Annotated in this window: 95 protein-coding genes, 3 rRNA genes and 3 pseudogenes (2 of these 101 running past the window's edge); 39 read left to right on the top strand and 62 right to left on the bottom strand. The window is 69.6% G+C overall.

Annotation, left to right across the window (positions count from 1 at the left end):
* From QF035_RS29805 to QF035_RS29795, 3 genes are all read right to left on the bottom strand, one after another.
* A protein-coding gene (locus QF035_RS29805) for a glutamyl-tRNA reductase (RefSeq protein WP_307523589.1) crosses the window boundary here: on the bottom strand, positions 1-1,621 show its 5' portion. It extends 188 nt beyond the left edge of the window; 1,621 of the gene's 1,809 nt are visible here — the first part of the coding sequence; the start codon lies at positions 1,619-1,621; its stop codon lies beyond the left edge, outside the window.
* Positions 1,618-2,394 (bottom strand): redox-sensing transcriptional repressor Rex, encoded by a 777-nt coding sequence (locus tag QF035_RS29800; protein WP_189844922.1) that lies wholly within the window; start codon positions 2,392-2,394, stop codon positions 1,618-1,620. Before QF035_RS29800 ends, QF035_RS29805 begins: the two co-directional genes overlap by 4 nt.
* A gap of 322 nt (positions 2,395-2,716) precedes the next feature.
* The gene (locus tag QF035_RS29795; protein WP_373466747.1) at positions 2,717-3,007 is read right to left on the bottom strand and encodes a glutaredoxin family protein; all 291 of its coding nucleotides are present in this window, start codon (positions 3,005-3,007) and stop codon (positions 2,717-2,719) included.
* A 218-nt stretch (positions 3,008-3,225) separates the two neighbouring features.
* Between QF035_RS29795 and QF035_RS29790 the strand changes: the two genes are divergently transcribed.
* The 3 genes from QF035_RS29790 to QF035_RS29780 all read left to right on the top strand — a co-directional run bounded on the left by QF035_RS29790 (position 3,226) and on the right by QF035_RS29780 (position 6,841).
* Positions 3,226-4,164 (top strand): HAD family hydrolase, encoded by a 939-nt coding sequence (locus QF035_RS29790; RefSeq protein WP_307523587.1) that lies wholly within the window; start codon positions 3,226-3,228, stop codon positions 4,162-4,164.
* A 383-nt stretch (positions 4,165-4,547) separates the two neighbouring features.
* Positions 4,548-5,324 (top strand): ECF subfamily RNA polymerase sigma factor, BldN family, encoded by a 777-nt coding sequence (locus tag QF035_RS29785; RefSeq protein ID WP_055616602.1) that lies wholly within the window; start codon positions 4,548-4,550, stop codon positions 5,322-5,324.
* Between the two features lie 287 nt (positions 5,325-5,611).
* On the top strand, positions 5,612-6,841 hold the full coding sequence (locus tag QF035_RS29780; protein ID WP_307523586.1) for a DUF5667 domain-containing protein: 1,230 nt from the start codon (positions 5,612-5,614) through the stop codon (positions 6,839-6,841).
* Between the two features lie 89 nt (positions 6,842-6,930).
* Here the strand turns inward: QF035_RS29780 and QF035_RS56290 are convergent.
* The 12 genes and pseudogenes from QF035_RS56290 to QF035_RS29720 form a co-directional block, all read right to left on the bottom strand.
* Positions 6,931-7,137, bottom strand: a pseudogene (locus QF035_RS56290) (hypothetical protein); the annotation flags it as partial.
* Entirely contained in the window at positions 7,138-8,187 is a 1,050-nt protein-coding gene (locus tag QF035_RS29770; protein ID WP_142940580.1) for a lysophospholipid acyltransferase family protein, read from the bottom strand.
* 14 nt (positions 8,188-8,201) lie between these two features.
* Entirely contained in the window at positions 8,202-9,263 is a 1,062-nt protein-coding gene (locus QF035_RS29765) for an NAD-dependent epimerase/dehydratase family protein (RefSeq protein ID WP_143644173.1), read from the bottom strand.
* Positions 9,264-9,613: 350 nt separating this feature from the next.
* The gene (locus QF035_RS29760; RefSeq protein ID WP_003948845.1) at positions 9,614-9,712 is read right to left on the bottom strand and encodes a 30S ribosomal protein bS22; all 99 of its coding nucleotides are present in this window, start codon (positions 9,710-9,712) and stop codon (positions 9,614-9,616) included.
* Positions 9,713-9,877: 165 nt separating this feature from the next.
* Entirely contained in the window at positions 9,878-10,087 is a 210-nt protein-coding gene (locus tag QF035_RS29755; protein ID WP_093781815.1) for a helix-turn-helix domain-containing protein, read from the bottom strand.
* Positions 10,088-10,216: 129 nt separating this feature from the next.
* On the bottom strand, positions 10,217-11,032 hold the full coding sequence (locus QF035_RS29750; RefSeq protein WP_307531525.1) for a phosphatase: 816 nt from the start codon (positions 11,030-11,032) through the stop codon (positions 10,217-10,219).
* A gap of 241 nt (positions 11,033-11,273) precedes the next feature.
* Positions 11,274-12,446 carry an acetoin utilization protein AcuC gene (locus QF035_RS29745; protein ID WP_307523585.1) on the bottom strand — a complete coding sequence of 391 codons (1,173 nt, stop codon included), beginning with the start codon at positions 12,444-12,446 and terminating at the stop codon, positions 11,274-11,276.
* Positions 12,397-13,623: an MFS transporter gene (locus QF035_RS29740; RefSeq protein ID WP_307523584.1), complete on the bottom strand. Its 1,227-nt coding sequence runs from the start codon at positions 13,621-13,623 to the stop codon at positions 12,397-12,399. The genes QF035_RS29745 and QF035_RS29740 overlap by 50 nt, the downstream gene beginning before the upstream one ends.
* A 119-nt stretch (positions 13,624-13,742) precedes the next feature.
* On the bottom strand, positions 13,743-14,390 hold the full coding sequence (locus QF035_RS29735) for an HAD family hydrolase (protein ID WP_307523583.1): 648 nt from the start codon (positions 14,388-14,390) through the stop codon (positions 13,743-13,745).
* Between the two features lie 63 nt (positions 14,391-14,453).
* Positions 14,454-14,570 (bottom strand): 5S ribosomal RNA (gene rrf, locus QF035_RS29730).
* 87 nt (positions 14,571-14,657) lie between these two features.
* Positions 14,658-17,781 (bottom strand): 23S ribosomal RNA (locus tag QF035_RS29725).
* A gap of 317 nt (positions 17,782-18,098) precedes the next feature.
* A 16S ribosomal RNA gene (locus QF035_RS29720) occupies positions 18,099-19,628 on the bottom strand.
* Together the 16S, 23S and 5S rRNA genes form the textbook arrangement of a ribosomal RNA operon.
* 845 nt (positions 19,629-20,473) lie before the next feature.
* Between QF035_RS29720 and trpS the strand changes: the two genes are divergently transcribed.
* The gene (trpS, locus tag QF035_RS29715) at positions 20,474-21,472 is read left to right on the top strand and encodes a tryptophan--tRNA ligase (RefSeq protein ID WP_307523582.1); all 999 of its coding nucleotides are present in this window, start codon (positions 20,474-20,476) and stop codon (positions 21,470-21,472) included.
* Positions 21,473-21,514: 42 nt separating this feature from the next.
* Here the strand turns inward: trpS and proC are convergent, their stop codons facing one another.
* The 7 genes from proC to QF035_RS29680 all read right to left on the bottom strand — a co-directional run bounded on the left by proC (position 21,515) and on the right by QF035_RS29680 (position 26,672).
* The gene (gene proC, locus QF035_RS29710) at positions 21,515-22,324 is read right to left on the bottom strand and encodes a pyrroline-5-carboxylate reductase (protein ID WP_143640475.1); all 810 of its coding nucleotides are present in this window, start codon (positions 22,322-22,324) and stop codon (positions 21,515-21,517) included.
* Between the two features lie 122 nt (positions 22,325-22,446).
* Positions 22,447-23,244 carry an ABC transporter permease gene (locus QF035_RS29705; protein WP_307523581.1) on the bottom strand — a complete coding sequence of 266 codons (798 nt, stop codon included), beginning with the start codon at positions 23,242-23,244 and terminating at the stop codon, positions 22,447-22,449.
* A complete protein-coding gene (locus tag QF035_RS29700) occupies positions 23,241-24,059 on the bottom strand; it encodes an ABC transporter ATP-binding protein (protein WP_307523580.1) in 819 nt (272 codons plus the stop codon). Before QF035_RS29700 ends, QF035_RS29705 begins: the two co-directional genes overlap by 4 nt.
* A gap of 227 nt (positions 24,060-24,286) precedes the next feature.
* Positions 24,287-25,072, bottom strand: a complete 786-nt coding sequence (locus tag QF035_RS29695; protein WP_307523579.1) for a class I SAM-dependent methyltransferase — start codon at positions 25,070-25,072, stop codon at positions 24,287-24,289.
* 256 nt (positions 25,073-25,328) lie between these two features.
* Positions 25,329-25,811 (bottom strand): EamA/RhaT family transporter, encoded by a 483-nt coding sequence (locus QF035_RS29690; protein WP_307523578.1) that lies wholly within the window; start codon positions 25,809-25,811, stop codon positions 25,329-25,331.
* A gap of 136 nt (positions 25,812-25,947) precedes the next feature.
* Positions 25,948-26,235, bottom strand: a complete 288-nt coding sequence (locus QF035_RS29685; protein ID WP_307531524.1) for an SH3 domain-containing protein — start codon at positions 26,233-26,235, stop codon at positions 25,948-25,950.
* Between the two features lie 95 nt (positions 26,236-26,330).
* Positions 26,331-26,672, bottom strand: a complete 342-nt coding sequence (locus QF035_RS29680) for a hypothetical protein (protein WP_307523577.1) — start codon at positions 26,670-26,672, stop codon at positions 26,331-26,333.
* A 142-nt stretch (positions 26,673-26,814) separates the two neighbouring features.
* Here QF035_RS29680 and QF035_RS29675 point away from each other — a divergent pair, with 142 nt between their 5' ends.
* Positions 26,815-28,968 (top strand): protein kinase domain-containing protein, encoded by a 2,154-nt coding sequence (locus tag QF035_RS29675; protein ID WP_307523576.1) that lies wholly within the window; start codon positions 26,815-26,817, stop codon positions 28,966-28,968.
* Positions 28,969-29,106: 138 nt separating this feature from the next.
* On the opposite strand, the gene ilvD is transcribed toward QF035_RS29675, so the two are convergent.
* The 4 genes from ilvD to QF035_RS29655 form a co-directional block, all read right to left on the bottom strand.
* Positions 29,107-30,960: a dihydroxy-acid dehydratase gene (gene ilvD / locus QF035_RS29670; RefSeq protein ID WP_307523575.1), complete on the bottom strand. Its 1,854-nt coding sequence runs from the start codon at positions 30,958-30,960 to the stop codon at positions 29,107-29,109.
* A gap of 240 nt (positions 30,961-31,200) precedes the next feature.
* Complete coding sequence (locus QF035_RS29665; RefSeq protein WP_307523574.1) at positions 31,201-31,815, bottom strand: TetR/AcrR family transcriptional regulator; 615 nt, start codon at positions 31,813-31,815, stop codon at positions 31,201-31,203.
* Positions 31,812-32,636: a sugar phosphate isomerase/epimerase family protein gene (locus QF035_RS29660; RefSeq protein WP_055618249.1), complete on the bottom strand. Its 825-nt coding sequence runs from the start codon at positions 32,634-32,636 to the stop codon at positions 31,812-31,814. Before QF035_RS29660 ends, QF035_RS29665 begins: the two co-directional genes overlap by 4 nt.
* A 466-nt stretch (positions 32,637-33,102) precedes the next feature.
* Entirely contained in the window at positions 33,103-34,035 is a 933-nt protein-coding gene (locus QF035_RS29655; protein WP_307523573.1) for a Ppx/GppA phosphatase family protein, read from the bottom strand.
* Between the two features lie 71 nt (positions 34,036-34,106).
* Here QF035_RS29655 and QF035_RS29650 point away from each other — a divergent pair, with 71 nt between their 5' ends.
* A complete protein-coding gene (locus QF035_RS29650) occupies positions 34,107-34,967 on the top strand; it encodes a hypothetical protein (RefSeq protein WP_307523572.1) in 861 nt (286 codons plus the stop codon).
* 85 nt (positions 34,968-35,052) lie between these two features.
* On the opposite strand, the gene QF035_RS29645 is transcribed toward QF035_RS29650, so the two are convergent.
* On the bottom strand, positions 35,053-36,936 hold the full coding sequence (locus tag QF035_RS29645; RefSeq protein ID WP_444968437.1) for a BACON domain-containing protein: 1,884 nt from the start codon (positions 36,934-36,936) through the stop codon (positions 35,053-35,055).
* Between the two features lie 219 nt (positions 36,937-37,155).
* Here QF035_RS29645 and radA point away from each other — a divergent pair, with 219 nt between their 5' ends.
* Together radA and disA are read left to right on the top strand one after the other, a co-directional pair.
* Positions 37,156-38,565: a DNA repair protein RadA gene (gene radA / locus QF035_RS29640; protein WP_307523571.1), complete on the top strand. Its 1,410-nt coding sequence runs from the start codon at positions 37,156-37,158 to the stop codon at positions 38,563-38,565.
* A gap of 70 nt (positions 38,566-38,635) precedes the next feature.
* Positions 38,636-39,760 (top strand): DNA integrity scanning diadenylate cyclase DisA, encoded by a 1,125-nt coding sequence (gene disA, locus QF035_RS29635; protein ID WP_055618634.1) that lies wholly within the window; start codon positions 38,636-38,638, stop codon positions 39,758-39,760.
* A gap of 194 nt (positions 39,761-39,954) precedes the next feature.
* On the opposite strand, the gene QF035_RS29630 is transcribed toward disA, so the two are convergent.
* On the bottom strand, positions 39,955-40,776 hold the full coding sequence (locus tag QF035_RS29630) for a hypothetical protein (RefSeq protein WP_307523570.1): 822 nt from the start codon (positions 40,774-40,776) through the stop codon (positions 39,955-39,957).
* A gap of 249 nt (positions 40,777-41,025) precedes the next feature.
* Here QF035_RS29630 and QF035_RS29625 point away from each other — a divergent pair, with 249 nt between their 5' ends.
* The 5 genes from QF035_RS29625 to cseC all read left to right on the top strand — a co-directional run bounded on the left by QF035_RS29625 (position 41,026) and on the right by cseC (position 45,509).
* On the top strand, positions 41,026-41,955 hold the full coding sequence (locus QF035_RS29625) for an A/G-specific adenine glycosylase (protein ID WP_307523569.1): 930 nt from the start codon (positions 41,026-41,028) through the stop codon (positions 41,953-41,955).
* Positions 41,956-42,226: 271 nt separating this feature from the next.
* A complete protein-coding gene (locus QF035_RS29620) occupies positions 42,227-42,784 on the top strand; it encodes a SigE family RNA polymerase sigma factor (RefSeq protein ID WP_055618595.1) in 558 nt (185 codons plus the stop codon).
* A 29-nt stretch (positions 42,785-42,813) separates the two neighbouring features.
* Positions 42,814-43,422 carry a hypothetical protein gene (locus QF035_RS29615; protein ID WP_307523568.1) on the top strand — a complete coding sequence of 203 codons (609 nt, stop codon included), beginning with the start codon at positions 42,814-42,816 and terminating at the stop codon, positions 43,420-43,422.
* A gap of 51 nt (positions 43,423-43,473) precedes the next feature.
* Complete coding sequence (cseB, locus tag QF035_RS29610; RefSeq protein WP_307523567.1) at positions 43,474-44,199, top strand: two-component system response regulator CseB; 726 nt, start codon at positions 43,474-43,476, stop codon at positions 44,197-44,199.
* Positions 44,196-45,509, top strand: coding sequence for a two-component system sensor histidine kinase CseC (cseC, locus tag QF035_RS29605; RefSeq protein ID WP_307523566.1), 1,314 nt, complete (start codon positions 44,196-44,198; stop codon positions 45,507-45,509). The genes cseB and cseC overlap by 4 nt, the downstream gene beginning before the upstream one ends.
* A gap of 264 nt (positions 45,510-45,773) precedes the next feature.
* Here the strand turns inward: cseC and QF035_RS29600 are convergent, their stop codons facing one another.
* Positions 45,774-47,336 (bottom strand): MDR family MFS transporter, encoded by a 1,563-nt coding sequence (locus QF035_RS29600; protein ID WP_307531520.1) that lies wholly within the window; start codon positions 47,334-47,336, stop codon positions 45,774-45,776.
* A 213-nt stretch (positions 47,337-47,549) separates the two neighbouring features.
* Here QF035_RS29600 and QF035_RS29595 point away from each other — a divergent pair, with 213 nt between their 5' ends.
* Positions 47,550-48,137, top strand: a complete 588-nt coding sequence (locus tag QF035_RS29595; RefSeq protein ID WP_307523565.1) for a TetR/AcrR family transcriptional regulator — start codon at positions 47,550-47,552, stop codon at positions 48,135-48,137.
* A gap of 28 nt (positions 48,138-48,165) precedes the next feature.
* On the opposite strand, the gene QF035_RS29590 is transcribed toward QF035_RS29595, so the two are convergent.
* Positions 48,166-48,861: a M23 family metallopeptidase gene (locus QF035_RS29590; RefSeq protein ID WP_307523564.1), complete on the bottom strand. Its 696-nt coding sequence runs from the start codon at positions 48,859-48,861 to the stop codon at positions 48,166-48,168.
* Between the two features lie 453 nt (positions 48,862-49,314).
* Between QF035_RS29590 and QF035_RS29585 the strand changes: the two genes are divergently transcribed.
* The 4 genes from QF035_RS29585 to QF035_RS29570 all read left to right on the top strand — a co-directional run bounded on the left by QF035_RS29585 (position 49,315) and on the right by QF035_RS29570 (position 58,328).
* Positions 49,315-51,867 carry an NACHT domain-containing protein gene (locus QF035_RS29585; protein WP_307523563.1) on the top strand — a complete coding sequence of 851 codons (2,553 nt, stop codon included), beginning with the start codon at positions 49,315-49,317 and terminating at the stop codon, positions 51,865-51,867.
* Positions 51,868-51,917: 50 nt separating this feature from the next.
* A complete protein-coding gene (locus tag QF035_RS29580; RefSeq protein WP_307523562.1) occupies positions 51,918-54,431 on the top strand; it encodes an NACHT domain-containing protein in 2,514 nt (837 codons plus the stop codon).
* Positions 54,432-54,477: 46 nt separating this feature from the next.
* Positions 54,478-57,681 carry an NACHT domain-containing protein gene (locus QF035_RS29575; RefSeq protein WP_307523561.1) on the top strand — a complete coding sequence of 1,068 codons (3,204 nt, stop codon included), beginning with the start codon at positions 54,478-54,480 and terminating at the stop codon, positions 57,679-57,681.
* 143 nt (positions 57,682-57,824) lie between these two features.
* A complete protein-coding gene (locus QF035_RS29570) occupies positions 57,825-58,328 on the top strand; it encodes a spore-associated protein A (RefSeq protein WP_307523560.1) in 504 nt (167 codons plus the stop codon).
* Between the two features lie 155 nt (positions 58,329-58,483).
* Here the strand turns inward: QF035_RS29570 and QF035_RS29565 are convergent, their stop codons facing one another.
* The gene (locus QF035_RS29565; RefSeq protein ID WP_307523559.1) at positions 58,484-58,864 is read right to left on the bottom strand and encodes an ATP-binding protein; all 381 of its coding nucleotides are present in this window, start codon (positions 58,862-58,864) and stop codon (positions 58,484-58,486) included.
* Positions 58,865-59,195: 331 nt separating this feature from the next.
* Between QF035_RS29565 and QF035_RS29560 the strand changes: the two genes are divergently transcribed.
* The 3 genes from QF035_RS29560 to QF035_RS29550 are packed head-to-tail and all read left to right on the top strand — an operon-like array spanning position 59,196 to position 61,399.
* Positions 59,196-60,089, top strand: a complete 894-nt coding sequence (locus QF035_RS29560) for a helix-turn-helix domain-containing protein (RefSeq protein WP_307523558.1) — start codon at positions 59,196-59,198, stop codon at positions 60,087-60,089.
* A 4-nt stretch (positions 60,090-60,093) separates the two neighbouring features.
* Entirely contained in the window at positions 60,094-60,291 is a 198-nt protein-coding gene (locus tag QF035_RS29555) for a DUF397 domain-containing protein (protein ID WP_307523557.1), read from the top strand.
* Positions 60,292-60,337: 46 nt separating this feature from the next.
* Entirely contained in the window at positions 60,338-61,399 is a 1,062-nt protein-coding gene (locus QF035_RS29550) for a PDDEXK nuclease domain-containing protein (RefSeq protein WP_307523556.1), read from the top strand.
* A 49-nt stretch (positions 61,400-61,448) separates the two neighbouring features.
* Here the strand turns inward: QF035_RS29550 and QF035_RS29545 are convergent, their stop codons facing one another.
* Entirely contained in the window at positions 61,449-63,020 is a 1,572-nt protein-coding gene (locus QF035_RS29545) for a carboxylesterase/lipase family protein (protein ID WP_307523555.1), read from the bottom strand.
* 179 nt (positions 63,021-63,199) lie between these two features.
* On the opposite strand from QF035_RS29545, the gene QF035_RS29540 reads away from it, so the two are divergent.
* Both QF035_RS29540 and QF035_RS29535 read left to right on the top strand, forming a co-directional pair.
* Entirely contained in the window at positions 63,200-66,313 is a 3,114-nt protein-coding gene (locus tag QF035_RS29540) for an NACHT domain-containing protein (RefSeq protein WP_307523554.1), read from the top strand.
* A gap of 131 nt (positions 66,314-66,444) precedes the next feature.
* Positions 66,445-67,095 carry an HAD family acid phosphatase gene (locus QF035_RS29535; protein WP_307523553.1) on the top strand — a complete coding sequence of 217 codons (651 nt, stop codon included), beginning with the start codon at positions 66,445-66,447 and terminating at the stop codon, positions 67,093-67,095.
* Between the two features lie 79 nt (positions 67,096-67,174).
* Here QF035_RS29535 and QF035_RS29530 read toward each other — a convergent pair whose 3' ends face one another.
* Positions 67,175-69,703 (bottom strand): ATP-dependent Clp protease ATP-binding subunit, encoded by a 2,529-nt coding sequence (locus QF035_RS29530; protein ID WP_307523552.1) that lies wholly within the window; start codon positions 69,701-69,703, stop codon positions 67,175-67,177.
* Between the two features lie 429 nt (positions 69,704-70,132).
* Between QF035_RS29530 and QF035_RS29525 the strand changes: the two genes are divergently transcribed.
* Positions 70,133-70,819, top strand: coding sequence for an SCO3374 family protein (locus QF035_RS29525; RefSeq protein ID WP_373466746.1), 687 nt, complete (start codon positions 70,133-70,135; stop codon positions 70,817-70,819).
* Between the two features lie 8 nt (positions 70,820-70,827).
* Here the strand turns inward: QF035_RS29525 and QF035_RS29520 are convergent, their stop codons facing one another.
* The 10 genes and pseudogenes from QF035_RS29520 to QF035_RS29475 all read right to left on the bottom strand — a co-directional run bounded on the left by QF035_RS29520 (position 70,828) and on the right by QF035_RS29475 (position 79,328).
* Positions 70,828-71,163: a histone-like nucleoid-structuring protein Lsr2 gene (locus tag QF035_RS29520; protein ID WP_055618215.1), complete on the bottom strand. Its 336-nt coding sequence runs from the start codon at positions 71,161-71,163 to the stop codon at positions 70,828-70,830.
* A 247-nt stretch (positions 71,164-71,410) separates the two neighbouring features.
* Positions 71,411-71,950, bottom strand: a complete 540-nt coding sequence (locus tag QF035_RS29515) for an amino-acid N-acetyltransferase (RefSeq protein WP_189843146.1) — start codon at positions 71,948-71,950, stop codon at positions 71,411-71,413.
* A gap of 9 nt (positions 71,951-71,959) precedes the next feature.
* Positions 71,960-72,466, bottom strand: coding sequence for a BlaI/MecI/CopY family transcriptional regulator (locus QF035_RS29510; protein ID WP_307523550.1), 507 nt, complete (start codon positions 72,464-72,466; stop codon positions 71,960-71,962).
* A gap of 145 nt (positions 72,467-72,611) precedes the next feature.
* On the bottom strand, positions 72,612-72,791 hold the full coding sequence (locus tag QF035_RS29505; RefSeq protein WP_189843148.1) for a hypothetical protein: 180 nt from the start codon (positions 72,789-72,791) through the stop codon (positions 72,612-72,614).
* Positions 72,792-72,863: 72 nt separating this feature from the next.
* Entirely contained in the window at positions 72,864-73,484 is a 621-nt protein-coding gene (locus QF035_RS29500) for a hypothetical protein (protein ID WP_307531517.1), read from the bottom strand.
* A gap of 263 nt (positions 73,485-73,747) precedes the next feature.
* Entirely contained in the window at positions 73,748-74,545 is a 798-nt protein-coding gene (locus QF035_RS29495; RefSeq protein WP_055616223.1) for a type III pantothenate kinase, read from the bottom strand.
* A 68-nt stretch (positions 74,546-74,613) separates the two neighbouring features.
* Positions 74,614-75,603: pseudogene (gene nadC, locus QF035_RS29490) on the bottom strand (carboxylating nicotinate-nucleotide diphosphorylase); the annotation flags it as partial.
* A 5-nt stretch (positions 75,604-75,608) separates the two neighbouring features.
* Positions 75,609-77,327, bottom strand: coding sequence for an L-aspartate oxidase (locus QF035_RS29485; RefSeq protein ID WP_307523549.1), 1,719 nt, complete (start codon positions 77,325-77,327; stop codon positions 75,609-75,611).
* Complete coding sequence (gene panC, locus QF035_RS29480; protein WP_307523548.1) at positions 77,324-78,313, bottom strand: pantoate--beta-alanine ligase; 990 nt, start codon at positions 78,311-78,313, stop codon at positions 77,324-77,326. The genes QF035_RS29485 and panC overlap by 4 nt, the downstream gene beginning before the upstream one ends.
* Positions 78,314-78,344: 31 nt before the next feature.
* Complete coding sequence (locus QF035_RS29475; protein WP_307523547.1) at positions 78,345-79,328, bottom strand: Rossmann-like and DUF2520 domain-containing protein; 984 nt, start codon at positions 79,326-79,328, stop codon at positions 78,345-78,347.
* A gap of 147 nt (positions 79,329-79,475) precedes the next feature.
* On the opposite strand from QF035_RS29475, the gene QF035_RS29470 reads away from it, so the two are divergent.
* On the top strand, positions 79,476-80,699 hold the full coding sequence (locus tag QF035_RS29470; RefSeq protein ID WP_307523546.1) for a threonine aldolase family protein: 1,224 nt from the start codon (positions 79,476-79,478) through the stop codon (positions 80,697-80,699).
* Between the two features lie 100 nt (positions 80,700-80,799).
* Here QF035_RS29470 and QF035_RS29465 read toward each other — a convergent pair whose 3' ends face one another.
* Positions 80,800-80,997 carry a hypothetical protein gene (locus QF035_RS29465; RefSeq protein WP_269653602.1) on the bottom strand — a complete coding sequence of 66 codons (198 nt, stop codon included), beginning with the start codon at positions 80,995-80,997 and terminating at the stop codon, positions 80,800-80,802.
* A 166-nt stretch (positions 80,998-81,163) separates the two neighbouring features.
* Here QF035_RS29465 and QF035_RS29460 point away from each other — a divergent pair, with 166 nt between their 5' ends.
* Entirely contained in the window at positions 81,164-82,270 is a 1,107-nt protein-coding gene (locus QF035_RS29460; RefSeq protein WP_307523545.1) for a DUF5937 family protein, read from the top strand.
* Between the two features lie 24 nt (positions 82,271-82,294).
* Here the strand turns inward: QF035_RS29460 and QF035_RS29455 are convergent, their stop codons facing one another.
* The 3 genes from QF035_RS29455 to QF035_RS29445 all read right to left on the bottom strand — a co-directional run bounded on the left by QF035_RS29455 (position 82,295) and on the right by QF035_RS29445 (position 84,525).
* Positions 82,295-82,492, bottom strand: coding sequence for a hypothetical protein (locus QF035_RS29455; protein ID WP_307523544.1), 198 nt, complete (start codon positions 82,490-82,492; stop codon positions 82,295-82,297).
* A gap of 108 nt (positions 82,493-82,600) precedes the next feature.
* Positions 82,601-83,278 carry a response regulator transcription factor gene (locus QF035_RS29450; RefSeq protein WP_307523543.1) on the bottom strand — a complete coding sequence of 226 codons (678 nt, stop codon included), beginning with the start codon at positions 83,276-83,278 and terminating at the stop codon, positions 82,601-82,603.
* 44 nt (positions 83,279-83,322) lie between these two features.
* The gene (locus QF035_RS29445) at positions 83,323-84,525 is read right to left on the bottom strand and encodes a sensor histidine kinase (protein ID WP_307523542.1); all 1,203 of its coding nucleotides are present in this window, start codon (positions 84,523-84,525) and stop codon (positions 83,323-83,325) included.
* Between the two features lie 149 nt (positions 84,526-84,674).
* On the opposite strand from QF035_RS29445, the gene QF035_RS29440 reads away from it, so the two are divergent.
* Positions 84,675-85,820, top strand: a complete 1,146-nt coding sequence (locus tag QF035_RS29440; protein ID WP_307531515.1) for an SAM-dependent methyltransferase — start codon at positions 84,675-84,677, stop codon at positions 85,818-85,820.
* 31 nt (positions 85,821-85,851) lie between these two features.
* On the opposite strand, the gene QF035_RS29435 is transcribed toward QF035_RS29440, so the two are convergent.
* A complete protein-coding gene (locus QF035_RS29435; protein WP_269653606.1) occupies positions 85,852-87,012 on the bottom strand; it encodes an NADH-quinone oxidoreductase subunit D in 1,161 nt (386 codons plus the stop codon).
* 31 nt (positions 87,013-87,043) lie between these two features.
* Between QF035_RS29435 and QF035_RS29430 the strand changes: the two genes are divergently transcribed.
* Complete coding sequence (locus QF035_RS29430) at positions 87,044-87,559, top strand: PH domain-containing protein (RefSeq protein WP_307523541.1); 516 nt, start codon at positions 87,044-87,046, stop codon at positions 87,557-87,559.
* 140 nt (positions 87,560-87,699) lie between these two features.
* The gene (locus QF035_RS29425) at positions 87,700-88,968 is read left to right on the top strand and encodes a PH domain-containing protein (protein WP_307531513.1); all 1,269 of its coding nucleotides are present in this window, start codon (positions 87,700-87,702) and stop codon (positions 88,966-88,968) included.
* An 81-nt stretch (positions 88,969-89,049) separates the two neighbouring features.
* On the opposite strand, the gene QF035_RS29420 is transcribed toward QF035_RS29425, so the two are convergent.
* Together QF035_RS29420 and QF035_RS29415 are read right to left on the bottom strand one after the other, a co-directional pair.
* A complete protein-coding gene (locus tag QF035_RS29420; RefSeq protein WP_307523540.1) occupies positions 89,050-90,897 on the bottom strand; it encodes a hypothetical protein in 1,848 nt (615 codons plus the stop codon).
* 281 nt (positions 90,898-91,178) lie between these two features.
* Entirely contained in the window at positions 91,179-92,303 is a 1,125-nt protein-coding gene (locus QF035_RS29415) for an alpha/beta hydrolase (RefSeq protein ID WP_269654711.1), read from the bottom strand.
* A 227-nt stretch (positions 92,304-92,530) separates the two neighbouring features.
* Between QF035_RS29415 and QF035_RS29410 the strand changes: the two genes are divergently transcribed.
* The 6 genes from QF035_RS29410 to QF035_RS29385 all read left to right on the top strand — a co-directional run bounded on the left by QF035_RS29410 (position 92,531) and on the right by QF035_RS29385 (position 97,725).
* Positions 92,531-94,336: a phosphatidylglycerol lysyltransferase domain-containing protein gene (locus QF035_RS29410; RefSeq protein ID WP_307523539.1), complete on the top strand. Its 1,806-nt coding sequence runs from the start codon at positions 92,531-92,533 to the stop codon at positions 94,334-94,336.
* Positions 94,337-94,611: 275 nt separating this feature from the next.
* Positions 94,612-95,490, top strand: coding sequence for a dihydropteroate synthase (gene folP / locus QF035_RS29405; RefSeq protein ID WP_307523538.1), 879 nt, complete (start codon positions 94,612-94,614; stop codon positions 95,488-95,490).
* On the top strand, positions 95,487-95,990 hold the full coding sequence (locus QF035_RS29400; protein ID WP_307523537.1) for a nuclear transport factor 2 family protein: 504 nt from the start codon (positions 95,487-95,489) through the stop codon (positions 95,988-95,990). The genes folP and QF035_RS29400 overlap by 4 nt, the downstream gene beginning before the upstream one ends.
* 238 nt (positions 95,991-96,228) lie before the next feature.
* Complete coding sequence (gene folB, locus QF035_RS29395; RefSeq protein WP_307523536.1) at positions 96,229-96,588, top strand: dihydroneopterin aldolase; 360 nt, start codon at positions 96,229-96,231, stop codon at positions 96,586-96,588.
* A complete protein-coding gene (gene folK, locus QF035_RS29390) occupies positions 96,585-97,193 on the top strand; it encodes a 2-amino-4-hydroxy-6-hydroxymethyldihydropteridine diphosphokinase (RefSeq protein ID WP_307523535.1) in 609 nt (202 codons plus the stop codon). Before folB ends, folK begins: the two co-directional genes overlap by 4 nt.
* A 46-nt stretch (positions 97,194-97,239) precedes the next feature.
* Entirely contained in the window at positions 97,240-97,725 is a 486-nt protein-coding gene (locus tag QF035_RS29385) for a DUF3180 domain-containing protein (protein WP_307523534.1), read from the top strand.
* A gap of 119 nt (positions 97,726-97,844) precedes the next feature.
* On the opposite strand, the gene folE is transcribed toward QF035_RS29385, so the two are convergent.
* The 6 genes from folE to dacB all read right to left on the bottom strand — a co-directional run bounded on the left by folE (position 97,845) and on the right by dacB (position 105,533).
* Positions 97,845-98,450: a GTP cyclohydrolase I FolE gene (folE, locus tag QF035_RS29380; RefSeq protein ID WP_307523533.1), complete on the bottom strand. Its 606-nt coding sequence runs from the start codon at positions 98,448-98,450 to the stop codon at positions 97,845-97,847.
* Positions 98,451-98,596: 146 nt separating this feature from the next.
* Positions 98,597-100,636 carry an ATP-dependent zinc metalloprotease FtsH gene (gene ftsH, locus QF035_RS29375; RefSeq protein WP_307531511.1) on the bottom strand — a complete coding sequence of 680 codons (2,040 nt, stop codon included), beginning with the start codon at positions 100,634-100,636 and terminating at the stop codon, positions 98,597-98,599.
* A gap of 212 nt (positions 100,637-100,848) precedes the next feature.
* Positions 100,849-101,409 (bottom strand): hypoxanthine phosphoribosyltransferase, encoded by a 561-nt coding sequence (hpt, locus tag QF035_RS29370; RefSeq protein WP_143640508.1) that lies wholly within the window; start codon positions 101,407-101,409, stop codon positions 100,849-100,851.
* A 107-nt stretch (positions 101,410-101,516) separates the two neighbouring features.
* Positions 101,517-102,578: a tRNA lysidine(34) synthetase TilS gene (gene tilS / locus QF035_RS29365; protein ID WP_307523532.1), complete on the bottom strand. Its 1,062-nt coding sequence runs from the start codon at positions 102,576-102,578 to the stop codon at positions 101,517-101,519.
* A gap of 171 nt (positions 102,579-102,749) precedes the next feature.
* Positions 102,750-103,874: a zinc-dependent metalloprotease gene (locus tag QF035_RS29360; RefSeq protein ID WP_200397454.1), complete on the bottom strand. Its 1,125-nt coding sequence runs from the start codon at positions 103,872-103,874 to the stop codon at positions 102,750-102,752.
* Between the two features lie 72 nt (positions 103,875-103,946).
* A complete protein-coding gene (gene dacB / locus QF035_RS29355; protein WP_307523531.1) occupies positions 103,947-105,533 on the bottom strand; it encodes a D-alanyl-D-alanine carboxypeptidase/D-alanyl-D-alanine endopeptidase in 1,587 nt (528 codons plus the stop codon).
* A 79-nt stretch (positions 105,534-105,612) separates the two neighbouring features.
* Between dacB and QF035_RS29350 the strand changes: the two genes are divergently transcribed.
* On the top strand, positions 105,613-106,104 hold the full coding sequence (locus QF035_RS29350) for an inorganic diphosphatase (protein ID WP_055610781.1): 492 nt from the start codon (positions 105,613-105,615) through the stop codon (positions 106,102-106,104).
* Between the two features lie 105 nt (positions 106,105-106,209).
* The gene (locus QF035_RS29345) at positions 106,210-107,865 is read left to right on the top strand and encodes a threonine/serine exporter family protein (protein WP_307523530.1); all 1,656 of its coding nucleotides are present in this window, start codon (positions 106,210-106,212) and stop codon (positions 107,863-107,865) included.
* A 153-nt stretch (positions 107,866-108,018) separates the two neighbouring features.
* On the opposite strand, the gene QF035_RS29340 is transcribed toward QF035_RS29345, so the two are convergent.
* The gene (locus QF035_RS29340) at positions 108,019-109,011 is read right to left on the bottom strand and encodes a DedA family protein (protein ID WP_307523529.1); all 993 of its coding nucleotides are present in this window, start codon (positions 109,009-109,011) and stop codon (positions 108,019-108,021) included.
* Between the two features lie 139 nt (positions 109,012-109,150).
* Here QF035_RS29340 and QF035_RS29335 point away from each other — a divergent pair, with 139 nt between their 5' ends.
* Positions 109,151-109,516: a YbjQ family protein gene (locus QF035_RS29335; RefSeq protein ID WP_269653260.1), complete on the top strand. Its 366-nt coding sequence runs from the start codon at positions 109,151-109,153 to the stop codon at positions 109,514-109,516.
* A gap of 79 nt (positions 109,517-109,595) precedes the next feature.
* On the opposite strand, the gene QF035_RS29330 is transcribed toward QF035_RS29335, so the two are convergent.
* The gene (locus tag QF035_RS29330) at positions 109,596-110,357 is read right to left on the bottom strand and encodes a MerR family transcriptional regulator (protein WP_307523528.1); all 762 of its coding nucleotides are present in this window, start codon (positions 110,355-110,357) and stop codon (positions 109,596-109,598) included.
* A gap of 183 nt (positions 110,358-110,540) precedes the next feature.
* Here QF035_RS29330 and QF035_RS29325 point away from each other — a divergent pair, with 183 nt between their 5' ends.
* Positions 110,541-111,947 (top strand): glutamate decarboxylase, encoded by a 1,407-nt coding sequence (locus QF035_RS29325; RefSeq protein WP_307523527.1) that lies wholly within the window; start codon positions 110,541-110,543, stop codon positions 111,945-111,947.
* Between the two features lie 83 nt (positions 111,948-112,030).
* Here the strand turns inward: QF035_RS29325 and QF035_RS29320 are convergent, their stop codons facing one another.
* The 4 genes and pseudogenes from QF035_RS29320 to QF035_RS29305 all read right to left on the bottom strand — a co-directional run.
* A complete protein-coding gene (locus QF035_RS29320) occupies positions 112,031-113,257 on the bottom strand; it encodes a WD40/YVTN/BNR-like repeat-containing protein (RefSeq protein WP_307523526.1) in 1,227 nt (408 codons plus the stop codon).
* Positions 113,258-113,452: 195 nt separating this feature from the next.
* Positions 113,453-114,203, bottom strand: a pseudogene (locus QF035_RS29315) (ABC transporter permease).
* 38 nt (positions 114,204-114,241) lie between these two features.
* Positions 114,242-115,186: an ATP-binding cassette domain-containing protein gene (locus QF035_RS29310; RefSeq protein ID WP_307523525.1), complete on the bottom strand. Its 945-nt coding sequence runs from the start codon at positions 115,184-115,186 to the stop codon at positions 114,242-114,244.
* Positions 115,187-115,340: 154 nt separating this feature from the next.
* Positions 115,341-115,343, bottom strand: the 3' end of a protein-coding gene (locus tag QF035_RS29305) for a PadR family transcriptional regulator (RefSeq protein WP_307523524.1). It continues 639 nt past the right edge of the window; 3 of the gene's 642 nt are visible here — the last part of the coding sequence; its start codon lies beyond the right edge, outside the window; its stop codon occupies positions 115,341-115,343.

The raw sequence follows: 115,343 nt of genomic DNA, 5'->3' as shown, positions 1-115,343 counted from the left end.
CGGGCTCGGCGGCCAGTTGCTTGACCCGTACGGTCGGCGCGTGCAGGAGCTTGTCCACGACGCGTCGCACGGTCTGGGTGATCTCGCCGCGCTGCTTGTCGTCGAGGCCGGGCAGCCGGCCGTCGAGCCGGGCGATCTCGCTCGCCACGACGTCGGCGGCCATGGCGCGCAGCGCCACGACGGTGGGCGTGATGTGCGCGGCCCGCTGAGCGGCGTCGAAGGCGGCGACCTCGTCGGAGACGATCCGTCGCACCTGGTCCACGTCGGCGGCCATCGGGGCGTCCGCGGAGGCCTCGGCGAGGGACTCGATGTCCACCAGCCGCACCCCGAGCAGCCGGTGCACGGCCGCGTCGATGTCGCGGGGCATGGCGAGGTCGAGCAGGGAGAGTACGGGCAGCGGCCGGGGCACCTCGGCGACGGGCTCGGGCCGACGCCGCTCGGGCACCCGCCCGAGGGTGGCCGCGGCGGCGGCGAGGGCGGCGACGGCGACGGTGTCGATCTCGGGCGTACGGCGGCCCTCGCGACGGTCGACGGTCCCGTTGTCGACCCAGGCGGCGTGCTGTTCCAGGGTGGCCGCGTCCATGCCGGCCACAGCGGCCTCCCCCATGACGGAGAAGCCGGTGGAGCCCTGCACGGCGGCACCCTGCACGGCGGACAGGTCGAGCGGACAGCCGTCCTCGCTGCCCACGCTGGTGGGCGGAAGACCGGACCGTACGGAGTCGGAGTCGGCGGCGCGTTCCACGGCGGGCGCACCCGTGCGCCCCTCGACGGCCTCGGCCACGAGGTCCGCCGTCAGTACGAGTCCGGTCGCGCCGGTGCAGGACACGACGACATCGGCACGTGTCAGCTCGTCCGGCACCGACTCCATCGGTACCGCGCGGGCCAGCACGTCCAGGTCGTCCTGGTCCGCCGGGCGCTGTCCGTACTGCTCGGCGAGCAGGGCCGCGAGGCGCTCCGCCCGGTCGAACGTCCGGTTGGCGACGACCAGCTCGGCCACCCCGGCGCGCGCGAGCGTCGCCGCGGCGAGCGAGGACATGGAGCCCGCGCCGATCACCAGGGCCCGCTTGCCCTTGAGCCAGGCGTCGACCGGGGCGCCGGACGACAGCTGCTCCAGGCCGAAGGTCACCAGGGACTGCCCGGCCCGGTCGATGCCGGTCTCGGAGTGGGCGCGCTTGCCGACCCGCAGCGCCTGCTGGAAGAGGTCGTTCAGCAGCCGCCCGGCCGTGTGCAGTTCCTGCGCGGTGGCGAGGGCGTCCTTGATCTGGCCGAGGATCTGTCCCTCGCCGACGACCATCGAGTCGAGCCCGCAGGCCACCGAGAAGAAGTGGTGGACGGCCCGGTCCTCGTAGTGCACGTACAGATAGGGAGTGAGCTCGTCCAGCCCGACCCCGCTGTGCTGCGCGAGCAGCGTGGAGAGCTCGGCGACGCCCGCGTGGAACTTGTCCACGTCGGCGTAGAGCTCGATCCGGTTGCAGGTGGCGAGCACCGCGGCCTCGGCGGCCGGCTCGGCGGCGACCGTGTCCTGGAGCAGCTTGATCTGGGCGTCCGCGGACAGCGCGGCCCGTTCCAGGACGCTGACCGGAGCGCTGCGGTGGCTCAGTCCGACGACAAGAAGACTCATGCCGGCATCACGGCGGGGACATCCCCGTCGGGCCCTTTCCCGGCCTCCTTGGCCGCGGCGGCCGCCTCGGCCTCCGCCTCCATCGCGGCCCCGGCCTGCGCCTCGGCCTCCTCGCCGGCCTTGCGCTGCTCGTGGAAGGCGAGGATCTGCAGCTCGATGGAGAGATCGACCTTGCGTACGTCGACGCCGTCCGGGACGGTCAGCACGGTCGGCGCGAAGTTCAGGATGGAGGTCACACCGGCGGCGACGAGCCGGTCGCAGACCTGCTGGGCGGCACCGGCGGGAGTGGCGATGACACCGATCGACACACCGTTGTCGTCGATGATCTTTTCCAGCTCGTCGGTGTGCTGCACGGGGATCCCGGCGACGGGCTTGCCGGCCATCTCGGGATCGGCGTCGATCAGCGCCGCGACCCGGAACCCGCGCGAGGCGAATCCGCCGTAGTTGGCCAGGGCCGCGCCGAGGTTACCGATACCGACGATCACGACCGGCCAGTCCTGGGTGAGACCGAGCTCGCGGGAGATCTGGTAGACGAGGTACTCGACGTCGTAGCCCACACCGCGCGTCCCGTACGACCCGAGGTACGAGAAGTCCTTGCGCAGCTTGGCGGAGTTGACCCCCGCCGCGGCCGCGAGCTCCTCGGAGGAGACCGTGGGTACCGAGCGCTCCGACAGAGCGGTGAGGGCTCGGAGGTACAGCGGAAGCCTGGCGACGGTGGCCTCGGGAATCCCTCGGCTGCGGGTCGCCGGTCGGTGAGTTCGGCCAGTTGCCACGGTGCTCCTGCGGGTAGCGCGGGGCTTCAGGCGGTCGCACGTACCTAGACCGCCCCGTCGAATGCAGGCTATGTCTTTGTGAACGCGTGCACAAAGATGGTGTCCGATTTGCCCGGCCAACGTGACCGGGGTCACGCACCCCCGGCGCACCCGTACGGAACCGGCGCACGCGCACCTTCGTTCCTCACATGTTGGGGGCAAAACCGCACACTCTCCTCTACGATCCCCGCCCCCGAGTCCGAACCGCCCTCGATCCTAAGTGACTTTCCGGCCCACTTGGACGCCTCGGTCAGGCCACGGTTCCATTACTCCGTCCCATTGGCTACGCCTTGAGCGCCCTGCGCAGCCGCTCCTCGTCGACCCGCCAGAACGTGTGCTGGGCCCCGTCCACCAGCACCACCGGGATCTGTTCCCAGTACTCGCGGTGCAGTTCCTCGTCCTGGGTGATGTCCTTCTTCTCCCAGCGGACACCGAGATCACCACAGACCTTCTCCACGACTTCCTGTGCGTCTTCGCACAAGTGACAGTCGGGCTTCCCGATCAGTGTGACCAACCGCTCCCGCGCCACCTTGCTCTCCGCCCGACGCTCACCACGCCGAAAAATGGGACTCATACAATCCATTCTCCCGCGCCGCCAACAGCGCCCCGTCAGGGGCGCGGGGAACTGCGCGACAAGCCCCCACCGCCCCGCAGCCAAAGCACGACCACCCCGCGAAGCGACCGGAAGAGCGATCCAAGGGGATGAGCTCTTTAACAATGCGTCGCGGAGAGTTCACAGCCTCCAAACCTCCCGACTCCGGAACCACCGAACAAACTGGCTATGCTCACGCCATGGCCGCTCTCGGATGGCTCACCCCCCGTAGGCGCTCCGCCACCGCGCGGAGCGTGCTGGCAGGCGAGGCCTCGGCTGAGGCAGCGCGCAAGTCCTCCCAGGAGTTGGAGGAGCTGGCGCACGAAGCCGCGCCCGAAGGCACCGAACCGGAGTTCCCGGTGGTCGGTGACGACAAGGCCGCCGCGTTCTTCGACCTCGACAACACCGTGATGCAGGGCGCCGCGCTGTTCCACTTCGGCCGCGGCCTCTACAAGCGGAAGTTCTTCGAGACCCGCGACCTCTACCGGTTCGCCTGGCAGCAGGCCTGGTTCCGGCTGGCCGGCGTCGAGGACCCCGAGCACATGCAGGACGCCCGCGACTCGGCGCTGTCCATCGTGAAGGGCCACCGCGTCTCCGAGCTGATGTCGATCGGCGAGGAGATCTACGACGAGTACATGGCCGAGCGCATCTGGCCCGGCACCCGCGCACTCGCCGAGGCCCACCTGGACGCGGGCCAGAAGGTGTGGCTGGTCACAGCCGCCCCTGTCGAGATCGCCACGGTCATCGCCCGCCGCCTGGGCCTGACCGGCGCGCTCGGCACGGTCGCCGAGTCGGTCGACGGCGTCTACACCGGCAAGCTCGTCGGCGAACCGCTGCACGGCCCCGCGAAGGCGGAGGCGGTACGCGCCCTGGCCGCGGCGGAGTGCCTGGACCTCGGCCGCTGCGCCGCGTACAGCGACTCCCACAACGACATCCCGATGCTCTCGCTGGTCGGGCACCCGTACGCGATCAACCCGGACGCCAAGCTGCGCAAGCACGCCCGCAAGCTCGACTGGCGGCTGCGCGACTACCGCACGGGCCGCAAGGCGGCGAAGGTCGGCATTCCCGCGGCGGCCGGCGTCGGCGCGGTCGCGGGCGGCACGGCGGCCGCGATCGCCCTGCACCGCCGCCGCCGCTGAGCGCTCCGCGGTAGGAGTCCGTACGACAGTGCGGGTCGGCCGTGGCCGGTCGCACAGTTCCCCGCGTCCCACAGGGACACGGGCAATCCGGCTGTCCTACCCGCGCGGAGCCCCCGCCAGTCCCGTTAACGGCACCCGGCCACAACACGCCCCGGACTCAGACGGAACGCGGAATCATTCGATCAACAACCGGTCACTCTCCGGCACTTGATGAGGCGTCGTTCGGTAACAGAAGCGACGTAATCGATGATTTGAGCAACTGGGTGTAGCACTGCCTGTACGAAGCGTTATTCTCCTCAGACGCATGACGGGCCCCACTCTTCGCTACGACGGGTGAACGGTCCGGTACTGCACGTGATGGAAGCTCTGCCTCTGGGAGTCCCGTGTACCCACACGTCGGGGTTGACGCCTCGGGCCTGGCTACGCTGCGCGCAACGGTCATCGACCGCCTGCGCGGCTTCGTCCCCACCGCGTACGCCGTCCCCGCCCTCGCTGTCTCCGCCGCGCCCGTCGGCCCGTGCTACGCACTGGCCGACGGCAGCGCGGCGGTGGGCAGACGAGGTCGTTCGAGCGCGTCGGCCACCACCGCACGCCGCCCGGCCGCAGACAGTGACAGCGCCCGGATGATGGACCTCGTGGAGCGCGCACAGGCCGGTGAGGCCGAAGCCTTCGGCCGGCTCTACGACCAGTACAGCGACACTGTGTACCGCTATATCTATTACCGCGTCGGCGGGAAGGCGACCGCGGAAGACCTCACAAGCGAGACGTTCCTGCGCGCCCTGCGCCGCATCGGCACGTTCACCTGGCAGGGCCGTGACTTCGGCGCCTGGCTCGTCACCATCGCCCGCAACCTCGTCGCGGACCACTTCAAGTCGAGCCGCTTCCGGCTCGAAGTGACCACCGGCGAGATGCTCGACGCCAACGAGGTCGAGCGCTCCCCCGAGGACTCCGTCCTGGAGTCCCTCTCGAACGCGGCGCTGCTGGATGCCGTCCGCCGCCTCAACCCGCAGCAGCAGGAGTGCGTGACCCTGCGCTTCCTCCAGGGCCTCTCGGTCGCCGAGACCGCCCGCGTGATGGGCAAGAACGAGGGCGCGATCAAGACCCTCCAGTACCGGGCGGTGCGCACACTGGCCCGGCTCCTCCCGGAAGACGCCCGCTGAGACCCCGTACACGGCGGGCCCTGCCCCGCCCCCTCTCCGTACGACTCCGTATGACTCCATACGCTCAGCGATGCCCAACTCACCGTCCGTGAAAGTCCGTTGACTTCGCGGTCCGATCATCCGTCGTCCGTAACCCAAGTGCCGAGCCGCTCGTTGTGCGGGATACAGGCTCCCTGTGGTCATACCCTGGCCGACTTCGATCACTCGATCGAGTGGTCGTGATCGGGGTGTGCAACCCTCAGGACCCCCTGGGGAGTCGACCGTGATGACGAGAGGAGGTGCCGCCAGTGATCGCGAACGTATCGGCGCACCGGCGGGCGAACGCCTTCGCCCAGGCCCTGGAAGAGCAGCCCGACCGGGGCACGGCGGCCGAGCAGTCCGAAGGCCCTGCTCCGGCCGCCGTGGACCGGCCCGAGCAGGGCCGGATGCTGTCCCTGGCGACCGGCCTCGGCGAACTGCCCAAACCGGAGCTGGACCCCGAGGTCAAGGTCGTCCAGCGGGCCCAGCTGGTGGCCGCGATGGAGGCCATGCTCCAGGAGGGCACGGCCGCGGGAGGCGGGGCGGCGGACCCTTCGGTGCCCGAGCAGCGTTCCCACCGGGGCCGGGGCGCGCACCGGGCGACCGGTCTTGGGAAGTTGCGACCGCGTTCCCGGCTGTCGAAGGGGCTTGCCGCGGGCGGGCTCACCGTGGGTGTGGCCGCCGGAGCCTTCAGCGGTGTCGCCGCTGCCAGTTCCGACGCCCTGCCCGGTGATTCGCTCTACGGGCTCAAGCGCGGCATGGAGGACCTCAAGCTGGGCATGGCCGACGGCGAGGGCGACCGCGGCCGGCTCTACCTCGACCAGGCCTCCACCCGGCTGAGCGAGGCGCGCCGCCTGATGGAGCGCGGCCGCTCGGGGCCCCTCGACCACGAGTCCCTGGGCGAGATCCGGCGCGCGCTGTCCGGCATGCAGCACGACGCCTCCGAGGGCCACCGCCTGCTGCACGAGGCCTATGAGCGGGACCCGGACTCCCTGGGCCCCATCCAGACCCTCTCCGCCTTCTCCCAGTCGCACCGCGACGCCTGGGGTGCCCTGCGCGACCGGCTGCCCGTGCAGCTCGGCGACGTCAGCCGCCAGGTCAGCTCGGTCTTCGACGCCATAGACGAAGAGGTCGAGCCGCTGCGCTCGCTGCTCCCGCAGCCGCCCTCCCCGGAGGGCACCGGCCGCCACCGCGGCGCGAGCTCGGACGCCACCGACTCGTCCCGTACGGACCGTCCGGCCGCGCCCAGCGCCACCGGCGGCGGCTCGTCGGACGGCACCGGCTCCAGCAGCGGCAACCCCAAGCCGTCCACGTCCAAGACCCAGGACGACGGCCTGCTCGGCGGCAACACCGGCGGCCTCCTGGACCCGCCCGAGGACGAAACCAGCGCCTCCCCGTCCGGCAGGAACACCCCACCGGCAGAGCCGGACGTGACGCTGCCGCCCCTGCTCCCGGGCCTGCTCCCGGGCCTGGGAATCGACAGCGAGGACGCGGACTAGCTTCTTCGGATACGTCGGTGGGGGCGCCCCTTTTCAAGAAGGGGCGCCCCCACCGACGTATCCAGGAGTCCTGGACGTATCCAGGACCGTCAGAAGAACACCGACCTGCGCTGCACCAGAAGCTTGTACAACGTGTGCTGGATCTGTTCCCTCACCTGGTCCGTCAGGTTGAACATCAGCATCGGGACCCATCTACACCGCCGCCCTCGCACTGCTTCGCAGGCTTCGGGCGGCTGCGCCGGACTCCGTCCGTCGGCCCAGCGCACCGGAGTTTCCCTCTTTTGCGGAATCAGCCCTCAGAAGAACACCGACCGCCGCTGCACCAGAAGCTTGTAGAGCGTGTGCTGGATCTGTTCCCTCACCTGGTCCGTCAGGTTGAACATGAGCATGGGATCCTCTGCCGCCTCCGGCGGGTAGCCGTCGGTCAGGATCGGCTCGCCGAACTGGATCGTCCACTTCGTGGGGAGCGGGACGCCGCCGAGCGGGCCCAGCCACGGGAACGTGGGCGTGATCGGGAAGTACGGGAAGCCGAGGAGACGGGCCAGCGTCTTGGAGTTGCCGATCATCGGGTAGATCTCCTCCGCGCCCACGATGGAGCACGGGATGATCGGGGTGCCCTGGCGCAGGGCCGTCGACACGAAGCCGCCGCGGCCGAAGCGCTGGAGCTTGTAGCGCTCGCTGAACGGCTTGCCGATGCCCTTGAAGCCCTCCGGCATCACGCCCACCAGCTCGCCGCGCTCCAGGAGCCGTTCGGCGTCCTCCGCGCAGGCGAGCGTGTGACCGGCCTTGCGGGCCAGTTCGTTGACCACCGGCAGCATGAAGACCAGGTCGGCCGCGAGGAGCCGCAGATGACGGCCGTCGGGGTGGTTGTCGTGGACGGCGACCTGCATCATCAGGCCGTCCAGCGGCAGCGTCCCGGAGTGGTTGGCGACGATCAGCGCCCCACCCTCCGACGGGATGTTCTCGATGCCCTTCACCTCGACGCGAAAGTACTTCTCGTAGAGGGGCCGCAGCATCGACATCAGTACCTGGTCGGTGAGCTCCTGGTCGTAACCGAAGTCGTCGACCTCGTACTCACCCGTCAGTCGCCGCCGCAGGAAGGCCAGACCGCCGGCAATGCGCCGGTCCCAGCCATTCTCCTGCGGCTTCTCCACAGCAGCCGGTTCCTCACGCGTCACAGGAACATCATCCTGCGGAATCGTTCGTGCGGGCAGGGGCTGGACCTCACGAACCACCACGGGCTCGCCCTTGCGCCTGTTCCCCGCGCCCCGGCGCCGCGGCGGCCGCTGTACGGCACTCCCGCGGGACCGGTCGTCGTCGAACGGAATGACCTTGGCGTCCGCCATCGTTGATGCGCTCCTCAGTTGGCGCTCTGCGTCGGGAGGTGGCCACCGCCGAGTACAGGCAGTGCCGCGATCCGGTCGACGGCCCCCGCAAGGGCCTCGGGGGGCAGGAGTCCGGGCCCTCGGCTGCGTGCGAAGTCCGCGAAGGTCTCCGCGGTCGTGTACCTGGGACCGTAGCCGAGCGTCTCGCGCATCTGCCGGGTCGCCACGACCCGGCCGTGGGTGAGCAGCCGCAGCTGCTCGGGCGAGAAGTCCGTCATGCCCAGCGTACGCAGCGCCGAGCCCACCCAGCTCACCGCGGGCATCAGCACGGGAACCGTGGGCCGGCCGAGCCGCCGCGCGCACTGCGAGAGCAGCAGGACACCGTCGCCGGCGATGTTGAACGTACCGCTGTTGAGCGTGCCGCGGCGCGGCTCGTGCGAGGCGATCCGCAGCACCTCGATCACGTCGTCCTCGTGCACGAACTGCAGCCGCGGGTCGTAGCCGAGCACGGTCGGCAGCACGGGCAGCGAGAAGTACGCGGCGAGCGGCGAGTCCGCGCTCGGCCCGAGGATGTTCGCGAACCGCAGCACACACACGGCGACGTCGGGCCGCCGCCGCGCGAACCCACGCACATACCCCTCGACCTCGACCGTGTCCTTCGCGAAGCCGCCGCTGGGCAGCGACTTGGGCGGAGTGGTCTCGGTGAAGACGGCCGGATCGCGCGGCGCCGACCCGTACACGTTGGTACTGGACTTCACGACGAGCCGCTTGACCGTCGGCGACTTCTGGCAGGCACCCAGCAGCTGCATGGTGCCGATGACGTTGGTCTCCTTGACCGTGGTCCGGCTGCCACCGCCCAGCGGCGTGGCGGTCACGTCCAGGTGCACCACCGTGTCCACGGAGTGCTCCGCGAGCACCCTGGCGATGGCGGGCTGCCTTATGTCGGCCCGTACGAAGTCGGCGCCGCCCAGGTGGTGCTCCGGCGGGACCGCGTCCACGGCGACCACCCTGTCCACCTCGGGGTCACGCTGGATCCGTCGTACGAACCGGCCCCCCAACTGACGGGCCACTCCGGTCACGAGCACGACCTTCCCCAAGATCAGCGCCTTCCTTCCAGCCGTCGACGACATGCTGCTCGTACTGTGCCGTTCGTACTCTGCCGTGTTCCCCGTGACGGCCACGTTAGCGGGTCGGTGTTGCGCTGTGATGACCGCCCGATGCACGAAGTGACGGCACCCCCGTACGTACGATCAGACCCAGCCATTCGCCACACAGTCGTAGGCCCGGACATACGCACAGCGTTCGTCGGGCCGCACACCGCGGCAGGCGAGCAGGGGATACGACTGTGGCCCCCCACCAGCCGGTGGGGGGCCACAGAGCGCACTGTCACAGCGTCGTCGCCCACCGTCTGCCCTGCTTGTGGCGGGTGACCGCTGTCCGTCGCGACTTACTTCTTGTTGCGACGCTGAACGCGAGTGCGCTTGAGCAGCTTGCGGTGCTTCTTCTTCGCCATCCGCTTGCGCCGCTTCTTGATAACAGAGCCCACGACTACCCTCGCTCACTTCTCTTTACTCGTTGCTGGGCTGCATGGGCCCACACGACTTATGAGGGGCCAGCCTACCCGTCTGAGCGCCGAGGTCGTAATCGAGGAGTTCCGGGTGAGACCCCGGGGACGCGATCGAGCCGTCCCGGGCCCTCCCCCGGACCGCCGTCAGGCTGTCTCCACCCCCACGTAGGACTCGCGAAGGTACTCGTGAACCGCTTGCTCCGGGACGCGGAATGACCTCCCGACCCGGATCGCGGGCAGATGACCGCTGTGCACCAAGCGGTACACGGTCATCTTCGACACTCGCATCACCGAGGCGACTTCCGCCACGGTAAGGAACTGAACCTCGTTCAGAGGCCTCTCGCCAGCAGCCATGACACACCTGAACCTTCCGCACTCGACGGTCACCGGCTTCCCCTTCCGGTGACACTTCGTCGTTGCGTGCTCACTCCCCAGAGTAGGGGCGTGTGATGCGAGTGGGGAAGAGGAGGGGCCATCGGCGGCCTACTGTGACAGACACGCTCGATTGAGTACATAGCGAGTAAGCGGTCGGTAGTAATCAGACCGCACAGCGTCATCAAGTGGAACGACGACGGACACCCGCCCCTCTGCCTCTCCGACGAACAGCGCGGGATCGTCGGTGTCACCCAGGCCAATGGCCTCGAACCCCAGCTGACCTGCTCCGCAGACCCAGCCGTGGTCTCCCACCACGAGTTCCGGGAGGGGTCCGCCGACCTCCGCCGCGGTGGCCAGAACGGTACGAACCGGGAGGGGAGAGTGCGTGTGCGCGCCGGTCTCACGACCGGGGTCCCACGCCCCGGGTTCGCGCACCAGCGCGACTCCTCGTACGTAGTCAAGGTTGTACGTGCGTAGACCGAACCGGGTCGTTATGTCGACAGAGTGACCATGCGCGGGGGTGAGGACGGTACACCCCGCCGCCGACAGAGCGTCCGCGAGCGCGGCGTAGAAACCGATCAGCCGGTGCGGGTGTCCGGTGCCAAGCAGCACCGGGGAACGGTTCCGTGCGGCTTCCGCAAGCCGGGCGGCGAAGGCGTCAAGAGCCGCCAGGGTTCGCTCAGGATCGATCACATCGGGGCCAGAGACGTGCCGCGGATCGGGCGACACTCCACACTTGTCCGCCATCAAAGCGATCAGATCCGGTTGTTCCCATGTCCATTCGGGGTCAAGCCCGATCATCACCCGCGGATCCCGCGCGGCGAACAAGCGATAGCTCCTGAGACTCGCCTCCCGCGAGGTGGCCACCGTCCCCGCCAGCCTCGCCGCCAGCAAATGCGCCCGCAACGCTCCACAACTCAACACGCCCCGATGCTGACGCATACACCCACCCCCCACCCCCAAAACCCCTGAAACACCCCACAGTTGGCGTAACGGGGTCTATGACGGCGGGGCCGCCTTCCAGCCCACCCGTCTTTCAGCCTGTCCGGCGTTTGAGGACGGGCGCGTTCAGCGCGATACGGGGGTTCGGGGGCGGAGTCACTGAGTGACGGAAACGGGTAGGGGCGGCGGGGGCGAGAAACAGGCCAGGCACCCCGGCGGAGCCCTACGCCAGCAACCCCCGCAACGGAAACACAGCCCGCCGCGCAGCCAGCACAGCCTGGTCAAGACGGTCGGCGGGGTCATACCCCGACTCCCACCCCTTCCACGACACAGGCCACCGCCCATCAGTCATCCGCGCAGGCGCCAACTGCCGCGTACGAGCGAAAACCTCCTGCCGCCACCCCTCAGGAACCACCGTCTCCGGCGCAATCTCCCGCCCCGCCGCGACAGCCACCAGATGCGTCCACGACCGAGGCACCACATCCACCACGGCATACCCGCCCCCACCAAGAGCGACCCACCGCCCCTCGGCGTACTCGTGCGCCAGCTCATGACAGGCCACCTGCACAGCCCGCTGCGCATCCAACGACACGGCAAGATGAGCGAGCGGATCCTCGAAGTGCGTATCGGCCCCGTGCTGAGTGACCAGCACCTGCGGCCGAAAGTCCGCGACCAACTCCGGCACGACGGAGTGAAAGGCCCGCAACCACCCCGCGTCCCCGGTCCCGGCCGGCAACGCCACGTTCACCGCGGACCCCTCCGCCGACGCGGCCCCGGTCTCCTCCGGCCACCCCGTCTGCGGAAACAGCGTCCGCGGATGCTCGTGCAACGACACGGTCAGCACCCGCGGATCCTCCCAGAACGCGGCCTGCACCCCGTCCCCGTGATGCACGTCCACATCCACGTACACGACCCGCTCGGCCCCGAGCTCCAGCAACCGCGCGATGGCCAACGAGGCGTCGTTGTAGATGCAGAACCCCGACGCACCCCCGGGCATCGCATGATGCAGCCCACCCGCGAAGTTCACCGCGTGCAGCGCCTCACCCCGCCACACGGCCTCGGCGGCCCCCACCGACTGCCCGGCGATCAGCGCGGACACCTCGTGCATCCCGGCGAAGGCGGGATCGTCCATGGTCCCCAGCCCGTACGCCCCGTCCGCGCTCCTCGGATCCGCAGAGGCGGCCTTGACCGCCTCGATGTAGTCCTCCCGGTGCACAAGCCGCAGGGTCGAGTCCCCGGCCGGCTTGGCCGAGACGACCTCCACCTCCCGGTCGAGCCCGAAGGCATCGACCAGTCGCCGGGTCAGCGCCAACCGGACCGGATCCATCGGATGATCCGGGCCGAAGTCATAGCCCGTTACTGCCTCGTCCCACATCAGCTGTGCGCGGCCGCTCATGCCCGTCACCGTATCGGGAAGGTTCAGAGGCGAACGACTTGGCGTACACCAACGTCACCAGCACCAACACCATCGGCACGAGCATGGCCCCCCGATAACTCCACGCATCACCCAGAGCCCCCACCAAGGGCGAACCGATCAAGAACCCCACATAGTTGAAGATATTCAGTCGAGCGACGGCCGCATCCGCAGCCCCGGGGAAGAGCCGTCCGGCGGCCGCGAAGGTCTGCGGCACGATCACGCACAACCCGAACCCCAGCAGCGTGAAGCCGAGCATCCCGACCCAGGCCCCCGGCGCCCCCGCCACCACCGCGAACCCCACCGCCGCGACCACCGCTCCGGCCCGCACCACCATGACGGCCCCGAACCGCCGCACCCCGAAGTCCCCGACGGCCCGCCCGATCAGCGTGGTGACCATATAGACGTTGTACGGAACGGTCGCGAGCTGCTCCGAACTGCCGAGCACGTCCTGCAGATATTTGGCGCTCCAGTTGGAGACGGTCGAGTCCCCGATGTACGCGACGGCCATCACCAGACACAGAGGCAGCAGCAACTTGAACCCGACGCCGCCACCACCGCTCCCGTCCTCGCCCTGCGCCTTCACCTCGGCCTCGGACCCGCTCCCGTCGACGTACCACCGGCTCCCCACGAACGCCGCGGGCAACAGCACCACGACCACCGGCAGATACGACACGAACAACGCCAGATCCCAGTGCGCCCCCACCCACGCGAGCGACGCCCCGACGATCCCGCCCAGGCTGAACGCCGCATGGAACCCGAGCATGATGCTGCGCCCGTACCTGTGCTGAAGACTCACCCCGAGCATGTTCATGGACGCGTCGAGCGACCCGACGGCCAGCCCGAAGGCGGCGAGCGACAGCCCGATCGCCCACAGCCCGTCGCCGGCCCCCACCCCGAGCAGCGCCAGCAGCACTACCGGCTGCGACCAGCGCAGTACGTGGCTGGGCGGCACCCTCTTCACCAACTGCTCGGTGCAGACGCTGCCGACCCCGGCCAGGATCGGGACGGCCGCGAGGAAGGCGGGCAGCAACGCGTCGGATATCCCGTACCGGTCCTGGATCGCGGGTATTCGTGTCACGAGCAGCGCGAAGGCGACGCCCTGGGCGAAGAAGCTGAATGCCAAAGAAGCCCGGCCACGCCGCAGCACATCTGTCATGGCGGCTCAGCGTAGGGCTCAGACTTACCCGTGGGTAGACGGTTCAAAGATGAATTTTGTTCAACTCTGGCACTGGAAGATCAACTTGAGATCAACTCGGCGGCCGTGCGGGCGGCAAGTCAGCTCTGAAGCAGGCCGATCAGCTCGCCCATGTCCCCGAAGAGCCGGTCCGCCCCCACCAACCGCTCGGCCGGCGTCATCGCCGTGAACCCGTACACATCCATCCCTGCCGCTACGGCCGCCCGCACCCCGAGCGGACTGTCCTCGACGACAAGGCACTTCTCCGGCGGCACCCCCATACGCTCAGCCGCGTGAAGAAACAGATCGGGCGCCGGCTTCCCCCGCCCCACGTCCTGCGAGCTGAAGATCCGCCCGTCGTCGAACCATCGGTCAAGACCGGTCTTCCGATGCCCCACCCGGATCCGCTCATGGCTCCCTGACGACGCCACACAGTAGGGGACTCCGTCCGCGGCCAGCTTCTCCAGGACCTCCACGGCCCCCGACACCGGCTCCAGCTCCCGCTCGAAGGCGGCGAACACCCGCGCATGAAAGACATCGTCGAAGTCGGCAGGCAGCCGCTCCCCGGTCCGCTCCTCGACGATGTCGTGTACGCGGTGCATGGCGGCGCCCATGTAGTCGCGCAGGGACTCCTCGTACGAGGTGGGGTGCCCCAGCTCGGTGAGATAGGCGGCCAGCAGTGTATTGGAGATCGGCTCACTGTCCACGAGGACGCCGTCGTTGTCGAAGATCACCAGTTCGTAGCGCATAACAAAGACCCTAAACGCAAGAAAGCCCCCGCACCGAAGTGCGGGGGCTTTCCCATAATATTTGTTCGGCGGTGTCCTACTCTCCCACAGGGTCCCCCCTGCAGTACCATCGGCGCTGTAAGGCTTAGCTTCCGGGTTCGGAATGTAACCGGGCGTTTCCCTCACGCTATGACCACCGAAACACTATGAAACTGTCAACCGGAGCCGTGGCCTTGGCTACGACGGTTGTTCGTGGTTTCAGAACCAACACAGTGGACGCGAGCAACTGAGGACAAGCCCTCGGCCTATTAGTACCAGTCAGCTTCACCCCTTACGGGGCTTCCACATCCGGCCTATCAACCCAGTCGTCTACTGGGAGCCTTAACCAATCTAGTTGGTGGGAATACTCATCTCGAAGCAGGCTTCCCGCTTAGATGCTTTCAGCGGTTATCCCTCCCGAACGTAGCCAACCAGCCATGCCCTTGGCAGGACAACTGGCACACCAGAGGTTCGTCCGTCCCGGTCCTCTCGTACTAGGGACAGCCCTTCTCAATATTCCTACGCGCACAGCGGATAGGGACCGAACTGTCTCACGACGTTCTAAACCCAGCTCGCGTACCGCTTTAATGGGCGAACAGCCCAACCCTTGGGACCGACTCCAGCCCCAGGATGCGACGAGCCGACATCGAGGTGCCAAACCATCCCGTCGATATGGACTCTTGGGGAAGATCAGCCTGTTATCCCCGGGGTACCTTTTATCCGTTGAGCGACGGCGCTTCCACAAGCCACCGCCGGATCACTAGTCCCGACTTTCGTCCCTGCTCGACCCGTCGGTCTCACAGTCAAGCTCCCTTGTGCACTTACACTCAACACCTGATTGCCAACCAGGCTGAGGGAACCTTTGGGCGCCTCCGTTACTCTTTAGGAGGCAACCGCCCCAGTTAAACTACCCATCAGACACTGTCCCTGATCCGGATCACGGACCCAGGTTAGACATCCAGCACGACCAGACTGGTATTTCAACGACGACTCCACAGACACTGGCGTGCCCGCTTCACAGTCTCCCAGCTATCCTACACAAGCCGAACCGAACACCAATATCAAACTGTAGTAAAGGTCCCGGGGTCTTTCCGTCCTGCTGCGCGAAACGAGCATCTTTACTCGTAGTGCAATTTCACCGGGCCTATGGTTGAGACAGTCGAGAAGTCGTTACGCCATTCGTGCAGGTCGGAACTTACCCGACAAGGAATTTCGCTACCTTAGGATGGTTATAGTTACCACCGCCGTTTACTGGCGCTTAAGTTCTCAGCTTCGCACACCCGAAAGTGCACTAACCGGTCCCCTTAACGTTCCAGCACCGGGCAGGCGTCAGTCCGTATACATCGCCTTACGGCTTCGCACGGACCTGTGTTTTTAGTAAACAGTCGCTTCTCGCTGGTCTCTGCGGCCACCCCCAGCTCACGGAGTAAATCCGATCACCAGTGATGGCCCCCCTTCTCCCGAAGTTACGGGGGCATTTTGCCGAGTTCCTTAACCATAGTTCACCCGAACGCCTCGGTATTCTCTACCTGACCACCTGAGTCGGTTTAGGGTACGGGCCGCCATGAAACTCGCTAGAGGCTTTTCTCGACAGCATAGGATCATCCACTTCACCACAATCGGCTCGGCATCAGGTCTCACCCTTAATGTGCGACGGATTTACCTATCACACGGGCTACACCCTTACCCCGGGACAACCACCGCCCGGGCTGGACTACCTTCCTGCGTCACCCCATCACTCACCTACTACAGGTCTGGTCCGTCGGCTCCACCACTCCCCTTTGCCCGAAGGCTCCAGGGCGGCTTCACGGACTTAGCATCGCCTGGTTCAATGTTTGACGCTTCACAGCGGGTACCGGAATATCAACCGGTTATCCATCGACTACGCCTGTCGGCCTCGCCTTAGGTCCCGACTTACCCTGGGCAGATCAGCTTGACCCAGGAACCCTTAGTCAATCGGCGCACACGTTTCTCACGTGTGTATCGCTACTCATGCCTGCATTCTCACTCGTGAACCGTCCACCACTAGCTTCCGCTGCGGCTTCACCCGGCACACGACGCTCCCCTACCCATCCCAGCGGGCGTTGGCCCTATATGCTGAAATGACACGACTTCGGCGGTACGCTTGAGCCCCGCTACATTGTCGGCGCGGAATCACTAGACCAGTGAGCTATTACGCACTCTTTCAAGGGTGGCTGCTTCTAAGCCAACCTCCTGGTTGTCTCTGCGACTCCACATCCTTTCCCACTTAGCGTACGCTTAGGGGCCTTAGTCGATGCTCTGGGCTGTTTCCCTCTCGACCATGGAGCTTATCCCCCACAGTCTCACTGCCGTGCTCTCACTTACCGGCATTCGGAGTTTGGCTAAGGTCAGTAACCCGGTAGGGCCCATCGCCTATCCAGTGCTCTACCTCCGGCAAGAAACACACGACGCTGCACCTAAATGCATTTCGGGGAGAACCAGCTATCACGGAGTTTGATTGGCCTTTCACCCCTAACCACAGGTCATCCCCCAGGTTTTCAACCCTGGTGGGTTCGGTCCTCCACGACCTCTTACAGCCGCTTCAACCTGCCCATGGCTAGATCACTCCGCTTCGGGTCTTGAGCGCGCTACTAAACCGCCCTGTTCGGACTCGCTTTCGCTACGGCTTCCCCACACGGGTTAACCTCGCAACACACCGCAAACTCGCAGGCTCATTCTTCAAAAGGCACGCAGTCACGACCCACCAAGTAAACTTGATGAGCGACGCTCCCACGGCTTGTAGGCACACGGTTTCAGGTACTATTTCACTCCGCTCCCGCGGTACTTTTCACCATTCCCTCACGGTACTATCCGCTATCGGTCACCAGGGAATATTTAGGCTTAGCGGGTGGTCCCGCCAGATTCACACGGGATTTCTCGGGCCCCGTGCTACTTGGGTGTCTCTCAAACGAGCCGTTGATGTTTCGACTACGGGGGTCTTACCCTCTACGCCGGACCTTTCGCATGTCCTTCGCCTACACCAACGGTTTCTGACTCGTCTCACAGCCGGCAGACTGTGAAAGAGAGATCCCACAACCCCGTACACGCAACCCCTGCCGGGTCTCACACGTATACGGTTTGGCCTCATCCGGTTTCGCTCGCCACTACTCCCGGAATCACGGTTGTTTTCTCTTCCTGCGGGTACTGAGATGTTTCACTTCCCCGCGTTCCCTCCACACACCCTATGTGTTCAGATGTGGGTGACAGCCCATGACGACTGCCGGGTTTCCCCATTCGGAAACCCCCGGATCAAAGCCTGGTTGACGGCTCCCCGGGGACTATCGTGGCCTCCCACGTCCTTCATCGGTTCCTGGTACCAAGGCATCCACCGTGCGCCCTTAAAAACTTGGCCACAGATGCTCGCGTCCACTGTGCAGTTCTCAAACAACGACCAACCACCCGTCACAACCCGCCGAAGCAGATTTTTACCGGGGCCGGCACTGAAGACAGACCTTGCGGCCATACCTTCAGACACCCAACAGCGTGCCCAACACCCTCGCCACCCGTGATCAGCTTTCCACGCCCCGAAGGACAGTACTTGCAGCCCGAGATGACTGAGAGTGCCGAATAATCAACGTTCCACCCATGAGCAACCAGCATCAGACATTCGCCGATGTACTGGCCTCTGGACCGGCAGGCAGAGCCTGTCAGCCAAGAAGTGCTCCTTAGAAAGGAGGTGATCCAGCCGCACCTTCCGGTACGGCTACCTTGTTACGACTTCGTCCCAATCGCCAGTCCCACCTTCGACAGCTCCCTCCCCACAAGGGGGTTGGGCCACCGGCTTCGGGTGTTACCGACTTTCGTGACGTGACGGGCGGTGTGTACAAGGCCCGGGAACGTATTCACCGCAGCAATGCTGATCTGCGATTACTAGCAACTCCGACTTCATGGGGTCGAGTTGCAGACCCCAATCCGAACTGAGACAGGCTTTTTGAGATTCGCTCCGCCTTGCGACATCGCAGCTCATTGTACCTGCCATTGTAGCACGTGTGCAGCCCAAGACATAAGGGGCATGATGACTTGACGTCGTCCCCACCTTCCTCCGAGTTGACCCCGGCAGTCTCCTGTGAGTCCCCACCATCCCCGAAGGGACGTGCTGGCAACACAGAACAAGGGTTGCGCTCGTTGCGGGACTTAACCCAACATCTCACGACACGAGCTGACGACAGCCATGCACCACCTGTCACCCGACCACAAGGGGGGCACCATCTCTGATGCTTTCCGGGCGATGTCAAGCCTTGGTAAGGTTCTTCGCGTTGCGTCGAATTAAGCCACATGCTCCGCTGCTTGTGCGGGCCCCCGTCAATTCCTTTGAGTTTTAGCCTTGCGGCCGTACTCCCCAGGCGGGGAACTTAATGCGTTAGCTGCGGCACCGACGACGTGGAATGTCGCCAACACCTAGTTCCCACCGTTTACGGCGTGGACTACCAGGGTATCTAATCCTGTTCGCTCCCCACGCTTTCGCTCCTCAGCGTCAGTAATGGCCCAGAGATCCGCCTTCGCCACCGGTGTTCCTCCTGATATCTGCGCATTTCACCGCTACACCAGGAATTCCGATCTCCCCTACCACACTCTAGTCTGCCCGTATCGAATGCAGACCCGGGGTTAAGCCCCGGGCTTTCACATCCGACGTGACAGACCGCCTACGAGCTCTTTACGCCCAATAATTCCGGACAACGCTTGCGCCCTACGTATTACCGCGGCTGCTGGCACGTAGTTAGCCGGCGCTTCTTCTGCAGGTACCGTCACTTTCGCTTCTTCCCTGCTGAAAGAGGTTTACAACCCGAAGGCCGTCATCCCTCACGCGGCGTCGCTGCATCAGGCTTTCGCCCATTGTGCAATATTCCCCACTGCTGCCTCCCGTAGGAGTCTGGGCCGTGTCTCAGTCCCAGTGTGGCCGGTCGCCCTCTCAGGCCGGCTACCCGTCGTCGCCTTGGTGAGCTTCTACCTCACCAACAAGCTGATAGGCCGCGGGCTCATCCTTCACCGCCGGAGCTTTCAACCCCCACAGATGCCTGTAGGAGTGTTATCCGGTATTAGACCCCGTTTCCAGGGCTTGTCCCAGAGTGAAGGGCAGATTGCCCACGTGTTACTCACCCGTTCGCCACTAATCCACCCCGAAGGGCTTCATCGTTCGACTTGCATGTGTTAAGCACGCCGCCAGCGTTCGTCCTGAGCCAGGATCAAACTCTCCGTGAATGTCTGCCGGTAATCCGGCGTAACACCACGAGAGCGGAACAACCGGGCGGAATAAGCCCGACTGTTCACAACGTCCTCGCTGTGCGCCTACCAGGTATGAGCCCGGCAGGACTTTTTCAAAGGAACCTCCACCCACCACATGACATGGTGGACGGGGTATCAACATATCTGGCGTTGATTTTTGGCACGCTGTTGAGTTCTCAAGGAACGGACGCTTCCTTCGTACTCACCCTCTCGGGCTTTCCTCCGGGCTTCCCTTCGGCCTTGCGTTTCCGACTCTATCAGACCGTTTTCCGACCCGATTTCCTCGGTGCTTTCCAGATTTTCGCTTTCGCGTTTCCCTTTCCGGCGGTTCCGACTCTATCAGATCCTTTCGGGCCTGATTCCCGGTCAGAGCGGGTTGTCTTCGCGGCTGTTGGGCCGTTCCGACGAGTGAGACTTTAGCGGAATCCTGGCCCCCCGAGCTAATCGGGGTCGCGCTCTTTCGAACGCTGATTCCTCATTTCGCAAACGCGCATGAAAACGGTCCGACGACGGATCGTCGATCGCTGTGTGCTTGTTGCGGAATGGCTGTCCGGGGACCAACCGAAGTCGGCGCTCACGTCGGACAACTCGGAGAACACTACGTAGGGGTCCAGGGCGTGTCAACTTGACGCCTGGAGCCACCCTGGAGGCGTAGTCTTGGGGCCATGACTACGCACGCGTGCACCCAGCTGTGGTGGGCCGCCTGACGGCGGCCGTACATACGCGTGTACTCAACGGCCGCCGCCTCGGCGGCCGTTCTTGTTTCTCCCTCCTGGAGCGCCGGCCGGCGGTGGTGGCGGCCTCGACCAGGAGGTAGAGGAATGAAGCGGGTCTTCAGCGGGGTCAAGCCGACCGGGCATCTGACGTTGGGGAACTACCTGGGGGCGATGCAGCGCTGGAGTGCGGTCGATCAGCACGAGGCCGACGCGCTGTTCTGCATCGTCGACCTGCACGCGCTGACCGTGGACCACGATCCCGGCCGGGTACGCAGGCTCAGTAGGCAGGCGGCCACGCTGCTGCTGGCCGCTGGGCTCGATCCGAAGCTGTGCACCGTCTTCGCGCAGAGTCATGTGGATGAGCACGCGCGACTGTCGTACCTGCTGGAGTGCGTGGCCACGGACGGCGAGATGCGGCGAATGATCCAGTACAAGGAGAAGGCCGCGGTCGAGCGGGCCCGGGGAGGGAGTGTGCGGCTGTCGCTGCTGACGTATCCCGTACTGATGGCGGCGGACATCCTGGCGTACGGGACCGACGACGTGCCGGTGGGCGACGACCAGGCACAGCATGTGGAGCTGGCGCGGGATCTGGCGGTGCGGTTCAACCAGCGGTACGGGCACACGTTCGTGGTGCCGCGGGCCACGCTTCCGAAGGTGGCGACTCGGGTCATGAACCTGCAGGAGCCGACGTCGAAGATGGGGAAGTCGGACGACGTGGGGCCCGGGATCGTCTATCTGCTCGACGAGCCAGAGGTGATCCGGAAGAAGGTCATGCGGGCCGTGACCGACAGCGGGCGGGATGTGGCGTACGACCGGGAGGCCCGGCCAGGGGTCTCGAATCTGCTGGAGATTCTCGCGGCGTGTGGAAGTGGGAACCCGGAGGCCTTGGCCGGTGTATATGAGTCGTACGGATCTTTGAAGAAGGACACCGCCGAGGCCGTGGTGGAGCTCCTCAGGCCCGTACAGCAGAGGCACAAGGAGTTGTGCGCGGATCCTGCGTACGTGGAGGGGGTGTTGCGGGAGGGTGCGGCGAAGGCCAGGGAGATGGCGAGGCCGAGGGTGGACGCGGCGTACCGGGCGATCGGGCTGCTGCCGGCGATGTGACGAGGAGCGGTGGGGCCGGAGGCGGGTCCGGCCCGGGGGCTCCTAGCTGTTGCCGGAGGCCAGCTCGCGGCTGCGGTCGCGGGCTGCTTCCAGGGCGGCGATGAGGGCTGCTCGTACGCCGTGGTTCTCGAGTTCGCGGATGGCGTTGATCGTGGTGCCCGCGGGAGACGTGACGTTCTCGCGGAGCTTCACGGGGTGCTCGCCGCTGTCGCGGAGCATCACGGCGGCGCCGATCGCGGACTGGACGATGAGGTCGTGCGCCTTGTCGCGGGGCAGGCCGAGCAGGATGCCGGCGTCGGTCATGGCCTCGACGAGGTAGAAGAAGTACGCCGGGCCCGAGCCGGAGAGGGCGGTGCAGGCGTCCTGCTGGGACTCGGGGACGCGGAGGGTCTTGCCGACCGCGCCGAAGATCTCCTCGGCGTGGGCGAGGTGCTCGGCGGTGGCGTGGCTGCCGGCGGAGATGACGGACATGGCCTCGTCGACGAGGGCGGGGGTGTTCGTCATGACACGGACGACGGGGGTGTTCTGGGCGAGGCGCTCCTCGAAGAAGGAGGTGGGGATGCCCGCGGCGCCGCTGATGACCAGGCGGTCGGCGGGGACGTGCGGAGCGAGTTCGTCGAGGAGGGTGCCCATGTCCTGGGGCTTGACCGTGAGGATCAGGGTGTCGGCGCTCTTGGCCGCCTCGGCGTTGGTGACCGGAGTGACGCCGTGGCGCTCCTGGAGTTCCTTGGCGCGTTCGGGGCGGCGGGCCGTGACCAGGAGGTCGGCGGGGGCCCAGCCGGCTCGGATCATTCCGCTGAGCAGGGCCTCGCCGATCTTGCCGGTGCCGAGCACTGCGACTTTCTGGGTCATGTTCGGTTGCCCTCCGGGGGTGCGTCGTCCGAGGCCCATCCTCGCACCGGGGGCGTGGGGGTGGGCCGCGCTGTCCGGTGGGCGGGACGCGGCCGTCCCGGGGGCGGGGGTGGTGCTCGGTGTCACGCGGTGCGGCGGCGGAGGGTTGCCGCGCCGAGGCTCAGGACGAGGAGGGCGCAGGCCGCGACGATCAGGGCGTCGCGGATGAAGTTGGCGGTGACGTCGGTGTGCTTGAGGACTTCGTTCATGCCGTCGACGGCGTAGGACATGGGGAGGACGTTGGAGATGCCTTCGAGTACGGGGTGCATGTCGGGGCGCGGGGTGAACAGGCCGCAGAGGAGGAGCTGGGGGAAGATCACGGCCGGCATGAACTGGACGGCCTGGAACTCCGAGGACGCGAAGGCCGAGACGAACAGGCCGAGGGCCGTGCCGAGCAGGGCGTCGAGAAGAGCCACCAGAAGGAGTAGCCAGGTCGAGCCTGTGACGTCGAGTCCGAGGGCCCAGACGGCGAGACCGGTGGCGAGGGCGGACTGGATGACGGCGAGCGCGCCGAAGGCGAGGGCGTAGCCGATGATCAGGTCGGCCTTGCCGAGGGGCATGGCCAGCAGGCGTTCCAGCGTGCCGGAGGTGCGTTCGCGGAGGGTGGCGATGGAGGTCACCAGGAACATCGTGATGAGGGGGAAGATGCCGAGCAGTGAGGCGCCGATGGAGTCGAAGGTGCGCGGGCTGCCGTCGAAGACGTAGCGGAGCAGCAGGAGCATCACGCAGGGGATCAGGATCATCAGCGCGATCGAGCGCGGGTCGTGGCGGAGCTGGCGCAGGACCCGGGCCGCGGTGGCGGTGGTGCGGGAGTAGCTGATCGCGCTCTGCCTCGGGAGCGTGGTCGTGCCCGTACGGGTGGTGGTGGTCGTGGTGCTCATCGGACGGACTCCTTGCGGGACGGGTTGCCGGCCGCGATCGCCTCGTCGACCAGGTGGAGGAAGGCGGCCTCGACGGTGTCGGCGCCGGTCTGGTTGCGCAGGGCGTCCGGGGTGTCGTCGGCGAGGATCTCGCCCTCGCGCATCAGGAGGAGGCGGTGGCAGCGCTCGGCCTCGTCCATGACGTGGGAGGAGACGAGGAGGGTGGCGCCCCGGTCGGCGGCGATGGTGTGGAAGAGCTGCCACAGGTCGCGGCGGAGTACGGGGTCGAGGCCGACCGTGGGTTCGTCCAGGACGAGGAGTTCGGGGGTGCCGAGGAGGGCGACGGCGAGGGAGACGCGGCTGCGCTGGCCGCCGGAGAGGTTGCCCGCGAGAGCTTCGGCGTGGGAGGTGAGGTCCACGTCGGCGATGGCGTGGGTGACGTTCTCGTGGCGGCGTTCGGCGGCGGCGCGGCCGGAGTCGAGGATCGCGGCGAAGTAGTCCAGGTTCTGGCGGACGGTCAGGTCGTCGTAGACGGAGGGGGCTTGGGTGACGTAACCGATGCGGGAGCGGAGTGCGGCGTGGCCCGCGGGGAGACCGAGGACGTCCAGGGTGCCGGTGACCTTGGCCTGCGTGCCGACGATCGACCTCATCAGGGTGGACTTGCCGCACCCCGAGGGGCCGAGCAGGCCGGTGATCTGGCCGCGGGGGACCTCGAAGTCGAGTCCGCGGAGGACTTGGCGGATACCGCGGACGACGGTGAGTGCGGCGGCGTGGACCGCTGGGGCCGCGGGGTGGTTCTGCGGGGTCGTGGGTGGACCGGACGAGTAATTCATCATGTGATGAATAGTGCGCCTGCGGGATGGAGGCGTCAAGCCCGGGCGGGGGCATGGCTGGGCCGAGGCGCGTGACGGGAGCTCGTGCGGTGCGTGGGGCGCCGGGTGCTCGGTGGCCGGCGCCCGGTGGTGAGTGGTGAGCACCCGGCGGTGGGCGCCCGGTGGTGGGCGCCCGGTGGTGGGGGGCTGTTTTTCGGGCGGGTGTGGGTGGCGGGCGCCCGGTGGTGGGGTCAGGGGCGGAGTGCGACGAGGAGGTCGACGTCGTACGTCTCCTCGACGATGCCGTCCGGGAACACCTCCAGGAGGTGCTCGCGCTCCTCGGCGAGGAAGGACGCCGTGCCCTCCTCGCCGAGGACGAGGAAGATCGAGTGGCTGCCGATGTTGGCGAGGTGCGTGTCGAGGGGGACGCTTCGGGTCCAGCGGACCTGGTGATGTGTGATGTCCGGGACCGTGATCGCGCCAGCGAAGGCGCGCTCGGCGCGGGCGGAGGTGCCGCCCTTCTTCCCGACGGCGTCGCCGCCGAAGTACCGCGCGACGCGTTGCTCCTGGGCGGCGATCCACGGGATGTCCAGGGCGTCCATGTTCCACCAGAGGGCGAGGGCGCCGCCCGGGCGCAGGACGCGCATCGCCTCCGGGGCGGCCCGGGCCGGCTCCGTCCAGTGCCAGGCCTGGGCGTAGGTCACGAAGTCGGCGGAGGAGTCGGTGAAGGGGAGGGCGTTGCCGTCGCCGCGTACGAGGGGGGTGTCCGGGAGGGTCCGGCGGAACTGGCGTGCCATGCCGGCGCCTGGTTCGACCGCTACGACGTTCGCTCCGCGGGCGTGCAGGAGGGTGGTTGCGATGCCTGTGCCTGCGCCCACATCGATGGCTCGGGCCCCTGCCAGGGGGCGGCCTGCGGCGGTCTCCATCGTGTCGAAGAGGGTGGGTGGGTAGGAGGGGCGGTTTGCGGCGTACTGGGCTGCGGCGGCGTTGAAGGAGTGGGCTCGGGTGTGGTGGTGGGTGCGGGAGGAGGCGGTCATGCCGCCATGGTGGCCTTGGGCGGGGGTGGGGGACAGCGGGTCTCGGTAAGAGGTTGGGGTGAGGACGGGGAGGTTTTCGCCCCCGCCGCCCCTACCCAATCCCGTCACTTGCTCAGGGGCTTCGCCCCCGAACCCCCGCCAAGAGATTGCGCAGTTCCCCGCGCCCCAAGGTCTTTAGGGGCGCGGGGAACTGCGCGACCAGCCACACCCGCCCCGCACCCGACAACACACCCCCACGGGACCTGGGGCGGAGCCCCTAGCGGCGGCGCTTGCGAGACGGGTTTCCCGTGCGGCGGGCGGTGCGGCGCGCGTGTTCGGCGCGGGCCGTCTCGTACTCCTGGCGGTGGAGTTTTTCGCCGGGGGCCTCGGTGAGGGAGCGGAAGAAGTAGGCCAGGAGTGCGCCTACGAAGCCGATGGCCAGGAGGCCGCGGAGGGATGCCTGGGTGTCGGGGTCGGGGCGCTCGGCGAAGCCCTCCCAGGTGCGGCGGAAGGCGATCGCGCTGCAGATCGCGAACATCACGACGACGAGGAGGGTGACGAAGCCGCCCACGGCCGCGATCGCCAGGCCCTCGTAGGCGAAGCGGAGAATCAGGCAGCTCGCCACGGCGGCCGCCAGCGAGCCGGCGTCCACGCCCGCGCGGCGTCCCGCGTAGCCGGCGTCGTGGTCCACCCAGGTCGTTCCGAAGAAACGGATCGGTTCGGGCCGGGGGCCTGCGGGGGTGCCGGTTTCGTCGCTCACGGCTCGATTATCGCCCCGGGCGGCGGGAGTGCCGATGTGGAGGGTGCGTCGGAGTGCCGACGGGTGGGTGTAGGTGAGTGAGGGGGCGGCTCGGCTTGCCGGCTCGTGGCCTGCGAGCCGGGCCGCCCCGACGCGGTCAGCTGCAGCGTGGTGCCACGTAGCCGTCGCTGCCCGTGTTCACGTACGCGTCCGAGACATACGCGCCGTTGTCGATGTTGTCCCAGATGTTCGTCGTGCCGTAGGGACCGCTGATCGTCTCTCCCGGGCGCTGGCAGTAGATCGAAACCATGGCGCCCACGGGCAGGGTGCGGATGATGGTGTACCCGGTGCCCGGGCCGCTGCGGACGTTCACGGTGTAGCCCGGTGCGATCGGGTACGTGCGTGCCGCCGCCGCGTTCGCGGACGTGGGCGAGCCCATGACCATGAGGAAGGCCCCGGCCGCCGCGCCGGCGATCAGAGTTCCTCTGCCCCTGCCGAACCTCATATGTGTCCCCTCTCGAAACTCGTGCCCCGCACGGGTCAGGCGCAGCGCGGCGCCACGTAGCCGTCGCTGCCCGTGTTCACGTACGCGTCCGAGACGTACTGGCCGTTCGCGATGTTGTCCCAGATGTTCGTCGTGCCGTAGGTGCCGGTGACCCACTCGCCGGGCTTCTGGCAGTTGATCGGCACGCGGGATCCGAGCGGCAGCACCTTGATGAGCTGGTACTGCGTGCCGGGCCCGCTGCGAACCTTCAGACGGACGCCCGGGGCGACCGAGTACCGGACCGCCAACGCCTCCGTGCTTTCCGCGGCGGCCAGTGTCTCGGTCGCCGTCCCCTCCGCTGCGCCTTCGACCGTGCTCGTTCTGTCCTCAACAGCCATTCCGGCCTCCCCCGTTGATGTTTGTCCTGTGCACGTCTTTCACACGCGACCCGCGCAGGCTAGCAAGCCCGTCCGACATCGCACGCACCATCGACTAGGCTCCGTGCGTCGCGCTCGCGGACACAGATCACGGGGGTGGGCCATGGCCCCACTGCGCAGCTTCGGACCCGGCAAGGAAGCGGAACACCCGGAATACGCCGGGCAGTACCGCCTCGAGTCATGCCTGGGCGCGGGCGGCATGGGCGTGGTCCATCTCGCGACGTCGGCGTCCGGGCTGCGTCTCGCGATCAAGGTCGTACATTCCGAGTACGCGGCGGACCCCGAGTTCAGGGCGCGTTTCCGGCAAGAGGTGAGCGCCGCCCGACGAGTGAGCGGGGCTTTCACCGCACCCGTGGTGGACGCGGACCCGAATGCCGAACTGCCGTGGATGGCCACGCTGTTCATACCTGGACCGACGCTCGCCGAGCAGGTGAAGCGGAACGGTGCGATGGAGCCCGACGAGGTGCGCAGGCTCGGTGCGGGCCTGGCCGAGGCGCTGCGCGACATCCATCGCGCCGGGGTGGTGCACCGAGATCTCAAGCCGAGCAATGTTCTCCTCGCGCCCGACGGTCCCAAGGTCATCGACTTCGGGATATCGCGCCCGACGGACAGTGATCTGCGCACGGAGACAGGGAAGTTGATCGGTTCGCCGCCCTTCATGGCGCCCGAACAGTTCCAGCGGCCGAGGGAAGTCGGGCCGGCCGCCGACGTGTTCGCGATGGGAGCGGTGCTCGCCCACGCGACGACCGGACGCGGCCCCTTCGACTCCAACAGCCCGTACATCGTCGCCTATCAAGTGGTGCACAACGAGCCGGACTTGGCAGGTGTGCCGGACGACCTGGTGCCGTTGATCCTGCGCTGCCTGGCCAAGGACCCCGACGAACGGCCCGTGCCGGCCGAGGTGATGGACGCCCTGCGGCAGCCGGCACCCGCTTCCGCACCCCGTATTCCCGCCCAGCGGCGCCCTCCGGAGGAGACGCACATCGCCGCGAGCCCGCGGCCGGAGCCCGTCGCTCCCCCGCGTGCTCGCCGCCGTCTCAGACGGACGACGGCGGTCGGCGTCGCGCTCGTGCTGGCTGTCGGAGGCGCCTTGGGCGTACGGGAATGGGTCTCGTCCAAGCCACCGACGGCCGGTCCCACCGCGGCGAGCCCCGAAGCGTTTCGGCCGTGGAGTACGAGCCTCGGCAGCGCTCGGGCACAGGGCACGCCTCCGGTCTGTACAGCCGGTGCAGGCGCCCTCTACTGCTCGGCGCCAGGGATTCCGGTGGCGCGGCTCGACCCCACGGACGGCCGGATCGTCTGGTCGCACAAGGCCGGGGCCGTGGGCGAGAAGAACGATGTGGCCGACGGCGACGGTGACGGTTCGGCGGACGCGAAAGCGCTGCCCGAGCTGTCCGGCGGACTGCTGCACATCACGAGCAGCAGTCGGCTCAGGGCACTCGATCCCCGGTCGGGGAAACAGAAATGGGACGTCGGCATATCCGCGTACGCGTCCGTCGTGCACACGGCGGACACCACGCTCCTCGTCGGGGAGCGCGGCACCGTGCGGGCGCTGGACAGCGCGACGGGCGAGGAGCGCTGGGATTCGCGCGTCGGCGGCCTCGGCACGCAGTGGATCGGCGGATCGGACGAAGCGGGTGTGTTCTACGCGGCGACACCCTCGGCCGACGGATCCGTGACCCAGGTCAGTGCGGTGTCCGCGGAGCGCGGCACCGTGCTGTGGACGAGATCAGCGGCTGGAAACCTCACCCCGTTCGCCGCTCCGGACGGCGCGGTCCACCTCATGTCGACGAACGTCGATCAGCTGGTCGACGCGATCGTCCGGATCGACACCGGAAAGAGCGGAAAGCAGGGCGTCTACCGGGTGTCCCTGCCGACTCCGCTCGACCGGGCCTCGGCCGCGGAGAGCGGTGGAATCGTGTACCTCAGCGATGTCGGCGGTTCGCTCGTGGCCGTCGACACACGCCGGGCCGGGAAGGGCGCCGAGCGATGGCGCCTCGAGACCTCGGTCAGCCGTCCGTCGAGGCCCGTGGTGTCCGGCAGTCATGTGTACGTCACCGCCCCCGACGGCCGCCTTCTCGCCACCGATGTCCGGAGCGGCGACCCCCTCGGCCAGACCCGCCCTCGCCTCGGCGGCGACACGGCACGAGTCGTGGCCGAGCTGCCCCTGCCCGTGGTCATGGGCGGAAGGGTCTTCGGCAGCGCGCCCGACGGCAGTGTCTTCGCGGTGGATGCCCGCAAGCCCGCCGGCTGGTAGTCCGCGGCGCCCGTGACAAGCCGTACGGTGCCACGCCGGGCTGAGACGAGCCGAGCCGCGAGCGTTGAGCCCCGCAAACGGCGAACCCGCCCGGTGGTGAGGACCGGGCGGGCCCACGTGGTGGGGTGGTGCGGGGCGCTAGCCGAGTTTGGAGACGTCTCGGACTGCGCCCTTGTCGGCGCTGGTCGCCATCGCCGCGTACGCGCGGAGGGCGGCGGAGACCTTCCGCTCGCGTCCGGCCGGGGCGTAGACGCCGCCCAGGGCCTCGCGGCGGGTGGCCAGCTCCTCGTCGGAGACCAGGAGCTCGATGGCGCGGTTCGGGATGTCGATGCGGATGCGGTCGCCGTCCCGGACGAGGGCGATCGTGCCGCCGGAGGCCGCCTCCGGGGAGGCGTGGCCGATGGACAGGCCGGACGTGCCGCCGGAGAAGCGGCCGTCGGTGATCAGGGCGCAGGTCTTGCCGAGGCCTCGGCCCTTCAGGAAGGACGTCGGGTAGAGCATCTCCTGCATGCCGGGGCCGCCCTTGGGGCCCTCGTAGCGGATGACGACGACGTCGCCGTGCGTGATCTCCTTCTTGAGGATCTTGTCGACGGCCTCCTCCTGCGACTCGCAGACGACCGCGGGGCCCTCGAAGGTCCAGATCGACTCGTCCACGCCCGCCGTCTTCACGACACAGCCGTCGACGGCGAGGTTGCCCTTCAGGACCGCCAGGCCGCCGTCCTTCGAGTACGCGTGCTCCGCCGAGCGGATGCAGCCACCCTCTGCGTCCTCGTCGAGGGCCTCCCAGCGCTCGGACTGGGAGAAGGCCTCGGCGGAACGGACACAGCCGGGCGCGGCGTGCCACAGCTCCAGGGCCTCGGGGGACGGGGAGCCCGCGCGGACGTCCCAGGTCTTCAGCCAGTCCGCCAGGGACGAGCTGTGGACCGAGTGCACGTCCTCGTTCAGGTGGCCGCCGCGGTGCAGTTCGCCGAGCAGAGCGGGGATACCTCCGGCCCGATGCACGTCCTCCATGTAGTACGTCCGGTCCTTGGCCACGTTCGGCGCGACCTTGGCGAGGCAGGGCACGCGGCGCGAGACGTCGTTGATCTCGTCGAGACCGAACGGGACGCCGGCCTCCTGGGCGGCGGCCAGCAGGTGCAGGATCGTGTTGGTCGAGCCGCCCATGGCGATGTCGAGCGCCATGGCGTTCTCGAAGGCCGCGATCGTGGCGATGTTGCGCGGCAGGACCGTCTCGTCGTCCTGCTCGTAGTAGCGGCGGGTGATGTCCATCACCGTGCGCCCCGCGTCCTCGTACAGCGCCTTGCGGGCGGTGTGCGTGGCGAGGACCGATCCGTTGCCGGGGAGCGAGAGGCCGATGGCCTCCGTCAGGCAGTTCATGGAGTTGGCCGTGAACATGCCGGAACAGGAACCGCAGGTCGGACAGGCGTTCTCCTCGATACGGAGGATGTCCTCGTCCGAGATTTTGTCGTTCACGGCGTCGGAGATCGCGTCGACCAGGTCGAGCGTACGGACCGTGCCGTCGACCAGGGTCGCGCGGCCGGACTCCATGGGGCCGCCGGAGACGAAGACCGTCGGGATGTTCAGGCGCAGGGCCGCCATCAGCATGCCGGGCGTGATCTTGTCGCAGTTCGAGATGCAGATCAGGGCGTCGGCGCAGTGGGCCTCCACCATGTACTCGACACTGTCCGCGATCAGGTCGCGGGAGGGCAGGCTGTAGAGCATGCCTCCGTGGCCCATCGCGATGCCGTCGTCGACCGCGATCGTGTTGAACTCGCGCGGGATGCCGCCCGCGGCCGTGATGGCCTCGCTCACGATCCGGCCGACCGGCTGGAGGTGGGTGTGGCCGGGCACGAACTCGGTGAAACTGTTGGCGACCGCGATGATCGGCTTGCGGCCGATGTCCGCGCCCGGTACACCGGAGGCGCGCATAAGGGCGCGTGCGCCCGCCATGTTGCGGCCGTGGGTGACTGTGCGGGACCTCAGCTCGGGCATCGTCGTTCGCTCCTTCGGAGAGTAATGACTCACGTCGAGCGTACGCCGGTCATCCAGGGGTTGGACACGGTGTCCGGAATACGGGATGACCGTCTCGGTGGTCGGCTGTGCGTTGCGTGTAGTCGGCAGCGGTTGTGCGTGGTCGGCTGCGGATGATGCGTGGTCGGCTGCGGGTTGTACGTGGCCTGTCGCGCCCGCGCGGCGGAAGCGTACGCGTCACGGCCCCGCGACCCTGAGGGCTCAGGGGTTCGTCAGGTGGGCCTGAATCACCGGGGCCACCCTTGCGATGATCTGTTCCGGGTTCGCCGAGGTCAGGGGTTCCACCTTGATCACGTACCGCAGCATCGCGATGCCCACGAGCTGGGCCGCCGCGAGTTCGGCGCGCAGTTCGGCGTCCGGCGTGTCCAGCTGGGCGGCGACGCGGCGCAGCAGCTGGGCCGAGATGAGGCGGCGGAAGACCGAGGCCGCGACCTCGTTGTTCACGGCTGATCGGATGATCGCGAGCAGCGCCTTGCGGGTGGCCGGGTTCTCCCAGACCCCGAAGAAGAAGCGGGCCAGCCGCTCTCCGACGCCGTCCAGAGGGCCTTCCGCGATCGAGCCCGGGGCGCTCAGGAGGGGCCCGAAGGCGACCTCGATGGACGCCTCGAAGACCTGCTCCTTGGTGCCGAAGTAGTGGTGCACGAGCGCCGAGTCCACGCCCGCGGCCTTGGCGATGCCGCGTACGGACGTCTTCTCGTACCCCCGCTCGGAGAACTCCTCGCGGGCCGCCGCCAGGATGCGGTCGCGGGCGGCGGGGGCGTCCGCGGAGTCCGCGTGGGAGGGGCGTCCGCGGCGGCGCGGGGCGGCGCTGGTCACGAGCGCGGGACCCGTACGGCCGAGGCCAGGTGGAGCCGGGTGAAGGCGAGGGCCTCCGCGAGGTCGGCCTCGCGTTCGGCGCTGGACATGGCGCGGCGGGTGTTGACCTCGATGACGACGTGGCCGTCGAAGCCGGAGAGGGCGAGGCGTTCCAGCAGCTCGGCGCAGGGCTGTGTGCCGCGGCCGGGGACGAGGTGCTCGTCCTTGTTGGAGCCGTTGCCGTCGGCGAGGTGGACGTGGCCGAGGCGGTCGCTCATGCGGTCGATCATCTGGAGCGCGTCCGTGCGGGCGGTCGCCGTGTGGCTGAGATCGATCGTGAAGTGGCGGTAGTCGTCCTTCGTGACGTCCCAGTCGGGGGCGTAGGCGAGCATCTCGCGGTCGCGGTAGCGCCAGGGGTACATGTTCTCAACGGCGAACCGGACGTCCGTCTCGTTCGCCATGCGCCAGATCCCGGTGACGAAGTCGCGCGCGTACTGGCGCTGCCAGCGGAACGGGGGGTGTACGACGACCGTGCTCGCGCCCAGTTTCTCGGCTGCCGACTGGGCGCGCTGGAGCTTGGTCCACGGGTCGGTGGACCAGACGCGCTGGGTGATGAGCAGGCAGGGAGCGTGGATCGCGAGGATCGGGACCTGGTGGTAGTCGCTGAGGCGGCGGAGGGCCTCGATGTCCTGGCTGACGGGGTCGGTCCAGACCATGACCTCCACGCCGTCGTAGCCGAGGCGTGCGGCGATCTCGAAGGCCGTTGCCGTCGACTCCGGGTACACGGAGGCCGTGGACAGGGCGACCTTCGCATCCGGGATGCGCACGACTGGTTCTGCCACGGGGACAGGTTACGGGGTGGCTCTGGTGGTTGTGTTCGGGTGGGGGGCTTTGGCTGGGGGGTGACGGGTCCCGGTGACTGGTCCGGGTGACTGGTCGGGGTTGGGGAATCGGGTCGTGGGTGGGTGCGGGTTGGGTGTGGCTTGTCGCGCAGTTCCCCGCGCCCCTGGGGGGGGTGGGGCTGAGCGTGTGTGTCGTGTGGCGGTCGGATTGGGTTGCTCGCGCAGTTCCTCGCGCCCCTCGGTGGGTGGGGTCTGAGGGTGTGTGTCGGCTGACCGTTCTCGTGGGTTGCTCGCGCAGTTCCTCGCGCCCCTAAAAGATTGCGCCGTTCCCCGCGCCCCTGAGATCGCGGCGGGCCTCGCACTCCCGGAGAGTTGCGGCGGCTCCCGCGTCCCTGAGACTGCGACGGGCCTCGCGTCCCCGAAGGTTACGGCGGTTCCCGTGCCCCTCAGCGGGGCTCGGGGCGGGCTACGGGGTGGCCATCTGGTCCAGGGTTCGGAGGATTACGCCCTCTCTCAGGGCCCAGGGGCAGATTTCGAGGGTTTCTACGCCGAAGAGGTCCATGGCGCCGGCGGCGACGATGGCGCCGGCGAGGAGTTGGTTGGCGCGGCCTTCGGAGACGCCGGGGAGTTCGGCGCGTTCGGCGGTGGTCATGGCGGCCAGGCGGGGGACCCAGTCCTCCAGGGAGCGGCGCTTGAGCTCGCGCTGGACGTACAGGCCGTCGGCCGAGCGGGCGGCCCCCGCGATACGGGCCAGCTGCCGGAAGGTCTTGGAGGTCGCGACCACGTGGTCGGGCGCGCCGAAGCGGCTGAATTCCCCGACCGTACGGGCGATCTGGGCCCGCACATGGCGGCGCAGGGCCCTGATGTCCCCCGGGTCCGCGGGATCGTTCGGCAGCCAGCCCGCGGTCAGCCGGCCCGCGCCCAGCGGCAGCGAGGCCGCCGCGTCCGGCTCCTCGTCGATGCCGTACGCGATCTCCAGGGAGCCGCCGCCGATGTCGAGGACGAGCAGCTTCCCCGCCGACCAGCCGAACCAGCGGCGGGCCGCCAGGAACGTGAGCCGCGCCTCCTCCGCGCCGGTGAGGACCTGGAGCTCGACGCCGGTCTCGGCGCGCACCCGGGCCAGTACGTCGTCGGCGTTGCTGGCCTCGCGCACCGCGGAGGTCGCGAACGGCAGCAGGTCCTCGACGCCCTTGTCCTCGGCGGCTTCCAGCGCCTCCTGGACAACGGCGATCAGTTTGTCGACTCCTACAGAATCGATCGCGCCGCTCTCGTCGAGGAGTTGGGCGAGCCGCAGCTCCGCTTTGTGCGAATGCGCGGGCAGCGGGCGCGCGCCGGGGTGTGCATCCACCACCAGCAGATGCACCGTGTTCGAACCCACGTCGAGGACACCGAGTCTCATGTACGGAACGCTACTGCGCGCGGAACGCCCAGCAGTCCCCGGATGGCTTCCCGGCCACTTACCCTGGACTCGTGCCAAAGACGAAAAAGGCAAAGGCCGACAAGTCGGCAGTGTCCGCCAAGTCCGCCAAGGGTTCGCCCAAGTCCAAGAAGTCCCCGGCCGTCCCGGAGCAGGGTGACGAGAAGGGGCTCGACTTCGCGCGTGCGTGGGTGGAGTTCCCGGATCCGGCCGACGACGAGCAGCTCTTCCGCTGCGATCTGACATGGCTGACCTCTCGCTGGAACTGCATCTTCGGAAGCGGCTGCCAGGGCATCCAGGCGGGCCGCGCCGACGACGGGTGCTGCACGCTGGGCGCCCACTTCTCGGACGAGGACGACGAGAAGCGCGTAGCAGGGCATGTGGCGAGACTCACGCCGGAGATGTGGCAGAACCACGAGGTGGGGACGGAGACCGGCTGGGTCTCGAAGGACGAGGACGGCGACCGGCAGACCCGGCCGTACCAGGGCTCGTGCATCTTCCAGAACCGGCCGGGCTTCGCGGGCGGCGCGGGCTGCTCGCTGCACATCCTGGCCGTCAAGGAGGGCCGCGAGCCCCTGGAGACCAAGCCGGACGTCTGCTGGCAGCTCCCGGTCCGGCGTACGTACGAGTGGATCGACCGGCCCGACGACACCCGGGTGCTCCAGGTCTCGATCGGCGAGTACGACCGCCGCGGGTGGGGTCCTGGCGGCCACGACCTGCACTGGTGGTGCACCTCGGCCACCTCTGCGCACGGTGCGGGCGACCCGGTCTACGTCTCGTACCGGCCGGAGCTGATCGAACTGATGGGCAAGGCCGGCTACGACCGCCTGGTCGAGCTGTGCGAGGAGCGCCTGGCGTCGCAACTGCCACTGGTGGCCCCCCACCCGGCGGACCCGGCCCGCAGCACCCCGTAAGCAAGGGGCGCCCTACAAGGGGCGCGGGGAACTGCGCGACCAGCCCACGGCGACCCGCGGACGACGAACCCACCCGCGGGAGCGTTCAACCCTCCGACGGACTCGGTGCACCACTGTCACCGGGGCTGCCACCGGGCGGCGTAGAACCTCCGGAGGACTCCGGCGGAGGTTCCGGCTCCGGATCCGACGGAGCCGTGTCGCTGGGCGTCGGCTCGGGATCGGGACTGGACGGCGGCGGATCGCTCGGCGTGGGCTCCGGGTCGGGCCCCGGCCCGGTCGGACCGGGATGGCTCGGTGCCGACGTGGGCGGGTCCGGGCGGGGCCCTGGATGCGTCGGGCTCGGGCCCGCCGTGCCGTAGCCGTCGATCGTGACCACCGCGCCCGCGGGTGCGACCGACACGCTGGCGCTCCAGGGACCGATCGGCTCGCGCAGATGATCGACGTACACCTTGATCGTCAGCGACTCGCCCGGCTCCAGCGTTCCGGACGACTGGCTGAGGTAGAGCCAGGACGCTCCGGTGTGCGCGGACCAGCGGACCGGTGAACTCCCGGTCGCCGTGAGGGTGATCAACGTCGTGTCGCCGCTGGAACCGGCCTCTACGGAGAGGCCGGTTTTCTGTTGCCCCGAGGCCACGCCGATGACTTCCACGGAGACGTCGGGCGAGTCGCTGCCCGGGGTGAAGCGGGGGTCGGGCCTGGTGCTGGCGTTGCCGGCGTTCTCGTAGCCGGGTGCCTCGCCGCCGAACTCGTCGGGGCCGTGCGCCTCGTTCGCGGTGACCGGGCGGCCGTCCGCTCCCTCGCCGGTGAGGGGCGCGCCGCGGTAGGCCGCCCACAGGGCCAGTACGGGGGCCGCCACTACGGTGGCGACGACGGTCGTGGTGACGGCACGCGCGCGGAAGCGGTCACGGCGGGCCGCGCGGTCCTTGGGGTCCATCGGAAAGCCGCGCCGGTCAAAGCGCGGACCGCCGCCCCGCGCGCGTGGGACGTGGGTCATCGCCCGGTGGAGGGCCGCGCGCGGGGCTTCGAGTACGGGCAGCGCGGCGGGCGTGACGCTGGTGCCGGGCCAGGAGCCGGGGACCGCGCGCTCCGCCGTACGGCGACAGCGCGGGCAGTCGTCGACGTGCCGGACCAGTTCGCGGCGCAGGGCCGTGCTGAGGACGAGGTGGTTGTCGCCGGTGAGCCGGCTGACTCCCGCACAGGTGCCTGTCTCGACGACGGCGAGGGCCGCGCGCGTGCGCTCGACCTCGCAGGCGGCCGTCGCGAGGAGTTCGCGGGCGGCGGCCAGGTCCATGCCGAGGACGGCGGCCACCTCGTGGGCGGCGAGCTGGTGCCGTACGGCCAGTTCGAGCGCCTCACGCTGTTCGGGCGTCGTACCGGCGGCCTCCGGCCAGGCCAGCAGGGCCAGTTCACGACGGCGACGGTCCTCCTCGGCGGCGGCGAGGAGGTCGCCGTTCGGGTCGGCGGTCCGATCGGAGGCGTGGTCGGCCGCCCGGTCGACTGTCTGGCCTCCGGGACGGTCGGCGACCGCGGCGGCGGCTCGGTGGACGCCTGCGTACGCGCCTTGGGACCGGCCGTCGGCGTACGCACCCTGGGGGCGGCCGGAGGCGTGTGCGTCCTCGGATCGTCCCAGCGCATGGGCGCCATGACGTTTCTGCTTGGCCTCGGCGAGCTTGCGCAGGCACGACCAGCGGGCGAGGGCGTACAGCCAGGCCCTGCGGTCGTCGGGCGCCTCCGGGCCGCGCTGGCCGCGGCGCTCGGCGAGCGCGAGTACGTCGCCGAGGGCGGCGGTCGCCGTGTCGTGGTCGCACAGCACGGACAGGCAGTAGGTGAACAGACCGTCCAGGTACGGCTCGTAGCGCGGAGGCGGGCACTGTGCCAGCGTGCGCGCCGCCGCCCGGTCGCGCGCCTCGCGGTGCGCCCGGTGTGCGCTGGTGGTGCGGGTCGAGGTCTCGGGACTGCGGCTCATCACCCGTGCGACCGTAGGGGCCGGGCGGTGGCCCCTTCTTGCTGCTTGCGCACATTTAATCCGTACGGGTGAAACGATCCCTCATAAGGGGACAGGAACCCTGAATTCCATGGCGTGTTCCTGACGAGCCGTGGGCGGTTTGTGAAGGGTGCCCGGTTATCGGCATCCGGCGCGGAACGGACCGGCACCGCGCTGTCAGTGAGGGCGGTTACGGTTCGTGTCATGGCTGCCCGTACGAAGACCGCGAAGGACCGGCCGTCCTACCGCTGCACCGAGTGCGGCTGGCAGGCGGCCAAGTGGCTCGGCCGCTGCCCCGAATGCCAGGCATGGGGGACGATCGACGAGTACGGCGCGCCCGCGGTACGGACGACGGCCCCCGGCCGGGTCACCACGTCCGCGCTGCCCATCGGCCAGGTCGACGGCCGGCAGGCGACCGCCCGCTCGACCGGCGTGCCCGAGCTGGACCGGGTGCTCGGCGGCGGCCTCGTACCGGGCGCGGTCGTGCTCGTGGCGGGCGAGCCGGGAGTCGGCAAGTCCACACTGCTGCTGGACGTGGCGGCGAAGGCGGCCAGTGACGAGCACCGCACGCTCTACATCACGGGTGAGGAGTCGGCGAGCCAGGTCCGGCTGCGCGCGGACCGCATCAAGGCGATCGACGACCACCTGTTTCTGGCGGCGGAGACCGATCTGGCCGCGGTCCTCGGCCACTTGGACGCGGTGAAGCCGTCCCTGCTCATCGTCGACTCCGTACAGACGGTGGCCTCTCCGGAGATCGACGGCGCCCCCGGAGGCATGTCCCAGGTCCGCGAGGTGGCCGGCGCCCTGATCCGTGCCTCCAAGGAGCGCGGCATGGCCACCCTGCTGGTGGGCCATGTCACCAAGGACGGCGCCATCGCGGGACCGCGGCTCCTGGAGCACCTCGTGGACGTCGTCCTGAGCTTCGAAGGCGACCGGCACGCGCGCCTTCGGCTCGTACGAGGCGTCAAGAACCGTTACGGGACGACGGACGAGGTCGGCTGCTTCGAGCTGCACGACGAGGGCATCACCGGCCTGACCGACCCGAGCGGTCTGTTCCTGACCCGGCGTGCCGAGCCCGTCCCCGGCACCTGTCTGACCGTCACCCTGGAAGGCCGCCGCCCCTTGGTGGCCGAGGTCCAGGCGCTCACCGTGGACACCCAGATCCCCACCCCGAGGCGTACGACCTCCGGTCTGGAGACCTCCCGGGTCCAGATGATGCTCGCCGTTCTGGAGCAGCGCGGCCGGATCAGTGCCATCGGGAAGCGGGACATCTACACGGCGACGGTCGGCGGTGTGAAGCTCACCGAGCCCGCCGCGGACCTCGCGATCGCGCTCTCGCTGGCCAGCGCCGCGAGCGACACCCCGCTGCCCAAGAACCTCGTCGCGATCGGCGAAGTGGGCCTCGCGGGCGAGGTCAGACGGGTCACGGGCGTCCAGCGCAGACTCGCCGAAGCCCATCGTCTGGGCTTCACCCACGCCCTTGTTCCGGGCGATCCGGGCAAGATCCCTGCCGGCATGAAGGTCCTGGAAGTCGCCGACATGGGGGACGCCCTGAGGGTCCTCCCGAGGTCGCGTCGGCGAGAGGCCCCACGGGACGAGGAAGAGCGCCGGTAGACTTTGCCCAGGTCTCGCCCGTCCGTACGAACTCAGGGCGCCCCCAGACACCTGCGACCGGAGGAGTGCAGTGGCAGCCAACGACCGGGCAGCAGTTCCCGGCAAGTCCGCCGGGAGTTCCGGTGCCGATGGCCTGATGCGCACCTCACTCAGCGCCGTGGCACCCGGCACAGGGCTGCGTGACGGCCTGGAGCGCATCCTCCGCGGCAACACCGGCGGGCTCATCGTGCTCGGCTGGGACAAGACCGTCGAGGCGATGTGCAGCGGCGGTTTCGTGCTGGACGTCGAGTTCACGGCGACCCGGCTGCGCGAGCTGTGCAAGCTCGACGGCGGCATCATCGTCGACAAGGACATCACCAAGATCCTGCGGGCCGGTGTGCAGCTCGTGCCCGACCCCACCATCCCGACGGAGGAGACGGGCACCCGTCACCGCACGGCGGACCGGGTGAGCAAGCAGGTCGGCTTCCCCGTCGTCTCCGTCTCCCAGTCCATGCGGCTGATCGCGCTCTACGTGGACGGGCAGCGGCGGGTCCTGGAGGACTCGGCCGCGATCCTCTCCCGCGCGAACCAGGCGCTGGCCACGCTTGAGCGGTACAAGCTCCGGCTCGACGAGGTCGCGGGGACGTTGTCCGCGCTGGAGATCGAGGACCTGGTCACCGTCCGGGACGTGTCCGCGGTGGCCCAGCGGCTGGAGATGGTGCGCCGGATCGCGACCGAGATCGCCGAGTACGTGGTCGAGTTGGGCACGGACGGGCGGTTGCTCGCGCTTCAGCTGGACGAGTTGATCGCCGGGGTCGAGCCCGAGCGGGAGCTTGTCGTGCGGGACTATGTGCCCGAGCCGACGGCCAAGCGGTCGCGGACCGTCGACGAGGCGTTGTTCGAGCTCGACGCGCTCACCCATGCGGAGCTTCTCGAACTGCCTACGGTGGCTCGGGCGTTGGGCTACACCGGGTCGCCCGAGGCGCTCGACTCCGCCGTTTCGCCCCGCGGGTTCCGGTTGCTGGCGAAGGTGCCGCGGTTGCCGGGGGCGATCATTGACCGGCTGGTCGAGCACTTCGGGGGGCTGCAGAAGCTTCTTGCCGCGAGCGTGGATGATCTGCAGACCGTGGATGGGGTGGGGGAGGCTCGGGCTCGTAGTGTGCGGGAGGGGCTTTCCCGGTTGGCTGAGTCTTCGATTCTCGAGCGGTACGTGTAGCCGTCCGGCGGTTTGGCGGGGCCGGGGGGCGTTGTGTTTTGGGTGCGGGTGGGTGGGGGCTTGTCGCGCAGTTCCCCGCGCCCCTGGGTGGGTGGGCCTGGCCGTGTCTTGTACGTGCCGCGCCGTGGGGGTTGAGCGCGCAGTTCCTCGCGCCCCTGAAAGATTGCGCCGTTCCCCGCGCCCCTTGCGGGGCGCTAGTCCTTCTTCAGGACGAATGATGTCTGGGTCTTTGTGAAGCCCGGGGCCTTGGCTTCTACCAAGTAGGTTCCTGCTGTTGCTGTGATGGCGGGTGGGGTGGCGCACTCGGGGGCGCTGGACTTGCGGTTCCACTGGATGGTGTGGGTTACGCGGTCGTTGGCCGGGATGCGGTAGAGGATGGCGGCGGCGCCTGTCGGGCAGTCGGCCGAGGACCAGATCTCGTCGTCGCTGTCCGCCTGGGTGATGGTCAGGACCGCGCTCTTGGGGCCGAGATCGAGCTTGCAGTCGCTGCCGGAGGAGTTTCTGGCGATCAGTTCGAAGGTGGGCTTCTCGCCGGGCGCGTACGCGTTGTTGACGCTGCGCAGGGTCAACTTCACGGCACCGGCGGTGCAGTTGGGCAGGCTGGAGCCGGCCGGGAGTGTGTCGCCGGAGCCTCCGCCGCCCGCGCCGTCGTCCACGCTGCCACCGCCCGAGGTGGATCCCCCGGCTCCCCCGGCGGTGGAACCGTCCGAGCCGCTGGATCCCGCCGAACCGCCGGAGCCCCCGGAACCACCGTCGCCTTCGTCGCCCGACTCGTCGCGCCCGCCCGGGGCTTGGCTGATCGCGGGGTCGGAGCCGGAGGGGCCCGGTGTGATCGAGGCGGTGGGGTTCTTGTCGTTGGACCCGTCGGCGTCGTTCTTGCCGCCGCCCCCGCCGCCCGAGGTCACCACCCACGTGACCAGCAGCGCCAACACCGCGACCACGGACACGAGAACGGCCCTCCGTCGCCAGTAGATGGAGGAGGGAAGCGGCCCGACCGGATTGCGCATAGATCCCACGGCGCAAACTGTACGAGAGATCCGGGAGTTCACTGTCCCCACCCGCCGCCCAGACCATCATCTTTTACAGATCATCATCCCGCCACACACATCCCAACGCCCAGCCCCACTTACCCAGGGGCGCGGGGCTGTGACATTGTGCGGCTCCGCCGCGTGGGCGCGACAAGCCCCCACCCACCCGCAGACAACACACGACCGCAGCCCCGCCAAACCGTCGGAGACGCCACCGCATGGGAGGATCGGGGTGCCATGACTGCACCCACGAAACCCACATCCCACGCCCAGGCCGACGCCCAAGAAACCGTCAGCGACGACTTGCACGCCCCTGTCATCGACTGGTTCGAGGACAACGCGCGCGACCTGCCATGGCGGCGGGCCGACGCGGGACCGTGGGGAGTGATGGTCAGCGAGTTCATGCTGCAGCAGACGCCGGTGAGCCGGGTGCTGCCGGTGTACGAGCAGTGGCTCGCCCGCTGGCCGCGCCCCGCCGACCTCGCCGAGGACGCGCCGGGCGAGGCCGTCCGCGCCTGGGGCCGCCTCGGCTACCCGCGCCGCGCGCTGCGACTGCACGGCGCCGCGGTCGCCATAACGGAGCGCCACGGCGGCGACGTACCCACGGAGCACGCCCAGTTGCTCGCGCTGCCCGGCATCGGCGAGTACACGGCGGCCGCGGTGGCCTCGTTCGCGTACGGGCAGCGGCACGCCGTGCTGGACACGAACGTGCGGCGCGTGTTCGCGCGGGCCGTCACCGGTGTCCAGTACCCGCCGAACGCCACGACCGCCGCTGAACGCAAGCTCGCCCGCGCCCTGTTGCCCGACGACGAGCGCACGGCCTCCCTCTGGGCCGCCGCGTCCATGGAGCTCGGCGCGCTCGTCTGCACGGCGAAGAACGAGAGTTGTGTGCGGTGCCCCATCGCGGCCCAGTGCGCGTGGCGGCTGGGAGGCAAGCCCGCGCACGAGGGGCCGCCGCGGCGCGGACAGACGTACGCGGGCACGGACCGGCAGGTGCGCGGCCGGCTGCTCGCCGTGCTGCGCGAGGCGGTCGCGCCGGTCCCGCAGTCGGTCCTGGACCGGGTGTGGGACGAGCCGGTCCAGCGCGCCCGGGCCCTGGACGGGCTGGTCGCCGACGGACTCGTCGAGCCCCTCGCGGGCGGTCTGTACCGGCTCCCGCTGAGCTGACTCACAGGTTCCACCGGGGTCAGTGACAGTTCGTCTTGACAACTCCCGGTGGGCAAACCGCCCCATACCCGCCCCAGTCGGCACCTCGCTTTACCCATCCCCTACTTCCGTTACACAACCGACGGACAGCCGAGCGCTCGTCGCAGGCTCGTTCGGACAACCCCGTGACAACCGCTCCGTAACTTCATTGCCGTACCGCGGACCAGCGGTACGGCAGGCAACGGACAACCGGCAGCACACAGGTCGGAAAACGGGGACGGAGGCGGTTGGAATGGCGCATGGCGAGGTGCTCGAGTTCGAAGAGTACGTACGCACCCGGCAGGACGCGCTGCTGCGCAGCGCACGCCGCCTGGTCCCCGACCCGGTCGACGCGCAGGACCTTCTGCAGACCGCGCTGGTCCGCACGTACGGCCGCTGGGACGGCATCGCCGACAAGCGTCTCGCCGACGCCTATCTGCGCCGCGTCATGATCAACACGCGTACGGAGTGGTGGCGGGCCCGCAAGCTGGAGGAGGTCCCCACCGAGCAGTTGCCGGACGCGAGCGTGGACGACTCCACCGAGCAGCACGCCGACCGCGCGCTCCTGATGGACATCATGAAGGTGCTCGCACCGAAGCAACGCAGTGTCGTCGTGCTGCGACACTGGGAGCAGATGTCCACGGAGGAGACCGCCGCCGCCCTCGGTATGTCGGCCGGCACGGTCAAGAGCACACTGCACCGGGCGCTCGCCCGGCTCCGCGAGGAGCTGGAGCGCCGGGCGTCCGACGAACACGACGGATTCGGCGCGGGTGTGCCGGAGCGTGAGGAGCGGGAGCGTTGCGCGGCGTAGGCACTACGGTTCCACGGCCCGGCGGGCCCTTGAAGGCGGTGATCACGGCGGTGGCCGTGCTCGCCGCCCTCGGCCTTTTGGTGTCCGCCTGCGGCACGGGCGGCACCGGCGCCCGCGACGAGGGTCCCGCCTCCGACTCGGTGTCCGCGGGCGCCGTGGAGGCCGGCACCCCCTCCGCCTCCCCGACCAAGAAACGCGCGGACGCGATCAGGCTCGTCCGGGCCGACCCGGGTGTCAGCGCGGCGGTCAAACGCGATCTGAAGCCCTGCTTCGGCGACGAGTACCCGGTCGACGTGTCGTACGGAAACCTCACCGGCGGGACCGCCGACGACGTCCTGGTCAATGTGATGACCTGCGGCGACGCGGTCGGCGTCGGCTCGTACGTGTATCGCGAGGACGGTGACGCGTACAAGAATGTCTTCCGGGCCGAGGAGCCTCCGGTCTACGCGGAGATCGACCGGGGGGATCTGGTGGTCACCCAGCAGGTGTACGGGAAGGGCGATTCGCTGGAGTATCCGTCCGGCGAGGAGGTCATCACGTACCGCTGGACGGCGAACCGCTTCGCGGAGCGGGCCCGGACGACGAACGACTACAGCAAGGTGGTGGGCGGCGAGACGCCGGTCCCGACCGAGAACTAGACCGGCCACCTCCGCAGCCGACCCGACCGACCGAGAAACTGAGAGCACCGGATGGCAGAGCAGACCCACGTCCTGTTCGTCGAGGACGACGACGTCATCCGCGAGGCCACCCAACTCGCGCTGGAGCGCGACGGCTTCGTGGTCACCGCGATGCCCGACGGTCTGTCGGGGCTGGAGGCGTTCCGCACCGACCGGCCCGACATCGCGCTGCTCGACGTGATGGTGCCGGGGCTCGACGGTGTGTCGCTGTGCCGTCGGATCCGGGACGAGTCGACCGTGCCCGTGATCATGCTGTCGGCCCGCGCCGACTCGATCGACGTCGTCCTGGGTCTTGAGGCGGGCGCCGACGACTATGTGACGAAGCCCTTCGACGGGGCCGTCCTGGTCGCGCGGATCCGTGCCGTGCTGCGGCGCTTCGGACACGCGAGCGGGCCGCGGTCGGCCGCCGAGTCCGAGGGCGGCTCGTCCGTCCCCGCCGGTGGCGTGCTGTCCTTCGGCGACGGTGACGGCGTGCTGGAGATCGACACCGTGGGCATGGAGGTGCGCAGGGGCGGTACGCCGGTGGCGCTGACGCCCACCGAGATGCGGCTGCTCCTGGAGTTCTCGTCGGCGCCGGGCACGGTCCTGTCGCGCGACAAGCTCCTGGAGCGGGTGTGGGACTACGGCTGGGGCGGCGACACCCGCGTCGTCGACGTCCATGTGCAGCGGCTGCGTACGAAGGTCGGCCAGGACCGGATCGAGACGGTCCGCGGCTTCGGCTACAAGCTCAAGGGATGAGGCTCCCGGTGCTGCCCAGAGGGCTGCGGATCGGGCTGCGCTGGAAGCTGAGTGCGGCGATCGCGCTGGTCAGCGCGCTGGTGGCGCTGGTGCTCAGCATCGTCGTGCACAACGCCGCCTGGGTCACCATGCTGGACAACGCCCGCGATGTGCAGGACGAGCGGCTGCAGATCGCCGCGCGGTACTACGACACCTCCAGCGGGGCGGCCCGGCTGGGCACCAGGGTGGACGATCCGGACATACCTCAGGAGCTGCTGCGCAAGGTGAAGGCCGGCCGGCGGGCCACCTTCGTGCAGGACAACGCCGACGGGGTGCCCGACATCTGGGCGGCCATGCCGATGCGGGACGGCCGGACCCTGTCGCTGCACACCCGTTTCACGGACCGCAGCGCCAACGTCATGGCGGACCTCGACCAGGCCCTGTTCATCGGGTCGATCGCGGTCATCTTCGGCGGCTGCGCCCTCGGCGTGCTGGTCGGCGGCCAGCTCTCGGGCCGCCTCCGCAAGGCGGCGAGCGCCGCGAACCTGGTCGCGCAGCGGCAGAGCGATGTGCGGGTGCGGGACGCCATCGGCGGTGTCGTACGGGACGAGACCGACGATCTCGCGCACGCGGTGGACGCCATGGCGGACGCGCTGAAGCAGCGGTACGAGGCAGAGCGGCGGGTCACCGCGGACATCGCGCACGAGTTGCGTACGCCGGTGACCGGGCTGCTCACCGCGGCCGAACTACTGCCGCCGGGGCGGCCGTCCGAGCTGGTCAGGGACCGGGCCCAGGCGATGCGCACGCTCGTCGAGGACGTGCTGGAGGTGGCGCGGCTCGACGGGGCGTCCGAGCGGGCCGAGTTGCAGGACATCAACCTCGGCGAGTTCATCAGCCGGCGGGTCGCCTCGACGCATCCGGACATCGAGGTGCGGGTGGTTCACGAGTCGTTGGTCACCACGGATCCGCGCCGCCTGGAGCGGGTTGTCTTCAACCTCATCGCCAATGCCGCCAAGCACGGCAAGCCGCCCATCGAGATCTCCGTCGAGGGGCGGGTCATCCGGGTCCGCGATCACGGGCCCGGCTTCCCCGCCGATCTCCTCGCCGAGGGGCCCAGCCGCTTCCGTACGGGCAGCAGCGACCGGGCCGGGCACGGTCACGGGCTCGGCCTCACCATCGCGGCGGGGCAGGCCCGGGTGCTCGGTGCGCGACTGACCTTCCGCAACGTGGGGCTCGATGTGGGGGCGGGGCCGGTCGAGGGGGCGGTCGCTGTGCTGTGGCTGCCGGAACATGCACCGACGAACACGGGAAGTTTCCCGGTGCTTCCATAGCCCCCGCGGGCCGTCCGACATCCACGGGCCGTCCGTATCCGCCGGTCCGGTGGGGGCTGGTCGCGCAGTTCCCCGCGCCCCTAAAGACGAAAGGCCAGGGCTACCGCCCCGGCCTTTCGTCTTTGAGGGGCGGTAGCCCTGGCCTTTAAGGGGCGCGGGGAACTGCGCGACCAGCCCCCACCGGGCCCGCAGCAAACACACAACGCAAGCCCCGCAATCAACGGACAGCCCGCAGCCGGAATCGCTGCGGGCCGTCCGGATAACTCAGACCGTCTCGGTCGGCGTCGGCGCCGAACCGCCCCGCAGCGGAACCTCCTTCACGAACACCGCCGCAACAAGGGCGACGACCGCCACCACCGCTCCGAGGAGGAACGCCGAATGCGTACCGGCGGACACAGCGTGCTGGTACGCCTCCCGCGCAGCGACCGGCAGCTTCGCGAGGCTTGCCGCGTCCAGTTGGGCGGACTGCTCGGTGACCTTCGAGCCCAGCGCCCCGGCCCTCTCGGCCATCACGTCCTGGACCCGGTTGTTGAAGAGCGCGCCCATGATCGCGACCCCGAAGGACGACCCGAGCGTACGGAACAGGGTGGTGGTGGAGGACGCGACGCCCATGTCCTTCATCTCGACGCTGTTCTGCGAGACCAGCATGGTGATCTGCATCAGGCAGCCCATGCCCGCGCCGACCACGGCCATGTAGACCCCGGACGTCAGTCGCGACGTATCCGTGTCCATGAGCGAGAGCAGGTACAGCCCGACGGCCATCAGCGCACTGCCCACGATCGGGAAGGCCTTGTAGTGCCCGGTGTTGGTGGTGACCCGCCCGGCGACCATCGAGGTGACGAGCATCGCGCCCAGCATCGGCAGCAGCAGCAGCCCGGAGTTGGTCGCGGACGCGCCCTGCACGGACTGCTGGTAGAGCGGCAGGAACAGCACCGCGCCGAACATCACGAACCCGGCGATGAAGCCGATGACGGACATCAGCGAGAAGTTGCCGCTCCGGAAGATGTGCAGCGGCACGACCGGCGCGGCGGCCTTGGTCTGCCAGAACAGGAACCCGACGAGCGCCGCGACCCCGATCCCTATCAGCTCCATGATCATGGCGGAGCCCCAGGAGTACTCGGTCCCGCCCCAGGTGGTGACCAGCACGATCGAGGTGATGCCCACGGTGAGCAGTCCGGCCCCGAGGTAGTCGATCCGAGCCTGGGCCCGCTTCCTGGGCAGATGCAGTACGGCGCTGATGGCGATCAGCGCGACGACACCGAGCGGCAGGTTGATGTAGAAGGACCAGCGCCAGCCCCAGTGGTCGGTGATGGTGCCGCCGACCAGCGGTCCGCCGATCATGGCGAGGGCCATCACGCCGGCCATCATGCCCTGGTACTTGCCGCGTTCCCGCGGCGGAATCAGGTCGCCGATGATCGCCATGACACCGACCATCAGACCGCCGGCGCCGAGCCCTTGGATCGCCCGGAACCCGATGAGCTGCCCCATGTCCTGGGCCATTCCGCTCAGGGCCGACCCGATCAGGAAGAGCACGATCGAGGTCATGAAGACGCCCTTGCGCCCGTACATGTCGCCGAGCTTGCCCCAGATCGGGGTGGAGGCGGCGGTCGCGAGCGTGTAGGCCGTGACGACCCACGACAGGTGTTCGAGCCCGCCCAGTTCTCCCACGATGGTCGGCATGGCAGTGCCGACGATCATGTTGTCGAGCATCGCGAGGAGCATCGCGATCATCAGCGCGAGCAGGACGACCCGTACGCTCCTGGGCTGCTTGCCCTCGACCTCGGCCGTCCCCTGTTCCGCTCCTGGTTCCGCCCCCGCTTCCGCCACTGCCTCGGCTGCGTCAGCCGCCTTGGTGTCCGCCACTGTCCCCACTCCCCTGGGTACTGCACTGCTACTTATTTGCACTTACTTGCCGACCGGCAAGTTGACTACACTGAGGGAAAGTAGACCCGTAACTAGCCGGGCGTCAAGTAAGTTTTTCTTTACCTTACGGCGAGCACCTACGACACGTAGGGACGACAAGGACGAGGAGCAGCCACGATGGACGGCAGCAGGCAGCGGCGGCGTGGGGACACCCGTCAGCGCATCCAGGACGTGGCCGTCGAACTCTTCGCCGAGCAGGGGTACGAGAAGACGTCGCTGCGGGAGATCGCCGAACGGCTGGACGTCACGAAGGCGGCGCTCTACTACCACTTCAAGACCAAGGAAGACATCCTCATCAGCCTCTTCCAGGACCTGACGAGGCCGATGGACGAGCTGATCGAGTGGGGCAAGGGGCAGCCGCACACCCTGGAGACCAAGCAGGAGCTGCTGAGCCGCTACAGCGAGGCGCTCACCAACGCGGCCCCCCTCTTCCGCTTCATGCAGGAGAACCAGGCGACGATCCGCGAGCTGAGCATCGGCGAGTCCTTCAAGGACCGCATGCTCGGGATGCTGGACATCATCAAGGAGCCGGACGCCGCGCTGACGGACCAGGTCAGGTGTGTGAGCGCGCTGTTCACGATGCACGCCGGGATGTTCGCCCTCAAGGACATGGAAGGCGACCCCGAGGACAAGCGGAAGGCCGTCCTGGAGGTCGCCATCGATCTGGTCACGCGGGCGCACGCCGGCGCCACCGAGTCGCCCTGAGACCTGGGGCCCTGAGCCCCGAGACCTCTTAGAGGCTCACGCCCTTCGAGCGCAGGAAGGCGACCGGGTCGACCGCCGAGCCGTAGCTCGCCTTCGTACGGATCTCGAAGTGCAGGTGCGGCCCGCTGGAGTTGCCGGTGTTGCCGGACAGGGCGATGCGCTGGCCGGTCTTCACTATCTGGCCGGGCTTCACGCCCACGCGGGACAGGTGCGCGTACTGCGAGTACGTACCGTTGCCGTGCTTGATCACGACGGCGTTGCCGTACGCGGGTCCGTCACCGGCGCCGTTGCCGCCGGCCTTCACCACGGTGCCGCCGTGCGCGGCGACGACCTGCGTGCCGGAGGCGACGGCGAAGTCCTGGCCGGAGTGGGTGGACGACCAGAGGTTGCCGGCCTGGGCGAACTTCGCGGAGAGCTTGTACTTCTTGACGGGGTCGACCCAGGAGGCGGCCTTCTTGGCCGCGACGGGCTTGGCGGCGGCCTTCTTGGCGGCCGTCTTGCTCTTGGCCTTCGTCTGAGCGGCGGCCTTGGCCTGCGCGGCGGCCTGCTGCTGCACGGAGACGGCGGCGGAGCCCGGCAGCGCGACGGCGCTCGCCTTGGTGTCCGCGGCGACCGCGACCCCCGCTCCGAGCGCGGCCGAGGCGCCCAGTCCGAGAGCCATGGCGGCCGCCCGGACACGGAGCTTGGGCGTGCCGGGAAGGTGGGACGTGATGCGCTGCGACATGGGGACTACCTCCAGGGGGACGGACATCAACACACCCGGCGCGCTGTCGGCGCACCGGGCGAGGCATCCCTTGGTAACCCGCGCCCCCGCCATCCCACAAAGGCCCCATCTACGACCTCAAGTCGTACTTGACCCCGAAACTTCCGACTCCTTGACAAGAAGAACGTCTGGGACGAAATCCTCCGCCTTTTCTCCTGGAAGTCGGGTTTACCCCCACTTCAGGGCCGTCCAGCCCGGCCCCGGAGCCACGGGCCCGGGCCCGCGCCGCACGGCCTCCGACCCCGTCACCACCCCCGGGCCAAAGGTCCTTTTTGCCCGTTTCCACTCCACCACTACTCGCCCTAGTACCGGACAAATCGCCTGTGCGTCATGTCACCGGAGGGCGTGATCCAGGAGCCTGGGAATGTGGCGGGGGCTACACAAGGGCCCAGGTGGTTCGCCTACGCTCGGTGCATGGTCGACGCCGGAGTGCTCGGGGCCCGTATCGCGTCCAGCGCGGTCGCACCGCTCGTGAAGAAGCTCTTCGTGAAGGACCAGCCGGGGGCCGGGCTGGTGAGCAGCCCGGTACGGATATCGGCGCTGGTCTCGTTCGGCCGGGAGAAGCGGAGCGTCACGCCGAAGGACGTCGAGAAGGTCGCGGCGGAACTGGTCCGCAGAGCCCTGAAGACGGCCGGGCCGGGGGAACAGCCGGTGACGGCCGAGGAGGCCACGGCGGTCACCCACGCCCTCGGCCATTCACTCGCCTCGCTCGGGACCCTCACGATCGAGGACTACGAGGCCGTCGGCCTCGGACCCGAGGAGTTCGCGCGCACACTCCGCTCCCACGCGGCCGTCATCTCGTACGGACTCAGCGGCGACGGCGAGCTCTTCTACGAGCAGCTGCTGCACACGGCCGCGCTGCACATCCTGAACTTCTTCACCCAGCGCTCCACCTACATCGCCCGGCAGCAGACCGCGCAGAGCCGGCAGCTGGCCCGGCTGGTGCGGGCCGTGGACGTCCTGCTGGGGCGCCTGCCCTCGCAGTCGGCCGAGGATGCCGGGTTCGAGGCGCGGTACGCGGAGCACATCAACGGGCGGTACGGAACGCTGACCATCTACGGCCTGGACACCGGGACGAGCGAGTGGTCGCTCGACACCGCGTACCTCAGTCTGGAGGCGACCCGGGAGCGCGACGGGCAGGACGGCGGACTCCAGATCCCCGCCGAGCAGGTCCTGGCGCAGCACGACCAGGTGCTGCTGCGCGGGGTCGCGGGCTCCGGGAAGACGACCCTCGTCCAGTGGCTCGCGGTGACGACGGCGAGCCGTACGTACGACCACGGCCTGACGCACCTCATCGGACGGGTGCCGTTCGTCCTGCCGATGCGCAGGATCGTGCGCCCGGGGACGGAGTTCCCCATCCCGGGAGACCTCCTGAAGGCCGTCGGCTGCCCGGTCGCCGGGGAGCAGCCGGCCGGCTGGGCGGAGCGGGTGCTCCGGGCCGGGCGGGGTGTGCTGCTGGTCGACGGGATAGACGAGATCGCCGGTGACCGCCGCGACGCGGCCCGGCGCTGGCTGCGCGAACTGACCCGGACCTTCCCGGGAAACCTGTGGCTCGTCACCTCCCGCCCGTCCGCCGTCCCCGAGCGGTGGCTGGAGGCGGCGGCCTTCCACGAACTCACGCTGTCCCCGATGGCACGCGACGACGTCGCCACGTTCGTACGGCGCTGGCACCGCGCCGCCAGAGCGGACGAGGCCGAGGGGATGTCACTGCTCCAGGCCGTGCGGACCACGTCCGAGCTGAACCGGCTGGCCACCAACCCGTTGATGTGCGGCATGCTCTGCGCACTCCACCGCGACCGGCGCGGCTTCCTCCCCCAGGACAGGAAGTCCCTGTACGAGGCCGCCCTCACCATGCTCCTCGAACGGCGGGACCGGGAACGGGAGTTGGACCACCCCGACGGACTGCGCATCCCGTACGCGACACAGGTCCAGCTGCTGCAGAAACTGGCGTGGTGGCTCATCCGCAACAGCCGTGCGGAGATGGACCGTTCGGACGCGCTGCACATCATCGGGCAGGCGGTCCCCGCGGTGAACCTCGACGGGACCGCCGAGGACGTCTACCGGTCGCTGCTGCTGCGGTCGGGGCTGCTGCGGGAGCCGGCCGAGGGGCGGGTGGACTTCCTCCACCGGACCTTCCAGGACTATCTGGGGTCCCGGCTGGCCGTGCAGGAGCTGGACTTCGATCTGCTCGTGAACCACTCGCGGTATGACGACTGGGACGACGTCATCCTGCTCGCCATCGCGCATGCCCGGCCGAAGGAAGCCGAGCAGATGCTGCGACGGCTGGTGGGGCAGGACAGCTCACGCGGGAAGCTGCTGGCCGCTGCGGGGCTTCGGTACGTGGCGGAGGTGGAGCCTTCGGTTCGAGAGCTTGTGGAAGAGGGGGTCGGGTCGCTGATCCCGCCGCGCTCGATCACGGAGGCGGAGGAGTTGGGACGGGCCGGGGGTGATCTGCTGCTCGCTCTCCTGCCGGGTCCGGAGAACGTGGACGACCGGACGGCACACCATGTGGTTCAGGCAGCGAGCCATCTGGGCAACGAGGCCGCGCTGCACTTCCTCACCCGTTTCCGGAAACACCCTAGCCAGGAGGTCCAGACGACCCTGGCCGCATGCTGGCCGCGCTTCGACCGGGCCCTCTACGCGCGCGACATCCTGGCGCATCTGCCACAGCAGCGCCGGGTCACCGTACGCGGAGCTGCGGACCTCCGTACGCTCCGTGCTCTCGGCGGCTGGGAGGACATACGGGTTCTCGGCCCCTACCGGGTCGAGGAGCTCACGGAACTCATCGTGCAGGAGCGGCTCGTCCGGCTTTTCCTGGAAGCACCCCACCCGGTCGACGGACTGGCGTGGCTCGCGGTCTTTCCCCGTCTCGAAAGGGTCCGCGTGGCAACCGAGGTGAGCACTTACGTGGCCCAGCAGGTGCCGCTCCGGATCGAACTCATCACCCCTCGATCCAGCCCGAGTTGACCTGCCCTTGACTCCCACAACAGCCCCACCCCACAGGGACCTCGATGCCCATGGAGCCCGTTGTCCGCATCCCCTCCCCCGACGCCGCACCCCTCGTACAACGGCTCTTCCGAACACCAGGACCCCAGCCCTCCCGCGCGATCCCGGACGACGTCCACCGGGTCGCCGCCGAGTTCATCCAGCTGGCAGCCGAGAAGCACACGACCCCCACGTCCGAACTGCCCGCCGTGGTCGACGTCCTGGCCCGCACGCTGCTCGCCGTCGGGGAACTCGACCTCACCGACGTGGACGCCGTACGACTGGGGCCGCAGGACTACGCGCGTCGGCTGCGCGGGGCCGTGCCGGGCGCGGACCGGGGACTGTCGCCCGACGCCGCGTGGTTCCACGACGCGCTGCTCGTGAACGTGTGCCTGCATGTGCTGGACCACTTCGTCGGGCGCTCGCCCCACATCCAGCAGCACATGCCGGAGCGTGCCAGCCGCATCCGTCAGCTCGTCGATCTCAACGACACCGAGGCGGCGGCCCGCAGGACCGAACGCTCCCAGCAGGACGCGGACTTCGAGGCCCGTTACGCCGAGGAGGTCGTACGCCAGCACGGCTGGCTGACCATCGTCGGCGTGGACTTCCCGAACGCGCCGGACCGCTGGCTCCTGGAGGACACGTATCTGAGCCTGGAGGCCGAGGAGAGCACCGGCGGCGGGAGCGGGGGCGGGCAGCGGACCGTGCTGCTCGCGGACCGGGCGCTGGACGGGCACGAGCGGGTGCTGCTGCGCGGGGTGGCGGGTTCCGGGAAGACGACCCTCGTCCAGTGGCTCGCCGTGGCCACCGCCCGCGAGGGCGCGCGGGTGCCGTTCGTCCTGCCCGTACGCCGTTTCGCCCGCGAGGGCTTTCCCGCCCCGGACGACTTCCTGCGCGCAGTCCGCCATCCGCTCGCCGACCAGGCGCCGGAGGGCTGGGTCGTACGGACGCTGCTCGCGAGCCGTGCCCTGCTGCTGGTCGACGGAATCGACGAGGCCCCGGAGGCGACGCGCGGCGAGCTGCGCGACCAGCTCCGCCGTCTGCTGCGCGTGTTCTCCGGGAACGGCTGCCTGGTCACCTCGCGCCCCTCCGCCGTGGCGGACGGCTGGCTCGCGGAGGAACGTCTCGCGGAGGAGGGTTTCGCGGAGCTGTCGCTCGCGCCGATGTCCCGGGACCAGGTGACGCGGTTCGTCCGGGACTGGCACACGGCTGCGATGGGCGACGAGAACTGCCGCGAGCAGCGCGACCGGGACGAGCTGAAGGAGTACGAGCAACGGCTGCTGCACTCCGTACGGATCTACCGGGAGCTGCGCCAGCTCGCCACCAACCCCCTGATGTGCGGCCTCATATGCGCGCTGAACAGGGACCGCTCCGGCTCCCTCCCCCACGGCCGCAAGGAGTTGTACGAGGCGGCCCTGGAGATGCTCCTGCAACGCCGGGACCCCGAGCGGGACGTGCTGTACGCGGACGACGTGCGCCTGCAACAGGAGCCGCGGGAACGGCTGTTGCAGAAACTCGCGCACGCCATGCTGGAGGACGGCGTCTCGGAGCTGCCGCGCGGACGGGCCGTCGCCATCCTGGAGGGCGCGCTGCCCGCGATCCCCGCCGCACGCGCGGCGGGCGACGGCGAGAAGATCTTCGGCCATCTGCTGCACCGCACCGGGCTGCTGCGCGAACAGGCGGGCCTCTCGGTGGACTTCGTGCACCGCACCTTCCAGGACTACCTGGCCGCCAAGGAGATCGTGGCGCGCGGCCGGCTGCGCGACCTGGTCGACCACGCCCACCAGCCCGAGTGGGAGGAGGTCATCCGCATGGCCGCCGCCCACGCCCGCCCCGAGGAGTGCGGCGACTTCCTCGAACGCCTGCTGTCCGCCGCGCCCGCGCTGCGCAGACCCCAGGTCAACCACCGCCGTCTGATGGCCGCGGCCTGCCTGGACCATGTCACCGAGCTCGACCCGTCGGTCCGGCGGCTCGTCCACGACCGTACGAAGAACCTCGTCCGCCCCACGAGCGAGCTCGGCGCCCGCAGTCTGGGCTGGGTGGGGCCCATCGTCCTGGAGCTCCTGCCCGACCCCGAGCAGGTGCCGAGCGACCAGCAGGCGCTGCTGCTCGCCCTCACCGCGACCCGGGTCGAGGACGACGCCGCCATCGACTACCTGGCCCGCCTGCGGGGGCGTTCCTCGTTCGCGGTACGGACCGAACTCGCCCGGCCCTGGCGGCACTTCGACACCGAGCGGTACGCGCGCGAGATCATCGCCCACCTGGATCCCGACGGCGTGTACTTCCCGGTCTCAGACACCGCCGAACTCGCGGCCCTGCGTCACCTCGGCGGCCGACCCCGCGTCCAGGTGGCCGGCGTCATCCCCGTCACCGACCTCATGGACGGCCTCGACCGCGACCGGCTCACCCATCTCTGGCTCAACGCCGAACCCACCGACCCGGACATGTCCTGGCTGTCCCTCTTCCCCAACCTCCAGGTCCTGCGCGTCAATCCGCGCCTGCCGCGCGTACGGAACGTGCCGGAGGGGGTGACGATCACGGCGTAGGGCCCAACCCTCCTTTCCCACAGGGCTGTTGGCCTACCCTCGAACCATGGTCGATCCGGGAACGGTCGGGGTCCGTGTCGCGTCCGGCATCATCGCGCCTTTGGTGCGGAAGCTGTTCGTCAAGGAGGGCCCCGGGGCGGGTCTGGTGGAGCGTCCGGTGCGGCTCTCCGCCCTGGTGTCGTTCAAGGGCGAGAAGCGCACGCTCAGCGAGAAGGACTTCCGCAAGCTCGTCGAGGAGCTGGTGCGGCGCGCGGCCGGGGAGACACTCGATCGGGCTTCGGACCAATCCGAGCTGGAGGCCGTCACCGACACCCTGGAACTCACCCTGCACACCCTGGGCGATCTGGGGCTCGACGATGTCGAGGCCGTGCGGCTGGGACATGAGTCTCTGGCCGCCAAGATGTACGACCGGGCCGGCGGCGCTCAGCTCGTACGGTTCCTCAGCCAGGACTCGGTGTCCCTGTACTCCTATCTGCTGGAGAACGCCTGCCTGCACATCCTGCACTTCCTGACGCAGCGCTCGACCTTCGTGGCCCGCAGCCTCGTCGACCAGAGCCGGCAGTTGAGCGAACTGATCGCCCGTACAGACATCCTCATCCAGCGCCTGCCCTCCCAGTCCGCCGAGGACGCGGAATTCGAGGAACGCTACGCGGCCCACATCGCCAAAAAGCACAGCCTTCTCACCATCTACGGCGTCGACCTCAACGAGTGCCGGGAATGGCCCCTGGACACGGCCTATCTGAGCCTGGAGGCGTCCCGCAGCGCCGAGCACCAGCCGGTTGTCGACCGTGCGTTCGCCGCGCATGCCGCAGAGGGCCGGGGTGGGGTCACGTCGGCCGAAGGCTGGATACCCGCGCTGCCACAACCCGTCGAGAGGGCACTGGCGGGAAGCCAACGGGTCCTGCTGCGCGGCAGCGCCGGATCGGGCAAGACCACTCTGGTGCAGTGGCTCGCGGTCACCACCGCCCGCCAGGACCGGCTGACCGGCGAACTGGCCCACCTCATAGGGCGCGTACCCTTCGTCCTCCCCCTCCGCACGCTCACGCGCGGAGGCGCCGTCCTGCCCGCGCCGATGGACTTCCTGACCGCCGTGGGCTGCCCGCTCACCGGCTCCCAGCCCTCCAGCTGGACGGACCGTGTGCTGTCGGCCGGGCGAGGGCTCCTCCTGATCGACGGTATCGACGAGGTCCCCGAGCAGGAACGCGAACGCACACGTCGCTGGCTGTCGGACCTCCTCTCCGCCTTCCCCGGCAACCTCTGGCTGGTCACCTCCCGCCCCTCCGCCGTACGGGACGACTGGCTGGGCAGCGAGGACTTCACCGATCTCGCGCTCTCCCAAATGAGCCGCGACAACATCGCGGTCTTCATCCGCCGCTGGCACGAAGCGGCGGGAGCGGAGCCCGCGCTCGGCAAGACCCTGCTGAACGCCGTCCGCACCAAACAGGACCTGGGTCGACTGGCCACCAACCCCCTGATGTGCGCGCTGGTCTGCGCCCTGCACCGCGAACGCCGGGGCTTCCTCCCCCGCGGACGCAAGGCCCTGTACGACGCGGCCCTCTCCATGCTCCTGGAACGCCGCGACCGTGAGCGCGACATGCAGGGCATGGCCGGTGAGCTGGACGAGGAGTCCCAGGTCGAGCTCCTGCAGAAGCTCGCGTACTGGCTCATCCGCAACGGCCGGGCCGAGATGGACCGCGCGGACGCCGTGAGCCAGTTGGAGCGGCTCCTGCCGTCGATGCCCCATGTCGCCGAGCAGGGATCGGCCGAGGAGATCCTGCGCTATCTGCTCGTACGGTCGGGTCTCCTGCGCGAGCCGGCAAAGGGGGCCGTGGACTTCGTGCACCGGACCTTCCAGGACTACCTGGGAGCACGGGCCGCGGTGGAGGAGCGCGACTTCGACCTGCTGGTCCGGCACGCGCACCTCGACCAGTGGGAGGACGTCGTCCGGATGGCCGTCGCCCATGCCCGGCCGAACGAACGGGCAAGACTGTTGCGGGGGCTCCTGAGACGCGGGGACGCGGAGCCGCCTCACCGGACGCGGCTGCATCTGCTCGCGATGGCCTGCCTGGAGCATGCGGCGAAGCTCGCTCCGGAGGTGCGGAGGGAGGTGGAGAAGCGAGCGGGGGAGCTGATTCCGCCGCGCAGCAACGAAGAAGCGCAGGAACTTGCCGACATCGGCGCGATCGTTCTTGAGTTGCTGCCCGGGCCTGAGGACGTGGAAGACGAGGCAGACGCGGCCCGGGTCGTCCAGACGGCATGCCTCATCGGCGGAGACGCCGCACTGCCCTATCTCGTGAGGTATCGGAACCACGAGAGCTCTGCGGTCCGTCATCAGCTCGGCTTCCACTGGTACCGGTTCGACACCGAGACCTATGCGAGGGAGATCATCGATCACTTGCGTGAGAAGCCCGAGACGGTCATCTCCGTGCGTTCCTCCGAAGAGCTCGCCGCGCTGCACCGGTTGGGAGGCAACAACCAAGTCCGATGCATGGGGGACTTCACCGGTGCCGAGATCTCGGGGGCTTTTGGTGACCATCAGTTGGAGAAACTCGTGATCATCGACAACAGCGTGATCGACAGCCTCGAATTCGTTGCCCGCTTCGAGGCGCTGCGCCGTCTCAACTTGGTGAGCTGCCCGAGCGTCGCATCGCTGGCGCCACTGACGGGACTTCCTCTGGAGGAACTGATTCTCTCCGATCTTCCCCTGCTTGAAGATCTGAGCCCACTGCGAGAACTCACCCGGCTCGACATGCTCAGCCTCCGGACTAAGACCCCGTGGCCAGGGCTCGACGTCATCGCCCGTGAGGCACCTCTGCAGTGCGTCTTCCTTCCCGGGAACGCGTCCGGCCTCGCGGCACTCGGAGAGTTCCCGTCACTACGTCAGCTCGGGCTGGACCTAAACACTTCGCCCGCCCCTGAGGACTGGCAGGCGATCGGCGGCCTGGAGAAGCTGACCATCCTGAGCCTGAATCCTGCCGAGCTGGCGAGCCTGGCGGCCACCGGAACAGTGCTGAACCGCATCTCCAGGGTGTTCCTCATGCTCAACCGCAAGCAGCTGGATCTTCGGCAGGCGGTAACGGCGTTCCCGTCGATGCAGTACATCAGCATGTACGAGCCGGATGTGCTCGACCTGGCCCCCCTGGCATCGCACCCCACCCTCCAGACCGTGTTGGTCCAATCGGCCCGTCACATCCACAACGCCGACAAACTGGCCGACTCCGTGAAACTGTTGGTCCACCCCCGCCGGTGACGGCGTAGTGCAAGCCGCGTGGTTTCAGGACCGCGACATGTGGCGACAGAACAGTGACAAAAGAGGCCACAACCAACCCCGGGCCCCCTGGTCTCACCTGGTGTGGGCGGACGGCAGCTGACCGGCCGGACGCGCCGCACGACATGGATCCACGACCAGATGGATCCACGACCACACCACAGGGGGGACAGAACGTCCGCCACGCAGCCGCCGTAGCCGTCGTCGTCGCCGGTGGTGCCCTCGCCCTCGCGGCGCCCGCCTCCGCGTCGGCGCCCGTCTCCGCGCCCACGGCGGCCAAGGCGGCCCCGGCCGCCGCCGCGTCGGAGGCCCCGGTCGCGAAGTACAACGGCGCCTGCGGCACCGGTCACAAGGTGATCGACTCCGCCAATATGGAGAACCTCGGCACCACCTTCCTCACCTACAACAAGACGACCGGCGAGAACTGCGTGGTCACCGTGCGCACCAAGCCCGGGGCCGCGGTGAACATGTTCGCCAGGCTCAGCTCCAAGACGGGCGGTACGGCCACCGACCGCGGCCGCTTCACGACGTACGCCGGGCCCGTCTACATCGAGGCCCGTGGCGAGTGCGTCACGTGGGAGGGCGGCATCACCACCTACTCCACGAAGGGGACCGGCCAGTGCGGCTGATCCGCTGCCGGGCATCCGGCTCACGAGTCCCCGACCAGGCGTTGCCGGGCATGGAGCCGCACACTCTGCTGTGCGGCTCCACCAGCATCCCTTGCCGGGGACTGCCGCGTTCGGGATCCGGCATTGAGGTTCGGGCTGGACACCGTGCACACCCGTCAGTCGCGATTGAGCTGGAACCACACGCCTTTGCCGTGTTCCGTCGGCGTCATGCCGCACACGTCCGACAGCGCGGTGACAAGGAACAGGCCCCGACCGCCGTCGTCCCCGGCTGCCGCCCGGCGGGGCGAGGGCAGCCGCGTGCTCCCGTCGTACACGGCGACCCGGACGTGGGTCCTCTCGACGGCCGCTCTCAGGTGTACGTCACCCTCCGCGTACCGGTGCACGTTCGTCACCAGCTCGGAGGTGCAGAGCGCGGCCGTGTCGGCGAGTTCACCGAGCCCCAGCGTCTCCAGAGTGGCGCGCACGAAGTCCCGGCAGACCTTGGGCGAGGTCATGACGGCTGGGGTGAACAGGGTGTAGGTGAGCGGGAATTCCATGGCTGACGCCTCCAGGGCGAAGAACGCTGGACGTGAATCTCGGGAAGACTTCGGAATGCCTACGCCTCGTCGACGAACGCCGGCCGCGGTGGCTCTACCGCCCCATGGGTACGGGCCCACCCGGAATGGGCCCGAGAATCCGGCGGTGCTCTTCCACGACACGGCGTGCATGCGCATACGTCGACAGCGAGGCTTCCTGCATCACTGCGTGAGCGTCGCCTCACTCAAGGTAGCTTCGATCTCAGCACGCATGCAACCTGATCGGCTCGACAAGTGGACCAACCACCCCCACGGGGGCACACTTTGATCCAAACTCCGGGGAGGACGGCGCGTGGCACTGAGAACGCTGATCACCGAACGACAGCGTCGGCTTGGGGCTGAACTGCGGAAATTGCGCATGCAGGCGGGCCTGTCGGTTGCCGAAGGGGGGCAGCTGATCGACATGGGCGCACCCCACCTAAGCCACATCGAGGCAGGGCGCACCGCCATCCCAGCGCCGCGCCTCCGCGAACTGGCGCAGGCATACGACTGCAATGATGAGCCCTACATCAACGAACTCGTCCGCATGGCGGAGAGCAAAGGCAAGGGCTGGTGGTCCGAGTACCGTAAGATCCGGCCGCAGAGCTCTCTCGATCTCGCCGAGCTCGAAGCAGCGGCAACATCCATCCGGAGCCACGAAACCCTGCTCGTCCCAGGGCTCCTCCAAACCGAGTCGTACATGCGCGCTCTCTTCAGCACAGGCCTGCCCGAAGCCTCACGCGACGAGCGGGAGACCGCCGTGCGATACCGCCTGGCACGCCAGACCGTCCTCGACGAACCGCACATCACCAGTTTCCACGCCGTCCTCCACGAGGCCGCCCTGCACGTGGTCGTCGGAGACTCGCGCGTGATGCGGGAGCAACTGAGCCACCTCGTACGCATCGCCACACGGCCCAACGTGACCATTCAGGTTCTGCCATTCGATGCGGGGCCCGGTTCCTGGCGCAGCGCGCCGTTTCTCCAACTCGCGCCTGACGTCGCCAGTTTGGGGTCGGTCATCCTGGAGCATCCGGCGGCCCGACTCGTCCTCGACGACGAAGCGTCCCTGAACCAGTACCGGGCTACCTTCGAAGAGCTCCGCCACAGCGCCCTCCCACCCATCGTGCCCAGCGAGTTCCCAGCAGTGCACGAACACCGTGACTCCTGGGGTCTGATGCAGCACCTGCTCTACACACACCAGGAATGACACCGTGACTGAACTCAACTGGCAGAAGTCGTCCTTCAGCGAAGCCGCCGGCGACAACTGCCTCTACGTCGCCGCCGCCTCCACCGGCACCATCCACCTCCGCGAAAGCGACACCCCCACCATCACCCTCGCCACAACGCCCACCACACTCGCGGCCCTCATACGAACACTCACCGCAAACCCACACGTTCGGGTGACCTGATCCCATTCACCCCTGCACAAAGATCACCGTGCGCAAGCCTCACCCCATGCACAAGAACACCGAGGCCGAAGCCACCATCCCCGCCCAGTTGGGCACCCTGCCCTCCTGGTACGGGGACCTCCTCGGCGAGGTCAAAGAAACCGTCACGGGCGCCCGCCTCCGCGCGCAGCGAGCCGTCAACACCGAGCTCGTCCAGATGTACTGGCAGATCGGCAAACTCATCCTGGCCCGCCAGGAACAAGAGGGCTGGGGCACCAAGGTCGTGGGGCGACTCGCCGCAGATCTGAAGGCCACGTTCCCGAACCAGCGCGGCTTCTCCCGCCGCAACCTGATGTACATGCACAAGATGGCCCGCACCTGGCCTGAGCCAATTGTGCAGCAGCCTGCTGCACAATTGCCGTGGGGTCACGTCATGCTCCTGCTGGACAAGCTCGACACCCGTCCCGACCTGGACTTCTACGTCACAGAGGCCGTCCGCAACGGCTGGTCCCGGGACCTCCTCAGCCGCTTCATCCACCAGGACCTGCATCTCTCCCAGGGCTCGGCCGCCACGAATTTCGAGGTGACCGTTCCCGAGGGATCGGCGACGCTCAAGGACCTGGCCCGAGACCCGTACCGTCTCGACTTCCTGGGCCTCGACAAACACCACGCCGAGCACGAGCTCGAAGAGGCGATCGTCGCCAACATGGTCCGCTTCCTCACCGAACTCGGCGTCGGCTTCGCCTTCGTGGGCCGCCAGTACCCCGTGCTCATCGGCGGCGAGGAGTACCGCATCGACCTGCTCTTCTACCACCTCAAGCTGCACCGCTACTTCGTCTTCGAGCTCAAGACGAAGGACGTACGCCCCGAGCACGTCGGCAAGCTCACCTTCTATGTGAGCGTGGTCGACAAGATGGTCCGTGACGAGCAGCGCGACGACGCGACCATCGGGTTCCTCATCGGGACACGGCACAACAAGGCGGCCGTTCAGCTCGCCCTCGACGCCAGCAACAACCCGCTCGCCGTGACGAACTACTCGACGCTGTCCGCCGCCGACCGCGAACTCGTCCCCACGGAAGAGGACTTGAGCCGAGTGGTCCAGGACGCCATCGACGCCGTACAGCCCTGAGCGTGAACGCGTGTGAGCGCGCGTGTCCGTGCGAGCAGCACAGCGCTCCCTATCCCCCCAGCAGCGGCAGCGCCCCGAACACGTGCTCGCGCCAGAGCCCCCGCGACACCTCCTCCGGGTACGGGGCCACCGCGGGCTTCGCGTCGAAGAGCCGCACCGACCGCCGCTCGACGTCGTACGCGGGCCACCCCGGGTCCTCCCCCGCCGCGAACCCCGTCCAGGAGGCGCGGACCAGCCGCGACAACTCCTCGGCCTCGGCGGGCGGTTCCTCCCCGAGGAGCAGCGCCGGCAGACCCTCGCCGAGGTTGCCGAACACCAGCGGTACGTCGAGCCCGTGGCAAGCGCCCAGCATGCCGCCCATGCCCGGCGCCTCCCAGACCAGCTCGTAGACGTGCGCGCGACCGCCGCCCGCGATCTGCGCCTCGGCCAGTCGGAGTGAGGGCATACGGAACAGCCAGTCGGACTGGACGAGTTCGTAGAGCTCCTCGGCGCTCGCGTCCGGGAACGCGGCACGGTAGGCGTCACCGCCCGCCGCCCCGCCGGCGGCACCGCCCGGCCCGAACGTCCGGAGTGCGACGGCGGCCTGATCCTCCGTCACCTCACCCGTCAGTCCGCGGAGCAGCATCATCAGCCGGAACTCGTCACGGGTGTGGCCGACCACGAGTTCGACGTCGCGTCCCGCGCCGGAGGCCAGCGCCTCCCACGGAGCGAGCGGCAGCACCTCGCCGTCGACGACGGGCGCGACCGGGATCAGCGCGTGGGCCGTCGGTCCCCACCGATCCGCGAACGCCCCGCCCTTCGCGCCGACCGCGTCCGCCACCGCGGGCAGCCGTCGCGGCGCCACCGCCCCCATCTCCTCCACCGTCGGGCGCACGCCCAGCTCCGCGGCGAACTCCCGGGCGATGTCGGCGGCGAGCTCGGGGGAGAAGAACGTGCCGGGCACGCTCTGTGCGACCGCCCGGCCGAAGAGCCCTGCCGCGCGCTCCATCGTGAGCAGCGCGGCCACCGAACCCGCGCCCGCCGACTGGCCGACGACCGTGGCGCGGCCCGGATCGCCGCCGAAGGCGCGGATGTTGTCCCGCACCCACTCCAGCGCGGCGACCTGGTCGAGCAGACCCCGGTTGGCCGGCGCCCCCTCGATGTGCGCGAACCCCTCGATGCCGACCCGGTAGTTGAGCGTCACCACGACGACGGCGCCCTCCCGCGCCAGCCGTCCGCCGTCGTACTCGGGCAGGCCCGACATCCCGATGACGTAGGCGCCGCCGTGCATCCACACGATCACCGGCAGCCCCGCGCCGGGGTCCGGGTCGGGCGTCCAGACGTTGAGGGTCAGCCAGTCCCCCTCGTCCACCGCGTCGCCGGACACCAGCGCGTCCATGCCGAACGCGGCGGACTGCGGAGGCGGCGTCCCGTACGCGACCGTCTTCCGTACGCCGTCCCAGCTCCGCACGGGCTTCGGCGCCCCGAACCGCAGTGCTCCGACGGGCGGTTCGGCGAACGGGATGCCCTTGAACACCGCCGATCCCGACGCCTCTCCGGCTCCCCGCACCACACCTGCTGTCGTACGGACCTCGGGTTCGTCGGCCCCCATCACGGCTCCCTCTGCAGACAGTTCGGTCATCGCGGATCATCCCGTCGAACCGGACGCCACGGCCACCGGTTTTCCCGCCCCAAGATCCACAGACAGGGGCCCGCCCCGGCGACTAGGCTGCTCCAGCGGCGCCCCAAAGGGGCGCGGGGAACTGCGCGACCAGCCACGACAGGCCCGCAGACGACAAACCATGCCCTCGGGGGAGCCCCATGGAACCAGCGACCGTCGGAGTCCGACTGGCATCCACCGTGGCCACACCGCTGATCAAGAAGCTCTTCACGCCGGAGGGGCCGGGCGCAGGGCTGGTCGACAAGCCCGTACGCATCTCGTCCCGTGTCTCCTTCAAGGGCGAGCAGCGCACGCTCGGCGAGAAGGACGTCACCCGGCTCGCCTCAGAGCTGGTCAGGCGGGCCCTGAAGGAAGCCGATGAACGCCCCATCGCCCCCGACCAGGCCCAACCCGTCGTCCACGCCCTGGCCGACACCCTCCGCGCCCTCGGCGACATCACCATGACCGACGCCCAGGCGGTGGCGCTCGGCCACTCGGGCCTCGCGCTCCATCTCCGCCATGCGGCCGGGAGCCCCGACCGGGACCTCGAATTCGACGCGACCCTCTTCTACGAGCGGCTCCTCGACACGGCCTGTCTGCACATCCTGCACTTCTTCACCCAGCGCTCGACATTCGTCGCCCGAACCCTCGTCGAGCAGACCCGCCGCCAGTCCGAACTCATCGCCAAGATCGACGAGTTGATCGCCCGCACGCCGCGCCCCGGCGACGGGGACGGGGCGTTCGAGCGGCGGTATCTCGCGTACGTCGCCACCAAGCACAGCAAGCTGACCATCTACGGCATCGACCTCGCCAACACCCCGAACCGCTGGCAGCTCGACGCCGCCTATATGACCCTGCAGGCGATGCGCCGCTCCACGGACGGGGAGTCGGCCGCCTCCGGAGACGCGTACCTCGCCTCGCCGGGTGCGCCGCTGCCCGCCGAGGAGGCGCTCGCGGACCACGACCTGGTGTTGCTGCGCGGAGTGGCGGGCTCGGGCAAGACGACCCTCGTCCAGTGGCTCGCGGTGACGGCTGCGCGGGCCGAGCGCGGTGACCGTATCCCCTTCGTGCTTCCGCTGCGTACGCTCATCCGCCGCGCCGACGGACTGCCGGCGCCCGCCGACTTCCTGGCGGCCGTGCGCGTCCCGTTCCACGGCACGGCCCCGGACGGCTGGGCGGACCGGGTCCTGGCCGCGGGCCGCGGGCTCCTCCTCGTCGACGGCATCGACGAGATCCCCGAGCGCGACCGCGAGCGGACGAGGCATTGGCTGCGGGACCTCCTCGACGCGTACCCCGGCAACCAGTGGCTGGTCACCTCCCGCCCCTCCGCCGTGGGCGAGGACTGGCTCACCCCGGACGGCTTCACCGAACTGCTCCTGACCGCCATGAGCCGCGCCGATGTCACCGCCTTCATCCGGCGCTGGCACACGGCGGCCGCCGCCGACGCCCAGGACACGGAACTCCTCGCCTCGTACGAGCACTCGCTCCTGGAGGCCGTCGGCGTCAAACAGGATCTCGGCCGCCTCGCCACCAACCCCTTGATGTGCGGCCTCATCTGCGCCCTGCACCGCGACCGCCGCGGCTATCTCCCGCACGGGCGCCAGGAGTTGTACGACGCGGCCCTCTCCGCACTCCTCTCGCGCCGCGACCAGGAACGGTCGATGCAGCTCGACCACATCCAGCTCAGCGAACTCCCGCAGATCCAGTTGCTCCAGCGACTGGCCTACTGGCTGATCCGCAACAACCAGGCGGAGATGGACCGCGAACGGGCCGAGCGCATCATCGCCGACGCGCTGCCCTCTCTGCCCGCGGTGGCGAGCCAGGGCGACGCGTCCGCGATCTACCGCTATCTGCTGATCCGCAGCGGCCTGCTCCGCGAACCCGCGGTGGGGACCGTCGAGTTCGTCCACCGCACCTTCCAGGACTACCTGGGCGCGAAGGCCGCGGTGGAGGACGGCGACTTCGGGCTCCTCGTCCGCAACGCCGCCGACTCCCAGTGGTCCGACGTGATCCGCATGGCCGTCGCCCACGCCCGTCCGCGCGAACGGGCCCAGCTCCTGCGCGACCTGGTCGACTCCGCCGAGGGCACCGCGGGCACCCGTGTCCGCCTCCTCGCCCTGGCCGGCCTCGAACACGCCACGGAACTCGACCCGCAGGTCCGGGCCGACGTGGAGGAACAGGCGGCCACGCTCATCCCACCGCGTACGCCGGACGAGGCCAAGGATCTGGCCTCGGCCGGCGCCCTGGTCCTGGAGCTGCTGCCCGGGCCGGAGGACCTCTCCGACGCGGAGGCGAGGGCCGTCGTGGTCACCGCATCCCTCATCGGCGGCGACGCGGCCATCCCGGTCCTTGCCCGCTTCCGCGCCCACCCGGCCGTGTCGGTACTGGGCCAGCTCACCTGGACCTGGCACCGGTTCGACACCGAGCGGTACGCGGCCGATGTCATCGCCCACCTGCCGTCGGCCGACCTCTACTTCACGGCGCACTCCGCCGCGCACCTGCGCGCCCTGCGAGAACTCGGGGGCCGACCCCGGCTCCAGGTCGTCGGGGACATCGAGGCCTCGGAACTGAGCATCGCCCTTGCGCCGGACACGACCCGCAAGCTCGTTCTGAAGGACAACCGCTCACTGCGTGACCTGGACTTCGTTTCACCGCTGCGCGAACTCACTCACCTGGATATCTCCGGCATTCCATCCGTCGACAACCTCGAATCCCTGGCCGGGCTCCCTTTGAAATGGCTGTCGTTGGATCTCATGGAGGGGCTGGAAAGGCCGGATGCGCTGGCTCCGCTTTCGGCGTCGGCCACCCTGCGCGAGTTCGACACCGGTGTGCCGCTCATAGGCGATTCCCTTGATGCCGCACTCCCTCAGGGGTTGCCGCTGACGTATCTGCGGTTCACCAAGAACGCCCTTCGTCTGACCGGGCTGCGCGGCTTGCGCCATATGCACTCGGTGAAGAGCCTGAGCCTGGCAAGCCTGTACGAACCGCTCACGCCGGAGGATTACGAAGAGGTCGCGCTCCTCCCCCAGCTGGAGGAATTGCGCCTCCGCTGGGCTGCGGTCCCGTGGACCAACGGGCCCGTCCTGCCCGGCGTCAGGCGTCTTTGGCTGAACAATTTCACCGGAGACGAAGACCTCTCGGCGGTGCCGGTTCTCTTTCCTGGTCTCGAGTCCGTCGCATTCCGCCTCCTTCCGGAGGTGCCGGAAGTACCGGAACACGTCCTGGAACTCTTCCCTGGCACGCACACGGTGACGAGGACGCACACCGTCCTCTAGCCCAACCCCGCCCGGGCACCTTACAGTTACCGACCAGTAATCCCTTCGCTTCCCTGTGGCCTCACACGCACATGAGCATGCACCACGACCCGTGTCCGCAGCGCTCCGACGCGAGAGGAACCCCCCATCCCATGACAGGAAGAAGCTGGCAGCGCCTCATAGGCCTGACCGCCGCCGCCACCGCCGTCACCGCGGCCCTGGCGATCCCTGCCACCGCCGCGACCCCGGCCGCCGCCCCCGCCGCGGTCACCACCGTCGCGACCGCCGCCTCTGCCGCCGCCGCGGAGGACGTGGACTACGACACCTGGCAGAAGGACTGCCGGGCCCTCATGGCCGAGGCGCTGCCCTACCTGAAGGAACGTATCGCCGACGCCTCCTCCGGCGAGAAGCAGGCCATCGTCTTCGACATCGACAACACCGCGCTGGAGACCGACTTCGGCTTCAGCTACCCGTCGCCGGCCAACGCGCCCGTCCTCGACGTCGCCAAGTACGCCCAGGACCACGGCGTCGCCCTGTTCTTCGTCACGGCCCGCCCGGACATCATCAAGTCGGTGACGGACTACAACCTCAAGCAGGTCGGCTACAAGGTCTCGGGCCTGTACGTACGCAACTTCATCGACCTGTTCAGGGACGTGGCCGAGTACAAGACGGCCCAGCGCACGGCCATCGAGGCCAAGGGCTACACGATCATCGCGAACATCGGCAACAGCGCCACCGACCTGTCGGGCGGGCACGCCGAGAAGACGTACAAGCTGCCGGACTACGACGGCCAGCTGTCGTAACCGCGGCCGGGCACGACGAAGGGGCCGGTGCCTGGTGGCACCGGCCCCTTCGGCCGTTCTCAGACGGAACCCCGGGGGGTCACGCCTCCTTGCTCAGGTTGGGACCGGCGCCGCCGGCCGCCTGCTCGATCGGCGGGACGTCCGGCAGCGCGGACTTCTCCTCGCCGCGGAAGGTGAAGGTCTTGGCCTCACCCTCGCCCTCCGTGTCGACGACCACGATGTGGCCGGGACGCAGCTCGCCGAAGAGGATCTTCTCCGACAGGGAGTCCTCGACCTCGCGCTGGATCGTGCGCCGCAGCGGACGCGCGCCGAGAACCGGGTCGTAACCCTTCTTCGCCAGCAGCTCCTTCGCGGACTGGGAGAGCTCGATGCCCATGTCCCGGTCCTTGAGGCGCTCGTCGACCTTGCCGATCATCAGGTCGACGATCGTCAGGATGTCTTCCTGGGTCAGCTGCGGGAAGACGACCACGTCGTCGACGCGGTTGAGGAACTCGGGCCGGAAGTGCTGCTTCAGCTCGTCCGAGACCTTGTTCTTCATGCGCTCGTAGTTGGTCTTCTTGTCGCCCGAGGCCGCGAAGCCCAGGTTGAAGCCCTTGGAGATGTCCCGGGTGCCGAGGTTGGTCGTCATGATGATGACCGTGTTCTTGAAGTCCACGACCCGGCCCTGGGAGTCGGTCAGGCGACCGTCCTCCAGGATCTGCAGCAGCGAGTTGAAGATGTCCGGGTGCGCCTTCTCGACCTCGTCGAAGAGGACGACGGAGAACGGCTTGCGGCGGACCTTCTCGGTCAGCTGGCCGCCCTCTTCGTAGCCCACGTAGCCGGGAGGCGAACCGAAGAGACGCGAGACCGTGTGCTTCTCACTGAACTCCGACATGTCGAGGGAGATCAGCGCGTCCTCGTCACCGAAGAGGAACTCCGCGAGCGCCTTGGACAGCTCGGTCTTACCGACACCGGACGGACCGGCGAAGATGAACGAACCACCGGGACGCTTCGGGTCCTTCAGACCGGCGCGCGTACGACGGATCGCCTTGGAGAGCGCCTTGACGGCGTCGACCTGGCCGATGACCCGCTTGTGGAGCTCGTCCTCCATGCGCAGCAGACGCGAGGACTCCTCCTCGGTCAGCTTGAAGACCGGGATACCCGTGGCGGTCGCGAGGACCTCGGCGATCAGCTCGCCGTCGACCTCGGCCACGACGTCCATGTCGCCGGCCTTCCACTCCTTCTCCCGCTTGGCCTTCGCGGCGAGGAGCTGCTTCTCCTTGTCGCGCAGGGAGGCGGCCTTCTCGAAGTCCTGCGAGTCGATCGCGGACTCCTTGTCGCGGCGGACGCCGGCGATCTTCTCGTCGAACTCGCGGAGGTCCGGCGGCGCGGTCATCCGGCGGATGCGCATCCGGGAGCCGGCCTCGTCGATCAGGTCGATCGCCTTGTCCGGCAGGAAGCGGTCCGAGATGTACCGGTCGGCGAGCGTTGCCGCCTGCACCAGGGCCTCGTCCGTGATGGACACGCGGTGGTGCGCCTCGTAGCGGTCGCGCAGACCCTTGAGGATCTCGATGGTGTGCGGCAGCGACGGCTCCGCGACCTGGATGGGCTGGAAGCGGCGCTCGAGCGCGGCGTCCTTCTCCAGGTGCTTGCGGTACTCGTCGAGCGTCGTCGCACCGATCGTCTGCAGCTCGCCACGGGCCAGCATCGGCTTCAGGATGCTCGCGGCGTCGATGGCGCCCTCGGCGGCACCCGCACCGACCAGCGTGTGCAGCTCGTCGATGAACAGGATGATGTCGCCGCGGGTGCGGATCTCCTTGAGGACCTTCTTCAGGCGCTCCTCGAAGTCACCGCGGTAGCGGGAGCCGGCGACCAGGGCGCCGAGGTCCAGGGTGTAGAGGTGCTTGTCCTTGAGGGTCTCGGGCACCTCGCCCTTGACGATGGCCTGCGCGAGACCTTCGACGACGGCGGTCTTGCCGACGCCGGGCTCACCGATCAGGACCGGGTTGTTCTTCGTACGCCGGGACAGCACCTGCATGACCCGCTCGATCTCCTTCTCGCGCCCGATGACCGGGTCGAGCTTGGACTCACGAGCGGCCTGGGTGAGGTTCCGGCCGAACTGGTCGAGGACCAGGGATGTCGAGGGGGTGCCCTCGGCAGGACCGCCACTTGCGCCGGCGGTCTCCTTGCCCTGGTAACCGGAGAGCAGCTGGATGACCTGCTGCCGCACCCGGTTGAGATCTGCGCCCAGCTTGACGAGGACCTGGGCGGCGACACCCTCACCCTCGCGGATCAGGCCGAGCAGGATGTGCTCCGTGCCGATGTAGTTGTGGCCCAGCTGAAGGGCCTCGCGGAGCGACAGCTCCAGGACCTTCTTGGCACGGGGGGTGAAGGGGATGTGCCCGGACGGGGCCTGCTGGCCCTGGCCGATGATCTCCTCCACCTGCTGGCGGACCGCCTCGAGCGAAATCCCGAGGCTCTCCAGGGCCTTAGCGGCGACACCCTCACCCTCGTGGATCAGGCCCAGGAGGATGTGCTCGGTGCCGATGTAGTTGTGGTTGAGCATCCGGGCTTCTTCCTGAGCCAGGACGACAACCCGCCGCGCGCGGTCGGTGAACCTCTCGAACATCGTTAATCGCTCCTCAGAGCGGTCAGGCAGTAAGGGGACGCTCCCCTCCCTGTCCTTCCGCAGCTTAGTCCCGCAAGCGGGGACCGCTCATTCCAACTGCCGACACCGTCCTTGGCCTCCTGACCCCGAACGCCGACATCTGCTCCAACCTGATGGTGCGAGACGATGTTCCCGCAGGCCAGGCAGATACCCCCACCATCTGTACGCCGATGGCGAACGTGAGATGCCCGAGCCATGCGTGTCGCCCCTCCCACTAGGGATGTCTTACCCGTACGCACTGACACTCCATGCCGAACGCACCGGTTCCCTCCGCTATGGGCGAACATCCTTGCGCCGCGGACCGCTTCGGAGCGCCCACTTTTCGGACACTCTGCGCACATACGAAGCCACCCAGCGTAACTCGAACGCCGCTCCGGCGGTTGGCCCTGCATGGTCCCCACGGTCCCTTCTCCCCGCCGACCGCCCGGCCCGAGCCACCCGGGCGACTCGGGCCACCCGAGCCACATGAGTCGCGCGGTCCGGCACTGGTACGAGAACGAACTGGGCTGGCCGACCGTGCCCGGCACTCCCCTGGACCTGCCGACGGGGCTGCGTTTCGACGTGCTGGACGCACCGGTGGAGGCGGGGTACGCGGCGCTGCGGCATCTGGTGCCGGGCTCTCCGGTGGCCGTGCGGGCGGACCGGATGCGGATTCTGGTGGCGGCGGGAAGCGCGGACGAACTGCCCGGGCTGCTCGACTGGCTGGAGTGGGGGGCTCTCACGCTTGATCTCAGGGCGATCGGCGAGGACGGGCGCATCGAGGCGCCACTGCCGCCCGGCACTCCGGCGCCCGGCACTCCGCGACGTGCAGGGACCCCCGTACACATCCCTGCGCATGCGTCGCATACATCGCACACATCTGTGGATACCGCTGTGGACAGCTCGCAGGGGGCCGCCGTCTGGCTGCGACCCCCTGAGCCTGGCTGCGAGGTGGAGCCGTCGCTGCCGACACTGTCGGCGCTCGGTGGGGGCGTTGGGGGCGCCCCCGATCTCGTACGACTCGTGGACACGATGGCGACTGAATGCCATCGCATCCGGCTGCGCCGTTCCTGTGCTCAGCCTTTGGCCATGTCGTAGGCCTCTGCTCAGCCGTTGGCCTTCTCGTAAGCCTCACGAATGGACGCCGGAACGCGACCGCGGTCATTGACCTCGTAGCCGTTCTCCTTCGCCCACGCACGGATCTGCGCGGTGTCCTGGCTGCCACCGGAAGCGGCGCGCGCCTTTCCACGGCTCCCCGAGGCGCGGCCTCCGGTACGACGACCGCCCTTGACGTACGGCTCGAGAAGTCCACGGAGCTTGTCCGCATTGGCAGTCGTGAGATCGATCTCGTACGTCTTGCCGTCCAACGCGAACGTCACGGTCTCGTCCGCCTCGCCACCGTCGAGGTCGTCGACAAGAAGGACCTGAACCTTCTGTGCCACCGGATTTCCTTTCATCGATATCTTCAGGGACGGGGTCCGCGGCGGCCGCCGCTGTTTCACGTCCCTGTTATATGCACTACTGCAGTACGTCGGAAAGCAAACCGCTTTTGCTGGAAAAACACAAACCCCTGGCAGAGACCGACGGACCCGAGAAGACCGGAAACGTGCGCGTTTCGGACATAGGGCCCGCGGGCAAGGGCCTCCGGGCTAGTGGCAGGGGTATGCCACGGGTATTACGGGGCGGCGATCACAGATGCAGAAGCATCCGGCTGTTGCCCAAGGTGTTCGGTTTCACTCGTTCGAGACCGAGGAACTCGGCCACGCCCTCGTCATAGGAACGCAACAGCTCGGCGTAGACATCGGTGTCCACAGGTGTCTCACCGATCTCCACGAAGCCGTGCTTCGCGAAGAAGTCGACTTCGAAGGTCAGGCAGAATACGCGGCGAACACCGAGCCAGCGGGCGGTCTCCAGCAACTTCCCCAGCAACTGATGTCCGACGCCGGCGCCCTTCATCGAGCCGTCCACGGCGAGAGTGCGGACTTCCGCGAGGTCTTCCCACATGACGTGCAGAGCGCCGCAGCCCACGACCTCCGTAGTTGAACCGGTGTCGCGTTCCGCCACCCAGAACTCCTGGATGTCCTCGTAAAGCGTCACCGTCGCTTTGTCGAGCAGGATGCCGCCGCGGACGTACGCGTCGAGGAGACGGCGAACCGCCGGGACATCGCTGGTCCTGGCCCGGCGGACGGTGAGGGCTTTAGTGGCGGCTTCGGGCTGCTCTGCTGGCATGAGCGGACGTTATCGCCCGGTCTCGCCCCCAGTGGCGGCGGGGTTCTCACCGGCCGCGTTCTCGACTGCCGGGTTCTCCGCAGTCGGCTTCTCGACCGCCGGGTTCTCGGCTACCGGGTTCTCCGTCACCGGGTTCTGGGGCGCGGGGGTTTCCTCCGGTCCTTGGACCATACGCACGGCATCACGCAGTGCTTCGCGCTGTTCCGCGGACATCATGCCGAAGAAGGCGACGAGAGCGGCGGCCGGGTTGTCGCTCTGGGTCCAGGCTTCGTTCATGAGTGCCGCCGAGTAGGCGGCCCGGGTGGAGACCGCCTCATATCGATAGGCCCGGCCTTCCGCCTCACGACGTACCCAGCCCTTCTGATGGAGATTGTCCAAAACGGTCATCACCGTCGTGTACGCGATGGACCGCTCCTGCTGAAGGTCTTCCAGGACTTCCCGAACGGTCACCGGGCGGTTCCACTTCCACACCCGCGTCATGACCGCGTCTTCGAGTTCTCCCAATGGGCGAGGCACAGCTCAGAACAATAGGGGGAGATGTCGCCAATCACGTGGTGGACGTGGCTTTGGATGACAAACAGCGACAAAAAGGGCGTACGACTCGAAAAACTGATGAGTCGTACGCCACGGGGGTGGACGCCGTCCGGCGCCCCGGTGAAGCTCAGGCGCCGGTGTCGCGGGAGGCCTGGCGGGTGCTCTCGGCGCGGGCGAGGGCCGCGTCGACGACCGCGTCCTCCTTGGCCTTGTTGGCGCCGCCCTGGGTCTTCACGATCGTCACGATCAGACCGGTGAAGAACACGGCCATCACTACCGGGGGCACGAGCGCGGAGACGTAGTCCATGCCGTCCAGAGTAGCCAGGGGCCGCGGGGCGGGTGAGGGGTGGGGGTGGCGTGGGCCGCCCCCACGGTGCGACTAGACCGCGGCGAGCTGCTGCGGTGCGTTCGCGGGCGGGGCGGCCGGTTTGCGCCTCGGGGGGAAGACCTCGCCGGGGGTGGGGATGGGGCGGTCGCGGCGCGGGGTCTGCGGCTTGGGCTGGGGGGCGGCCGGCTTCTCGGCGGGCTTTTCCGCGGGCTTCCTGCCGGGTTCTCCCGTGGCGGCGGCGAGGCCGCCGGGGAGGGCCGTCAGCCGGGTGCGCGCACGACTGCGGGAGGCCGGGACCGCGCGGAGGGCGAGACGCATGCGTACGTCCTGCTCCGCGAGGTCGTGGCAGCGGTCGAGGAGAGCGGCCGCGACGGGGTTGCCGCGCAAGGCGCGCAGCGCGGCGAGGTCGTCCGGGACCGGGTGGTAGCCGACCACTAGGGCCTCCTCCAGGAGCGTCAGATAGCCGGCCGCCGTGCCAGGGAGCGCGGCGCGGTAGCGGGCGAGGTCGGCCAGCAGGAAGGCGCGCAGCCGGGCACCCTCGCGGGCCGCCTCGTCGACTGCCTCCGCCAGGCGGAGGCAGTCCTGGACGTCCTCGGCCGAGGCGGGGCGGGGGTGGAGGGCGAGAGCGAGCGCACGTCGGAGCACTCGCAGCTCCTCCGCACCGAACGCCATGCCGCCGCGGGATCCATAGGGCGTGGGCATGCTCGCGACGATACGCGCTAATCAGACAAAATCCGTAGATCGGGTGCCGTGTGGCGTGGCTTCGCCTCGCCATGATGACGGGGGTGGCTCCGCCGGTTCGGTTGTTGGCTGCGGGTGGGTGGGGGCTTGTCGCGCAGTTCCCCGCGCCCCTGGGTGGGTGCGACCGGGGGACGCGCGTTGTCTGCGGGTCGCCCTGAGTTGCTCGCGCAGTTCCCCGCGCCCCTTTGGGGCGTCTAGGTGCGGGACACGTTTCTTTCGTAGACCAGGCGGAGGCCGATCAGCGTCAGCCAGGGCTCGTGTTCGTCGATGACCGAGGACTCGCCGAGGACCATGGGGGCGAGACCGCCGGTCGCGATGACCGTGACGTCGTCGGGGTCCTCGGAGAGTTCGCGGGCCATGCGGTTGACGACGCCGTCGACCTGGCCCGCGAAGCCGTAGATGATGCCCGACTGCATGGCCTCGACGGTGTTCTTGCCGATGACCGTGCGCGGGCGGGCGATCTCGATCTTGCGGAGCTGGGCGCCGCGGACGCCGAGTGCCTCGACGGAGATCTCGATGCCGGGGGCGATGACACCGCCCGCGTACTCCCCGCGCGCGGAGACCGCGTCGAACGTCGTCGCCGTGCCGAAGTCGACGACGATGGCCGGTCCGCCGTAGAGCTCGACGGCCGCGACCGCGTTGATGATGCGGTCGGCGCCGACCTCCTTGGGGTTGTCCATCAGGATCGGGACGCCGGTCTTGATGCCCGGTTCGACGAGGACGGCGGGTACGTCGCCGTAGTAGCGGCGGGTCACCTCGCGCAGCTCGTGCAGGACCGAGGGGACGGTCGAGCAGATCGCGATGCCGTCGATGCCGTCGCCCAGCTCGTCGCCGAGGAGGGGATGCATGCCCATCAGGCCCTGGAGGAGTACGGCGAGCTCGTCCGCGGTGCGGCGGGCGTCCGTGGAGATGCGCCAGTGCTCGACGATGTCCTCGCCGTCGAAGAGGCCGAGGACGGTGTGCGTGTTGCCTACGTCGATCGTGAGCAGCATGCCTACTCAGCCTCGCTCGTCGTGGACGCGTCGGAGGCCTCGGACGTCTCGTCGGCCTCGGACGTCTCGTCGGCCTCGCGCAGGTCGAGGCCGATGTCCAGGATGGGCGAGGAGTGCGTGAGGGCGCCCACCGCGAGGAAGTCGACGCCGGTCTTCGCGTACGTGAGGGCGGTGTCCAGGGTGAGGCGGCCCGAGGCCTCCAGGAGCGCGCGGCCGCCGACGACGGCGACGGCCTCCTCGCACTCGCCGGGCGTGAAGTTGTCCAGGAGGATCAGGTCGGCGCCCGCGTCCACGACCTCGCGGAGCTGGTGCAGGGTGTCGACCTCGACCTCGATCGGCACGTCCGGGAAGGTCTCCCGTACGGCCTTGAAGGCCTGGGTGACGCCGCCCGCGGCGACCACGTGGTTGTCCTTGACGAGGGCCGCGTCCGAGAGGGACATGCGGTGGTTGACGCCGCCGCCCATGCGGACCGCGAACTTCTCCAGGGAGCGCAGTCCCGGCGTCGTCTTGCGGGTGTCGCGCACGCGTGTGTCGGTGCCTTCCAGAACGTCGGCCCACGCGCGCGTGGCCGTCGCGATGCCGGAGAGACGGCACAGGAGGTTCAGGGCGCTGCGCTCGGCCGTCAGCAGGTCGCGGGTGCGGGTCGTGACGCTCAGGAGCTTCTGGCCGGCCTCGACGCGGTCGCCGTCGTCGACGTGCCGCTCGACCTCGAACTCGTCCGTGCAGACCACGGAGACGACCGCCTCGGCGACCCTGAGGCCCGCGACGACACCGGCCTCGCGGGCGGTGAAGTCGGCGGTGGAGACGGCCTCTTCGGGGATGGTCGCGACCGTGGTCACGTCCACGCCGTGGTCGAGGTCCTCCTCGATGGCCAGATGCGCGATGTCCTCGATCTCGACGGGGTCGAGCCCGGCGTCGGCGAGGAGCTGTGCGAGGGCCGGGTCGAGCCCGCACTCGGCGTACTCGAGGGGATCGACGTCGTACTCCCCTGCGGCGCCGCAGCCGCAGCCGTCGCCGCAGCCACCGCCGGTGAGGAGGGGAAGGTCGGGGGTGCTCACTTCTGTCACTGCTCCTGGGGACGGGACTGCTGTGTCGGGGGGAAGTCTGGGGTGTCGGTGGTGTGTACGGCGAGTGTCCGGTCGGGATTCAGCCGCACGACGATGTGGCGCCGCCAGTTCGTGTCGTCCCGTTCACCTTTGTCCTCGCGCCAGTGGCAGCCGCGGGTCTCCTCGCGGAGCCGGGCGGCGGCGACGAGGACGCGGGCCACGCACAGGAGGTTGGTGGCCTCCCAGGTGTCGACGCCGGGCTCGGCCGTCTTGCCGTTCACGTCGAGGGCGTCCCGGGCGTCGGTGTGCAGCTGCTGGATGCGCTCGGCCGCGGTCTCCAGGGAGGCGGCCGAGCGGAGGACCCCGGCGCCGTCGGTCATGATCCGCTGGATCGCGAAGCGTGCCTCGGGGGCCAGCAGCGGATGGGCGGGCTTCTCCGGGTGGGCGACCGGCGCTGGCACGCGCGCGTGGAGGCTGTTCTCCTCGTGGCCGCCCACGATGTCGGCCGCGATGCGCTCGGCGTAGACCAGGCCTTCCAGGAGGGAGTTGGAGGCGAGCCGGTTGGCGCCGTGGACGCCGGTGCAGGCGACCTCGCCGCACGCGTACAGGCCGGGGACGGTCGTACGGCCCCGGGAGTCCGTGCGGACGCCTCCGGAGGCGTAGTGGGCGGCCGGGGCGACCGGGATGGGCTCGTGGACCGGGTCGATGCCGTGGGCGCGGCAGGCGGCGAGGATCGTCGGGAAGCGGTGCTCCCACATGTGCGCGCCGAAGTGCCGGGCGTCCAGGTACATGTGCTCGGCGTCCTGCTCCTGCATGCGCCGCATGATGCCCTTGGCGACGATGTCGCGGGGGGCGAGTTCGGCCAGTTCGTGCCGGCCGGCCATGAAGCGCACGCCGCCCGCGTCGACCAGGTGGGCGCCCTCGCCGCGGACCGCCTCGGAGACCAGCGGCTGCTGGCCCTCGGCGTCCGCGCCGAGGAACAGCACGGTCGGGTGGAACTGCACGAATTCGAGGTCGCTGACCTCGGCTCCGGCGCGCAGGGCGAGCGCCACGCCGTCGCCGGTGGAGACGGAGGGGTTGGTGGTCGCCGAGAAGACCTGGCCCATGCCGCCGGTCGCGAGGACCACGGCGGGCGCGTGGACGGCTCCCACGCCGTCGTGCTGGCCCTCTCCCATGACGTGCAGGGTCACGCCCGCGGTGCGTCCGTCGGTGTCCGTGAGGAGGTCCAGGACGAGCGCGTTCTCGACCGTGCGCAGGCCACGCGCGCGTACCGCCTCGACGAGAGCACGGGAGATCTCGGCGCCGGTCGCGTCGCCGCCCGCGTGGGCGATGCGGCGGCGGTGGTGGCCGCCCTCGCGGGTCAGCTCCAGGCCGCCCTCTTCGGACTCGTCGAAGTGGGCGCCGGTCTCGATGAGCCTGCGTACGGCGTCGGGGCCCTCGGTGACGAGGATGCGCACGGCGTCCTCGTCGCACAGGCCCGCGCCCGCCACCAGCGTGTCGTCGAGGTGCTGCTCGGGGGTGTCGCCCTCGCCCAGGGCCGCGGCTATGCCGCCCTGGGCCCAGCGGGTGGAGCCGTCGTCGAGGCGGGCCTTGGTGACGACGACGGTGCGCAGTCCGGCGGCGTCGCAGCGCAGGGCCGCGGTGAGTCCGGCGACTCCGGAGCCGACGACCACGACGTCGGCGGTGACGGACCAGCCGGGTGCGGGCGCGTGCAGACGTATGCCTGTGCTGGTCACGAGGCGGCTCCGAAGGTCAGAGGAATGTTGTCGATCAGCCGGGTCGTCCCGACCCGGGCGGCGACGGCGAGGACCGCCTCGCCGGTGTGGTCGTCCGGGATCTCGGTGAAGTCGGACGGATCGACCAGCGCGAGGTAGTCGAGCGCGAGCGGCGGCTTGAGGCGGGCCGCGTCGTCGAGGACGAGGCGGGCGGCGGCGCGGACCGCGGCGGGGCCGCCGGGGGCAGCCTTGGCGACGGCGTGCGTGTCGGCCGCGGCGCGGGACTCGCCGATGGCGCTGAGGGCCGCGGCACGCGCGTGCGTGGCGGGCACCTCACGGGCACGCGCGCGCAGGGCCTCCTGGGCGGCGTGCCGGTCGCTGCCCGCGAACAGGGCCTGGGACAGGGCGAGCGCGGTACGGCGTTCGGTGGCCGACAGATAGCGGTTGCGGCTGGACAGGGCCAGGCCGTCCGCCTCGCGCACCGTCGGCACGCCGACGATCTCCATGCCGAAGTTCAGGTCGCGCACCATGCGGCGGATCAGGGCGAGCTGCTGGGCGTCCTTCTGCCCGAACAGCGCCACATCGGGGCGGGTGAGGTGCAGCAGCTTGGCGACGACGGTGAGCATGCCGTCGAAGTGCCCGGGCCGCGTCGAGCCCTCCAGGCGCCCGCCCATGGGGCCGGCGCTGATGCGGACCTGGGGTTCGCCGCCCGGGTAGACCTCGTCCACGGCAGGGGCGAACACGACGTCCGCGCCCGCCAGTCCGGCGATCTTGACGTCGGCGTCCAGGGTGCGCGGGTAGCGGTCGAGGTCCTCGCCCGCGCCGAACTGGAGGGGGTTCACGAAGACGGTGACGACGACCTCGCCGTCGCCCGCGATCTCACGGGCGGTGCGGATCAGCGTCGCGTGGCCCTCGTGAAGGGCGCCCATGGTCATCACGACGGCACGGCGGCCGGTGCGCACGCGCGCGTGGAGCTCGTCGGCGGTGCGCAGGACGGTGGTGGTCATCGGGTGGCTCCGTTCTCGGCACCTGCGCGCGTCATCGGGCGTCTCCTTCGGGCCCGTCGGGTCCGTTCGATCCGTCGGTTCCGTTCGGTCCGCCCGGCCCGGCGGTCCCGGCCGTCCCGTTGGCGAGTACTCCCAGGAGGTCCTCGGCGAGTTCCGGCTTGAGCAGGCCGTGCGCGAGGGCCCGGTCGGCGGTCGCGCGGGCCATCGCCAGATAGCCGGCGACGGTCTGGGGCGCGTGCTTGCGCAACTCGGCGACGTGCGCGGCGACCGTGCCCGCGTCTCCGCGCGCCACCGGTCCGGTGAAGGCCGCGTCGCCCGACCTCAGCGCGTTGTCCAGGGCGGCGCCCAGCAGCGGGCCCAGCATCCGGTCAGGGGCCTCGACGCCCGCCGCGCGAAGCAGCTCCATGGACTCGGCGACCAGCGTCACCAGGTGGTTGGCGCCGAGCGCGAGGGCCGCGTGGTAGAGCGGCCGGGAGGCCTCGGCGATCCACTCGGGTTCGCCGCCCATCTCGATGACCAGGGCCTCGGCGGCCAGGCGCAGTTCCTCGGGCGCGGTGACCCCGAAGGAGCACCCGGCGAGGCGCTGTACGTCCACGGGGGTGCCGGTGAACGTCATCGCGGGGTGCAGCGCGAGCGGCAGGGCACCGGCGCGCAGCATGGGGTCCAGGACCCTCGTGCCGTACCGCCCGGAGGTGTGCACGATGAGCTGTCCCGGCCGTACGGCACCGGTCTCGGCGAGGCCCTCCGCAAGTCCCGGCAGGGCGTCGTCCGGGACGGTCAGGAGCACCAGGTCGGCCCGCTCCAGGACCTGCTCGGGGGTCACCAGCGGCACGTCGGGCAGCAGTTCCGCCGCTCGTCGCCGGGAGGCGTCGGAGACCCCGGAGGCGGCCACCGGGCGGTGTCCGGCGAGCTGCAGCGACGCGGCCAGGGCGGGGCCCACACGACCGGTGCCGACCACACCGACGGTGAGCCGCGCGGGGCGGTCCTTGGGGTCTGGCTGGGGGAATGTACTCACTCGACGGCGGCCTTCCGTTCCAGTCCGCTCGGGGTACCGGACGATTTCTCGTCATGTTAACGCGATTGGTCCGAGGGCCGTTTTTTTGTCCACAGGCTGTGGGGAATTCATATGACCGGTCGCCTTGGTGTCCTGCATGATCCGGGCATGGGCGATACGGCGGAGCATTCGGTGGAACAGGCAGCTGAGCAGGCAGCTGAGCAGGCGGCGGACGGTTCGGCGGGACAGGCCGCGGAAGAGACGGCCGAGCAGCGGCGCGAGCGGCGCATGGTCGCCTGGCGAGGGGCGCGGCGGGTGCTGTGGCGGCCCGGTTTCCACGCCACGGTCGGCGAGCGGCTGGCGCGGCTGACGGACGCGGCACCGGACGTGTACGACCTGGACAAGCCGGTGGACATGTACGGCGACGGGATCGTCGAGACCCTGGAGGAGCGGGTCGCGGCTCTGATCGGCAAGGAGGCCGCCGCCTTCTTCCCCTCGGGCACGATGGCCCAGCAGGTCGCGCTGCGCTGCTGGGCGGGTCGTACGGGCAGTACGACGGTGGCGATGCATCCCCTCTCCCACCCGGAGGTCCACGAACGGCATTCCCTCAGCACCGTCAGCAACCTGCGGATCATCCATCCGACACGCGAGCCGCGGATGCCCTCCGCCGAGGAGGTACGCGACCTGGAGGAGCCCTTCGGGACGCTGTTCCTCGAACTGCCCCTCAGGGAGGCCGGTTTCGTCCTGCCCTCCTGGGAGGAACTGGTCGCCGTCACGGACGCGGCGCGCGAACGCGACGCCGTGGTGCACATGGACGGGGCCCGCCTGTGGGAGTGCACCACCCGTCTCGGCCACTCCCTGGACGAGATCGCGGACCTCGCGGACAGCGTCTACGTGTCGTTCTACAAGTCGCTCGACGGATTCGGCGGCGCCGCCCTCGCGGGCCCGAAGACGCTCGTCGACGAGGCGAAGGCCTGGCGCCACCGCTACGGCGGGCAGATCCTCCAGCAGTTCCCCACCGCCCTGTCCGCACTGATCGGCCTGGAGAAGGAGCTGCCCCGCCTCCCGGAGTACGTGGCCCACGCGCGCGTGGTCGCCGCGGCGCTGCGCGAGGGGTTCGCCGGGGCGGGGGTGCCCTGGGCGCGGATCCACCCCGAGGAGCCGCACACGCACCAGTTCCAGGTCTGGCTGCCCTACGACGCCGATGTCCTGACCGACGCGGGGACGCTGCAGGCCGAGGAGACGAAGACCGGCCTGTTCCCGCAGGTCTGGGAGCGGGGTGGACCCGGTCTGGCGTTCACCGAGGTCACGGTGGCCGCGCCGGGGCTGGAGTTGACCGCGGAGGACGTCCGCGCGGCGGTCGCCGAGTTCGTGGCGCGGCTGCCGCGCTGAGGGGCCGGGCCGGTGCCGGACCGGTGCCGGTCGGCGAGCGAGCAGCCGGGCCGGTGCCCAAGAGGCCGGCTCAGTGGGCCTCGGTGCGTCTCAGTGCGTCTCAGTGCCCGAGCAGCCGGGCCAGTGCCACCCGTATCCGGCCCCGGGCCGGACGGCCGGTCAGGGCCGCGCGGAACCGGCGGTGGTCGGCCAGTTCGCGCATGGCCTGCCAGTCGTGGGTGCCGGGGGCCGGCGGGGTCGGGTCGCCGTGCTGCCGGGCGCGGTAGGTGTCCAGGAGGTACTGCTGGGTGATGCTCATGGCGGATCGCCTCTTCGGGACTGGGTACGGACGTGAACGCCGTGGGCCCCGCGGTTGCCCCGGTCTGTGATCCCAGCTTGCGCGCGCCCGGCCGGGGCGTCGCGTCGATTGACCGGCGTCGTCAATCGACGGCCGCGTTGTCAGTGGCGGGGTGCACCATGAGGTCATGAGCGTGACCATCGACATTTCCGGGCTCCGCAGGGAGCGGGTGGCCGTCGTGCCCTCGCCCCTCGCCGAGCTCTGCATGGCGCTGCACGCACTGGCCGAGCCGGGACACCATCCCGGGCTGCAGGGCTGGGCGACCGGGGTGACCGCGCGGCTCGACCCGCATCTGGCGGACCGGATGTGCGAGGCCGACTTCCTGTGGCGGACGACCTTCTCGGACCTCTTCCTGCCGTATGCGGGAGTGGGCGGCGGCACCACGCTTCCCGGCGCCACCCTGGCCGAGGAACTTGACCTGCTCGACAAACTGACGGACCACCAGTTCGTGGACGCGGCCCTCGAATTCACCTGCGCACTGCCGTACGACGCGCAGGGCGCGGGCGCGCTCACCAATGCCGGGGCCCGTCGGCGCGCGCTGGAGCTGGCCGCCGCGCGCGGGCCCCGGCCGGCGGAGTTCACCGCGCGGCTGTTGGAGGACCCGCCCAGGATCCGTGCCTGGCTGCGGCAGTTCCTGGAGGACTGCGACGAGGCCTTCTTCGCCGAGACCTGGTCCCGGCTGCGTCACCAGCTCGCCGCGGACGCCCGCCACAAGACGGACCTGCTCAGACGCCGGGGCCTGGCCGAGGCGCTGGCCTCGGTGTCGCCCGCGGTGACGCTGGACGAGGCGGCCGGCCGCCTCACCGTCGACAAGCTGGGCAGCGGCCACACCACGGTCCGGGACAGCAGCCTGCTGCTGGTGCCGACAAGCCTCGGCTGGCCCCACCTCATGGTGCTGCACCGGTACGGCTGGCAGCCGGTGCTGCACTACCCGGTCGGCTCCCCCGAGCCCGTGGCCCCGCCCTCCGTCGAGCAGCTGACCCTGCGGATGACGGCCCTGTCCCACCCGGTGCGGATGCGCCTGTGCCGCAGTCTGGCCCGCAGCGCCTTCACCACGAGCGAGCTGGCCCAGACGCACGGCATGACGCCGCCCGAGATATCCCGGCACCTGAGTGTCCTGAAGAAGGCGGGCCTGCTCACCACCCGCCGCCGCGGACGGTACGTCCTGCACCAGCTGGACGTCACGATGGTGGCCCGCCTGGGCAGCGACTTCCTGGAGGGCATCCTGCGCTGAGCCGTCCCGCGCTGCGGCGGCGGCTCAGTCGAAGCGGATGTGCCTGGCGCTGGTCCAGGACCGCCGCGGCCAATCCCGCGGCGCCCCGTCCTTGTTCGGCGCGAGGGTCAGGCCCGCGAGGACGACGCTGCCGGGCAGCCGCCGCCGGATCTCGTGCGCGGGCAGCTTCTTGATGGATCTCCGCCGTCGAAAGGACCGTTGATCGTTGATCCACAGAAGCATGCGCAGACCCTGGTGGTCGCCGATCACGCCCCGGTCACGCGCACCCCGGCCCCGAAGGGTGGTCGGCCCTGTCCCCCGACGGTGGTCGGCTCTGTCCCCGGGCGGTGGTCAGCCCTGTCCCCCGCCCCCGGCCCGCACCAGACCGGTCTCGTACGCGAGGACGACGACCTGGACGCGGTCGCGCAGGCCCAGCTTCGTGAGGATGCGGCCCACGTGGGTCTTGACCGTCGCCTCGGAGAGGACGAGCCGGGCCGCGATCTCGCCGTTCGACAGGCCCTGTGCGACCAGGATCATCACCTCGCGCTCGCGCCCGGTGAGCCGCTCCAGCTCCTTGTGCTGGGGCTCCTTGCCGGTGTTGGGCAGCATCGGCGCGAACCGGTCGAGCAGGCGCCGGGTGGTGGAGGGCGCGACCACCGCGTCCCCGCTGTGCACGGAGCGGATCGCGGCGAGGAGTTCGCCGGGCGGCACGTCCTTGAGCATGAAGCCGGAGGCGCCGGCCTTGAGCCCCGAGAAGGCGTACTCGTCGAGGTCGAAGGTGGTCAGGATCAGCACCTTCGGCGGGTTCTCGTCCTGACAGATGCGGCGGGTGGTCTCCACGCCGTCCAGCTTCGGCATGCGTACGTCCATGAGCACCACGTCGACCTCGGTCGCTCGCAGCACCTGGAGGGCCTCGACGCCGTCGCCCGCCTCCGCCACGACCTCCATGTCCGGCTGGGCGGCGAGCACCATCCGGAACCCGGTGCGCAGCAGCACCTGGTCGTCGACGAGCATCACGCGGATCGGCATGGGAAGGTCCTCCGGTCGGTTCGTGGAGCTGAAGCGTGCACGTGTCAGTGGGCCGGCTTGAGCGGAAGCAGGGCGCTGATGCGAAAACCGCCGCCGGGCCGCGGTCCGGCGTCCAGGGTGCCGCCGACCATACCGACGCGCTCGCGCATCCCGATCAGGCCGTGGCCCCGGCCGTCGGCGCCGCCCTCCTCGTACAACTCGTGCGGGGCGCCCTTGCCGTCGTCCTCGACGAGCAGGCCGAGACCGTCGTCGAAGTAGACCAGTCGCACGCTCGCCCCCGTGTTCGGCCCCCCGTGCTTGCGGGTGTTGGTGAGGGCCTCCTGCACGATGCGGTACGCCGTGAGCTCCACGCCGCTGGGCAGGGGGCGCGGGGTGCCCTCGATCTTGAAGTCGACGGGGAGGCCGGAGCTGCGGCACTGCTCGACGAGGTCGTCGAGCTGCTCCACGTCCGGCTGCGGCACGTACTCGCCGGACTCCTGGTGTTCGCCGGTGCGCAGTACGCCGAGGAGGCGGCGCATCTCGGCGAGGGCCTGCCGGCCCGTTCCGGAGATGGTCTCGAGGGCCTTCTTGGCCTGGTCGGGAGCGGAGTCGAGGACGTACGCCGCGCCGTCGGCCTGGACCACCATCACCGAGACGTTGTGCGCGACCACGTCGTGCAGCTCGCGGGCGATCCGGGCACGCTCGGCAGCGACGGCGACCTTGGCCTGCGCCTCGCGCTCCTTCTCCAGACGGGCGGCCCGCTCCTCCAGCTGCGCGAAGTAGGCGCGGCGGGTGCGCAGGGAGTCGCCGAGGACCCAGGCGAGGGCGAACGGGACCATCTGGAAGACCACTATCGCGACGTGGCCCGCGCCGCTCGTGTTGTCGGCCGGCCAGCGCAGCTGCGAGAGGGGCGCCGCGAACAGACCGGCGATCAGGGCGAGCCGGGAGGCCCAGCGCGTGCCGTTCGACGCCACGGTGTAGCTGATCACCAGCAGCGCGAAGTCGGCCGGCACCACCGCCATGTCCAGTGCCAGCTGTGCCGCGCTCACGGCGACGGCCAGCAGCAGCATCTTCTCGGGCATGCGCCTGCGCAGCGCGATCACCAGGCAGAGGAGCAGGGTGACCGGGATGACGACGACCGGGAGGTCGGTCCCGGTGGCCTCCTGGTTCGCGGTTCCGCCCACGACAGAGATCCCGAGCAGGAAGACGGCCCAGAAGCTGTCGACCCACATCGGGTGCCTGCGGAGAAAGTCATAGAGGCGCTGCACGTAACCCAGCGTAGGGAAGCGTGCTGTGTGCAGGGGTCAACCGGAGGGTCGATCCGTAACCGGTGCTCGTACTCCCCAAGGTGGAGGCCCCACTCGACTTGGCGCTTAACCTGACGCGGTGGAAGCGGTCGGGAGCAGTGGTGAGCGCAGTGAAGCGTGAGAGCGCGGGCGGGGTGCGCGGGTGGCGCCCGGCGACCGAGGAGGCGCTGTACGGACCCTCCGGTTTCTATCGCCGCCCGGAGGGGCCCGCGGGCCATTTCCGCACCTCGGTGCACGCGTCACCGCTGTTCGCGGGGGCCGTGGCCCGGCTCCTGTGCCTCGTCGACGAGGCGCTGGCCCACCCCGCCGGACTCGCCTTCGTCGACATGGGCGCGGGCCGCGGCGAGCTGGCGACCGGCGTCCTGAAGGCCCTCCCCGCCGAAGTGGCCTCCCGCGCGCGTGGGTACGCCGTGGAACGGGCCGCCCGCCCCGCCGGACTCCATCACCGAATCGAGTGGCTCCCGGAGCCCCCGCCGGGCGTCACTGGCCTCCTGTTCGCCAACGAGTGGCTCGACAACGTGCCCCTGGACGTGGCCCAGGTGGACGCGGAGGGCACGGCACGGCTCGTTCTCGTACGGGAGAACGGGACGGAGTCCCTCGGGGAACCGGTGGCCGGGGCGGAGGCGGAGTGGCTGGAGAGGTGGTGGCCGCTCACGGGGACTCCAGGCAGCCCGCTGCCGCTCCCTGAAGCTCCGGACGGCCCGCCTCCGCCCGAGGACGTCCGCCCGCCCGCAGCGGGCCTCCAGGGCCCTGCTCACGGCTCTCACGGCTCTCACGGCTCTCACGGCCAGGCTGCCGAAGGCCTCCGCGCCGAGATCGGGCTCCCCAGGGACGCCGCCTGGGCCGCCGCCGTGGCCTCCCTCGGCCGGGGTCTCGCCGTGGCCGTGGACTACGTGCACTTCGCGGGGGCACGCCCGCCCTTCGGGACGCTGACCGGGTTCAAGGAGGGCAGGGAGACCGCACCCGTGCCCGACGGCTCCTGTGACATCACCGCGCATGTGGCGCTGGACGCGTGCGCTCTGCCCGGGGCGCGGCTGCTGAGCCAGCGGGAGGCACTGGGCGCGCTCGGGGTGAGCGGGGAGCGGCCGTCCCTGAGCCTGGCCTCCACCGACCCGACGGCGTACGTACGGGCTCTCGCGGGCGCGGGCGAGGCCGCCGAACTGACCGCCCGGGGCGGACTCGGCGACTTCGGGTGGCTGTTGCAGCCGGTTGGGATTCCGGACCCGCTCCCCGGCGGAGAACAGCCCTCTACGTAGAGAGCGGTTTTCCCGGAGCCCCGACAGCGGCCTACTTGTCGATGTCCCCGACCACGAAGAACAGCGACCCCAGGATCGCCACCATGTCCGCGACCAGCGTGCCCGGCAGCAGCTCCACCAGCGCCTGGATGTTGTTGTACGAGGCCGAACGGAGCTTCAGCCGGTACGGGGTCTTCTCGCCCTTGCTGACGAGGTAGTAGCCGTTGATGCCGAGGGGGTTCTCGGTCCAGGCGTACGTGTGGCCCTCGGGAGCCTTGAGGACCTTCGGGAGCCGCTGGTTGATGGGGCCCGGGGGCAGCTCCGCGAGCCGGTCCAGACAGGCGTCGGCCAGGTCGAGCGCGACGTGGGTCTGCTCCAGCAGGCACTCGAAGCGGGCCAGGCAGTCGCCCTCCTGGCGCGTGACGACCTTCAGGGTGTCCTGGAGCTCCCCGTACGCGAGGTACGGCTCGTCCCGGCGCAGGTCGAAGTCGACTCCGGAGGCGCGGGCGATGGGACCGCTCACTCCGTAGGCGTGCACCGCCTCCGGGGAGAGGACGCCGACATCCCTCGTACGACCGCGGAAGATCTCGTTGCCGAGGACCAGGTCGTCGAAGCGGTCCATGCGGGAGCGCACGCCGGAAACGGACGCACGCGCGCGTGCGGTCCATCCGGCGGGCATGTCCTCCTTGAGACCGCCGACCCGGTTGAACATGTAGTGCATGCGCCCGCCGGAGATCTCCTCCATGACGTGCTGGAGTTCCTCGCGCTCGGTGAAGGCGTAGAAGATCGGCGTGATCCCGCCCAGCTCCAGGGGGTACGAGCCCAGGAACATCAGGTGGTTCAGGACCCGGTTCAGCTCCGCGAGCAGCGTGCGTGTCCACACCGCGCGCTCGGGGACCTCCATGCCGAGCATGCGCTCGACGCCGAGGACCACGCCCAGCTCGTTGGAGAAGGCCGAGAGCCAGTCGTGGCGGTTGGCCAGCATGATGATCTGGCGGTAGTCGCGTGCCTCGAAGAGCTTCTCCGCGCCGCGGTGCATATAGCCGATCACCGGCTCCGCGTGCTGGATCCGCTCACCGTCGAGGACGAGCCGCAGGCGCAGCACACCATGTGTGGACGGGTGCTGCGGCCCGATGTTGAGCACCATGTCGGTGCTCTCCGCGGCGCCGCCGATACCGACCATGGTCTCCGTGGGACCCGTCGTAGGAGTCATGGGAACAGTGTCGCGTACGTACGCTTGCGGCATGGAGACGGGGACCTCGGAAAACGCGGGGCAGACAGCGGGGCAGGCGGCGGGCGAGCCGGTGTGGATCGGCCTCCCGCCGGGGCTGCTGAGGATGCGACGGCTGCTGCTGGTGGTGTGGCTGGGGCTGCTGACCGTCGGTACGGGCCTGCTGCTCGGCCTGCTCGCCGGGCCCGGCTGGGCGGCCTTCGCCCTGCTGCCGCTCGCGGTGCTGCTGTGGGGCTGGCCGATGCTGGGCCGCAACTGGCGGTCCTGGCGGTACGCCGAGCGTGCGGACGACCTGCTGATCAGCCGGGGTGTGCTGTGGCAGGAGGAGACCGTCGTGCCGTACGGGCGCATGCAGTTGGTCGAGGTCACCTCCGGCCCCGTCGAGCGGCACTTCGGGCTGGCGAGCGTGCAGCTGCACACGGCGGCCGCGCCGACGGACGCCCGCATTCCCGGCCTGGACCCGGCCGAGGCGGAACGACTGCGCGACCGGCTCACGGAACTGGGCGAAGCCCGATCGGCGGGGCTGTGACGACGCCGGGCGCCTCCAAGGACGTACGGGACGAGCCACGGCCCGTACCGGAAGAGGCATCCGTACCGGAGGAGACGGCCGTATCGGAGGAGACGGCCGAGGACGGGCGGGAGGACGCGGCCGGGCCGCCCGAGCGGCGGCTGCACCCCGTGACGCCCCTGCGGCGCGCGTGGGCACCCGTCGCCGTGATCGCCGGCTGGGCCGTGCACGACCCCGACCAGGCGCAGCGGCAGCTCACGCGGCTCACCACGATGACACTGCTGGCCGTCCTGGTCGCGGCCGTCCTGGGGGCCGCCCTCTACGGCTTTCTGAGCTGGTGGTTCACACACTTCGCGGTGACCGACACCGAACTGCGCATCCGTACGGGCCTGGTGTTCCGGCGCACCGCGCACATCCGGCTCGAACGGATCCAGGCGGTCGACGTCACCCAGCCGCTGCTGGCCCGCGTGGCCGGGGTCGCCAAGCTCAAACTCGACGTCGTCGGGACCGACAAGAAGGACGAGCTGGCCTATCTGGGCCAGGAGGAGGCCCGGATACTGCGGGCCGAACTGCTCGCCCGGGCCGCCGGTTTCGCACCCGAGACCGCGCACGAGGTGGGCGAGGCGCCGGTGCAGCGGCTGCTCCACGTGCCCGCCGGTGTCCTCGCCGTGTCGCTCGTCCTGACCGGGGCCACCTGGGGAACGCTGGCCGCCGCCCTCGTCGTACCGCCGCTCCTGTGGTTCGCCACCCACAGCGTGTGGACGGTCCTCGCGACGGCGCTTCCGCTGCTCGGCGCGGCGGGTGCGAGCAGCGTGGGGCGGTTCGTCGGCGAGTACGACTGGACCGTGGGCGAGTCCCCGGACGGGCTCCGCATCGACCACGGGCTCCTCGACCGTACGCACGAGACCGTGCCGCCCGGACGCGTCCAGACCGTACGCATCGTCGAACCGCTGCTCTGGCGGCGGCGCGGGTGGGTCCGGGTCGAGCTGGACGTGGCGGGGTCGTCCAACTCCGTGCTCGTGCCGGTCGCTCCGCGCGAGGTCGCCGACGCGGTCATCGCGCGGGTGCTGCCGGGCGTGACCGTGCCCACCTCACTGGCACGGCCGCCGCGCCGGGCGGGCTGGTGCGTGCCGTTCTGGTGGCGGGGTTACGGGCTCGCCGTGACCGACACCGTCTTCGTGGCCCGGCACGGGCTGCTGCGCCGCAGCATCGCGCTCGTGCCGCACGCCAAGGTGCAGAGCGTGCGCCTGGAGCAGGGGCCGTGGCAGCGCCACAAGGGGCTGGCCGACGTCCGCGTGGACACCGGCGCCAACAAGACCGTGACGGCGAGGCTGCGGGACGCCTCCGAGGCGGCGGAGCTGCTGTACGGACAGGCGGACCGGTCGCGCACGGGGCGGCGGGAGGCCCGCCCGGACCGGTGGATGGCCTGAGCGCCGCGAACGGCGTGAGGGCAGTGGCGGGTTGCCACTGCCCTCATCACGTACGCGATCGGCCTACCGGCCCTTCGGGTTCTACGAAACCGCGCTGCGCAGTTCCACCAGATCGATCTGTTCCGTCTCGTCGTGCGCGGTCAGGTCGATGACTTGGCCGACTCCGCGCGACTCCTCGCTCACGGGCTTGAACTCGGACTCGGACTCGGCCTTGTGGAGCGCGAGCGCCTCCTGGCCGACCACGTCGGCGAGGTCCTCGTTCTGTACGGCCTCCAGCGCTTCCTCGCCCTTCTGCGTACCGAAGAAGTCGAACCCGCCCTCCACGGAGGGGCGTCGCGCGGGCGAGGCCGGCGCGACCGCGACGGCCGTGGGCACGGTGAAGTGCCCGGAGGGCTGCGAGGGCCGCGCGGCGGGGGTGAGAGCGGCCGCGCTCGTCGGGGAGTGGGTCGTCGCCCCGGTCTCGGGACGCCGCCGCACACGGGCCACTTCGGACGGGGTGGGCCGCGCGAGGGCGGTGCCCGTCGACGGCTCGGGGGCGGGCGCCGTGCGGGTCGCCGTGGACTGAAGGGGCGTCACGTCGATCGCCGCGGACCGCTGCGGGCTCACGTCGGTCGCGGTGGCCTGCGCATGCGGCCGTACGGTCTCCGCGGGTTGCGTGGCCTTCGCGGGCCTCGCGGATATCGGTGCGGTCGCGGCGGCCGTGCGCTCATGACCGCCGACCGCCTCGGACTTCCCCCGCGCCTCGCCCTCCTGCCCGGCGTCGCCCTTGGCGGGGGCACCCGTCACGGTGCTGCCGGCCGCGGACGCGCCCTTGGCGGAGCCGTTCGGGGAACCGTTCGGCCGGGGCGCCCGCTTGCCGGGGCCTCCCGGCGAGGGCGAGCCCTTGGGGCCGCCGCCCTTCGTGGTGGCCCGCTTGACCGGACCGCCCTTCGCGGAGGCGCTCGGAGCGGAGCCGCCCGTGGCCACGTCCTCCTGGGCCGAACCACCCTCGACGGAGGCGGAATCGGAATCGGCAGCTGAATCGACCGCCTCGGGGGCGGTGTCCTCGGCCTCGGTCTCGACCTTGGTGTCGGCCTCGGTCTCGGCCGCAGAGGAGTCGTCCGTCGCCGAATCCGTCGTGGAGTCGGCCGTCGTGGAGTCGGCCGTCGCCGAACCGTCCTCCACCGTCACGTCCTCAGCAGGCGCGCCGTCCTCGGACACGTCCTCCGCGGAGTCGTCCACCGAGCCCGCGCCTTCGGCCGCACCGGCGGCATCGGGCACATCGGCCGCATCGACGACCGCGCCCTTCGCGAGCCGGTCCAGCGCCGCGTTGGCCTTCACGTAGAGGACCGAGGCCGCCGCGGACGCCGCGAGGGCGGCCTGGACCGTCGCCGCGGTCGCCTCCGGAACCGCGTCCTGGGCGGAGGCGGATGCCGTCCCCTCGCCCTCCGGCGGTATCGAGCCCGCGGCGGGCAACGCCACCCGGGCCGGAGCCGTCGCCTCTATCTCAAGGAGCCGACGGCCCTCCAGCGCGGTGGCACGCTCGGTCTCCGCCGTGGCGTACCGCCGCAGCAGAGCGGCGTGTTCGTTGCGCAGCCCCTGCAACTCGGCGCGCTTCGCGCGGAGCCGCTGCTCCAGCTTGGTGCGCAGCTCGCGCGACTCGTCGAGGTCGGTCTCGAGTTCGGCGGCCCGCTCCTCGTGACGCCACTCGTCGCTCGCCCGCGCGCGCGTGAGGTCCGCGACCCGTTTGCCCGCCGCCGCGTCCCAGCGGCGCATGACGACCGCGCCCGCGACAGCCGTGGCCGCGGCACCCGCGGCCAGCCCTCGGAGCACCAACGTTTCGGAGAACAGCCATGGCCCCGCGGCGCAGACGGCGGAGACGCCTGCGATCGCCGAGGGGGGCAACAGCCGGTGCAGAGGTGGGGAATGGCGGTGACGTCCTCGTGGCATGGCCAGAAACTTACCGCGCGTAGGCGAATCGTGGTGCCCCGCGGGGCAAAAACACAGCCACACCGAGACCTTCTCACCGCACCATCACCGGGCAATCTCCGCACCGGCCACTCGACGGCCACGACTTCGGTCCCTCATCGGCCGCCCCAACTGCCACTGCGCGGCCGCTGTTTCTTGATCGCCGCTTCTCCCGAATCGACCCTTCTCCTGCGGATTACGGAATTCCGAGTGGGAAAGAACGTCGACCGGGAAAAGACCGTCAGCGGTCGCTCATCGGTCACTCATCGGTCGCTCAGCCGTCCACTGATCCACTGCAGGGTCGCCGGGATCTCGCGCCGCCAGGTGTTGAAGTTGTGTCCTCCGCTGTCGAGGATGATCGACGAGATCCGGGTCGGCTTCTTCGCCTGCACCAGGTCGATGAACCGCAGCGTCTCCTGGTAGTTGCTCTCGCCGTTCCTGCTGCTGCTGACGAGCAGTGAGGTGTCGGGCGCGGGCTTGTGCTTCAGGTACCACATCAGGTCGGCGCGGTTCTTCAACTCCTCGTTCCCATGGAAGAGATCGCCCGTCGTGGGGTCGCTCGGCGCCCTGTAGTAGGGGGAAAGGCCCGCCCCGGCGGCGTATGTCTCCGGGTGGTGGATCGCGAGCTTCAGCGCGCAGTAACCGCCCGTTGAATCGCCGACGATTCCCCAGCTCCCGGGCTTTTTGCCCACCCTGTAGTGGTGCGATACCGCGTCGGGCAGGTCCTTGGCGAAGAACGACTCGGTCTTCGGGCCGCCGGGAACGTCCACGCATTCCGTGTCGCGCGGCGGCGCGACGGTCGGCCGCATCATGACCAGGATCATCGGCTGCATCGTGCCGTTCTTCGCCAGCCGGTGGGCGGTCTGCGGATAGTGCAGACCCTTGATGAGCGCCTCGGCGGTACCCGGATAGCCGGTCAGTACGACAGTCGCCGGGAACGTACGCGTGCGGTACTGCGGCTGGAAGTACTCCGGCGGCAGATAGACGTACGCGGGAGACGCGATATGGGTCCGCCGGCCCACGATGTCGACCTTCTGGATCTGCCCGCCGATCTGCGGCCGCGTCCCGCCGGAGACGTTCACCTGTCGTGTGTCGACCACCTGGAGCGGGCCGTTCGTGCCCGCGGCGTCATGGTCGACCACGATGCCCTGGCCCGACTCCTGACCGAACAGGTCGGCCCAGCTGGCGTAGAACCCGAAAGCCTGGTTGGCGCCGAGGCCGATCGACGCGAAGATCGCGACCTGGGTGGCCAGCAGGAGGCCGATCCGCCCCGACACGGCACGCCAGTTGCGACGCGCGAGCCGCGGCCACCACCACACCGTGCCGACGAACAGCAGCACCGCGAAGAGGACCGCGAATGCCAGCACCTTGTTGCTCGTGAGACCCATGGGCTGTTCCTGCCTGCGCTTTCCGGCCGGTGACCGGCGCCGCTTCCTTCACGGCGCCTTGCCCCGGTCTTTCCTTGCCCTTTGAAACGGTTTTCCGATGGGGAGTGAACCTGTCTCCCCAAGACACCGTCCTAGAGGGCGCAATGTCGCCGGATGCCGGATTGGCACCGGATTCAAGGTCTCTCGCGGAACTACGGGATGCGATGTCTGTCAGGATAGATGGGGAAATGTCGGGCGAGGTTCCGGCTCGAACGGGCCGACTGCGGGGCGTACTCCGCGGTCCGCGCCCCGAGGCCGTTCCCGCCCTGGTCGCCAGGGCCTGCACGCTCGTAGGGCTTCTGGACATCGCGGCGGGTGTCTTCCCGCGCTTCCGCAACAGCCGTATGCACACGCTCGCCGAGGTGCTGCCGGGCGCGTTCGGTCCGTTCGCGGCCGCCCTGTCCCTCAGCGCGGGCGTCCTGCTGCTGCTCCTCGCCCACGGTCTGCGCCGACGCAAGCGTCGGGCGTGGCGGGCCGCCGTGATCCTGCTCCCGCTCGGTGCCCTGGCCCAGTTCACCTACCGGCACTCGCTCATCGGGGTCCTCATCTCGCTGGCGCTGCTCGCCCCGCTGCTGCGCCACCGCAGTGAGTTCAAGGCGCTGCCCGACCCGCGCAGCCGCTGGCGGGCCCTCGCCAACTTCGTCCTCATGGGCACGGGTTCACTCCTGCTCGGCCTGGTCATCGTCAGCGTCCACCCCAACCGGATGGTCGGCAATCCGAGCCTCGCGGACCGCATCAGCCATGTGCTGTACGGCCTGTTCGGCTTCGAGGGGCCGGTCGACTACCAGGGCACCACGTCCTGGACGGTGGCCTTCTCCCTCGGCGCGCTCGGCCTGCTGACCGCCGTGACCACCATCTACCTGGCCTTCCGCCCCGAACACCCGGCCGCGCGCCTGACGGAGGACGACGAGACCCGGCTGCGCGCCCTCCTGGACAAGCACGGGGGCCGCGACTCGCTCGGCCACTTCGCGCTCCGCCGCGACAAGGCGGTCGTCTTCTCGCCGAGCGGCAAGGCGGCGGTGACGTACCGCGTCGTCTCCGGGGTGATGCTCGCCAGCGGCGACCCGATCGGCGACGTCGAGGCCTGGCCCGGCGCGATCGAACGCTTCATGGACGAGGCGAAGGCCCACTCCTGGACGCCCGCCGTCATGGGCTGCTCCGAGACGGGCGGCGAGGTCTGGACCCGCGAGACCGGCCTGGACGCCCTCGAACTGGGCGACGAGGCGGTGGTGAAGGTCGCGGATTTCTCCCTGGCCGGACGCGCGATGCGGAACGTACGCCAGATGGTGAAGCGCATCGAGCGAGCCGGTTACGAGACCCGCGTACGGCGCATCCGTGACCTCAGCGAGGGCGAGCTGGACCGGATCCGGCGCGCCGCGGAGGCCTGGCGCGGCACGGACACCGAGCGCGGCTTCTCCATGGCGCTCGGCCGCATCGGCGACCCGGAGGACGGCGACTGTCTCATCGCGACGGCCCACAAGGAAGACACCGTTCCGGGCCCGTACGGGGATCTGAAGGCCGTACTCCACTTCGTCCCCTGGGGCACGGACGGGGTCTCCCTGGACCTCATGCGCCGCGACCGCTCGGCGGACCCCGGCATGAACGAGCTCCTCATCGTGGCGGCCCTCCAGGCGGCCCCCCGCCTGGGCGTCGCCCGTGTCTCCCTGAACTTCGCGATGTTCCGCTCGGCCCTGGCCCGCGGCGAGAAGATCGGCGCGGGCCCCGTCCTGCGGGCCTGGCGCGGGCTGCTGGTGTTTCTCTCCCGCTGGTTCCAGATCGAGTCGCTGTACAAGTTCAACGCGAAGTTCCGCCCCTACTGGGAGCCCCGTTTCGTCGTCTACCGCTCCTCCCGCGACCTCCCCCGCATCGGCTTCGCCGCCATGCAGGCCGAGGGCTTCGTGAACCTCGCCCTCCCCCGCCTCCTGCGCCGCCGCGCCCCGGCTCCGCGCCCCTGCGCCCACGCCGTGACGGAACGAGACGTACGAGCGGCGTAACCGCCCCCGCATCCCCGTCCCCACCTCAGACCCCGACCGCCACGCGACGCCCACCCCCGCGCCGCGCGGCGGTCGGTTCGCTGTGCCCCCTCAGGGGTGCGGGGCTGTGACATGTGCGGCTCCTCCCCCACTCTCGGCTTCGCTCGAGCGGGGGGACCCCCATCGTGGGCGCGACCGGCCCACCACAACCCGCGCCCGAAAACGGAACCTGCGGGATCACCCCCTCCCACCCAGGGCGACCAACCGCTCGCCTCCGGGGGCCTAGGCTTGAGGTCATGAGCAAAAGGAGCGGGCGCAGCCAAGTCGCGGGCCTCCCGGAATGGGACCGCTGCGCGGTCATGGGCGTCGTGAACGTGACCCCCGATTCCTTCTCGGACGGCGGCCACTGGTTCGACACGACCGCCGCCGTCAAGCACGGCCTCGACCTGGTCGCGGAAGGCGCGGACCTGGTCGACGTGGGCGGCGAGTCCACCCGCCCCGGCGCCGCGCGTGTCGACGAGGCGGAGGAGCTCAAGCGCGTCATCCCGGTCGTCCGCGGCCTCGCCTCGGAGGGCGTCACCGTCTCGGTCGACACGATGCGCGCCTCCGTGGCCGAGCGCTCGCTCGCCGCGGGCGCCGTCCTCGTCAACGACGTCAGCGGCGGCCTCGCCGACCCGGCGATGATCCCGGCCGTCGCCGCCGCGGGCGCCCCGTTCGTGGTCATGCACTGGCGCGGCTTCCTCCAGGGCAGCACCGTACGAGGGTCGTACGTGGACGTCGTCTCCGAAGTCGTCGACGAGCTCCACGCGCGCGTGGAGGCCGTTCTGGCGGGCGGTGTCGCCGCGGACCGCATAGTCGTCGACCCGGGCCTCGGCTTCTCCAAGGAGGCCGAGCACGACCTGATCCTCCTCGCCCACCTCGACCGTCTCCGGGAGCTCGGGCACCCCGTGCTGGTGGCCGCCTCCCGCAAGCGGTTCCTGGGCCGCGTTCTGGCGGGCCCCGAAGGCGCCCCGCCGCCCGCCCGGGAGCGGGACGCCGCCACCGCGGCCGTCTCCGCGCTCGCGGCACATCAGGGCGCGTGGGCCGTCCGGGTCCACGAGGTTCGGGCCACCGCCGACGCCGTCCGGGTCGCCCGGGCCGTGGAGGGCGCCCGGATCGCAGAGGGAGACCGGTGAGCGCCCCCCACACGGACGTCGAGCAGGTCGAACTCGCCAACACCGCCTTCTACGAGGCGATGGAGCGGGGTGACTTCGAGGTGCTGTCGTCGATCTGGCTGACCCCGTCCGACCTGGGCCACGACGAGGAGTACCACGACCCCGCGCAGGCCGGCGAGGTCTCCTGCGTCCACCCCGGCTGGCCGGTCCTCAACGGCCGGGGCGAGGTCCTGAGGTCGTACGCGCTGATCATGGCGAACACCGAGTACATCCAGTTCTTCCTGACCGACGTGCACGTTTCGGTCACCGGTGACACCGCCCTGGTGACCTGTACGGAGAACATCCTCAGCGGCGGCCCGTCCCCCGAGGACAGCGACGAACTCGGGCCCCTCGTGGGCCAGCTCGTCGTCGCCACGAATGTGTTCCGCCGCACACCCGAGGGCTGGAAACTCTGGTCGCACCACGCTTCTCCCGTACTGGCCGAATCCGGCGAGGAAGAAGAGGACGAGTCGCCCACTTGAGTGGGTAGGGGCCAAGCAGAGGTTGAGATCACCGGCCCCGGGGTAGGGGCGGCTACCAGCCCGTGAGCCGCCGCACGCCCCCAAAGAGAACACTCGATGAACCCTTGTTGCCCCCGGGCGGGGCGAGCCCCCTGTGGGCGAGCGCTGTCAGTGCTCGCAGGTAGATTCGAATGAGGCCGGTGTTGCCGACCGCACTCGGGAGAGCCCGCCGTTACCGACGATTGCAGGAGTGATTCGCGTGGATCGTGTCGCGCTGCGCGGCCTCAGGGCCCGCGGGCACCACGGTGTCTTTCCCAAGGAACGCGAAGAGGGCCAGACCTTCATCGTGGACCTCACGATCGGCCTGGACACCCGGCCTGCCGCGGCCGACGACGACCTCACGAAGACCGTGCACTACGGCATCGTGGCGGAGGAGGTCGTGGCCGTCGTCGAGGGCGAGCCGGTGAACCTCATCGAGACCCTCGCCGAGCGCATCGCACAGACGTGCCTCAAGCACGAGGGGGTCCAGGAGATCGAGGTGTGCGTCCACAAGCCGGACGCCCCGATCACGGTCCCCTTCGACGACGTGACCGTCACCATCACCCGGAGCCGAGCATGACCGCGTTCACCGAGGGCCAGAGCGACCCGACCGTCCAGCCGGTGCCCGCCTCCGTGGTGGAGCGCGTGGACGCCGCCGACACGACCCTGCAGAACCCCAGGCGCGCCGTGCTCTCCCTCGGCTCGAACCTCGGCAACCGTCTGGAGACCCTCCAGGGCGCCATCGACGCCCTGGAGGACACCCCGGGCGTCCGCATCAAGGCGGTCTCTCCGGTGTACGAGACGGAGCCGTGGGGCGTGGACCCAGGCAGCCAGCCGACGTACTTCAACGCGGTGATCGTGCTGAAGACGACCCTCCCGCCCTCCTCGCTCCTGGAGCGGGCCCACGCGGTCGAGGAGGCCTTCCACCGCGTCCGGGACGAGCGCTGGGGGCCCCGCACGATCGACGTGGACATCGTGGCGTACGCGGACCTGGTCTCGGACGACCCGGTGCTGACCCTCCCGCACCCCCGGGCCCACGAGCGCGCCTTCGTCCTGGCCCCCTGGTACGACGTGGAGCCCGAGGCCCAGTTCCCCGGCCGCGGCCCCGTGGCGCACCTGCTCGCCGACGTCCCCAGGGAAGGTGTGGCGCCCCGCGCCGACCTGGAACTCCAGCTGCCCGAGTAGTCGTTAAGGTCGAGACGCACACAGGCGGGTCGATCGAAGGGGCAATGTGAAAGAGCTGCGCATCAGGACGCTGGCCGCGGTGTTCTTCGTCGCCGGGTTGCTGTCCTGGGCGGGTGCCCGCCTGTGGAACTCGGTCGGGACACTCCCCCGGGTCCCGCTGGCCGCCCCCATCGTCCTCGCTCTGATCGCCGTCGTGCTCCTGGCCACGGCGCTCTCCCTACGGGCCCGTCTCAAGGCCCAGCGCGAGCGCCGCCCCGACGCGAAGGGCGTCGACCCCATGATGGCGGCCCGAGCGGTCGTTTTCGGCCAGGCCAGTGCCCTCGTGGCCGCCCTCGTCGCCGGTATGTACGGCGGCACGGGCGTCTTCCTCCTGGAGTCCCTCGACATCCCCGCCCGCCGCGACCAGGCCGTCTACGCCGGCTTCTCCGTCCTCGCGGGCATCGCCGTCGTAGCGGCCGCCTTCTTCCTGGAGCGCGTCTGCAAGCTCCCGGAGGACGACGACACGAACGGCGGCACGGCCCGAGCGACGTAACGGGGCGCAGCCCCGTAGGTCCAGGGGCGCGGGGAACTGCGCGCCCAGCCACAACGAACCCGCACGTACCGCGAAGCGTTCCGGTGAGGGAAAACGTCCCGCGAAGCGACCCGCCGCGCTCAGCGAGCCATGATGAGGCTCATCGCCTCGTTACGGGTCGCAGCATCCCGCAGCTGCCCCCGAACGGCCGACGTTATGGTCTTCGCCCCCGGCTTGCGAATCCCCCGCATCGACATGCACATGTGCTCGCACTCGACCACCACGATCACGCCACGCGGCTCCAGGATCTGCATCAGCGACTCGGCGATCTGCGTGGTGAGCCGTTCCTGCACCTGTGGCCGCCGGGCGTAGACGTCCACGAGCCGCGCCAGCTTCGACAGCCCCGTGATCTTGCCGTTCGTGCTCGGGATGTACCCGACGTGCGCGACGCCCCTGAACGGAACCAGATGGTGCTCGCAGGTCGAGAACACCTCGATGTCCTTCACCAGGATCATCTCGTCGTGGCCGAGATCGAACGTCGTCGTCAGGACGTCCTCGGGCGTCTGCCACAGCCCCGCGAAGATCTCCTTGTACGCCCGGGCCACCCGCCCCGGCGTCTCCCGCAGCCCCTCACGGTCCGGGTCCTCACCGACCGCGATCAGCAGCTCTCGTACGGCGTTCTCGGCGCGCTTCTCGTCGAATTCGCCGATTGTGCCCTCGCCGTCCAGCGTCACGGGATCGGTCATCTCGTGCCTCGTTCCTGAGCCTGTGACGCGTACGGATCACGCGTCTCATGTTCGGGCATACAACGATGCCGCGCCCCCCAGGCTAAGACCTGGGGGGCGCGGCATTCGTTCCGGACCTGGTGAGGTGTATCGCACCCGAGCCTGGATCAGCTCTCGGAACGGTCCTCAGGGGCCGACTCGGTCACCGGGAGCGCCTCGGTGGAGGCACTGGTGCTCGCGGTGATCGCGGGGCTCGCGCCGTTCGTCCCGTTCGTCAGTGACAGCTCCCTGGGGGAGAGCACCGGCGGGCGGGTGGACGGCGTGCGCCGGGAGGAACCGGTCCACGCGGGGCGGGCCGGACGCTTGACGAGGGGAGCGAAGACCTCGGCGATCTGCTCCTTGCTCAGCGTCTCCTTCTCCAGCAGCTGGAGGACCAGCGCATCGAGCACGTCGCGGTTCTCGACCAGGATTTCCCAGGCCTCGTTGTGCGCGTTCTCGATGAGCTTCTTGACCTCTTCGTCGACGAGCGCGGCGACCTCTTCCGAGTAGTCGCGCGGGTGCGACATCTCCCGGCCCAGGAAGGGCTCGGTGTTGTCGCCGCCGAACTTGATCGCGCCGAGACGCTCGGTCATGCCGTACTGCGTGACCATCGCGCGGGCCGTGGCGGTGGCCTTCTCGATGTCGTTCGCGGCACCCGTGGTCGGGTCGTGGAAGACGAGCTCCTCGGCCGCGCGCCCGCCCAGCATGTATGCCAGCTGGTCGAGCATCTCGTTGCGGGTCGTGGAGTACTTGTCCTCGTCGGGCAGGACCATCGTGTAGCCGAGAGCACGGCCTCTGGAGAGGATCGTGATCTTGTGGACCGGGTCGGAGTTCGGAGACGCCGCCGCGACCAGGGCGTGTCCGCCCTCGTGGTACGCGGTGATCTTCTTCTCCTTGTCCGACATGATCCGGGTCCGCTTCTGCGGGCCCGCGACCACACGGTCGATCGCCTCGTCGAGCATGTTGTTGTCGATGAGCTTCAGGTTGCTGCGTGCGGTGAGCAGCGCGGCTTCGTTCAGCACGTTCGACAGGTCCGCGCCCGTGAAGCCGGGCGTACGCCGGGCAACCGCGCCCAGGTCGACGTCCGGAGCGACCGGCTTGCCCTTCTGGTGGACCTTGAGGATCTCCAGACGGCCCTGCATGTCCGGGCGGTCGACCGCGATCTGGCGGTCGAACCGGCCGGGGCGCAGGAGGGCCGGGTCGAGGATGTCCGGACGGTTCGTGGCGGCGATGAGAATCACACCGCCCTTGACGTCGAAGCCGTCCATCTCGACGAGCAGCTGGTTCAGCGTCTGCTCGCGCTCGTCGTGACCGCCGCCGAGGCCGGCGCCGCGATGGCGGCCGACCGCGTCGATCTCGTCGACGAAGACGATCGCCGGGGCGTTCGCCTTGGCCTGCTCGAAGAGGTCACGGACCCGGGAGGCACCGACACCGACGAACATCTCGACGAAGTCGGACCCGGAGATCGAGTAGAACGGGACGCCCGCCTCACCCGCGACAGCACGCGCGAGCAGCGTCTTGCCCGTACCGGGAGGCCCGTACAGGAGCACACCCTTGGGGATCTTCGCCCCGACGGCCTGGAACTTCGCCGGCTCCTGGAGGAACTCCTTGATCTCGTGGAGCTCCTCGACCGCCTCGTCCGAGCCCGCCACATCGGCGAACGTCGTCTTCGGGGTGTCCTTGGTGATGAGCTTCGCCTTGGACTTCCCGAAGTTCATGACCCGGGAGCCGCCGCCCTGCATCTGATTCATCAGGAACAGGAAGACAACGACGATGAGGACGAAGGGGAGCAGGGACAGCAGGATGCCGACGAAAGCGTTCTGCTTGGTCGGCGAGACCGTGTAGCCGTCCGGAATCTGCTTGTTCTGGTACTTGTCCTGGAGGGTGGTGGCCAGGGCCACGCCCTGGTCGCCGATGTAGCTCGCCTGGATCTTCGAGCTGCCCTCGACCTTTGTACCGTCCTTGAGCTCGATCTTTACGACCTGCTCGTCGCCGGTGGTGAGCTTGGCCTGCTGGACCTTGTTGTCATTGATCGCCTGGACGACCTGGCCTGTGTCCACCGTCTTGTAGCCACCGGACGAGCCGACGACCTGCATCAACACGACCACGGCAAGGACGGCCAGCACGATCCACATGACCGGCCCACGGAAGTATCGCTTCACGTCCATCCATACGGAGCGGTGCCGCCCCGTCCCTCCTGCCATAGTGAGTTTGATAAGACTGTTCTTCGGACGGTACCTCAGCATTGTCACCCGAAGCTGCGCGGTCCGGCTGACAAACCCGTCTACGCATGCTCCAACGGCGCGAAACCCGCTGGGGTTCCCGGACGTCCTACAGGGGTTGGACCCCCCTCAGTGGGACGCCGTCCCACCAGGGTGCCTCAACCGCCGTAGACGTGAGGCGCGAGCGTACCGACGAACGGCAGGTTCCGGTACTTCTCCGCGTAGTCGAGGCCGTACCCGATGACGAACTCGTTGGGAATGTCGAAGCCGACCCACTCCACGTCGATCGCGACCTTCGCGGCCTCCGGCTTGCGCAGCAGCGTGCACACCTTGAGGGACGCGGGCTCGCGGGAGCCGAGGTTGGAGATGAGCCAGGAGAGTGTGAGCCCGGAGTCGATGATGTCCTCGACGATGAGGACGTGCTTGCCCTTGATGTCGGTGTCGAGGTCCTTGAGGATCCGCACCACTCCGGAGGACTGGGTGCCCGCCCCGTACGAGGACACCGCCATCCAGTCCATCGTGACGGGGGTGGACAGGGCCCGGGCCAGGTCCGCCATGACCATCACGGCGCCCTTGAGGACACCGACGATCAGCAGGTCCTTGCCCGCGTACTCCGCGTCGATCTTCGCGGCCAGCTCGCCCAGCTTCGCGTCGATCTCTTCCTTGGTGATGAGCACCGACTTGAGGTCGGTGCCCAGGTCTTTCGCGTCCACCCGCATCACTTTCGGTCGTCCCACCGGCTGCTTCCCGGCCCTCCCCGAAGAGGAGCCGCTCCCCGAAGGGGTTGCCCTCCGGGGCGGGTCGCTCCCCGAAGGGGAACCCTTTTTCAGCCTTGCCGAATCACCAGTCTGCCACCCTGCCGCTGGGCGACGACTTTGCCCGGGAGGTTGATGGCTCCCTGACCGCGCCAGCCGGTGATCAGCCGGTCGATCTCTTCGATGTGCCGGGCGAACAGCGAACCGGCGGGCGCCCCGGCCTCGATGGCGGCGCGGCGCAGGATGCGGCGGCGCACGGCGGGGGGCAGGGCGTACAGCTTGGCGCACTCCAGGAGGCCTGTGGCGTCGCGCACGGAGGCCTCGGCCTGGCCCGCCCACGCGTCGAGCGCGTCGGCGTCGTCACGGGACAACTGGGCCGTACGGGCGAGTGCCTCGACGACGCCCTTGCCGAGCGCCTTCTCCAGGGCGGGCAGCCCCTCGTGGCGCAGCCGGGAACGGGTGTACGCCGGATCCGCGTTGTGGGGGTCGTCCCAGACGGGCAGGGACTGGACCATGCAGGCCTTCCGGGCGGTCTGCCGGTCGAGGTGCAGGAAGGGGCGGCGGTAGCGGCGGGCGGCTCCCGGCCCTCCGGAGACGGCGGCCATTCCGGACAGGGAACGGATGCCGGAGCCGCGGGCCAGGCCGAGCAGGACGGTTTCGGCTTGATCGTCGCGGGTGTGGCCGAGCAGGACCGCGGCGGCGCCGTGGCGCTCGGCGGCGGCGTCCAGGGCGCCGTAGCGGGCGTCACGGGCGGCGGCCTCGGGCCCGCCGTCCCGGCCGACGGTGACGGCCACGGACTCGACCGGGGCCAGGCCGAGTTCGTTGAGGCGCAGCACCACCTCCGCGGCGCGCAGGTCGGAGCCGGGCTGCAGACCGTGGTCCACGGTGACACCGCCGGCGCGGATGCCGAGTTTGGGGGCTTCGAACGCGAGGGCGGAGGCGAGCGCCATGGAGTCGGCGCCGCCGGAGCACGCGACGAGCACGAGCGGCGGGGGCGGCGGCTCGTGCGAAGTGCCCGGGGAGACGGAGGGGGCGGAGCTGGCGTCGAGGGAGGGCGTGTGATCGGTGAGGACGTCATGGAGCACGCGGCGGACCGCCAGGCGTATCGCCGCGACCGCAGGATGGGGACCCATGTCCGGTTCCCTTCATGAAATTGTCGGGGGTGAGCCCGAGGTCGGTCACTCAGAGTGTGTAGATGGTGACAGAACCGGGCCGTTCCCCGAGCATTGCACGCCTACCCATCGCTCACGGTCCCTCGGACGGGTGATTGGAGGGGCGTTCACCTGCCGTCGGCCGGATTCAATTCACGACTCTGCCTTACGGTGCACCCGCGCGACCCAGTCCGCCGGTTTGGCGATCTCCGACTTGGTGGGGAGCGTGTTCGGTGAGGTCCACACCCGGTTGAAGCCGTCCATGCCGACCTCGTCCACGACCGCGCGTACGAATCGCTCCCCGTCGCGGTACTGGCGCAGTTTGGCGTCGAGGCCGAGCAGCTTGCGCAGGGCCAGGTCGAGGCGGGAGGCGCCGCGGGCGCGTCGCTGCTGGAACTTCTCGCGGATCTCGGCGACGGAAGGGACGACGGCGGGGCCGACGCCGTCCATCACGAAGTCGGCGTGTCCCTCCAGGAGGGACATCACGGCGGTCAGCCGGCCGAGGATCTCGCGCTGGGCGGGGGTCTGCACGATCTCGACGATGGAGCGCTGGTCGTCGCCCTCCTCGCCCTCGGGGCGGCCGCCCGCGAGGGACTGGGCGGCCTCGCGGATGCGCTCCAGGACGGTCATGGGGTCGACCTCGGTCTCTCCCAAGAAAGACTGGATTTCGCCCTCGAGGTGGTCACGCAGCCAGGGCACGGCCGTGAACTGCGTGCGGTGGGTCTCCTCGTGGAGGCAGACCCAGAGCCGGAAGTCGTGGGGCTGTACGTCGAGTTCGCGCTCCACGTGCACGATGTTCGGCGCCACCAGGAGGAGGCGTCCGCCGCCGTTCTCACCGGCCGGGAGTTCGCGGGTGGCCGGGGCGAAGGTCTCGTACTGGCCGAGGACCCGGGAGGAGAGGAAGGACAGCAGCATGCCCAGTTCGACGCCGGTGACCTTGCCGCCGACGGCGCCCAGGACGGCTCCGCCGGGGGTGCTGCCGCGACGTTCCTGCATCTTGTCGAGCAATGGTTTGAGCAGTTCCCGGAACCCGGCGACGTTCGCCCGGACCCAGCCCGGGCGGTCGACGACGAGGATGGGAGTGTCGTGGAGGTCGTCGCCGCCCATCCGCGTGAAGCCGCGGACGTGCTCCTCCGAAGCCTTTGCGTGCCGGCGCAGCTCGGCGACGACGGCCCTGGCCTCGTCGCGGCTCACTTCTGGGCCCGGCCTTACGAGCCGGGTCGCGGTCGCCACCGCGAGATTCCAGTCGACCATCTCCGCACCACCGATGCTCGTCATGCAGTCAACCGTACGTGAGCGCTGCCGCTTGGGGCAGGGAGTGGACCGCAGGGGCTGCCGACAGAGGCGCTCTCAGTTGCAGCCGCAGGTCGCCAGCGTTGACGCAAGGGCGTCCAGGCCCTTCTGGGTTGCCGTCGGCTCTGTGGGTGGGTCGGACGCCGTGAGGAAGGCGAAGGCCAGGAGGTGGCCGTCGGTGTCCACGACCGTGCCCGCCAGGGTGTGTACGCCGGTCAGGGTGCCCGTCTTGGCGCGTACGAGGCCGGTGCCGGGCTGGCCGGCGTAGCGCGTGCTGAGGGTGCCGGTGAAACCGGCCACGGGGAGGCCCGTGAGGGCGGCGCGGAGCTCGGGGTGAGCCGGGTCGGCTGCCTTGGCCAGGAGGGCGGTCAGCAGGTCCGCGGTGAGCTTGTCGGCGCGGTCCAGGCCGCTGCCGTCTGCGAACTCCGCGCCCTTGAGAGGAAGTCCCAGCTTCTTGAGCTGCTTGCGGATGGCCGTGCCGCCGCCCTTGAAGCTCGCCGGTTCGTCCGCGGCGACGGCCGTCTGGCGGGCCAGGGCCTCGGCGATGTCGTTGTCGCTGTTGGTCAGCATGCGTTCGACCAGGGCGGACAGGGGCGGGGACTTCACCGTGGCGAGGGCCTTGGCGCGGTCGGTCGCCTTGGAGGGGCCGGGGACCGTGGTCTTGATGCCGCGGTCCTTCAGCAGGTCCGCGAACTTCTTCGCCGCGTCGGCCGCCGGGTCCTCGCTGCGCTTCGCGGTGCCGCTGGAGGTGTCGTCGAGACGGCCCTCGTCGGCCATCAGGGCGGTCACCCGGGCGACATTGGTGTTGTCGAGCCCGATCGGGTGCACGTCGGGGCCCTCGTACAGCGAGGTGTCGTACGAGAGGGTCACCTCGTCGGTCTTGCGGTCCTTGAGGGCGCGGGCGGTGTCGTCGGCGAGGGTGCGCAGGCTCGCGTTGCCCTCCGCGTCCTTGCGGGCGGTCAGCGTGGGGTCGCCACCGCCGACGAGGACGACCTCTTCGGTGTCGGGTTCGAGGACCGTACGGGTCGCGATGCGGTGGTCGGCGCCCGCCGCGATGAGGGCCGCGACGGCCGTGGCGATCTTCGTCGTGGACGCCGGGGTCAGCGCGTCGTCCGCGCCCTTGCCGTACAGGCGCTTCCCGGTGGCCAGGTCGACGACGGCGGCCGTACGTTCGGTGCCGAGCGCGGGGTCGCCGAGGAGCGGGCCGAGGACGTCGGCCAGGGCCTTCTCCGTGGGGGACGGGCCGGCGCCGACGGAGCCGCCGAGTCCGGTGAGCACGGACGCGGCGCTGGGGGCGGGCGCCGGCGCCTTTCCGGACGTACCGGACACATGACCGTGATCTGCGCCACCTGCGCGCCCCTGCGATGCGGCCCACTCGCGCTCCGCCGTACGCTGACCGGTGGAGTCCCAGGGCCCGGCCGCAGTGACCACGGTGGCCGCCACGACGAGTCCGAGGGTGGCGGAGCCCGCCGTGAACTGCACGGTCGACGGCCTTGTGACCAGCGGCTTCACGGCTCCTGCGGCCCGTACGAGCGGTGGCTTCACTGCTTCCACGGCCCGTACGAGTTGCGGTCTCACGGACCGCGCGACCCGCACCACATGCGGTCTCGCGGCCCGCCAAGCCTTCAGCTCTGGCACGACCACCAGCCCCTTTCGCGATCACACACCTGCGTGAGGGACACTTAACCACCAGAACTATGTGCTGATCATGGAGGAGCCACCGGTGGAGTTCGACGTCACGATCGAGATTCCGAAGGGTTCACGGAACAAGTACGAGGTGGACCACGAGACCGGTCGGATCCGTCTGGACCGTCGTCTCTTCACCTCGACCAGTTACCCGGCCGACTACGGCTTCGTCGAGAACACCCTCGGCGAGGACGGCGACCCGCTGGACGCGCTGGTCATCCTGGACGAGCCGACCTTCCCCGGCTGTCTCATCCAGTGCCGCACGATCGGCATGTTCCGTATGACGGACGAGGCGGGCGGCGACGACAAGCTGCTGTGCGTGCCCGCGCACGACCCTCGCGTGGAGCACCTGCGGGACATCCACCACGTGTCGGAGTTCGACCGTCTGGAGATCCAGCACTTCTTCGAGGTCTACAAGGACCTGGAGCCCGGCAAGTCCGTCGAGGGCGCCAACTGGGTGGGCCGTACGGACGCGGAGGCCGAGATCGAGCGGTCCTACAAGCGTGCCAAGGAACAGGGCGGGCACTGATCCCCTGTGGCCTGAGGGCCGCGTGACCCCCACGGGGTCGCGCGGCCCCTTTGTCTGTCAGTGCGCATACTGAGGCGTACTGGATGTGCGATTCAGGAGTCGTGGGTGACCGAGCCGGAGGCGGAAGACCGTAAACCGCAGTCGGACGAGGCGAGGAGCGCGTTCGTCCCGCCCGCCGGTGTGGTGGCGCAGCCCGCGCCGGTCGAGGAGGAGTCCTCGACGACGTCGGAGTTCGCGCTCCCCAAGGGGATGGGCGTCCCGCAGGTGCCCGCCACCGAGTCGGAGGGGTCGGCGTTCAGCACGCCGAGGACGTACAGCGCGAAGCACGCGCCGCCCGCCTTCACCCCGCCAGCCGGCATACCGCGCGTCGATCTCACCAAGGACGTCCCCTGGCAGGACCGGATGCGCACGATGCTGCGCATGCCCGTCGCCGAGCGGCCCGTCCCCGAGACCGTGCAGAAGACGGAGGACGAGGGTCCGGCCGTCCCGCGCGTGCTCGACCTGACCCTGCGTATCGGCGAGTTGCTGCTCGCGGGCGGCGAGGGCGCCGAGGACGTGGAGGCGGCGATGTTCGCCGTCTGCCGCTCGTACGGCCTCGACCGCTGCGAGCCGGGCGTCACCTTCACGCTGCTGTCCATCTCGTACCAGCCGTCGCTGGTCGAGGATCCGGTGACCGCGTCGCGGACCGTACGGCGCCGGGGCACCGACTACACGCGTCTGGCGGCCGTCTACCAGCTCGTCGACGACATCAGCGACGACCAGACCGAGGTCTCCCTGGAGGAGGCCTACCGGCGGCTCGCGGAGATCCGGCGCAACCGGCACCCGTACAGCGGCTGGCTGCTGACCTTGGCCACCGGGGGCCTCGCGGGCGCGGCCTCCGTGCTCGTCGGCGGTGACCTGATCGTGTTCGTCGCGGCGGCCGTGGGCGCGATGCTCGGCGACCGGCTGGCGTGGCTGTGTGCGGGGCGCGGGCTGCCGGAGTTCTACCAGTTCACGGTGGCCGCGATGCCGGCCGCCGCGATGGGGGCCGCGCTCACGATCGCGCACGTCGACGTGCGCGCTTCCGCGGTCATCACCGGTGGGCTGTTCGCGCTGTTGCCCGGGCGGGCGCTGGTGGCGGGCGTGCAGGACGGGCTGACCGGCTACTACATCACCGCGGCGGCCCGGCTCCTGGAAGTCATGTACTTCTACGTCGGCATCGTCATCGGCGTCCTCGTGATCCTGTACTTCGGTGTGAAGCTGGGCGCCGAGCTCAATCCGGACGCGGCCCTGCAGTCCTCCAACCGGCCGGGGTGGCAGATCGCCGCGTCGATGCTCCTGACGCTCTGCTTCGCGGTGCTGCTCCAGCAGGAACGTTCCACCGTGCTGATCGTGACGCTCAACGGTGGCGTGGCATGGAGCGTGTACGGGGCCATGCACTACGTGGGCGAGATCTCACCCGTCGCCTCCACGGCCGCGGCGGCCGGGCTCGTGGGGCTGTTCGGGCAGTTGCTGTCGCGGTATCGGTTCGCTTCGGCGTTGCCCTACACCACTGCGGCGATCGGGCCCCTGTTGCCAGGATCGGCCACGTATTTCGGGCTGCTGGCGATCGCTCAGAACGATGTCGACGAGGGGCTGGTGTCGCTCACCAAGGCGGCCGCCCTTGCGATGGCCATCGCCATCGGGGTGAATCTGGGGTCCGAGATCTCTCGGTTGTTCATGCGGTTGCCCGGGGCGTCTGCGGGGGCACGGAGGGCTGCGAAGAGGACCCGTGGGTTCTGAGGTGCGGGTCCTCTTGGGGCGGCTTTGATCGTGGGTGGCTGTCGTTCGTAGCCGGGTGCGGGTTGCCTCTGGCTGGTCGCGCCCACGCGGCGGAGCCGCAAATGTCACAGCCCCGCGCCCCTTGTGGGGCGCGTTTCAGTCGAGCCGCGTTCGTCAGTTCTGGGGGTAGTTCTGGCCGTACGGGTAGCCCTGGTTCTGGGGGTACTGCTGGCCTTGGTTCTGGTCCTGGGGGTACGGGTCCTGCGGGTACTGCTGCTGGTTCTGGGGCGGGTAGTTCTGGGGGTACTGCTGGGCGTACTGGTCCTGGCCCTGGGGGTAGCCGCCGTAGCCCTGGTCCTGGGCGTAGGGCTGCTGTTGGTACTGCTGGTTCTGGCCGTTGTCGTGGCCGTTGCCGTTGCCGTAGTAGTCGTCCTGGCCGTTCTCGTGGGCCGGGGGAATGCGGCGGAGTTGGGTCGTCTGGTCGTCCATGGCAGCGGCCGCCGGGGGCATGTGGGCCGCCGGGGGCTGCTGCTGCGGGTTCTTCTTGGACTTACTGCGCGCCCGCATGAACTCGATGATGATCGGGACCACCGAGATGAAGACGATCAGGAGCAGGATCGGCTCGATGTTCTTCTTCACGAAGTCGATCTGGCCCAGCCAGGAGCCGAGCAGTGTGACGCCCGCGCCCCAGAGGATGCCGCCGATCACGTTGAAGATCAGGAACGAGCGGTACTTCATGCCGCTGACGCCGGCGATGATCGGCGTGAACGTGCGCACGATGGGCACGAAGCGGGCCAGGACCAGGGACTTGGGGCCGTGCTTCTCGAAGAACTCGTGGGCCTTGACCACGTTCTCCTGTTTGAAGAGGCGGGAGTCCGGGCGGGTGAAGAGCGACGGCCCCACCTTCTTGCCGAACATGTAGCCCACCTGGTCGCCGACGATCGCGGCGATGCAGATCAGGACGACGGCGGCCCACAGCGGGAAGTCCAGCTGGTTCGACGTGATCAGCAGACCCGCCGTGAACAGCAGGGAGTCACCCGGCAGGAAGAAGCCGATGAGCAGGCCGGACTCGGCGAAGACGATCAGGAGCAGGCCCCAGATGCCGAACGAGTCGAGAAGGTAGTCCGGATCCAACCAGCTTGGGCCGATGGCAAGCGTCGTCGTCACGATTCCGGACTCCTGAAGGGTGGTGGATGCGGCAGGCGAGGGTGTGGCCGACCAAAGTTATCAACGCAGCATGAAGGGTCCAGGTTCCACCGACTCCTACAGGATGCACTGTGCCCCGACTGGGACAAAGCTGTGAGCCATGGGAATCGAAGAATACGGCGGTGGTCAGGGACCCCAGGCCGACGTACTGGTCGTGACGACGAACGACGTGCCCGGCTACCGGGTCGAGCAGGTCATCGGAGAGGTCTTCGGGCTGACCGTGCGCTCCAGGCATCTGGGCAGCCAGATCGGGGCCGGTCTGAAGTCGATGATCGGCGGCGAGCTCAAGGGCCTCACCAAGACGCTGGTGGAGACCCGCAACCAGGCGATGGAACGGCTCGTCGAGCAGGCACGCGCGCGGGGTGCCAACGGTGTGCTGATGTTCCGCTTCGACGTGACCGAGGCGGCGGACATCGGGACGGAGGTGTGCGCGTACGGCACGGCCGTGGTGATGGTCAAGGAGTAGGGCGACGGCGGTACGGGAGTCGGAAGTAAGGGGCGCCCGCCCTTGCGAACGCCCCTTACCCCCGTACCGCCGTCCGCCGTCAGGCTTCGTGCCGTGCCGCGTTCGCCGTGATCGCGTCCCTCAGGTGCTCGGCGAGACCCGGGCGCATGGAGTCGTAGAACTCCTTGAACCGCTCGTCCGACACGTACATCTCGCCGAGCCCTCGGTGGATCTCGTACGAGCAGTCGTAGAACCACTGGCTGATGTGCTGCCGGTGTTCCTCGGCCATGTCCATGGCCCGCTCCCCCGTGGCGGGCTCACCGGCCTCCATGAGGGCGTCGTAGCGCTCGCCCCAGGAGGCGACCTCGGCCTGCATGCGCTTCCAGTCGTCCTTGGTGTAGCGGGCGGCGCGGCGCTGCGACTCCGCGTACGCCTCCGTGCCGCCCCAGCGGCGCTCGGCCTCCTCCGCGTGCTCCTCGGGGTCCTTGTCGCCGAAGACCTCGAACTTCTCCTCGGGTGTGAGGTTGATGCCCATCGTGCGTGCCTCCATGGCGTGCTCCACGGCCGCGGCCATCTTCTGCAGCTTCTCGATCCGGGCGGTCAGCAGATCGTGCTGGCGGCGCAGATGCGCGCGCGGGTCCGTCTCCGGGTCGTCGAGCAGGGCCGCGACCTCGTCGAGCGGAAAGCCCAGCTCCCGGTAGAACAGGATCTGCTGCGGCCGGTCGAGGTCCTCGTCGCCGTAGCGCCGGTGGCCCGCGTGGCTGCGCTCGCTCGGCACGAGCAGCCCGATCTCGTCGTAGTGGTGCAGCGTCCGCACCGTCACCCCGGCGAAACCGGCGACCTGTCCCACGGAGTAGCTCATCGTCTCCGCTCCCTCCTTTTCGGTACGCACTTCAGGCTGAGGCCTCACGTCACGTGAGGTGCAAGCCGGAACCGCACGCCGGATCCGCCGGACCCGAATCCACCGGGTGCCATGCCGGTTTTACCCGCTTATGACGGGGTGGTGGCCCACCATGGAGGCCCGACCCCACCGACCGGAGGACCCATGCCGCTGCACAAAGGCCCCGAGCAGGCCGACAAGCGTCCCGCGACCGTCAACCCCTTCTATGGGGAGGCGAATCCGGTCAGCGGCATGACGGAGGCCCCGCCCCAGCACCGGCTGCCGGACGGGCCACTGCCGCCCTCCACCGCGTATCAGCTGGTGCACGACGAGCTGATGCTGGACGGCAACTCCCGCCTCAACCTCGCCACCTTCGTCACCACCTGGATGGAACCCCAGGCCGGCGTGCTGATGGCCGAGTGCAGCGACAAGAACATGATCGACAAGGACGAGTACCCGCGCACGGCCGAGCTGGAGCGGCGGTGCGTGGCGATGCTCGCCGATCTGTGGAACGCGCCCGATCCGTCCGCCGCCGTGGGCTGTTCGACGACGGGGTCCAGCGAGGCCTGCATGCTCGCGGGCATGGCGCTCAAGCGCCGCTGGGCCAAACGGAACGCGGACCGGTATCCGGGTGCCCGCCCCAATCTCGTCATGGGCGTCAACGTCCAGGTCTGCTGGGACAAGTTCTGCAACTTCTGGGAGGTCGAGCCGCGCCTGGTGCCCATGGAGGGCGACCGCTTCCACCTCGACCCGCAGGCCGCCGCCGAACTCTGCGACGAGAACACCATCGGCGTCGTCGGCATCCTCGGCTCCACCTTCGACGGGTCGTACGAGCCGATCGCCGAACTCTGCGCCGCCCTGGACGAGTTGCAGTCGCGCACGGGTCTGGACATCCCCGTCCACGTCGACGGCGCGTCCGGCGCGATGGTCGCTCCCTTCCTCGACGAGGACCTGGTCTGGGACTTCCGGCTGCCGCGGGTCTCCTCCATCAACACCTCGGGGCACAAGTACGGCCTCGTCTACCCGGGTGTCGGCTGGGCGCTGTGGCGCTCGGCCGTCGAGCTGCCCGAGGAGTTGGTCTTCCGGGTCAACTACCTGGGCGGTGACATGCCGACCTTCGCGCTCAACTTCTCCCGGCCGGGGGCGCAGGTCGTGGCGCAGTACTACACCTTTCTGCGACTGGGCCGCGAGGGCTACCGGGCCGTTCAGCAGACGACACGGGACGTCGCCATGGGGCTCGCCGACCGGGTCGAGGCGCTCGGCGACTTCCGTCTCCTCACCCGGGGCGATCAGTTGCCGGTGTTCGCCTTCACAACGGCTCCGGACATCACCTCCTACGACGTCTTCGACGTGTCCCGGCGCATGCGGGAGCGTGGCTGGCTGCTGCCGGCGTACACCTTCCCCGAGAACCGTGAGGACCTGTCCGTGCTGCGGGTGGTGTGCCGCAACGGGTTCTCGTCCGACCTCGCCGAGCTGTTCGTGGAGGACCTGGGCAGTCTGCTGCCCGAACTGCGTCAGCAGCAGCACCCGCTGGCCCGGGACAAGGGGGCGGCGACCGGCTTCCACCACTGAGCCGGCCTTTCCGGCCCGGCCGCCACTTCGGGCACCGGCCCCTCCGTCGCTTCCGTCACCTCCGCCGCTTGCCTCACCTCCGGTCAGTCCCCGTCCCCCAGCTCGAACCTGTGCCAGTGGTTGCCGTCGGTGGATATCCGGAAGGCTCCGGCGCCGAAGCTGTCGGTCCACAGATGGCCGAGCGGTGTCGCGGTGACGGAGCCCGAGATGCCTCGCGAGCCACTGCCGCGCTGGAAGGTGCGGCCGCCGTCGGTGCTGCGCCAGGCGCCGTCCTCGCCGTGGACGGTGAGACTGCCGTCGGCGGCGGCCACCAGGTCGCCGAGGCTGGAGCGGGGCTCCACGCCCTTGCGGTGCTTCCAGACGCGCTGCCAGGTGTGGCCGGCGTCGGCGCTGCGGTGGATGGCCAGCAGGCCGTTCTTCACGTCGTCCTCGTCGGGCAGTTGGCCCGGCTGGGTCGCGTAGAGCACGCTGCCGTTCGCGACCGCCCTCAAGCCCCAGCCGTGTTTCTCGGACCCGGGCAGCCGGGCCGACCGCCAGGTGCGCCCCCGGTCCTCGCTGACGGCGAGCGCGGGCAGGCCGGACTCCGGGTCGGCTCCCGAGGCGAGGAGCAGTTGTCCGCCGGGCTCCCCCGCAGGACTCACCACTCCCTCCAGGGGCGGCTGTTCGGCCAGAACCCGGAACTCGCCGGTGGCGGGCAGGACGGCCAGCAGGCGGGACCGCGCGCACGCGTTTCCGTCGTCCGCAGGCCGCACGCACTCCTGGACCAGAGCGCCTCCCTCGGGCACCTCAGGGGTCGTACCCGAGGGTTTCTCAGAGCCGGTCCGCCAGGTGCGGCCGCCGTCGCCCGTGAACCAGGTCCGGTACGTCGGCGGCCAAGCGCCCTCGGTGATCAGCGCGCGGCCGGGGCCCAGTCCCATGAGCCCCACCGTGATACCGAGATCGCCTGTCACGTCCGGCAGAGGTGAGCGCACGGGGCGCCAGGCGTCGGCTCCCCTGTCCAGCACGGCCACGCTCTGCCGACAGCGCTTCTCCCCGCACTGGGCGAAGAGCGCGAAGCCGCTGCCGTCCACCGCGAAGTCGACGCCGGACGGGCTGCCGGGCAGCCCGGTCGCCGACGGGATCCGGGGAGGCGTCACCCCGTCCGCAACCGCCGGATCGGCCGCGGCACCCGAGGACCCGGCACCCGAGGACTGGGCCGACGAGGCCCCGGCGGGCGATGACCTCGCGGCCCCCGACGCACCATCCCCTCCCGGCTCCGCCTCGGCGCACGCCCCCAGCAGCGCCGACACCCCGAGCACCGCGGCCAGCACCGCAGTGGCCCTCCTCCTCGGCCCCAACCACCCCATGGAATCCCCCGATCAGCGACGAACCGACGAACCGCTGCACCGGCGCGCTCCTCGCGCAGCGTCTGCTTCTGGTACACCGCTCGCCGCGATCGGGTTCCCACTTCGTCCCGGCGACTTCAGCGCGGGCTGGCCGCCCGTACCGACCCCCGCCCGGAGCCCCTACTTGCTCAGCGCCCCGAACCTCCGTACCGCCAGCGGGAAGAACACCGCGATCAGGGCCAGTGGCCAGAGCACCGCCAGGAGTTGGGCGTGTTCCGCCGCCCAGGAGGTGCTCACCGCGCCGCCTTCGTTGCCGAAACAGGTCACGGACCGCGGTGGCCGTCGCGGACATGGGGTTCCACTCGACGGTCGCTCCCAGCCAGCCCGGCATGGACTCGGGGATGGCGAAGGCGTTGGACAGGAAGCTCACCGGCCAGACCAGGATCTGCACGGTGACCACCAGCTCGGGCTTGCCCGCGACCATGGCCAGATGGATGCCCATCCACAGCATGGCGAACCGCAGCAGGAGCAGCAGGCCGAGCGCGCCCAGGAAGGCCGCGAACGAGCCGTGCCAGGTCCAGCCGACCGCGAGCCCGACGCCGACGAGGACCACCAGCGACAGGGCCGACTGCAGCATGTCCGCGGCCGAACGGCCCACGAGCACGGCGCCGACGGCCATCGGCATGGACCGGAACCGGTCGATCACTCCCTTGTTCAGGTCCTGGGTGACCGCGACCATGGTGGCGTCCAGGCCGAAGGCCATGGTCAGCGCGAACATTCCCGGTACCAGGTACTCGCGGTAGTCGCCCGAGATGCCGCTGCCGCCGCCCATCAGATAGCCGAACATCAGCAGGAGCATCACGGGGAACGCCAGCCCCACGAAGACCTGGAAGGGCTGCCGTGCCCAGTGGGCGAGTTCGCGCCGGGTCATGGTCCAGGAGTCGGTGACGGCCCAGCGGGGCGACGTACTCACGCGGCCTCCTCGGTCTTGCCGGTCAGGTGCAGGAAGACCTCGTCCAGGGTGGGCCGGCGCAGTGCGATGTCCTCGGCCTCTATCCCGGCCTCCTCCAGGGCGCGTACGGCCCCGGCGAGGGCGGTCATGCGGTCGGTGACCGGGGCGCTGAGGAGGCGCCGGTCGGCGTCCACGGAGAGGGTGGCCTTGTCGAACGGCAACAGAGCCACGGCGGCGCCCAGTTGGCCCGCGTCGTGCAGGACGACGTCGATCCGGTCGCCGCCCGTCTTCGCCTTCAGCTCGTCCGCCGTGCCGTCCGCGATGACCTGGCCCCGGTCGACGACCGAGATGCGGTCGGCGAGCTGGTCAGCCTCCTCCAGGTACTGCGTGGTGAGCAGCACGGTCGTGCCGCCGCCGACCAGGGAGCGCACCGCGTCCCACACCTCCGCGCGGCCGCGCGGGTCGAGGCCCGTCGTCGGCTCGTCCAGGAAGAGCACCTCCGGTTCGGTGATGAGCGAGGCGGCGAGGTCCAGCCGGCGCCGCATGCCGCCGCTGAACTGCTTGACCGCCTTGCGGCCCGTGTCCGCCAGGCCGAACCGCTCCAGGAGTTCGTCGGCCCGCACGCGCGCGCGACGGGCGCCCAGGTGGTAGAGGCGGCCGAACATCTCCAGGTTCTGCCGTCCGCCGAGCTCCTCGTCGAGCGCGGCGTGCTGGCCGAGCAGTCCGATGCGGAAGCGCACCTCGTGCGCGTCGGTCCTCACGTCGTGCCCCGCCACCTCGACGCGGCCCTCGTCGGGCCGCAGCAGGGTGGCCAGGATGCGGACCAGGGTCGTCTTGCCCGCGCCGTTCGGCCCGAGCACTCCGTGCACCGTGCCGCGCCCGACGCTCAGGTCGAGCCCGTCCAGCGCGTGCTTGTCTCCGTACCTCTTCCGTACGCCCTCGACGACGATCACGTCGGTCATCGGGCTCCCTTCACTTCAGGGTAATCAAACTTGACTACTAGTGCGCCGGTGAACCGTATGCCCGCCCGGACGCTTAGTCAAACTTGATTAGCGCAAATTCTCCGAACCCGCCGAACCCGCTGAACGCGCGCCCCTCACACACACACCGGTCCGCTCA

This window comes from Streptomyces umbrinus, from assembly GCF_030817415.1.
GTDB classification, from domain to species: Bacteria; Actinomycetota; Actinomycetes; order Streptomycetales; family Streptomycetaceae; genus Streptomyces; species Streptomyces umbrinus_A.
This window is presented reverse-complemented; position numbering and strand designations above follow the sequence as displayed.

Excerpts from the sequence above, each read along its gene's own strand:
- QF035_RS29795 (WP_373466747.1), bottom strand. The coding sequence starts at position 3,007 with ATGAGTCCCATTTTTCGGCGTGGTGAGCGTCGGGCGGAGAGCAAGGTG.
- QF035_RS29790 (WP_307523587.1), top strand. The coding sequence starts at position 3,226 with ATGGCCGCTCTCGGATGGCTCACCCCCCGTAGGCGCTCCGCCACCGCG.
- QF035_RS29770 (WP_142940580.1), bottom strand. The coding sequence starts at position 8,187 with ATGGCGGACGCCAAGGTCATTCCGTTCGACGACGACCGGTCCCGCGGG.
- QF035_RS29755 (WP_093781815.1), bottom strand. The coding sequence starts at position 10,087 with ATGGCTGCTGGCGAGAGGCCTCTGAACGAGGTTCAGTTCCTTACCGTG.
- QF035_RS29745 (WP_307523585.1), bottom strand. The coding sequence starts at position 12,446 with ATGAGCGGCCGCGCACAGCTGATGTGGGACGAGGCAGTAACGGGCTAT.
- QF035_RS29740 (WP_307523584.1), bottom strand. The coding sequence starts at position 13,623 with ATGACAGATGTGCTGCGGCGTGGCCGGGCTTCTTTGGCATTCAGCTTC.
- QF035_RS29735 (WP_307523583.1), bottom strand. The coding sequence starts at position 14,390 with ATGCGCTACGAACTGGTGATCTTCGACAACGACGGCGTCCTCGTGGAC.
- trpS (WP_307523582.1), top strand. The coding sequence starts at position 20,474 with ATGAAGCGGGTCTTCAGCGGGGTCAAGCCGACCGGGCATCTGACGTTG.
- proC (WP_143640475.1), bottom strand. The coding sequence starts at position 22,324 with ATGACCCAGAAAGTCGCAGTGCTCGGCACCGGCAAGATCGGCGAGGCC.
- QF035_RS29705 (WP_307523581.1), bottom strand. The coding sequence starts at position 23,244 with ATGAGCACCACGACCACCACCACCCGTACGGGCACGACCACGCTCCCG.
- QF035_RS29700 (WP_307523580.1), bottom strand. The coding sequence starts at position 24,059 with ATGATGAATTACTCGTCCGGTCCACCCACGACCCCGCAGAACCACCCC.
- QF035_RS29695 (WP_307523579.1), bottom strand. The coding sequence starts at position 25,072 with ATGACCGCCTCCTCCCGCACCCACCACCACACCCGAGCCCACTCCTTC.
- QF035_RS29685 (WP_307531524.1), bottom strand. The coding sequence starts at position 26,235 with ATGGTCATGGGCTCGCCCACGTCCGCGAACGCGGCGGCGGCACGCACG.
- QF035_RS29680 (WP_307523577.1), bottom strand. The coding sequence starts at position 26,672 with ATGGCTGTTGAGGACAGAACGAGCACGGTCGAAGGCGCAGCGGAGGGG.
- QF035_RS29675 (WP_307523576.1), top strand. The coding sequence starts at position 26,815 with ATGGCCCCACTGCGCAGCTTCGGACCCGGCAAGGAAGCGGAACACCCG.
- ilvD (WP_307523575.1), bottom strand. The coding sequence starts at position 30,960 with ATGCCCGAGCTGAGGTCCCGCACAGTCACCCACGGCCGCAACATGGCG.
- QF035_RS29655 (WP_307523573.1), bottom strand. The coding sequence starts at position 34,035 with ATGAGACTCGGTGTCCTCGACGTGGGTTCGAACACGGTGCATCTGCTG.
- radA (WP_307523571.1), top strand. The coding sequence starts at position 37,156 with ATGGCTGCCCGTACGAAGACCGCGAAGGACCGGCCGTCCTACCGCTGC.
- QF035_RS29625 (WP_307523569.1), top strand. The coding sequence starts at position 41,026 with ATGACTGCACCCACGAAACCCACATCCCACGCCCAGGCCGACGCCCAA.
- QF035_RS29620 (WP_055618595.1), top strand. The coding sequence starts at position 42,227 with ATGGCGCATGGCGAGGTGCTCGAGTTCGAAGAGTACGTACGCACCCGG.
- cseB (WP_307523567.1), top strand. The coding sequence starts at position 43,474 with ATGGCAGAGCAGACCCACGTCCTGTTCGTCGAGGACGACGACGTCATC.
- cseC (WP_307523566.1), top strand. The coding sequence starts at position 44,196 with ATGAGGCTCCCGGTGCTGCCCAGAGGGCTGCGGATCGGGCTGCGCTGG.
- QF035_RS29595 (WP_307523565.1), top strand. The coding sequence starts at position 47,550 with ATGGACGGCAGCAGGCAGCGGCGGCGTGGGGACACCCGTCAGCGCATC.
- QF035_RS29590 (WP_307523564.1), bottom strand. The coding sequence starts at position 48,861 with ATGTCGCAGCGCATCACGTCCCACCTTCCCGGCACGCCCAAGCTCCGT.
- QF035_RS29585 (WP_307523563.1), top strand. The coding sequence starts at position 49,315 with ATGGTCGACGCCGGAGTGCTCGGGGCCCGTATCGCGTCCAGCGCGGTC.
- QF035_RS29580 (WP_307523562.1), top strand. The coding sequence starts at position 51,918 with ATGGAGCCCGTTGTCCGCATCCCCTCCCCCGACGCCGCACCCCTCGTA.
- QF035_RS29575 (WP_307523561.1), top strand. The coding sequence starts at position 54,478 with ATGGTCGATCCGGGAACGGTCGGGGTCCGTGTCGCGTCCGGCATCATC.
- QF035_RS29570 (WP_307523560.1), top strand. The coding sequence starts at position 57,825 with ATGGATCCACGACCAGATGGATCCACGACCACACCACAGGGGGGACAG.
- QF035_RS29565 (WP_307523559.1), bottom strand. The coding sequence starts at position 58,864 with ATGGAATTCCCGCTCACCTACACCCTGTTCACCCCAGCCGTCATGACC.
- QF035_RS29550 (WP_307523556.1), top strand. The coding sequence starts at position 60,338 with ATGCACAAGAACACCGAGGCCGAAGCCACCATCCCCGCCCAGTTGGGC.
- QF035_RS29545 (WP_307523555.1), bottom strand. The coding sequence starts at position 63,020 with ATGACCGAACTGTCTGCAGAGGGAGCCGTGATGGGGGCCGACGAACCC.
- QF035_RS29540 (WP_307523554.1), top strand. The coding sequence starts at position 63,200 with ATGGAACCAGCGACCGTCGGAGTCCGACTGGCATCCACCGTGGCCACA.
- QF035_RS29535 (WP_307523553.1), top strand. The coding sequence starts at position 66,445 with ATGACAGGAAGAAGCTGGCAGCGCCTCATAGGCCTGACCGCCGCCGCC.
- QF035_RS29530 (WP_307523552.1), bottom strand. The coding sequence starts at position 69,703 with ATGTTCGAGAGGTTCACCGACCGCGCGCGGCGGGTTGTCGTCCTGGCT.
- QF035_RS29525 (WP_373466746.1), top strand. The coding sequence starts at position 70,133 with ATGGTCCCCACGGTCCCTTCTCCCCGCCGACCGCCCGGCCCGAGCCAC.
- QF035_RS29515 (WP_189843146.1), bottom strand. The coding sequence starts at position 71,950 with ATGCCAGCAGAGCAGCCCGAAGCCGCCACTAAAGCCCTCACCGTCCGC.
- QF035_RS29505 (WP_189843148.1), bottom strand. The coding sequence starts at position 72,791 with ATGGACTACGTCTCCGCGCTCGTGCCCCCGGTAGTGATGGCCGTGTTC.
- QF035_RS29500 (WP_307531517.1), bottom strand. The coding sequence starts at position 73,484 with ATGGCGTTCGGTGCGGAGGAGCTGCGAGTGCTCCGACGTGCGCTCGCT.
- QF035_RS29495 (WP_055616223.1), bottom strand. The coding sequence starts at position 74,545 with ATGCTGCTCACGATCGACGTAGGCAACACGCACACCGTCCTCGGCCTC.
- panC (WP_307523548.1), bottom strand. The coding sequence starts at position 78,313 with ATGACCACCACCGTCCTGCGCACCGCCGACGAGCTCCACGCGCGCGTG.
- QF035_RS29470 (WP_307523546.1), top strand. The coding sequence starts at position 79,476 with ATGGGCGATACGGCGGAGCATTCGGTGGAACAGGCAGCTGAGCAGGCA.
- QF035_RS29465 (WP_269653602.1), bottom strand. The coding sequence starts at position 80,997 with ATGAGCATCACCCAGCAGTACCTCCTGGACACCTACCGCGCCCGGCAG.
- QF035_RS29460 (WP_307523545.1), top strand. The coding sequence starts at position 81,164 with ATGAGCGTGACCATCGACATTTCCGGGCTCCGCAGGGAGCGGGTGGCC.
- QF035_RS29455 (WP_307523544.1), bottom strand. The coding sequence starts at position 82,492 with ATGCTTCTGTGGATCAACGATCAACGGTCCTTTCGACGGCGGAGATCC.
- QF035_RS29450 (WP_307523543.1), bottom strand. The coding sequence starts at position 83,278 with ATGCCGATCCGCGTGATGCTCGTCGACGACCAGGTGCTGCTGCGCACC.
- QF035_RS29435 (WP_269653606.1), bottom strand. The coding sequence starts at position 87,012 with ATGACTCCTACGACGGGTCCCACGGAGACCATGGTCGGTATCGGCGGC.
- QF035_RS29430 (WP_307523541.1), top strand. The coding sequence starts at position 87,044 with ATGGAGACGGGGACCTCGGAAAACGCGGGGCAGACAGCGGGGCAGGCG.
- QF035_RS29420 (WP_307523540.1), bottom strand. The coding sequence starts at position 90,897 with ATGCCACGAGGACGTCACCGCCATTCCCCACCTCTGCACCGGCTGTTG.
- QF035_RS29415 (WP_269654711.1), bottom strand. The coding sequence starts at position 92,303 with ATGGGTCTCACGAGCAACAAGGTGCTGGCATTCGCGGTCCTCTTCGCG.
- QF035_RS29410 (WP_307523539.1), top strand. The coding sequence starts at position 92,531 with ATGTCGGGCGAGGTTCCGGCTCGAACGGGCCGACTGCGGGGCGTACTC.
- folP (WP_307523538.1), top strand. The coding sequence starts at position 94,612 with ATGAGCAAAAGGAGCGGGCGCAGCCAAGTCGCGGGCCTCCCGGAATGG.
- folK (WP_307523535.1), top strand. The coding sequence starts at position 96,585 with ATGACCGCGTTCACCGAGGGCCAGAGCGACCCGACCGTCCAGCCGGTG.
- folE (WP_307523533.1), bottom strand. The coding sequence starts at position 98,450 with ATGACCGATCCCGTGACGCTGGACGGCGAGGGCACAATCGGCGAATTC.
- ftsH (WP_307531511.1), bottom strand. The coding sequence starts at position 100,636 with ATGGACGTGAAGCGATACTTCCGTGGGCCGGTCATGTGGATCGTGCTG.
- hpt (WP_143640508.1), bottom strand. The coding sequence starts at position 101,409 with ATGCGGGTGGACGCGAAAGACCTGGGCACCGACCTCAAGTCGGTGCTC.
- tilS (WP_307523532.1), bottom strand. The coding sequence starts at position 102,578 with ATGGGTCCCCATCCTGCGGTCGCGGCGATACGCCTGGCGGTCCGCCGC.
- QF035_RS29360 (WP_200397454.1), bottom strand. The coding sequence starts at position 103,874 with ATGACGAGCATCGGTGGTGCGGAGATGGTCGACTGGAATCTCGCGGTG.
- QF035_RS29335 (WP_269653260.1), top strand. The coding sequence starts at position 109,151 with ATGGGAATCGAAGAATACGGCGGTGGTCAGGGACCCCAGGCCGACGTA.
- QF035_RS29330 (WP_307523528.1), bottom strand. The coding sequence starts at position 110,357 with ATGAGCTACTCCGTGGGACAGGTCGCCGGTTTCGCCGGGGTGACGGTG.
- QF035_RS29325 (WP_307523527.1), top strand. The coding sequence starts at position 110,541 with ATGCCGCTGCACAAAGGCCCCGAGCAGGCCGACAAGCGTCCCGCGACC.
- QF035_RS29310 (WP_307523525.1), bottom strand. The coding sequence starts at position 115,186 with ATGACCGACGTGATCGTCGTCGAGGGCGTACGGAAGAGGTACGGAGAC.